Source organism: Aliiroseovarius sp. D2-2 (genome assembly GCF_055809455.1).
This window is the reverse complement of the sequence record NZ_CM147913.1, coordinates 1,085,662-1,199,005: the sequence shown is the minus strand read 5'-3', so window position 1 is coordinate 1,199,005 and position 113,344 is coordinate 1,085,662. Positions and strand designations below refer to the sequence as shown.

At 56.9% G+C, this 113,344-nt stretch carries 108 protein-coding genes, 3 tRNA genes and 8 pseudogenes (2 of these 119 running past the window's edge); 69 read left to right on the top strand and 50 right to left on the bottom strand.

Annotated features, from left to right (window positions below; genetic code table 11):
* Positions 1-977, top strand: the 3' portion of a protein-coding gene (gene serS, locus AC0L6A_RS05930; RefSeq protein WP_473292825.1) for a serine--tRNA ligase. Its footprint begins 316 nt before the window's first position; only the last 977 of its 1,293 coding nucleotides appear in the window; its start codon lies beyond the left edge, outside the window; the stop codon is at positions 975-977.
* Between the two features lie 9 nt (positions 978-986).
* Here the strand turns inward: serS and AC0L6A_RS05925 are convergent, their stop codons facing one another.
* From AC0L6A_RS05925 to AC0L6A_RS05900, 6 genes are all read right to left on the bottom strand, one after another.
* Positions 987-2,132: a DUF2235 domain-containing protein gene (locus AC0L6A_RS05925; RefSeq protein WP_473292824.1), complete on the bottom strand. Its 1,146-nt coding sequence runs from the start codon at positions 2,130-2,132 to the stop codon at positions 987-989.
* 71 nt (positions 2,133-2,203) lie between these two features.
* On the bottom strand, positions 2,204-3,049 hold the full coding sequence (locus AC0L6A_RS05920) for an ATP-binding protein (protein ID WP_473292822.1): 846 nt from the start codon (positions 3,047-3,049) through the stop codon (positions 2,204-2,206).
* A 173-nt stretch (positions 3,050-3,222) separates the two neighbouring features.
* The gene (tatC, locus tag AC0L6A_RS05915; RefSeq protein ID WP_473292821.1) at positions 3,223-4,167 is read right to left on the bottom strand and encodes a twin-arginine translocase subunit TatC; all 945 of its coding nucleotides are present in this window, start codon (positions 4,165-4,167) and stop codon (positions 3,223-3,225) included.
* The gene (tatB, locus tag AC0L6A_RS05910; protein WP_473292819.1) at positions 4,164-4,772 is read right to left on the bottom strand and encodes a Sec-independent protein translocase protein TatB; all 609 of its coding nucleotides are present in this window, start codon (positions 4,770-4,772) and stop codon (positions 4,164-4,166) included. Before tatB ends, tatC begins: the two co-directional genes overlap by 4 nt.
* Positions 4,773-4,796: 24 nt before the next feature.
* The gene (locus AC0L6A_RS05905) at positions 4,797-5,012 is read right to left on the bottom strand and encodes a twin-arginine translocase TatA/TatE family subunit (RefSeq protein WP_473292818.1); all 216 of its coding nucleotides are present in this window, start codon (positions 5,010-5,012) and stop codon (positions 4,797-4,799) included.
* A gap of 225 nt (positions 5,013-5,237) precedes the next feature.
* A complete protein-coding gene (locus tag AC0L6A_RS05900; protein WP_473293393.1) occupies positions 5,238-6,329 on the bottom strand; it encodes an ABC transporter ATP-binding protein in 1,092 nt (363 codons plus the stop codon).
* Between the two features lie 184 nt (positions 6,330-6,513).
* Here AC0L6A_RS05900 and AC0L6A_RS05895 point away from each other — a divergent pair, with 184 nt between their 5' ends.
* The 6 genes from AC0L6A_RS05895 to AC0L6A_RS05870 all read left to right on the top strand — a co-directional run bounded on the left by AC0L6A_RS05895 (position 6,514) and on the right by AC0L6A_RS05870 (position 12,686).
* A complete protein-coding gene (locus tag AC0L6A_RS05895; protein WP_473292817.1) occupies positions 6,514-7,737 on the top strand; it encodes an MFS transporter in 1,224 nt (407 codons plus the stop codon).
* A 69-nt stretch (positions 7,738-7,806) separates the two neighbouring features.
* On the top strand, positions 7,807-9,522 hold the full coding sequence (metG, locus tag AC0L6A_RS05890; RefSeq protein WP_473292816.1) for a methionine--tRNA ligase: 1,716 nt from the start codon (positions 7,807-7,809) through the stop codon (positions 9,520-9,522).
* Between the two features lie 204 nt (positions 9,523-9,726).
* Positions 9,727-10,221: an NUDIX hydrolase gene (locus AC0L6A_RS05885; RefSeq protein WP_473292814.1), complete on the top strand. Its 495-nt coding sequence runs from the start codon at positions 9,727-9,729 to the stop codon at positions 10,219-10,221.
* 100 nt (positions 10,222-10,321) lie between these two features.
* On the top strand, positions 10,322-10,813 hold the full coding sequence (locus tag AC0L6A_RS05880; RefSeq protein WP_473292812.1) for a DUF1178 family protein: 492 nt from the start codon (positions 10,322-10,324) through the stop codon (positions 10,811-10,813).
* Between the two features lie 66 nt (positions 10,814-10,879).
* Entirely contained in the window at positions 10,880-11,332 is a 453-nt protein-coding gene (locus AC0L6A_RS05875) for a GNAT family N-acetyltransferase (RefSeq protein ID WP_473292811.1), read from the top strand.
* A gap of 118 nt (positions 11,333-11,450) precedes the next feature.
* Positions 11,451-12,686 carry an aspartate kinase gene (locus AC0L6A_RS05870; RefSeq protein ID WP_473292810.1) on the top strand — a complete coding sequence of 412 codons (1,236 nt, stop codon included), beginning with the start codon at positions 11,451-11,453 and terminating at the stop codon, positions 12,684-12,686.
* 100 nt (positions 12,687-12,786) lie between these two features.
* Here AC0L6A_RS05870 and AC0L6A_RS05865 read toward each other — a convergent pair whose 3' ends face one another.
* Complete coding sequence (locus AC0L6A_RS05865) at positions 12,787-13,143, bottom strand: VOC family protein (protein ID WP_473292809.1); 357 nt, start codon at positions 13,141-13,143, stop codon at positions 12,787-12,789.
* An 84-nt stretch (positions 13,144-13,227) separates the two neighbouring features.
* Between AC0L6A_RS05865 and AC0L6A_RS05860 the strand changes: the two genes are divergently transcribed.
* A complete protein-coding gene (locus tag AC0L6A_RS05860; protein ID WP_473292807.1) occupies positions 13,228-13,962 on the top strand; it encodes a helix-turn-helix transcriptional regulator in 735 nt (244 codons plus the stop codon).
* Positions 13,963-13,978: 16 nt separating this feature from the next.
* Here the strand turns inward: AC0L6A_RS05860 and AC0L6A_RS05855 are convergent, their stop codons facing one another.
* The gene (locus AC0L6A_RS05855; protein ID WP_473292806.1) at positions 13,979-14,629 is read right to left on the bottom strand and encodes a TetR/AcrR family transcriptional regulator; all 651 of its coding nucleotides are present in this window, start codon (positions 14,627-14,629) and stop codon (positions 13,979-13,981) included.
* 94 nt (positions 14,630-14,723) lie between these two features.
* On the opposite strand from AC0L6A_RS05855, the gene AC0L6A_RS05850 reads away from it, so the two are divergent.
* Both AC0L6A_RS05850 and AC0L6A_RS05845 read left to right on the top strand, forming a co-directional pair.
* Positions 14,724-15,431 (top strand): NAD(P)H-binding protein, encoded by a 708-nt coding sequence (locus AC0L6A_RS05850; protein WP_473292804.1) that lies wholly within the window; start codon positions 14,724-14,726, stop codon positions 15,429-15,431.
* 109 nt (positions 15,432-15,540) lie between these two features.
* Complete coding sequence (locus AC0L6A_RS05845) at positions 15,541-16,200, top strand: hypothetical protein (RefSeq protein WP_473292803.1); 660 nt, start codon at positions 15,541-15,543, stop codon at positions 16,198-16,200.
* A gap of 14 nt (positions 16,201-16,214) precedes the next feature.
* Here AC0L6A_RS05845 and AC0L6A_RS05840 read toward each other — a convergent pair whose 3' ends face one another.
* On the bottom strand, positions 16,215-17,120 hold the full coding sequence (locus AC0L6A_RS05840; protein ID WP_473292801.1) for a DMT family transporter: 906 nt from the start codon (positions 17,118-17,120) through the stop codon (positions 16,215-16,217).
* A gap of 134 nt (positions 17,121-17,254) precedes the next feature.
* Here AC0L6A_RS05840 and AC0L6A_RS05835 point away from each other — a divergent pair, with 134 nt between their 5' ends.
* Together AC0L6A_RS05835 and AC0L6A_RS05830 are read left to right on the top strand one after the other, a co-directional pair.
* The gene (locus tag AC0L6A_RS05835) at positions 17,255-17,710 is read left to right on the top strand and encodes a hypothetical protein (RefSeq protein WP_473292800.1); all 456 of its coding nucleotides are present in this window, start codon (positions 17,255-17,257) and stop codon (positions 17,708-17,710) included.
* Positions 17,711-17,777: 67 nt separating this feature from the next.
* Positions 17,778-18,365: a hypothetical protein gene (locus AC0L6A_RS05830; protein ID WP_473292799.1), complete on the top strand. Its 588-nt coding sequence runs from the start codon at positions 17,778-17,780 to the stop codon at positions 18,363-18,365.
* Positions 18,366-18,450: 85 nt separating this feature from the next.
* On the opposite strand, the gene cysK is transcribed toward AC0L6A_RS05830, so the two are convergent.
* Positions 18,451-19,518, bottom strand: a complete 1,068-nt coding sequence (gene cysK / locus AC0L6A_RS05825; RefSeq protein WP_473292797.1) for a cysteine synthase A — start codon at positions 19,516-19,518, stop codon at positions 18,451-18,453.
* A 371-nt stretch (positions 19,519-19,889) separates the two neighbouring features.
* On the opposite strand from cysK, the gene ptsP reads away from it, so the two are divergent.
* Both ptsP and AC0L6A_RS05815 read left to right on the top strand, forming a co-directional pair.
* Positions 19,890-22,136: a phosphoenolpyruvate--protein phosphotransferase gene (ptsP, locus tag AC0L6A_RS05820; protein ID WP_473292796.1), complete on the top strand. Its 2,247-nt coding sequence runs from the start codon at positions 19,890-19,892 to the stop codon at positions 22,134-22,136.
* Positions 22,137-22,225: 89 nt separating this feature from the next.
* Positions 22,226-22,597 (top strand): hypothetical protein, encoded by a 372-nt coding sequence (locus tag AC0L6A_RS05815; protein ID WP_473292794.1) that lies wholly within the window; start codon positions 22,226-22,228, stop codon positions 22,595-22,597.
* 5 nt (positions 22,598-22,602) lie between these two features.
* On the opposite strand, the gene AC0L6A_RS05810 is transcribed toward AC0L6A_RS05815, so the two are convergent.
* On the bottom strand, positions 22,603-23,130 hold the full coding sequence (locus tag AC0L6A_RS05810) for a GNAT family N-acetyltransferase (RefSeq protein WP_473293391.1): 528 nt from the start codon (positions 23,128-23,130) through the stop codon (positions 22,603-22,605).
* Positions 23,131-23,285: 155 nt separating this feature from the next.
* Here AC0L6A_RS05810 and AC0L6A_RS05805 point away from each other — a divergent pair, with 155 nt between their 5' ends.
* Together AC0L6A_RS05805 and AC0L6A_RS05800 are read left to right on the top strand one after the other, a co-directional pair.
* Complete coding sequence (locus AC0L6A_RS05805) at positions 23,286-23,891, top strand: flavin reductase family protein (RefSeq protein ID WP_473292792.1); 606 nt, start codon at positions 23,286-23,288, stop codon at positions 23,889-23,891.
* 98 nt (positions 23,892-23,989) lie between these two features.
* A complete protein-coding gene (locus AC0L6A_RS05800; RefSeq protein ID WP_473292790.1) occupies positions 23,990-24,640 on the top strand; it encodes a CatB-related O-acetyltransferase in 651 nt (216 codons plus the stop codon).
* Between the two features lie 2 nt (positions 24,641-24,642).
* On the opposite strand, the gene AC0L6A_RS05795 is transcribed toward AC0L6A_RS05800, so the two are convergent.
* A complete protein-coding gene (locus AC0L6A_RS05795; RefSeq protein ID WP_473292788.1) occupies positions 24,643-26,301 on the bottom strand; it encodes a SulP family inorganic anion transporter in 1,659 nt (552 codons plus the stop codon).
* A gap of 157 nt (positions 26,302-26,458) precedes the next feature.
* Between AC0L6A_RS05795 and AC0L6A_RS05790 the strand changes: the two genes are divergently transcribed.
* From AC0L6A_RS05790 to AC0L6A_RS05780, 3 genes are read left to right on the top strand one after another with little or no spacing between them, the layout of a single operon-like run.
* A complete protein-coding gene (locus AC0L6A_RS05790) occupies positions 26,459-27,328 on the top strand; it encodes an S-methyl-5'-thioadenosine phosphorylase (RefSeq protein WP_473293389.1) in 870 nt (289 codons plus the stop codon).
* Positions 27,325-28,353, top strand: coding sequence for a DUF418 domain-containing protein (locus AC0L6A_RS05785; RefSeq protein ID WP_473292787.1), 1,029 nt, complete (start codon positions 27,325-27,327; stop codon positions 28,351-28,353). The genes AC0L6A_RS05790 and AC0L6A_RS05785 overlap by 4 nt, the downstream gene beginning before the upstream one ends.
* Entirely contained in the window at positions 28,350-28,880 is a 531-nt protein-coding gene (locus AC0L6A_RS05780) for an adenine phosphoribosyltransferase (protein WP_473292786.1), read from the top strand. The genes AC0L6A_RS05785 and AC0L6A_RS05780 overlap by 4 nt, the downstream gene beginning before the upstream one ends.
* A gap of 94 nt (positions 28,881-28,974) precedes the next feature.
* Here AC0L6A_RS05780 and AC0L6A_RS05775 read toward each other — a convergent pair whose 3' ends face one another.
* The 10 genes and pseudogenes from AC0L6A_RS05775 to coxB form a co-directional block, all read right to left on the bottom strand.
* Entirely contained in the window at positions 28,975-30,420 is a 1,446-nt protein-coding gene (locus AC0L6A_RS05775; protein ID WP_473292784.1) for an FAD-binding oxidoreductase, read from the bottom strand.
* Positions 30,421-30,475: 55 nt separating this feature from the next.
* Positions 30,476-31,060, bottom strand: a complete 585-nt coding sequence (locus AC0L6A_RS05770; protein ID WP_473292783.1) for a GNAT family N-acetyltransferase — start codon at positions 31,058-31,060, stop codon at positions 30,476-30,478.
* A complete protein-coding gene (locus AC0L6A_RS05765) occupies positions 31,060-32,322 on the bottom strand; it encodes a M16 family metallopeptidase (protein WP_473292782.1) in 1,263 nt (420 codons plus the stop codon). Before AC0L6A_RS05765 ends, AC0L6A_RS05770 begins: the two co-directional genes overlap by 1 nt.
* Positions 32,319-33,716: a threonine synthase gene (thrC, locus tag AC0L6A_RS05760; protein ID WP_473292781.1), complete on the bottom strand. Its 1,398-nt coding sequence runs from the start codon at positions 33,714-33,716 to the stop codon at positions 32,319-32,321. The genes AC0L6A_RS05765 and thrC overlap by 4 nt, the downstream gene beginning before the upstream one ends.
* A gap of 14 nt (positions 33,717-33,730) precedes the next feature.
* The gene (locus AC0L6A_RS05755) at positions 33,731-34,396 is read right to left on the bottom strand and encodes an SURF1 family protein (protein ID WP_473292779.1); all 666 of its coding nucleotides are present in this window, start codon (positions 34,394-34,396) and stop codon (positions 33,731-33,733) included.
* 77 nt (positions 34,397-34,473) lie between these two features.
* On the bottom strand, positions 34,474-35,274 hold the full coding sequence (locus AC0L6A_RS05750) for a cytochrome c oxidase subunit 3 (protein WP_473292778.1): 801 nt from the start codon (positions 35,272-35,274) through the stop codon (positions 34,474-34,476).
* 27 nt (positions 35,275-35,301) lie between these two features.
* A pseudogene (locus AC0L6A_RS05745) lies at positions 35,302-35,878 on the bottom strand (cytochrome c oxidase assembly protein).
* Entirely contained in the window at positions 35,875-36,036 is a 162-nt protein-coding gene (locus tag AC0L6A_RS05740; RefSeq protein ID WP_473292777.1) for a hypothetical protein, read from the bottom strand. The pseudogene AC0L6A_RS05745 and the gene AC0L6A_RS05740 overlap by 4 nt, the downstream one beginning before the upstream one ends.
* Positions 36,036-36,980: a heme o synthase gene (gene cyoE / locus AC0L6A_RS05735; protein ID WP_473292775.1), complete on the bottom strand. Its 945-nt coding sequence runs from the start codon at positions 36,978-36,980 to the stop codon at positions 36,036-36,038. Before cyoE ends, AC0L6A_RS05740 begins: the two co-directional genes overlap by 1 nt.
* Before the next feature lie 90 nt (positions 36,981-37,070).
* Positions 37,071-37,934: a cytochrome c oxidase subunit II gene (gene coxB, locus AC0L6A_RS05730; protein WP_473292774.1), complete on the bottom strand. Its 864-nt coding sequence runs from the start codon at positions 37,932-37,934 to the stop codon at positions 37,071-37,073.
* A 205-nt stretch (positions 37,935-38,139) separates the two neighbouring features.
* On the opposite strand from coxB, the gene tldD reads away from it, so the two are divergent.
* The 4 genes and pseudogenes from tldD (at position 38,140) to AC0L6A_RS05710 (ending at position 45,309) form a co-directional block, all read left to right on the top strand.
* Positions 38,140-39,564 carry a metalloprotease TldD gene (gene tldD, locus AC0L6A_RS05725; protein ID WP_473292773.1) on the top strand — a complete coding sequence of 475 codons (1,425 nt, stop codon included), beginning with the start codon at positions 38,140-38,142 and terminating at the stop codon, positions 39,562-39,564.
* Complete coding sequence (locus tag AC0L6A_RS05720) at positions 39,561-40,505, top strand: hypothetical protein (RefSeq protein WP_473292772.1); 945 nt, start codon at positions 39,561-39,563, stop codon at positions 40,503-40,505. The genes tldD and AC0L6A_RS05720 overlap by 4 nt, the downstream gene beginning before the upstream one ends.
* Positions 40,506-40,548: 43 nt before the next feature.
* On the top strand, positions 40,549-41,730 hold the full coding sequence (gene dprA, locus AC0L6A_RS05715; RefSeq protein WP_473292770.1) for a DNA-processing protein DprA: 1,182 nt from the start codon (positions 40,549-40,551) through the stop codon (positions 41,728-41,730).
* Between the two features lie 137 nt (positions 41,731-41,867).
* Positions 41,868-45,309 (top strand): annotated as a pseudogene (locus AC0L6A_RS05710) (pyruvate carboxylase).
* 80 nt (positions 45,310-45,389) lie between these two features.
* Here AC0L6A_RS05710 and AC0L6A_RS05705 read toward each other — a convergent pair.
* Positions 45,390-45,593, bottom strand: coding sequence for a hypothetical protein (locus tag AC0L6A_RS05705; protein WP_473292768.1), 204 nt, complete (start codon positions 45,591-45,593; stop codon positions 45,390-45,392).
* Between the two features lie 296 nt (positions 45,594-45,889).
* Between AC0L6A_RS05705 and AC0L6A_RS05700 the strand changes: the two genes are divergently transcribed.
* Positions 45,890-45,964: transfer RNA gene (locus tag AC0L6A_RS05700), tRNA-Gly, on the top strand.
* 44 nt (positions 45,965-46,008) lie between these two features.
* Positions 46,009-46,083: transfer RNA gene (locus tag AC0L6A_RS05695), tRNA-Gly, on the top strand.
* Between the two features lie 167 nt (positions 46,084-46,250).
* Here the strand turns inward: AC0L6A_RS05695 and AC0L6A_RS05690 are convergent.
* The gene (locus AC0L6A_RS05690; RefSeq protein ID WP_246935111.1) at positions 46,251-46,613 is read right to left on the bottom strand and encodes a helix-turn-helix domain-containing protein; all 363 of its coding nucleotides are present in this window, start codon (positions 46,611-46,613) and stop codon (positions 46,251-46,253) included.
* 230 nt (positions 46,614-46,843) lie between these two features.
* Between AC0L6A_RS05690 and AC0L6A_RS05685 the strand changes: the two genes are divergently transcribed.
* From AC0L6A_RS05685 to hisH, 5 genes are all read left to right on the top strand, one after another.
* Entirely contained in the window at positions 46,844-47,191 is a 348-nt protein-coding gene (locus AC0L6A_RS05685; protein WP_473292767.1) for a LysR family transcriptional regulator, read from the top strand.
* A 110-nt stretch (positions 47,192-47,301) separates the two neighbouring features.
* Complete coding sequence (locus tag AC0L6A_RS05680; RefSeq protein ID WP_473292766.1) at positions 47,302-47,721, top strand: hypothetical protein; 420 nt, start codon at positions 47,302-47,304, stop codon at positions 47,719-47,721.
* Between the two features lie 129 nt (positions 47,722-47,850).
* Positions 47,851-48,600: a hypothetical protein gene (locus AC0L6A_RS05675; protein WP_473292764.1), complete on the top strand. Its 750-nt coding sequence runs from the start codon at positions 47,851-47,853 to the stop codon at positions 48,598-48,600.
* A gap of 114 nt (positions 48,601-48,714) precedes the next feature.
* Complete coding sequence (gene hisB / locus AC0L6A_RS05670; RefSeq protein WP_473292763.1) at positions 48,715-49,302, top strand: imidazoleglycerol-phosphate dehydratase HisB; 588 nt, start codon at positions 48,715-48,717, stop codon at positions 49,300-49,302.
* A 24-nt stretch (positions 49,303-49,326) separates the two neighbouring features.
* The gene (gene hisH, locus AC0L6A_RS05665; RefSeq protein WP_473292762.1) at positions 49,327-49,965 is read left to right on the top strand and encodes an imidazole glycerol phosphate synthase subunit HisH; all 639 of its coding nucleotides are present in this window, start codon (positions 49,327-49,329) and stop codon (positions 49,963-49,965) included.
* A 49-nt stretch (positions 49,966-50,014) separates the two neighbouring features.
* On the opposite strand, the gene AC0L6A_RS05660 is transcribed toward hisH, so the two are convergent.
* Positions 50,015-50,398, bottom strand: a complete 384-nt coding sequence (locus AC0L6A_RS05660) for a DUF2147 domain-containing protein (RefSeq protein WP_473292760.1) — start codon at positions 50,396-50,398, stop codon at positions 50,015-50,017.
* 139 nt (positions 50,399-50,537) lie between these two features.
* Between AC0L6A_RS05660 and hisA the strand changes: the two genes are divergently transcribed.
* From hisA to AC0L6A_RS05640, 4 genes are read left to right on the top strand one after another with little or no spacing between them, the layout of a single operon-like run.
* Positions 50,538-51,263: a 1-(5-phosphoribosyl)-5-[(5-phosphoribosylamino)methylideneamino]imidazole-4-carboxamide isomerase gene (gene hisA / locus AC0L6A_RS05655; RefSeq protein WP_473292759.1), complete on the top strand. Its 726-nt coding sequence runs from the start codon at positions 50,538-50,540 to the stop codon at positions 51,261-51,263.
* A gap of 1 nt (position 51,264) precedes the next feature.
* Positions 51,265-51,741 carry a DUF2867 domain-containing protein gene (locus tag AC0L6A_RS05650; RefSeq protein ID WP_473292758.1) on the top strand — a complete coding sequence of 159 codons (477 nt, stop codon included), beginning with the start codon at positions 51,265-51,267 and terminating at the stop codon, positions 51,739-51,741.
* Positions 51,742-51,771: 30 nt separating this feature from the next.
* The gene (gene hisF / locus AC0L6A_RS05645; RefSeq protein WP_473292757.1) at positions 51,772-52,569 is read left to right on the top strand and encodes an imidazole glycerol phosphate synthase subunit HisF; all 798 of its coding nucleotides are present in this window, start codon (positions 51,772-51,774) and stop codon (positions 52,567-52,569) included.
* Complete coding sequence (locus AC0L6A_RS05640) at positions 52,566-52,874, top strand: phosphoribosyl-ATP diphosphatase (RefSeq protein ID WP_473292756.1); 309 nt, start codon at positions 52,566-52,568, stop codon at positions 52,872-52,874. The genes hisF and AC0L6A_RS05640 overlap by 4 nt, the downstream gene beginning before the upstream one ends.
* Positions 52,875-52,912: 38 nt before the next feature.
* Here AC0L6A_RS05640 and AC0L6A_RS05635 read toward each other — a convergent pair whose 3' ends face one another.
* The 3 genes and pseudogenes from AC0L6A_RS05635 to rlmB all read right to left on the bottom strand — a co-directional run bounded on the left by AC0L6A_RS05635 (position 52,913) and on the right by rlmB (position 54,887).
* On the bottom strand, positions 52,913-53,356 hold the full coding sequence (locus AC0L6A_RS05635; RefSeq protein ID WP_473292755.1) for a CoA-binding protein: 444 nt from the start codon (positions 53,354-53,356) through the stop codon (positions 52,913-52,915).
* Positions 53,357-53,562: 206 nt separating this feature from the next.
* Positions 53,563-54,030, bottom strand: a complete 468-nt coding sequence (locus AC0L6A_RS05630) for a YHS domain-containing (seleno)protein (RefSeq protein ID WP_473292754.1) — start codon at positions 54,028-54,030, stop codon at positions 53,563-53,565.
* A 73-nt stretch (positions 54,031-54,103) separates the two neighbouring features.
* Positions 54,104-54,887 (bottom strand): annotated as a pseudogene (gene rlmB / locus AC0L6A_RS05625) (23S rRNA (guanosine(2251)-2'-O)-methyltransferase RlmB).
* Between the two features lie 160 nt (positions 54,888-55,047).
* Here rlmB and AC0L6A_RS05620 point away from each other — a divergent pair.
* A tRNA-Tyr gene (locus tag AC0L6A_RS05620) sits at positions 55,048-55,131 on the top strand.
* Between the two features lie 65 nt (positions 55,132-55,196).
* On the opposite strand, the pseudogene AC0L6A_RS05615 reads toward AC0L6A_RS05620, so the two are convergent.
* Both AC0L6A_RS05615 and hpaR read right to left on the bottom strand, forming a co-directional pair.
* Positions 55,197-56,319: pseudogene (locus AC0L6A_RS05615) on the bottom strand (aminodeoxychorismate synthase component I).
* A gap of 113 nt (positions 56,320-56,432) precedes the next feature.
* Positions 56,433-56,885, bottom strand: coding sequence for a homoprotocatechuate degradation operon regulator HpaR (hpaR, locus tag AC0L6A_RS05610; RefSeq protein WP_473292752.1), 453 nt, complete (start codon positions 56,883-56,885; stop codon positions 56,433-56,435).
* Between the two features lie 106 nt (positions 56,886-56,991).
* Between hpaR and hpaE the strand changes: the two genes are divergently transcribed.
* From hpaE to modC, 7 genes are all read left to right on the top strand, one after another.
* On the top strand, positions 56,992-58,500 hold the full coding sequence (gene hpaE, locus AC0L6A_RS05605; protein ID WP_473292751.1) for a 5-carboxymethyl-2-hydroxymuconate semialdehyde dehydrogenase: 1,509 nt from the start codon (positions 56,992-56,994) through the stop codon (positions 58,498-58,500).
* Between the two features lie 54 nt (positions 58,501-58,554).
* Positions 58,555-59,397 carry a 3,4-dihydroxyphenylacetate 2,3-dioxygenase gene (gene hpaD / locus AC0L6A_RS05600; protein WP_473292750.1) on the top strand — a complete coding sequence of 281 codons (843 nt, stop codon included), beginning with the start codon at positions 58,555-58,557 and terminating at the stop codon, positions 59,395-59,397.
* Between the two features lie 15 nt (positions 59,398-59,412).
* Positions 59,413-60,267, top strand: a complete 855-nt coding sequence (locus tag AC0L6A_RS05595; protein ID WP_473292748.1) for a fumarylacetoacetate hydrolase family protein — start codon at positions 59,413-59,415, stop codon at positions 60,265-60,267.
* Complete coding sequence (hpaH, locus tag AC0L6A_RS05590) at positions 60,264-61,064, top strand: 2-oxo-hept-4-ene-1,7-dioate hydratase (protein ID WP_473292747.1); 801 nt, start codon at positions 60,264-60,266, stop codon at positions 61,062-61,064. Before AC0L6A_RS05595 ends, hpaH begins: the two co-directional genes overlap by 4 nt.
* Before the next feature lie 81 nt (positions 61,065-61,145).
* On the top strand, positions 61,146-61,940 hold the full coding sequence (gene modA / locus AC0L6A_RS05585; RefSeq protein WP_473292745.1) for a molybdate ABC transporter substrate-binding protein: 795 nt from the start codon (positions 61,146-61,148) through the stop codon (positions 61,938-61,940).
* Positions 61,937-62,629: a molybdate ABC transporter permease subunit gene (modB, locus tag AC0L6A_RS05580; protein WP_473292743.1), complete on the top strand. Its 693-nt coding sequence runs from the start codon at positions 61,937-61,939 to the stop codon at positions 62,627-62,629. Before modA ends, modB begins: the two co-directional genes overlap by 4 nt.
* Positions 62,626-63,726 carry a molybdenum ABC transporter ATP-binding protein gene (modC, locus tag AC0L6A_RS05575; RefSeq protein WP_473292742.1) on the top strand — a complete coding sequence of 367 codons (1,101 nt, stop codon included), beginning with the start codon at positions 62,626-62,628 and terminating at the stop codon, positions 63,724-63,726. Before modB ends, modC begins: the two co-directional genes overlap by 4 nt.
* A gap of 6 nt (positions 63,727-63,732) precedes the next feature.
* Here modC and AC0L6A_RS05570 read toward each other — a convergent pair whose 3' ends face one another.
* The 3 genes from AC0L6A_RS05570 to AC0L6A_RS05560 form a co-directional block, all read right to left on the bottom strand.
* Entirely contained in the window at positions 63,733-65,034 is a 1,302-nt protein-coding gene (locus tag AC0L6A_RS05570) for an NAD(P)/FAD-dependent oxidoreductase (RefSeq protein WP_473292740.1), read from the bottom strand.
* Positions 65,035-65,088: 54 nt separating this feature from the next.
* Complete coding sequence (locus AC0L6A_RS05565; protein WP_473292739.1) at positions 65,089-66,483, bottom strand: aspartate aminotransferase family protein; 1,395 nt, start codon at positions 66,481-66,483, stop codon at positions 65,089-65,091.
* A gap of 139 nt (positions 66,484-66,622) precedes the next feature.
* Positions 66,623-67,288, bottom strand: a complete 666-nt coding sequence (locus AC0L6A_RS05560; RefSeq protein WP_473293387.1) for a GntR family transcriptional regulator — start codon at positions 67,286-67,288, stop codon at positions 66,623-66,625.
* A gap of 151 nt (positions 67,289-67,439) precedes the next feature.
* On the opposite strand from AC0L6A_RS05560, the gene AC0L6A_RS05555 reads away from it, so the two are divergent.
* From AC0L6A_RS05555 to AC0L6A_RS05530, 6 genes are all read left to right on the top strand, one after another.
* Entirely contained in the window at positions 67,440-68,525 is a 1,086-nt protein-coding gene (locus AC0L6A_RS05555) for a polyamine ABC transporter substrate-binding protein (RefSeq protein ID WP_473292738.1), read from the top strand.
* 69 nt (positions 68,526-68,594) lie between these two features.
* On the top strand, positions 68,595-69,743 hold the full coding sequence (locus AC0L6A_RS05550; RefSeq protein ID WP_473292737.1) for an ABC transporter ATP-binding protein: 1,149 nt from the start codon (positions 68,595-68,597) through the stop codon (positions 69,741-69,743).
* Positions 69,740-70,630, top strand: coding sequence for an ABC transporter permease subunit (locus tag AC0L6A_RS05545; protein ID WP_473292736.1), 891 nt, complete (start codon positions 69,740-69,742; stop codon positions 70,628-70,630). Before AC0L6A_RS05550 ends, AC0L6A_RS05545 begins: the two co-directional genes overlap by 4 nt.
* Positions 70,627-71,439: an ABC transporter permease subunit gene (locus AC0L6A_RS05540; RefSeq protein WP_246928645.1), complete on the top strand. Its 813-nt coding sequence runs from the start codon at positions 70,627-70,629 to the stop codon at positions 71,437-71,439. The genes AC0L6A_RS05545 and AC0L6A_RS05540 overlap by 4 nt, the downstream gene beginning before the upstream one ends.
* A complete protein-coding gene (locus AC0L6A_RS05535; protein ID WP_473292733.1) occupies positions 71,436-72,782 on the top strand; it encodes a glutamine synthetase family protein in 1,347 nt (448 codons plus the stop codon). Before AC0L6A_RS05540 ends, AC0L6A_RS05535 begins: the two co-directional genes overlap by 4 nt.
* Positions 72,782-74,113 carry an NAD(P)/FAD-dependent oxidoreductase gene (locus tag AC0L6A_RS05530; protein ID WP_473292732.1) on the top strand — a complete coding sequence of 444 codons (1,332 nt, stop codon included), beginning with the start codon at positions 72,782-72,784 and terminating at the stop codon, positions 74,111-74,113. The genes AC0L6A_RS05535 and AC0L6A_RS05530 overlap by 1 nt, the downstream gene beginning before the upstream one ends.
* Positions 74,114-74,123: 10 nt before the next feature.
* Here AC0L6A_RS05530 and AC0L6A_RS05525 read toward each other — a convergent pair whose 3' ends face one another.
* The 3 genes and pseudogenes from AC0L6A_RS05525 to AC0L6A_RS05515 all read right to left on the bottom strand — a co-directional run.
* The gene (locus AC0L6A_RS05525; protein ID WP_473292730.1) at positions 74,124-75,650 is read right to left on the bottom strand and encodes a malonate--CoA ligase; all 1,527 of its coding nucleotides are present in this window, start codon (positions 75,648-75,650) and stop codon (positions 74,124-74,126) included.
* A gap of 27 nt (positions 75,651-75,677) precedes the next feature.
* Positions 75,678-76,649, bottom strand: a complete 972-nt coding sequence (locus AC0L6A_RS05520) for an amidase (protein ID WP_473292728.1) — start codon at positions 76,647-76,649, stop codon at positions 75,678-75,680.
* Between the two features lie 7 nt (positions 76,650-76,656).
* Positions 76,657-76,992 (bottom strand): annotated as a pseudogene (locus tag AC0L6A_RS05515) (amidase family protein); the annotation flags it as partial.
* A 215-nt stretch (positions 76,993-77,207) separates the two neighbouring features.
* Between AC0L6A_RS05515 and AC0L6A_RS05510 the strand changes: the two are divergent.
* A complete protein-coding gene (locus AC0L6A_RS05510; protein WP_473292727.1) occupies positions 77,208-77,762 on the top strand; it encodes a flavodoxin family protein in 555 nt (184 codons plus the stop codon).
* Here AC0L6A_RS05510 and AC0L6A_RS05505 read toward each other — a convergent pair.
* The gene (locus AC0L6A_RS05505; RefSeq protein WP_473292726.1) at positions 77,756-78,061 is read right to left on the bottom strand and encodes a DnaJ family domain-containing protein; all 306 of its coding nucleotides are present in this window, start codon (positions 78,059-78,061) and stop codon (positions 77,756-77,758) included. The genes AC0L6A_RS05510 and AC0L6A_RS05505 overlap by 7 nt on opposite strands.
* A gap of 81 nt (positions 78,062-78,142) precedes the next feature.
* On the bottom strand, positions 78,143-79,702 hold the full coding sequence (locus AC0L6A_RS05500; RefSeq protein ID WP_473292724.1) for a bifunctional metallophosphatase/5'-nucleotidase: 1,560 nt from the start codon (positions 79,700-79,702) through the stop codon (positions 78,143-78,145).
* A 182-nt stretch (positions 79,703-79,884) separates the two neighbouring features.
* Between AC0L6A_RS05500 and AC0L6A_RS05495 the strand changes: the two genes are divergently transcribed.
* Genes AC0L6A_RS05495 through arsC form a run of 3 tightly spaced genes read left to right on the top strand, consistent with a single transcriptional unit; the run spans position 79,885 to position 81,622 of the window.
* Entirely contained in the window at positions 79,885-80,223 is a 339-nt protein-coding gene (locus AC0L6A_RS05495) for a DUF952 domain-containing protein (protein WP_473292722.1), read from the top strand.
* Positions 80,220-81,284, top strand: a complete 1,065-nt coding sequence (locus AC0L6A_RS05490) for a quinone-dependent dihydroorotate dehydrogenase (protein ID WP_473292721.1) — start codon at positions 80,220-80,222, stop codon at positions 81,282-81,284. Before AC0L6A_RS05495 ends, AC0L6A_RS05490 begins: the two co-directional genes overlap by 4 nt.
* A complete protein-coding gene (gene arsC / locus AC0L6A_RS05485) occupies positions 81,281-81,622 on the top strand; it encodes an arsenate reductase (glutaredoxin) (protein ID WP_473292719.1) in 342 nt (113 codons plus the stop codon). The genes AC0L6A_RS05490 and arsC overlap by 4 nt, the downstream gene beginning before the upstream one ends.
* Before the next feature lie 5 nt (positions 81,623-81,627).
* Here arsC and AC0L6A_RS05480 read toward each other — a convergent pair whose 3' ends face one another.
* The 3 genes from AC0L6A_RS05480 to AC0L6A_RS05470 are packed head-to-tail and all read right to left on the bottom strand — an operon-like array spanning position 81,628 to position 83,929.
* Entirely contained in the window at positions 81,628-82,935 is a 1,308-nt protein-coding gene (locus AC0L6A_RS05480; protein WP_473292717.1) for an MATE family efflux transporter, read from the bottom strand.
* Positions 82,932-83,441, bottom strand: coding sequence for a PaaI family thioesterase (locus tag AC0L6A_RS05475; RefSeq protein WP_473292715.1), 510 nt, complete (start codon positions 83,439-83,441; stop codon positions 82,932-82,934). Before AC0L6A_RS05475 ends, AC0L6A_RS05480 begins: the two co-directional genes overlap by 4 nt.
* Positions 83,438-83,929 (bottom strand): PaaI family thioesterase, encoded by a 492-nt coding sequence (locus AC0L6A_RS05470; protein WP_473292714.1) that lies wholly within the window; start codon positions 83,927-83,929, stop codon positions 83,438-83,440. The genes AC0L6A_RS05475 and AC0L6A_RS05470 overlap by 4 nt, the downstream gene beginning before the upstream one ends.
* A gap of 106 nt (positions 83,930-84,035) precedes the next feature.
* Here AC0L6A_RS05470 and AC0L6A_RS05465 point away from each other — a divergent pair, with 106 nt between their 5' ends.
* The 9 genes from AC0L6A_RS05465 (at position 84,036) to AC0L6A_RS05425 (ending at position 92,864) form a co-directional block, all read left to right on the top strand.
* Complete coding sequence (locus AC0L6A_RS05465; RefSeq protein WP_473292712.1) at positions 84,036-85,160, top strand: putative manganese transporter; 1,125 nt, start codon at positions 84,036-84,038, stop codon at positions 85,158-85,160.
* A gap of 88 nt (positions 85,161-85,248) precedes the next feature.
* Entirely contained in the window at positions 85,249-85,617 is a 369-nt protein-coding gene (locus AC0L6A_RS05460) for a MerR family transcriptional regulator (RefSeq protein ID WP_473292710.1), read from the top strand.
* Between the two features lie 269 nt (positions 85,618-85,886).
* Positions 85,887-86,270, top strand: a complete 384-nt coding sequence (locus tag AC0L6A_RS05455; RefSeq protein ID WP_473292709.1) for a MerR family transcriptional regulator — start codon at positions 85,887-85,889, stop codon at positions 86,268-86,270.
* Between the two features lie 27 nt (positions 86,271-86,297).
* Positions 86,298-88,070 (top strand): acyl-CoA dehydrogenase C-terminal domain-containing protein, encoded by a 1,773-nt coding sequence (locus AC0L6A_RS05450; RefSeq protein WP_473292707.1) that lies wholly within the window; start codon positions 86,298-86,300, stop codon positions 88,068-88,070.
* 26 nt (positions 88,071-88,096) lie between these two features.
* Complete coding sequence (locus tag AC0L6A_RS05445) at positions 88,097-88,309, top strand: hypothetical protein (RefSeq protein ID WP_473292706.1); 213 nt, start codon at positions 88,097-88,099, stop codon at positions 88,307-88,309.
* 25 nt (positions 88,310-88,334) lie between these two features.
* Complete coding sequence (locus AC0L6A_RS05440) at positions 88,335-88,970, top strand: glutathione S-transferase family protein (RefSeq protein WP_473292705.1); 636 nt, start codon at positions 88,335-88,337, stop codon at positions 88,968-88,970.
* A gap of 17 nt (positions 88,971-88,987) precedes the next feature.
* A complete protein-coding gene (locus tag AC0L6A_RS05435; protein WP_473292703.1) occupies positions 88,988-90,193 on the top strand; it encodes an acetyl-CoA C-acetyltransferase in 1,206 nt (401 codons plus the stop codon).
* 2 nt (positions 90,194-90,195) lie between these two features.
* Complete coding sequence (locus AC0L6A_RS05430; RefSeq protein ID WP_473292702.1) at positions 90,196-90,663, top strand: cupin domain-containing protein; 468 nt, start codon at positions 90,196-90,198, stop codon at positions 90,661-90,663.
* Complete coding sequence (locus AC0L6A_RS05425; protein WP_473292701.1) at positions 90,660-92,864, top strand: 3-hydroxyacyl-CoA dehydrogenase NAD-binding domain-containing protein; 2,205 nt, start codon at positions 90,660-90,662, stop codon at positions 92,862-92,864. Before AC0L6A_RS05430 ends, AC0L6A_RS05425 begins: the two co-directional genes overlap by 4 nt.
* An 88-nt stretch (positions 92,865-92,952) precedes the next feature.
* On the opposite strand, the gene AC0L6A_RS05420 is transcribed toward AC0L6A_RS05425, so the two are convergent.
* Positions 92,953-93,882: a DMT family transporter gene (locus AC0L6A_RS05420; RefSeq protein ID WP_473292699.1), complete on the bottom strand. Its 930-nt coding sequence runs from the start codon at positions 93,880-93,882 to the stop codon at positions 92,953-92,955.
* A gap of 114 nt (positions 93,883-93,996) precedes the next feature.
* Between AC0L6A_RS05420 and AC0L6A_RS05415 the strand changes: the two genes are divergently transcribed.
* Together AC0L6A_RS05415 and AC0L6A_RS05410 are read left to right on the top strand one after the other, a co-directional pair.
* The gene (locus AC0L6A_RS05415; RefSeq protein WP_473292698.1) at positions 93,997-95,640 is read left to right on the top strand and encodes an AMP-binding protein; all 1,644 of its coding nucleotides are present in this window, start codon (positions 93,997-93,999) and stop codon (positions 95,638-95,640) included.
* A gap of 77 nt (positions 95,641-95,717) precedes the next feature.
* Positions 95,718-96,734: a hypothetical protein gene (locus AC0L6A_RS05410; protein WP_473292697.1), complete on the top strand. Its 1,017-nt coding sequence runs from the start codon at positions 95,718-95,720 to the stop codon at positions 96,732-96,734.
* Positions 96,735-96,783: 49 nt separating this feature from the next.
* On the opposite strand, the gene upp is transcribed toward AC0L6A_RS05410, so the two are convergent.
* Genes upp through AC0L6A_RS05390 form a run of 4 tightly spaced genes read right to left on the bottom strand, consistent with a single transcriptional unit; the run spans position 96,784 to position 100,001 of the window.
* A complete protein-coding gene (gene upp / locus AC0L6A_RS05405; protein WP_246928751.1) occupies positions 96,784-97,416 on the bottom strand; it encodes a uracil phosphoribosyltransferase in 633 nt (210 codons plus the stop codon).
* A complete protein-coding gene (locus AC0L6A_RS05400; RefSeq protein ID WP_473292696.1) occupies positions 97,409-98,401 on the bottom strand; it encodes an adenosine deaminase in 993 nt (330 codons plus the stop codon). Before AC0L6A_RS05400 ends, upp begins: the two co-directional genes overlap by 8 nt.
* On the bottom strand, positions 98,398-99,612 hold the full coding sequence (locus AC0L6A_RS05395) for a phosphopentomutase (protein ID WP_473292694.1): 1,215 nt from the start codon (positions 99,610-99,612) through the stop codon (positions 98,398-98,400). Before AC0L6A_RS05395 ends, AC0L6A_RS05400 begins: the two co-directional genes overlap by 4 nt.
* On the bottom strand, positions 99,609-100,001 hold the full coding sequence (locus AC0L6A_RS05390; protein WP_473292692.1) for a cytidine deaminase: 393 nt from the start codon (positions 99,999-100,001) through the stop codon (positions 99,609-99,611). The genes AC0L6A_RS05395 and AC0L6A_RS05390 overlap by 4 nt, the downstream gene beginning before the upstream one ends.
* A 212-nt stretch (positions 100,002-100,213) precedes the next feature.
* Here AC0L6A_RS05390 and AC0L6A_RS05385 point away from each other — a divergent pair.
* Both AC0L6A_RS05385 and AC0L6A_RS05380 read left to right on the top strand, forming a co-directional pair.
* Positions 100,214-102,488 (top strand): annotated as a pseudogene (locus AC0L6A_RS05385) (NADP-dependent malic enzyme).
* Positions 102,489-102,715: 227 nt separating this feature from the next.
* Positions 102,716-104,598 (top strand): annotated as a pseudogene (locus AC0L6A_RS05380) (propionyl-CoA synthetase).
* A gap of 48 nt (positions 104,599-104,646) precedes the next feature.
* Here the strand turns inward: AC0L6A_RS05380 and AC0L6A_RS05375 are convergent.
* Positions 104,647-105,408, bottom strand: coding sequence for an NAD kinase (locus AC0L6A_RS05375; RefSeq protein WP_473292690.1), 762 nt, complete (start codon positions 105,406-105,408; stop codon positions 104,647-104,649).
* A gap of 168 nt (positions 105,409-105,576) precedes the next feature.
* Here AC0L6A_RS05375 and glyA point away from each other — a divergent pair, with 168 nt between their 5' ends.
* Positions 105,577-106,869, top strand: coding sequence for a serine hydroxymethyltransferase (gene glyA, locus AC0L6A_RS05370; protein WP_473292689.1), 1,293 nt, complete (start codon positions 105,577-105,579; stop codon positions 106,867-106,869).
* A 65-nt stretch (positions 106,870-106,934) separates the two neighbouring features.
* On the opposite strand, the gene AC0L6A_RS05365 is transcribed toward glyA, so the two are convergent.
* Complete coding sequence (locus AC0L6A_RS05365) at positions 106,935-107,297, bottom strand: hypothetical protein (RefSeq protein ID WP_473292687.1); 363 nt, start codon at positions 107,295-107,297, stop codon at positions 106,935-106,937.
* A 123-nt stretch (positions 107,298-107,420) separates the two neighbouring features.
* On the opposite strand from AC0L6A_RS05365, the gene AC0L6A_RS05360 reads away from it, so the two are divergent.
* Positions 107,421-108,179, top strand: a complete 759-nt coding sequence (locus AC0L6A_RS05360) for an alpha/beta fold hydrolase (RefSeq protein WP_473292685.1) — start codon at positions 107,421-107,423, stop codon at positions 108,177-108,179.
* Between the two features lie 59 nt (positions 108,180-108,238).
* Here the strand turns inward: AC0L6A_RS05360 and AC0L6A_RS05355 are convergent, their stop codons facing one another.
* Positions 108,239-108,550, bottom strand: coding sequence for an ETC complex I subunit (locus tag AC0L6A_RS05355; RefSeq protein ID WP_473292683.1), 312 nt, complete (start codon positions 108,548-108,550; stop codon positions 108,239-108,241).
* A gap of 562 nt (positions 108,551-109,112) precedes the next feature.
* On the opposite strand from AC0L6A_RS05355, the pseudogene uvrB reads away from it, so the two are divergent.
* Positions 109,113-111,300, top strand: a pseudogene (uvrB, locus tag AC0L6A_RS05350) (excinuclease ABC subunit UvrB).
* Positions 111,300-111,923, top strand: a complete 624-nt coding sequence (locus tag AC0L6A_RS05345) for a hypothetical protein (protein ID WP_473292682.1) — start codon at positions 111,300-111,302, stop codon at positions 111,921-111,923. The pseudogene uvrB and the gene AC0L6A_RS05345 overlap by 1 nt, the downstream one beginning before the upstream one ends.
* Positions 111,924-111,938: 15 nt before the next feature.
* Here AC0L6A_RS05345 and AC0L6A_RS05340 read toward each other — a convergent pair whose 3' ends face one another.
* Positions 111,939-113,344, bottom strand: partial view of a xanthine dehydrogenase family protein molybdopterin-binding subunit gene (locus AC0L6A_RS05340; protein ID WP_473292681.1) — the 3' portion only. Its footprint extends 829 nt past the window's final position; only the last 1,406 of its 2,235 coding nucleotides appear in the window; its start codon lies beyond the right edge, outside the window — the gene reads right to left on this strand; its stop codon occupies positions 111,939-111,941.

The window sequence follows — 113,344 nt, the reverse complement described above, 5'->3', positions numbered from 1 at the left end:
CCAACATCATGGCGGACGATGTGCCGGATGGTGAAGACGAAGACGACAATGTCGAGATCAACCGCTGGGGCACCCCGCGCGAGTTCGCCTTTAAACCGATCGAGCATTACGAGCTTCCCGCAGTTCAGGATGGTCTGGATTTCGAGACTGCCGCGAAGCTTTCCGGCTCGCGCTTCATGGTGCTGTCTGGCGCTGTGGCCCGTCTGCACCGCGCGCTGGCCCAGTTCATGCTGGACGTGCACGTGAATGAAAACGAGCTGACCGAAACCTGGACCCCGGTTCTGGTTAAAGAAGAAATGATGCTGGGCACGGGCCAATTGCCCAAGTTTGGCGAAGATAGCTATCAGACCACAAATGGTTGGTGGCTGGTGCCGACTGCTGAGGTTCCGCTGACAAATATCGTCAATGGCGCGACGGTTGAAGAGGGCTATTTGCCCCGTCGCTATGTGGCCCACACCCAGTGTTTCCGGTCCGAAGCCGGATCCGCGGGGCGTGACACCGCCGGCATGTTGCGTCAGCACCAGTTCGAAAAAGTCGAGATGGTATCGATCACCAAACCCGACGAAAGCGATGCCGAACATAAGCGCATGACCCGCTGTGCCGAGGATATTCTGGAACGTCTGGGCCTGCCCTATCGTACCGTCGTTCTGTGCACCGGCGATATCGGGTTCGGCGCGATCCGCACCCATGACATCGAGGTTTGGTTGCCCGGCCAAAAAACCTATCGCGAGATCAGCTCGATCTCGACCTGCGGGGAATTTCAGGCACGTCGCATGAACGCCCGCATGAAGCCCGCCGAGGGTGGCAAGCCCGTGTTCCTGCACACACTTAACGGGTCGGGGCTGGCAGTGGGTCGCACCTTGATTGCCGTGCTTGAAAACGGTCAGGAAGAGGACGGATCGGTCACCGTGCCAGAGGTCCTGCACCCTTACTTGGGCGGCAAAACTCGGATCACGGCGGAAGGTCAGCTGGCTTAACCGTCTGGTCTATTTCAAAAGTTCTTCGATGACGGGATCAAGAGTGCGCGGGCGATAAGACGTCTGCCGCACCCTTTCTTTTGCAGCGCCTGAAATCTGCCGGGCCGGGATATCTTGGCTGTCAGGATCGCGCAAAAGCGTGCGATCGCACAGCAATAACCCCCAAAGATTGCGCCATTCGGGTTGCAAGGCTGCCCCCCGGTCATCCGCCGTCAGGTCAGCGGCGGTCAGAAGTTCCTGAAGTCGTGAAGGGTTGAAGTCTAACTTGCGCTCTTGCGCCCCTGCCACGATCCAAGCCGTTGGAAAGGCGGATAACTCTGGAGCTGCACCCGAGCCCCCGACGATCCCATGATTGCCCGCAAACCAAAGCTGCTGATAGCGTGAATTGCTGCTCGTGATCTCTCCGTTCAGTTTGTCTAGATTGATCCAGAGCGCCGGGGGAAAGAGTTTTCGGCGCTCATCAATTGCCACAGCATGACGCGCTGCCCCAACAGATCGGGACAGATCCGCATCGTGAAACGCATAGCGCGCATTCAGGAAACGCGCGAGCGGACCAAGGAACGGGGGAACACCCAGTGCGCCCACCGTGTCCCATACGCCGACATAAGTGATGTCCAAAAGATGACAGTCGATCCCTTGCGCCTTGCGCCACTCCTCGTCCTTGGGACTGGTGGCGACCTCGGGCGACATGGCCAAGCGCGCGGCCATAGAGGGTGCGCTGTCGGGGTGCGAGTTGCGGCCGTCGCGTGCGCGATACAAGCGCATCGCTTCGGGGATCAGGTCGGTTCGATTAGATGGCAGAATGCCAGCTGTACGGATCATGCCCGCAAGGGATCGCGCTGTGTAGGCGCCGCGGGAGAACCCAAAAATGTAAATCTGGTCGCCCGGCTCATAAGTGAACAACAGGGCGCGGTAGGCCTCCAAAATGCGGTCATCCAAGCCCCAGCCAAGCGCACCTCCCAGCACCCGATCTGTGAACCGCGACAGCTTCGTCACGCCCTGCCCGCTGCCCACACCAGGCAGATAGTGAACAACTTGCGTGACGAAGTCGCGCGCGGTCGGTCGCACTGCTTGCGCAATGCGCAACACATGGGTTGGATTTTGCGCGTCGGACCGGTTCCAGGTTCCGTCACAGAAAATGGCGATGCGTTTCATGTCAGCTCCGGTATTGGGTACCGAACACTAGCATGCCACAAAGGGTTGAGAAGTCTTTTGATTGAGCGGGCTTAGCCCAGCGTCACACCCTTACGGCCCGCCAGATCGGTGAAGTACTGCCACGCCACACGGCCCGAACGTGCGCCGCGTGTCGCTTGCCATTCAATCGCCTCGGCGCGCATGGTTTCGTCATCTATTTCAACGCCATGTGCATCGCAGTAGCCCCGGATCATCGACAGGTATTCATCTTGATCACAAGGATGGAAGCCCAGCCAAAGCCCAAATCGATCTGACAGCGATACTTTCTCTTCGACCGCCTCAGACGGGTTGATGGCTGATGAGCGCTCGTTCTCGATCATATCGCGCGGCATCAGGTGGCGGCGGTTGGATGTTGCATAGAAAACAACATTATCTGGGCGCCCTTCGATGCCTCCGTCCAGTACGGCTTTCAGCGACTTGTAGTGTTGGTCATCATGGCTGAACGAAAGATCATCACAGAACAGCAAGAAGCGATGGCTTGATCCGCGCAGGAGGTTCAGAAGGCGGCTGACCGACGGCAGGTCTTCGCGCTGTAGCTCAACGATTTTCAACGCCTGACCCTGCGACAGAACCTCGGCATGAACGGCCTTTACCAAAGACGACTTCCCCATCCCGCGCGCGCCCCAAAGCAGCGCGTTGTTGGCGGGCAACCCACGCGCAAATTGAAGCGTGTTCTCCAACAGCGTATCGCGCGATCGATTGACGCCCACAAGAAGATCAATCGAGACGCGGTTCACGTGGGTGACAGGCTCCAACCGATCCGGAGACATGTGCCAGACAAACGCATCTGCATGGTTGAAATCAGGCGCAGATAACGGGGCCGGAGACATGCGTTCCAACGCTTCGGCTATACGTTTCATCATGTCCTGATCTGCCATTTTCGATGGTCCTTCATGCCCTCAGAAGAGTTTCAAACCTTTAAAGCGCGGATGAGCCGGGTTTTAAAGAGTTAACGCGACAACAGGCCGAATTTGAGGAGACTTAAAGCGCATCGACACAACGAAAAACGCGCCCGAATGGGGCGCGTTTTCATTTTTCTAAATGATCGGGATCAGCGACCGGTTTCGACCATGCCTGGGTCGTCTTCCGGATCGTCGTCAGGGTCATTGTCCCCGTCATTGTCATCTTCATCATCTTCGTCGAACTCTGCCATCAGTTCGTCTTCAGCTTCTTCGTCGTCATCGTCGAACCACAAGCCTTGCGCACGCAGATCGGCTTCGCGTTTGCGTTCGACACGTTTCACAAGCTGGATTGAGATCTCATAAAGCCCATAGACAACAACGAACAGAATGACCTGCGTGATAACATCGGGGGGTGTAACCAGTGCGGCCAGAACCAGAATGCCAACCACCGCATATTTGCGCACATCAGCCAGACCTTGCGACGACACCAGCCCGGCTTTGCCCATCAGGGTCAGAAGAACTGGAAGCTGGAAGCAAAGACCAAAGGCCACAATGAACTTGATCGACAGGCGCAGGTATTCCTGAACAGAGCCTTGGAAATCGATAGAGGCCTCGACCCCAGTTTCGCCAACATTGCCCGATTGCTGGAACCCTAGGAAGAAGTCGAAGGCCAGAGGCATCACCACGTAGAAGGCAAAGCTGGCGCCAATCAGGAACATGATGGGTGACGCCAGCATGAAGGGCAGGAACGCATTTTTCTCGGTCTTATAAAGACCCGGCGCAACAAACCGCCAAAGCTGATAGCTGAGATAGGGGAACGACAGAACCAATCCCCCGAAAAGCGAGATCGAGACCGCGACGAAGAAACCTTCTTGCAGCTTAATCAAGATCAGCCCGCAATCCGCTTGTCCACGCTCGGCCATGGTCGAACACAGCGGCTCGGTCAGGATGTTGAAGATCGGGTTCCAGACGGTGAAACAGATCACCATGCCGATGATGAAGGCAACGGCGGAATGGATAAGCCGCGTGCGCAGCTCTGCCAGATGCTCGATCAGCGGGGCCGAGCTGTCTTCGATCTCGTCAGTGTCGCTCATGCGTCAGATGTATCCGTGGATTTGGGTTTCGCCTTCGACGCTGGCTTTTTCGCAGCGGGCTTCTTGGCAGCAGGTTTCTTGGCTGTGGATTTCTTAGCCGCAGGCTTTTTGGCTGCGGGCCTCTTAGCCTTCGATTTCGCCGCAGGTTTGGCCGGCTTGTCGTCCGAAACCTTGGCAGCAGCCGTTTTCGACGCTGACTTGGGCTTGACGCTTGCGGCACTGATCTTCTCAGCAGCCTTGGCAGTGGACTCGGCCAGCTTGGCGCTTTCCTCGTCGTCTTTTGCCTTAAGCGACGCGTCTGCATCTTTCTGATCACGCCGGGCCTGCGCGGGATCCCATCGTTCGAACCCCTCGGCGGCCTTGTTCAGCGCATCCAATCCCATCGACTTTGATGATGTGGCGGATTTCAACGTGCTGGCAATATCTTTAGCGCCAGATTCGTCCGCAGCGTCGTTCATGGCTTGCGTGAATTCGCGCCCCATTTGGCGCGCACGGGCGGTGAACCGACCAAGCGTGCGGAACATGCCGGGCAGGTCCTTGGGACCCACCACGATCAGGGCTACAACCCCGATAAGCAGAAGCTCGGTAAACCCGATGTCGAACATAGGCTGCGCCTTTCCTTAGGCGGCTTACGCCTTGTCTTCTTCGGCTTCAGGAGTCACGTCTTTGGCGACTTCGGCGGCTTCGTCTTCGATTTCCTTCTTGCCGTCATCCACGCCCTTCTTGAAAGCGGTGATGCCTTTACCGACCTCACCCATCAAGGACGAGATTTTGCCGCGGCCGAACAGAACCAGCACCACGACGGCAATCAGCAGAAGGCCCGGAAGGCCGATATTGTTGAGCATGTTATTCTCCCTAGTCCAAAAGCCTTTGGGCGGCTTTCGTAGATATATCGCCCAGAACATTTATTGCCTTGCGCAGGAAGTTCAAAGCCCCAAAGGGAAAAAACTGTCTGATCTGCCGTTATTTCAGGGAATTGAGGCGGCATGTCGCATGATCGCATCGGGCATCACGGGGCAAACCCCTGAATTGGTGGCACTGACTGGGGACCGATTCTAAACTTCTGGCTATCACTTATGCGGGAAAACGAAGCAACGGTCGCGACGAATGGCAATCCAAAGCGCCGTTTCCGGCTTTGGAAGGAACACCGATGGAACCGATGCCGTCAGTGTGGATTCATCGCGCTCCATCTGAAACTCGACAAGGCTCTCTTTGCCAATAAAGCGCGCACGCTTGACCAGCGCGCGGGCCCAGACGCCATGTTCAGGAGTCGGGCTTGGCCCAACACCGCCGCGGTCGAAGTCGATCTTCAGGTGTTGGGGACGGATCACGATGTCCACTTGCGAACCATCCGGCACGCCCGGAGCAAGGAATTGACCGAAAGCCGTTTGGGTCAAAGCGCCTTCGACTTTGCCCGAGATGACATTTACATCAGAAAAGAATGCTGCCGCCTGCAAGTCAACTGGCGTGTTGTACACGTTGTAGGGCGCGCCGCGTTGCACGATCTGACCGGCCCGCATAAGGGCAATCTCATCGGCCATGCGCATCGCCTCTTCCGGTTCATGCGTGACCAAAAGCACGGCGGCGCCTTCTTCTTTCAGGATGCTTAGGGCCTCATCCCGGATACCGTCACGCAGTCGGTTGTCCAGCCCAGAGAACGGTTCGTCCATGAGCATGATGGACGGCCGAGGCGCTAAGGCCCGAGCAAGCGCAACGCGCTGCTGTTCGCCGCCCGACAATTCATGAGGGAACTTGTCAATGAATGTGCCAAGACCAACTTTATCCAGCAATTCATGTACACGCTGGCGTTTTTCCGTTCGGGTGCCGGTCAAGCCAAAGGCGACATTGTCCCCAACCGATAGGTGCGGAAACAACGCGAAATCTTGGAACATCAATCCGATATGGCGCTTTTCGGGTGGGACGAACACGCCGGGGCCAGCTACCATTTGGCCATCAATCCAGACTTCGCCTTCGGTTTGGGTATCGACGCCAGCAATAATTCGTAGCGTGGTGGATTTACCGCAACCTGACGGCCCCAGAAGGCCGGTCACCTGCCCCGCTTGGAGCGACAAAGACACATCGCGCACGACGTCCAGCCCGCCAAAACTGCGTCTAAGACCGCGCACCTCAAGCCGTGCCGTGGTCTGACCTGTTCCGTCCATCCGCGTTGCCTTCCCTTTGCCCGATGCAATTCCTATCGTTTCCATCAGGTTTCCTTCGCTTACCAGCCCCCCGGTTGCCTCGCAAGTGAAACAGCGAAAAACGACATGATCAGAAGCACGACGTCGCGAAGAGGACGGACTGGTCCACCAAAGTTGCCAAGCTTTGAGGGAACAGAGGTGACCAATGCGATTATTTCTAAGCTTCACCCCTTTGCTGCTGTCCATCGTGTTGGTGCAGTTAAGCTCAGGCGGGGCCGCTCCTTTGGATGCGGTGTCGGGCCTGACACTGGGCTTCACTCGGACCCAGGTTGGCCTGTTGGGTTCGGCGCATTTCGTGGGGTTTTTCGTGGGATGCTGGTGGGCGCCTCGCCTGATGGGAACGGTGGGCCACGCGCGCGCTTATGCGGGGTTTGCTGCGCTGGGAGCCATCGGCCTGTTGGCGCACATGATGTGGGTCAATCCCTACGCATGGGCGGTTATGAGGATGGCGACGGGATTGTGCGTGGCAGGCAGCTATACGGTGCTTGAAAGCTGGATCAACGCGCGCGTGACCAACAACACGAGAGGCCGCGTGATGGGCGGCTATCGCATTATTGAACTGGGTGGGTCGTTGGGCGCCCAGTTGATGATCGCTGTTTTGGAGCCCGCACATTATATTAGCTACAACATACTGGCGATGTTCTGCTGCGCGGCCATACTGCCTTTGGCATTAACCCGCGCACGCCAACCTCAAATACCCGAAGCGCCGCGCCTCCGCCCCGCACTGGCCTGGATCCGGTCCCCTCTGGCAGTTGCCGCAGTGATCACATCGGGCATCACCACATCCGCTTTTCGTATGGTCGGCCCGATCTATGGCGACGAGGTCGGCCTTGAGACCAGCCAGTTGGCGTGGTTTTTGGCCGCCTTCGTGTTGGGCGGCGCGCTGGCGCAACTTCCAGCAGGTTGGCTTGCAGACCGGTACGACCGGCGCTGGGTGCTGATTTGGCTGTCAGCTGCGGCCATCGTCAGCTGCATGATCACAATACTGGCAGCAGGGTCTGGCATCGCCGGAGTGTTTCTGGCCGCCGGGCTCTTTGGCTTCACCACTTTCCCGATCTTTTCGGTCGCCGCAGCACACGCAAATGACTTTGCCTCAAGCGAAGAACGGGTCGAACTATCGGCGGCCCTGATGTTCTACTACGCGGTTGGGGCCATTGCATCGCCACTGCTGGCGTCAAACCTGATCGAGAGCTATGGCCCACCTGCCCTGTTCACAATGATTGCTGCGGGCCATGTGGTTTTGATCGGATTTGGTCTAGCTCGGATGCTCAGACGCCCAACATTGAAAGAGCGTACACCCTATACCTATACCCCGCGCACGACGTTCTCGATGGGTCGGCTGTTTGGTAAATTGCGGGATCGGGGTTAACAGACTTCCGCCTCTGGTCACGACGCAGGGCATGTCGTATACGGCGACAAACACGTTACGGGAGCTCACATGAACCGCGTCCTCATCACTTCGGCGATCCCTTACATCAATGGGATCAAGCACCTTGGCAATCTGGTCGGCTCGCAGCTGCCAGCGGACCTTTATGCCCGCTATAATCGCTGCCGGGGCCACGAAGTCATGTTTATCTGTGCAACCGACGAACACGGCACTCCGGCTGAACTGGCCGCTGCGAAAGCTGGTAAGCCCGTGGCAGAGTTTTGCGCCGAAATGCACGCGGTTCAGGCCGAAATCGCAAAAGGCTTTCGCCTGTCGTTCGACAATTTTGGCCGCTCGTCCAGCGACCGCAATCGCACGCTGACCCAGCATTTTGCGGGCAAACTGGCCGACAACGGCCTGATCGAGGAAGTGTCGGAAAAGCAAGTCTATTCCAACGCCGATGGCCGCTTCCTGCCCGACCGTTATATCGAGGGCGAATGCCCCAACTGTGGCTATGACGGCGCGCGTGGTGACCAGTGTGAAAACTGCACCAAGCAGCTGGACCCGACCGACCTGATCAACCCGCGCTCGGCCATTTCAGGATCAACCGATTTGGAAGTGCGCGAGACCAAGCACCTGTATCTGCGTCAGTCCAAGCTGAAGGACAAGCTGGATGCGTGGATTGATACCAAAACCGATTGGCCGGTGCTGACCACATCCATTGCCAAGAAGTGGCTACACGATGGTGACGGGCTGCAAGACCGCGGTATCACGCGCGATTTGGATTGGGGTGTCCCCGTGAAAAAGGGCGGCGAGGATTGGCCGGGTATGGAAGGCAAAGTCTTCTATGTTTGGTTTGATGCGCCGATTGAATACATCGCAGCGACCGCCGAATTGGCCGACGATCTGGGCGAAGGCGACGACTTCTGGCAGCGCTGGTGGCGCACCGACAAAGGTGCCGATGACGTGCGTTACGTGCAGTTCATGGGCAAAGACAACGTCCCCTTCCATACGCTGTCGTTCCCGGCGACGATTATGGGGTCGGAAGAACCGTGGAAGCTGGTCGATTACATCAAATCGTTTAACTACCTGAACTATGATGGTGGGCAGTTCTCGACCTCAAAAGGTCGTGGCGTCTTCATGGATCAAGCGCTGTCGATCCTGCCCGCTGATTACTGGCGCTGGTGGCTTCTTAGCCACGCACCTGAAAACTCGGACAGCGAGTTTACGTGGGAAAACTTCCAAACCTCAGTGAACAAAGACCTCGCCGACGTGCTGGGCAACTTCGTCAGCCGCGTAACCAAGTTCTGCCGCTCCAAGTTCTCGGAAGCTGTGCCCGAAGGTGGCAGCTATGGCGAAGCCGAAACGGCTCTGATCGCCGATCTGAACACCAAGGTCCGCGCCTATGAAGGTCACATGGAAGCCATGGATGTGCGTAAAGCCGCACAGGAATTGCGTGGCATATGGGTCGCTGGCAACGAATACCTGCAAACCACAGCACCTTGGTCGACCTTCAAGGAAGACCCTGATCAGGCAGCGGCTCAGATCCGTCTGGCCCTGAACCTGATCCGCCTTTACGCGGTGCTATCCGCCCCATTCATCCCCGATGCGTCAGAAACGCTTCGCGAGGCGATGAACACAGACATGGATTGGCCGGGCGACGTGGGCGAAGCCCTTGCGAAACTGAAAGAAGGGCACGCCTTTACGGTGCCCGAGAACCTTTTTGCCAAAATTGCCGACGAGCAGCGCGAAGAGTGGCAAGAACGGTTTGCCGGCACACGGGACTAGGGTCCCAACGGCCTACCCAATACGTATTTGAAGCGCCCCGCCAATCGGTCGGGGCGTTTTTCATTGCCTGACACCCAACACTGCACCTGATCTGGGGGCAAGCCCCCTCTTCCCCACCATATCTGCCGCTTTTTCCTTTATTTCGCCCTAAAACAGGCTATCTTTAAAGAAGAATAACAATAACCGGATAAGCTGACCGGACAGATGGGTAGCAAGAGCGGTAAGAAATTGACGATTGCTAAAGGCAAACAAAAGCCAATTCGGCTATCGCTGAGTGATAAGCGATCCGTGCGCACGCAGTTTGGCGCGCTGCCGTTCCGTATACACGACGGCAAAGCCGAATTTCTTCTAATCACCTCACGCGGCACCGGACGTTGGATCATCCCGAAAGGCTGGCCAATGGATGGGGAAACCCCCGCAGGTGCCGCCGCAACCGAAGCGTTTGAAGAGGCCGGGGTTGAGGGCAAGCTTTATCACCAAGTGCTGGGCTTTTATGCCTATGACAAAGGTCATGCGGGTGAGAAACTTCCCTGTGTGGTGGCTGTGTTTCCGCTGAAGGTCAAAAGACAGCTGAAGTCTTTCCCCGAGAAAGGTGAGCGCCGCCGCAAGTGGGTGAGCCGCAAAAAAGCGGCGCAGATGGTGTCCGAGCCTGAGCTGCGCCAGATCATCAAGGATTTCAATCCTAAGCTTCTGCGTTAGGTGATCTGCCAGAAAGGCAGACGTATGGGCCTTGCGAAACATGGTTGCGAGTTTCATATATCCTTCAAACTAAGTGACTTCACGTGGACAATCGAACGCTATGATCCGTTACGCCTTGAAATGTGACCAGAACCACAGCTTTGAAAGCTGGTTCCAGAACGCCGACGCCTTTGATGGGTTGCGTGCGGCCGGTCACGTTGTGTGCCCGGATTGTGGCTCGTCGAAGGTCGAGAAATCGTTGATGGCCCCCAAGGTGCGCCCAGCGCGCAATGCAGCCCAGAAACCCGAAGCTGCGCAATCCAAACCCGTGCCAGCCCCGGCAGCCACTGCTGCCACGACACCCCATGTCGCCCCGCCCCCTGAGGTACAGGCTGAAATCGAGGCCGAGATCGCCAAACTGCGCACCAAGGTCGAGGCTGAAAGCGATTATGTCGGAGAGGACTTCGCCAAAGAAGCCCGTGCCATGCATCTGGGCGAAGCACCCGAGCGTGCAATCTATGGCGAAACCAAACTGGAAGACGCCAAAGAACTGATCGAAGACGGCGTGCCTGTGCTGCCCTTGCCGTTCACACCGACACGCAAGGTGAACTAAGGCACCTTGAGATCGAAGGGTTATCAGCTAGGCTGTCGCCAAAGACACCTCATTCAGGACGACGCCATGCCCGCTGATATCACCATCCGGCCCATCTGTGCCGACGACAAACCCGCATGGCGCGTACTGTGGACAGCCTATCTGGATTATTACGAGACCAAGCTGGACGACGCAGTGTTCGACAGTTCGTTCGCGCGAATGCTTTCGGGCGAACCCGGCGAGTATCAGGGGTTGGTGGCAGAGCAAGACGGTATGCTGGTTGGCCTGACCCATTTCCTGTTTCACCGCAGCATGTGGAGCGTTGAGAACACATGCTATCTAATGGACCTCTATGTGGACCCCAACTTGCGTGGGGGAGGTGTTGGCCGACAGCTGATCGAGGCTGTGCACAAGATCGCCAAGGATAATGGCTGCTCAGGCACCTACTGGATGACGCAAGAGTTCAACTATAAGGGCCGGATGCTGTATGATCAGGTCGCCATGAAGACGCCATTCATCAAATATGCGAAGAAGAACTGAGAACGCTGTACCCCGGTTCTGAACTCGGATTCAACTGTTACCCCTTCCACACTTGCCCTTTGCCCCCCCACGCCCTAAACACGCGCGAACGCAGACTGAGAGACAGGACAAGGGCCACATGCCTATTCTTGTGATGAAATTTGGCGGCACATCGGTTGCCAATCTGGATCGGATCCACCGGGCCTCGAAACGGGTCGCGCGCGAGGTGGCCAATGGCTATGACGTGATCGTCATTGTCTCGGCCATGTCGGGTCGCACCAACGAGCTTGTGGGCTGGGTGAACGAGACCTCGCATTTGTATGACGCGCGCGAATATGACGCCGTTGTCAGTTCGGGCGAGAACGTGACCGCAGGGCTTATGTCGTTGCGTCTTCAAGAGATGGATATCCCCGCGCGCAGCTGGCAAGGCTGGCAGGTTCCGGTGAAAACCACCGGTGTACACTCGGCCGCGCGGATTGAAGAGATTCCCAACGACAACATCATGGCCAAATTTGGCGAGGGCATGCGCGTTGCCGTTATCGCGGGTTTCCAAGGTATCGCTGATGATGGCCGGATCACCACGCTGGGTCGTGGCGGATCGGACACCACAGCCGTGGCCTTTGCCGCCGCCTTCGGTGCTGAACGTTGTGACATTTATACGGATGTGGACGGGGTTTATACCACCGACCCGCGTATCTCGGACAAGGCGCGCAAGCTGGACAAGATCGCGTTCGAGGAAATGCTGGAACTGGCGTCTTTGGGCGCGAAGGTTCTACAAACCCGCTCGGTCGAGCTGGCCATGCGTTACAAAGTGAAACTGCGGGTTCTCAGCAGTTTCGAAGAATATGACCCGGAAGCAGGCACGTTGGTCTGCGACGAGGAGGATATCGTGGAAAGCAATGTAGTCTCGGGCGTCGCCTATAGCCGCGACGAAGCGAAAATGACCCTGATCTCGGTGGCTGACCGCCCCGGCATCGCGTCCGCCATCTTCAGCCCCTTGGCAGAGGCCGGCGTGAACGTGGATATGATCGTTCAGAACATCTCGGAAGAGGGTCGCACGGACATGACGTTCTCGTGTCCCGTCGATCAGGTGGCCCGTGCCGAAAAGGCTATGGCAGATGCTAAAGCAGCCGGTGACATCAACTTCCACGACATCGTGGCGGATCAGGATGTGGCCAAGGTGTCGATCGTAGGCATCGGCATGCGTAGTCAAGCTGGTATCGCCGCCAAAATGTTCGAGGTGCTTTCGAATGAAGGCGTGAACATAAAGGTTATCACCACCTCCGAGATCAAGATCTCGGTCCTGATCGACCGCAAATACATGGAACTGGCCGTGCAGGCACTGCATGACGCGTTTGAGCTGGAGAAGGCGTAAGCGGTTACGGCCTTACGGTTGGAAATGACAACGGCCTCGCAGCGATGCGAGGCCGTTTCTATTTAGGGCGCGGCACGTGGGATGCCGACCCCCAACCCGCTTAGTCAGAGAAGCACAGCTTGTTCCCGTCCAGATCCCGAACATATGCAGAGAACCGCGGCCCACGTTGCCCCGGCTTGCCCTGGCACGTGCCCCCAAGGTCGATCGCCAAGGCGTGCATCCGTGTAACCTCGTCCGCATCCCCAACGCTAAACCCAACCATCATTCCGTTCCCTACGGTGGCGGGGTTTTCATCAAAGGGAGTTGCTGCGGCGAAGGCGAAATCCTCGCCGACCCAATAAGTCATCCTATCCGAAGGGGACAGGCATTGAAGCCCAGATTGGTCAAACAACGCGTTATAGAAGGTTTTGGCCGCATCCATATTGTTGGTTCCGACGACGAAGTAGTTCATTTTCATAGGGTGATCTCCTTTTTCTGATTTCAGGCCTTGGTTCCTCACCCTCATATTGATTAATACGCCATTTTGTGTCCTATTTGTTTGATGGCACGATCAAATGCACATGAAAGACTGAAACGGATTGAACTTCTGGCCGCTCAGCTAAAACAGGATACGCATTGCACCGTGGCTGACTTGGCACGGCAGCATGGCGTCAGCGTGCGGACGATCACGCGCGATCTGGCCCTTATGCGGGACCAAGGCATGCAGATTGACGCGGATCGCGGGCGTGGCGGCGGTGTACGTCTGGATCAGCGCTGGGGCGTTGGCAGAATGAACCTGTCCTACGGCGAAGCGGTGGATCTTCTGATCAGCATTGCGGTGGCTGAAAAGATGGACTCCCCGTTGTTTCTGGCCAATCTCGGGGCGGTCCGAAGACAGTTGGAGGCTTCCTTCTCGCCAGAGAAGCGCGCCAAGGTCGACCGCCTAAAATCCCGAATTCTGATTGGTGTTACGGCATCGACATATGTTCAGGCAGGTGCGCATGCGCCTCCGAAGCGGGTCGTACAAGCGTTGCACCAAGCTTTTATTGATCAAGAGGTGCTTGAGGTTCGATATCAACGCGAAGATGGAACGCAATCGAAACGGAAGATCGAGCCCCACTACCTGCTTTTGAAATACCCAATTTGGTACGTTGTCGCCTATGACCACCTTCGGGAAGGTCCACGGGTTTTCCGATGTGACAGAATGCGAGAGGCCACTAAAACCGGATCGTCATTCGCGCTTAGGCCCAAAAGCGCATTCGAGCCTTCGCTAGAGGATGACGATCTTTCTGTTTGACGAGTGATCGTCGTCGTTAGAAGTTGCCCCCCTCCAACCCTGAAATTATCAACTCCACCCCCTGCGCAAAATTGTGCAGTCCATCATATTCGCGGGCGGCGACTTTCTCGGCCATGGCGCGCAGGTTGGGATAGGTCTCGGCGGGGATCAGGTGCAGGTGGGCTTTGGTGACTTCGGCGTATTCCTCGGGGGCGAAGGGGAAGTTTAGTTCTTGTAGCGTGAAGCCATAGATGTGGCTGTCCATCAGGTTCCAAGCGTGGTCGGCGTCAATCAGCGCGAACCCAGCATTCGTCATCACCGAGAGCGTCGCTTCGACATAGGCCAGCACGTTGGGACCTGTGTTCGGCAAGGAGACCATCAGCTGGATCGACCATGGATGGCCCAGGAATGTGGCGCGGGCATTGTGGGCGCGGGCGCGGAGTTCCTCCTGCCATTTGCCGTCTGGATTGGGCAGTGGAATCTGCCCGACGGCCCAGTCCGCCATGCCCATCAGCAATTCATCTTTATTGGCGAAATGGTTGTAGAGCGACATCGCTTCGACCCCCAAAGCGGCTGCAAGTTTGCGCATAGACAGCGAATCGGATCCGGCCTCGTCGGCCAGTTTCACGGCGGCAGCAAGGATCGCCTCCCGCGTCAGTCTAAATGTTTTTCCTGATTTCTTAGCCACTTGCGCCTCTTTCAGTTCCCACACTTGATTTACTTACAGTGTAAGTCTATATCAAGTCCCAAGTTAACTTACAGTGTAAGTAAAGGGATTGAAAATGAAACGTATCTGCATCGTCGGCATCTCCGGCAAACTTGGACAATATATGCTGAAACACGCGCTTGATCGCGGCTATCACGTGAATGGCGTGTGCCGGGAAAAGAGCGTCGGCAAGCTTGACGCCATCATGGCCAAGCATGGGGATCGCATCACGCTTTTCCCCGGCAAGACCAATGACCGCGCGGTGATCAAGCGCGCCGTGAACGGGTGCGAGGGCGTTCTGACCGTGTTGGCCCCGTGGGGTGTGCAGCAGTATTCATCAAGCACCGCGCAGGCGGTGATGGACTTCGCCGAGCCTGACGCGCGGCTGATCTATTCCTGCGGCTGGCACATCACGCTGGACGGCAAGGACCGCTTTTCATGGAAGATCAACGCAATCATAAAATTCCTAAGCCCGCTTCTGAAGTGGCTGCGCCTGGTCGAGATCGACGACCAGTACCTGGCCTGTGACCTGATCTTTAAATCAGATACCAAGTGGACCGTGGTGCGCGGATCGGACCTTGAGGAAGGCGACAGTCAAGGGCTGCCCGTCTGGTCCGAGCATGTGCAGGACCCGGTGCTGGCGTCCAACATGACCCGCCGGATCGACTTTGCATTGTTAATGGTCGAGGCAATGAAAAACGACGCGTTGATCGGGAAAGCGCCGGCTATTTGCGGGGCTGGGACTGAAAGTGCGCAGGTGGTTGGTGCCGCAGTCAGGGGCTAGACTTAGCTGACACCAACTCTAGAAAATCATGGCAGGGCTCGGCGCACAAAAGGCAAACCCTTGAGTGCGCCACCTTGCCTGACGCTCCACCCTGAGTTACTCCAGCCACATGAAACTCTACCTATTTGCCTTCGCAGCTGTTGTGACGAGCCTTGCGATACTTGGCTCAACGAGCACCAACCCCTTTGACACCCAAACATCGTATGAGCGCGATCTGGAATTTGTGGTCGATATCCACCTAAGAAATCGGGACAATCCAACACAGCAATCGGCTTTAGAAAAGCAGGTCGCACGCAATGTTGGAAGCGCGCTGGAAAAATTTGATGCACGGGTCATTGATCATGATGCGTTCCAATCCCATCTTTTTGACGGGTTCGGAGAGTGGCTTAAAAAGAACGCAATTGCACAGGTCAAAGCTTCATACACAGAGCATCTCGACCAACAGGAAATCGAAGTGCTCGCAGACTACTATCGGAGCGATGAGGGGCGGGAATTTCTTCGCCTAGTTCATTCGACCGACGAAACGCCACCGGAACATGTCGAATCGTTCTATGAGGGTCCTGGGCGGGCGCTCGCTAAACATGCGGAAGATTTCACCAACGACATCATGAGACACAGCGCTGAGATACAGAGCGACATAGGGGAGTTCCTTTCCATGCGCCGTGTCGCGGATATCGCGGCAAGGCCCGACGTGGTAGCGTTTGACGGTGACCGCAAACGAAGTGACGTCGTTGCTGCTATGCGCGCCGCGCACGATGCGCAGCAATAGCCGCTCTGTCCTGATCAGCGTAGCTTTCCAAACACCCGCCCGTCATTCACCGCGAACCCCACCGCGATGATTGCGAAGCCGGTCCATGCCTCTGGGCCAATGCGTTCGCCAAGGAACAGCGCTCCGAGACCGATGGCGAAGGGCGGGATCAAAAGGGTCACGAGCATCAGGTTCGCGGCCCCTGCCCTGACAAGGATTGCGAAGTAAAGCACATAGGCCAGCGCGGTCGAAAGCGCGGCAAGGCCAAGAAGTGCGCCCCATGTGGTGGTGGTCAGGCTCAGCGTCGGCGCACCGTCCACCATCCAGACGATCGGCGCCATGATCAGTGTGCTCGCCATCACCATGCCCAACGCATTCATAAGCGGCGGCTGCCCAGCCAGCATAACCCGCCCCCAGACACTGGCGAAGGCATAGGACAGCGCGGCCCCAAGGATGGCCAGTTGCGCGAGATTGGCGGGATTGAAGCCCGACACGGCCTCTGGCCCCATGATGACGCCGACACCGATCAGACCCAGAACTGCGCCTCCGATCTTGCGGCCGGTCAGGGGTTCGTCGACCAAAAGCACGCCTGCGACCACCGCGCCGAACATGGCCGTGGTGCCGTTCAGGATCGAGGCAAGGCCACTTTCAATCTGCGTCTGCCCCCAGAAGATCAGTGAGAACGGGATCGCATTGTTCAGCGCGCCCATACCCAGATAACCCAGCCAGATGCGCGGATTGCGCGGGATCGGGATGCGTTTCATCGCCACGATCACGGCCAGAATAGGAATGGTCCAGAACACGCGATGCAGCGTTATAGTCAGGGGTGGCACCTCCCCCAGCGCGACCTCGGCAAAGAAAAAAGACCCGCCCCAGACGGCAGCCAGTGCGATCAGCATGATCCATGCTGTGCGGTCCATCTGGAGGGAGGGTTGGGGCATTGGGCGGCGTCCTTGGTTGTTGCCCACAGTCATGTCGGGATTTGCTGCGAAGACCAATCCGTTTCTTGTGGTTTCGGTGGGATAGGTTGAACACTATAAGAGGCGCATGTTTAAATGATTACGCGGATTTTGAAATGAATTTGAAATTGTTGGTCGGACCTTCAATTGCCGTGCTCATGGCATGTTCCGCTGTAGACAATCGTGCTGAAATTTTGCCGGAAAGCATTTGGGAAGTAACGGTAAATGGCATAAGCCACGCTTCGCTCAGTATCTTGTTGGAAATGGCAGATAATCCTGAGCCGAGCATTGAAAAAAATGAGATCTGTCAATTTGAAATCACAGGGGCAGATGTTCAATGGCTGGAAGAGCAGTACCGCTCCGGCAGTAAAAAAAGGCGGACCACAGACTATGAAGAAAGGCTGGCTTGGTTTGTGGCCCATGATCGGCAATCCGAAAACTATATTGCCAGTACAGGCTTCTCGTTCCTAACACCCAAGGGTAGAGTGTTTGAGTTATCAGAAGGCCAGTTGAGCGAAGTCGAACAATTCATCATGCAAAAAGAGAGAGAGGCCGGGTGTCGAAGTATTTGAATTGCTACGAGTTTGGGAAAGACTTCATGGCGCAAATTAGAAATGCATCTAAGGTGAGGTTGTTGGTTTGAGCTGGCAGAATTCGACGATCTCTGAAATCACGCAATCCTTCTCGGAACTTGGTTTCACCAAGCGTAGAAAGAACGTGGCTGCCAAAGAGCTGGGCAAGGGCAAGTTTCTATGCCTGAGCGTTGGCTCCTCCAAGATCAAACTCGGCCCGCTGATGGTTGACATCTATGCGAACTGTTATTGGCGAGAGGTCGAAAAGCTTGTTGCCGTCGGGTGCGGATTGAAACAAGGGTTCGCGTCATCGTTTACATCGGCGCGCATGCTGAGCCAAGGTCACCGGTACACAATCGGAAGTAACGAAAGCAAAGCATCGGTCATTCCGCAGATTCTGGAAGACGTGAAAGCCATTCCGGAAAGGCAGCTTCTGGAGCTCTGCGACACACAGGCGATTATCGCTGGTATCAAAGAGGGTATTTCCAATGGGGGAGGCTATGCCGAACGGCTTGTAGCTATCGAGTGGATCACTCATGGCCGGGACGCAGCGGCGTCGCGTTTCGAAGAATGCCTCACGCTCGTTCAAGACGACTTCCACAAGTCGAGACTGTCTAAGTTCTGGGAACGAGTATCGGATTCGAATGTCGGCTGATAACAAGCTCAGGTACATCCCTCGCACACAAACAAAAAACAGCCCACCAATCCGGCAGGCTGTTCTTCGTCTATAGTGTCGCGCTTTACATCTGCCCGTAAGGCGTCGAGCGCGATATTTCTAACTCCTCGTCGCTCATCACCTCTTCGACGCCCTCGAAAAGCGGGGTCGAGAGATAGCGTTCGCCGGTATCGGGCAGCATGACAAGGATATTGGCGCCCTCGGGTGCGGATTTCGCAGTCTCGATGGCCGTGGCGAAGGTCGCGCCGGCTGAGATGCCGACGAAGATGCCTTCCTCGGCCGCCAGACGTTGCGACCACTTGATGCCGTCTGGGCCGGGCACGGTTGTCAGTTCATCATACAACCCATTGTCCAGCGCCTCTTGCAGCACATGGGGGATGAAATCCGGGGTCCAGCCTTGGATGGGGTGCGGGTTGAAATCGGGGTGGCCCTCGGTGGGTTGGTTCTGGTCATTGCGGGTGTTCACATAGCCCGAGGCAACGAGAGCCGCATTGGCCGGTTCGGTCAGGATAATCTTGGTGTCGGGGCGTTCTTTCTTCAACACACGCCCGATGCCGGTCACGGTGCCGCCGGTACCATAGCCCGTGACCAGATAGTCCAGCCGCTCGCCATCGAAATCGGCAAGGATTTCACGTGCGGTGGTGTTTTCGTGGATGTCAGCGTTGGCGTCGGTTTCAAACTGGCTGGCAAGGAACCAACCATTGGCCTCGGCCAGTTCTTTGGCTTTGGAATACATGCCATAGCCCTTCAGCTCTTTCGGGGTCAGCACAACTTTTGCCCCAAAGAACCGCATCAATTTGCGCCGCTCGACCGAGAAGCTTTCGGCCATGGTCACCACCAACGGATAGCCCTTGGCTGCGCAGACCATTGCAAGGCCGATGCCTGTGTTGCCGGACGTGGCTTCGACCACTGTCTGACCGGGCTTCAACGATCCGTCACGTTCGGCGGCTTCGATGATGTTCAGCGCCAGACGATCCTTAACTGATCCTGCCGGGTTTGCGGCTTCGAACTTCACAAACATGTTCACGCCTTCAGGCGCGATGCGATTGATGCGGATGACAGGTGTGTCGCCTACCGTGTCCAGAATGCTGTCATAACGCGTGCCGCGCCCGTTTGTTTGTCGGGTTGTCATGAGACTGTCCTTTTTCTGTGATCTCGACGCTGCCAGTATCCCCCTATTTAGGCGCAGTCCCCTCGTTGCGGAAACCAAATGCTGCGAAAAAGACGGAAATTCACGCATCCCGATAGGTCGATATGATAACGTCCCACCATTACGTACCTGACGGGATGGGTGTTCTTGAGAATTCGCCAGATACTTCAGCGATTGCGCCAAAACATATAGCATTTAGGGCGTGCGTCACCAACGCGCAGGAAATCGCTGAAATTCACGCAACGTGTTTCTGGCATAGGTGGCATACAGAGGGTACGATAGGGCTTGAGCAAACGGTTCACCTGTCCTGATGGGGCATGTTAAGAAACTGTGGCAAACAGGGAACGGTGAGAATGGCAGAAAGCCAACAAAGCGACAGTCGCAAGCTCTTGGTCAGCCTGCGTGAAACCCTTGCGGCAGCGTCCGAAGGGCAAGAGCGGCTTGACCGCATCACATCGCTGATCGCCGAAAGCCTTGGGGTCGAGGTGTGCTCGATCTATCTTTTCCGCGACAGCGAAACGCTTGAGCTTTGCGCGACCGAGGGGTTGAACCCCGAAGCGGTGCACCAAACGCGCCTTCGGATTGGCGAAGGGCTTGTTGGGCGCGTGGCGCGTCGGGGTCGTGTGATTAACACAGAAGACGCCCCGTCAGAACGCGGGTTCCGGTATATGCCGGAAACCGGAGAAGAAATTTACTCCAGCTTCCTTGGCGTGCCGATCCAACGTCTGGGCGAAAAGCTGGGCGTGCTGGTCATTCAGTCGAAAGACGCGCGCGCGTTCTCGGCGGATGAACTCTATGGCATCGAAGTTGTCGCCATGGTGTTGGCCGAAATGACCGAGCTGGGTGCCTTTGTCGGCGAAGGCGAGGCCATGGGCGCTTTGCACCAGCGACCCGCAAATTTCAAAGGTGGGATCGGGCAGGAAGGGGCCGCAGAAGGGCATGTTTGGCTGCATGAACCGCGCGTGGTCGTTACCAATCCGATTGCTGATGATCCCGATGTCGAACTGACGCGCTTGAATGACGCGGTTGATACGCTGCGTGTCTCGGTAGACGAGATGCTGGCAAATTCGCAAACCACTGACAAAGAGCAGATGCAGGTTCTGGAAGCCTACCGGATGTTTGCCAATTCCAAGGGTTGGATGCGGCGGATGACGGAAGACATCGCGCGCGGCCTATCTGCTGAAGCCGCCGTCGAGAAAGAGCAATCTGCAGCGCGTGCCCGGATGAGCCAAGTCCCGGACGCTTATTTGCGCGAGCGTTTGCACGATCTAGATGACCTATCCAATCGCCTACTTCGCATCCTGACCGGACAGGGCAAGGACACAGGGGCAGAAATGCCCAACGATCCAATTTTGATCGCCACAAATATTGGGCCGGGTGAACTTCTGGAATACGGCCGCGGGCTTCGCGGTATCGTGCTTGAAGAAGGCTCGGTCGCCAGCCATGCGGCCATCGTCGCACGCGCCTTTGCCATTCCGCTGATTATTCAGGCTGGTCACATCTCGACTGAAGCCTTGAATGGGGATCATATTTTGGTGGATGGCGAAGCTGGCCTTGTGCATCTGCGCCCCGAGGACACGATTGTCACCGCCTTCCGCGATAAGATGGCGATGGAGGCCAAGCAGCAGGAGCGTTATCGCGGCCTTCGCGACAAGCCCGCAATGGGGCTGTGCGGTACCGAAGTGAAACTGCATATGAATGCAGGCCTGATGGCGGATCTGCCATCGCTGGAAAGCTCTGGCGCGCATGGGGTTGGCCTGTTTCGGACTGAGCTACAGTTCCTAACCGTGGACCGGATCCCCCGCCGTGGTGATCTTGCTGCCACCTATGCCCGCGTGATGGACGCCGCGCAGGGAAAACGTGTGACCTTCCGAACTCTGGATATCGGATCTGACAAGGTCCTGCCCTATATGAACCCCTTGGATGAACCAAACCCGGCTTTGGGCTGGCGGGCCATCCGTGTCGGGCTGGACAAACCCGGTGTGATGCGAATGCAGCTGCAGGCGCTTATTCGTGCCGCGGCTGGGCGTTGTCTGACGGTCATGTTCCCTTTCATCGCGCAGTTGGACGAATTCCGCGACGCCCGCGAAATGCTTCTGGCCGAGATCGAGCGTGAACGTGCGTTGGGTCATATCCTTCCTGAAAAGGTCGAGATCGGTGCGATGCTTGAAACGCCCTCAATGGTCTTTGCGCCGCAGCAGTTTTTCGAGATGGCAGATTTCATCTCGATCGGCGGCAATGATCTGAAGCAGTTTTTCTATGCTGCGGATCGCGAGAATGAACGGGTAAGACGGCGCTACGACACACTGAATGTGTCTTTCCTAAATCTGATCGAAGAAATCGTGACCCGTTGTGACGCAGCCCGCACACCTCTCAGCTTTTGTGGCGAAGACGCCGGCAGACCGATTGAAGCAGTGTGTTTTGCGGCACTTGGAATGCGTCATTTATCGATGCGCCCAGCCTCGATCGGACCGGTCAAGCATCTGATAAGGCGTACCAATTTGGAAGATTTAAAACAGGTTATTGATGCTGCCCGGCTGTCGGGTGAACAATCTGTGCGGTCGGCTGTGAAAACGTGGCTGGCTGAAAACGCCGCATGAAAACATGCGATTTTTTGACTTGAGTACGCGCTGTTAGGCGAATCTTCAGACAATTGGAACAATAAGGGAACAGCAAAGAGGAGAAGCCCATGCTGTTTCGTGTTCTTTTTACCGGTGTGTTCACCGGAACCATCGCCGCCATCGCGGCCTTTTCACAAGGATATGGTATGATCCTGTCCCTATTCGCCTATGTACTTTTTAGCGCCTTTGCCGTTGTCGGAATGGGCATTCTGACCGTCGCCGCACCAAAACGACCTGTTCCTTCACGTCAGTGGAAGCTTGAACAATCGCGCAATCAGCGGTCTCAGCGAATTTGGCACCCTCTTTCACAAAGCCGCCGTGCACCCTACTGGCAAGAACGGTTGGAGCGGATGGCGCGTCAAACCATTGGGGAACAGGCCAAGCCTGCCGCGATCGGCGTGTTTTCATCCGTGCGACGCAATCAGCCGACCTATCGGTAAGGTCCCTACACTTCTGTGGCGATGACCCTCTGGTCGGTTTTCTCAAAGCGACGAACGGATCCGGTGACACCGGACCACGCGCCGCCTACCTGATCAAAGGCCAGAACACGTTCCGGGTTGGTTGGTGGCGGCATCGTCACCTCGTCCAACTTGGAAAAGCCAAAGCGTTTGTAGTACGGGGCATCCCCCACCAACATAACGCGATCCCATCCAAGTCCTGCTGCTCTATCGAGGCTGTGATGGATCAGCAATCCCCCAAGCCCCTCACCTTGTCGGGTCGGGTGGACAGCAACCGGGCCTAACAGCAGTGCGGAATAGTCATTTTCGCCAACGATCATAACCGGCCAATACCGAATAGCCCCCGCCAACACGCCTTCTGCATCCCTTGCGACAAAAGACAGCTCTGGGATCGTCGGGACGTCATCACGCAGCCGGTAAGACGAAAGCGCTTCTCGCCCCGGCGCAAAGCACAAATCGTAAAGGGCTTCGACCTCCCACCAGTCTGCCTGAGTTTCCTGCGCCAGAGTATACAGCTGTCAGCCCCTTTGACCTTCTTCGATTCAACTTAATTGCCGCACCACGCGACCAACCCGTGATAGGTGCCACGCGGACGACCCGTTAGGCCTTGTAGCAGACCCTTTCTATCGGCATGTATCACGCGACGCGCGCCAAAAGGAAGAGGATGCAAATGTTCTATCGACCAGAAAATGGACATGGGTTGCCACATAACCCCTTCAATGCATTGATCGTTCCGCGCCCTATCGCCTGGATCACAACACGTGATGCAGAAGGCCGCGAAAATCTTGCCCCCTATTCCTTCTTCAACGGCGTAGCGTATGACCCGCCTCAAGTGATGTTTGCCACGACCTCGGGCAAAGCAGACAGACAGTTGGGTAAGGATACTCTGGACAATATCCGGCAAACTGGCGTGTTCTGCGTTCACATGGTGTCAGAAGATCTGACCAACGCGATGAATCTCAGCGCTGCCGGCTTCGACCATGACATCGATGAAATCGAACAGGCCGGGCTGAAACGGGTAGCCTGCGAAACCATTGCGGCCTCACGCCTACCGGCAGCACCTGCTGCACTGGAGTGCAAGCTGACCCAAATCACCCAACTGCCGGGCGAAGCCAATCATGTCTGCTTTGGGGAAGTGACTGGGGTCCATCTGCATGACGACTGCATCGTTGATGGTTTATTCGACATCTCACAGGCACGTCCGCTCGCTCGATTGGGATATCGTGACTATACAGTTGTGCGCGATGGCTTTGAGTTGAAACGCCCCGAAGAGTAGACGCGCGGGTGCCAGCTCGCTAAGTTGGCAATGCATCTATGGAGGGTGAGATGAACAAAACGGCCTGATGATCCCAACTTTGTTTTAAAGGAGCACACATGCCGTTTGTCTTGCCCGACGCCACGCGCGTCCACCCCGTCACCCTGCCCGGTGGTTCCGTCCATGATGGCACCGTTTTCTTATCTACCGTGATCGATCAACTTAATATCGAGGTGGGCGATTACACCTATGCCTCGGATTTCGATCCTCCCCCAAATGATGGCTGGGCCGCACGACTCGCGCCCTATCATTTCCCGTTTTCGGAAGGGCGGCTGATCATCGGTAAGTTTTGCCAGTTCGCGCATGGCGTGCGGTTCATTACCGCCGCTGCAAACCATGCCTATGCCGGGTTAACCAGCTTTCCATTTGGCATTTTCGCCTTGGACCAAGAGGTCATGGCGCAACCCGACAGCCGTGACACCCAGATTGGCCATGATGTCTGGATAGGCTATGGCGCGATCATCTGTCCCGGCGTGCGCGTTGGAAATGGCGTCATCATCGGTGCGGGCTCTGTCGTGCGCAAAGACGTGCCCGATTATGCGATTGTCGCCGGAAATCCGGCCGAAGTGATCAAGATGCGCATGTCGCCCGCCGATATCGTCAGGATGAACAATCTGGCGTGGTGGGACTGGCCAACTGATCTGATCGCCCGCGCGCGCGATGCGCTCGAAGCGGGCGACCTGCAAAGTTTAGAGGCGCTTGCCCCTTAAGATCAGTGCCCGCCCAGAATGCCGGTTTTCACCGAGTAATCCACGGCGACCTCGTAATCGGGGTCGTCGTCACTGTCGACCATCAAGTGACCTGCCTTCGTCAGCAGATCATGACAATCGCGGCTAAGGTGGCGCAGCTGTGCCTTCTTACCCAGCGCTTCATATCTCAGCGCCACTGCTTCAATTGCTTGAAGAGCGGACTGGTCCACAACACGCGAACGGGCGAACTCGATCACAACCAAATCGGGGTCGTTCTTCACGTCAAACAATTCGATGAACCCTTCAGCCGAACCGAAGAACAGCGGGCCTTCCACGTCATAAACTTTCGCCCCGTCTTCCTCGCGCGTTACTGCATGAATGCGGGCAGCCGCGTTCCAGGCATAGGCTAGCGCGGATACAATCACGCCCACCACAACGGCGACGGCAAGGTCTTCATAGACGGTCACCGCGGTCACCAGCAGGATGACGAAGGCATCGGTCCGGGGCACGCGGCGCAGGATCTTGAGCGAGTTCCAGGCAAACGTGCCGATCACGACCATGAACATCACGCCGACAAGGGCCGCCAATGGGATCATCTCGATCCAGCTGGAGGCGACCACGATGAAGAGAAGCAAGAAGACCGCTGCTGCGATCCCTGCAATGCGTGTACGGCCACCAGAACGAACGTTGATCATCGACTGACCGATCATCGCACAACCGCCCATGCCACCGAAGAAACCGGTGATCACGTTGGACGTGCCTTGCGCGATACATTCCTGCGAAGCGCCACCGCGCTGCCCGGTCATCTCGCCCACAAGGTTCAGGGTTAGAAGGCTTTCGATCAGGCCGATTGCGGCCAGGATCACCGCATAGGGCAGGACGATCCACAGCGTTTCGAGTGTAAAGGGCGCCAGCGCGGTGCCATACAGCCCCTCACCCGTGCCAAACGGGTTGTGAAAGCTGGGCAAACCACCCTTGATCGAAGCCATGTCACCGACAGTCGGCACGTCGATGCCAAATGCAATCACAAGCCCGGCCACAACGCCGATACCCGCCAGCGGCGCAGGGATGATCGAGGTCAGCTTTGGCAGCCCCCAGATGATCAACATGGTCAGACCAACAAGGCCCAGCATCATGACAAGCGGCAAACCAGTGAGCCATTCGCCCCCTGCAGCGCCATGCCCCGCAGCCTCGACCGTTCCCGGCACCTTAAATTGGGTCATTTGCGCCAAGAAAATAACGATGGCCAGCCCGTTCACGAAGCCCAGCATGACCGGGTGCGGCACAAGTCGGATGAACTTGCCCCAATGCATGACACCGGCAAAAACCTGCAAAAGCCCCATCAGGACAACGGTGGCGAACAGATATTCAACGCCGTGTTGCGCCACCAGTGCGACCATCACAACGGCCAGCGCCCCGGTCGCGCCCGAGATCATGCCCGGACGTCCGCCGATTATGGCAGTGATCAACCCGACCATGAAGGCCGCATAAAGGCCCACCAACGGGTGCACACCTGCGACAAAAGCAAAGGCTACAGCCTCGGGCACCAAGGCCAGGGCGACGGTCAGGCCCGACAGCAGCTCGATCTTGATGCGCGAGGGCGTCAGCTCGTCATTCGGCGACAAGCGCAGATCAGGGCGTTCGATACGATTGGCAAAGCTTGCCAGCAGGGCTCGGGCCACGGGGTCACCTCATTTGGGGAATTGTTCGCGATGGCGCTGTCTAACGGCTTCGCGGCCATCCGGCAATGCCCCAGATGCGAAGCCAACCTGCAATTGTCGGATGGCAACAGCGACATGCGCGCGCTACTGTGCGGGCAACGGCAATCTGGAGGCAAACATGAACACGCATATTGGCATCATCGGTGGCTCTGGCATTTACGATATGGATGGGCTGAAGGATGCGGCCTGGGTGGATGTCGGCAGCCCGTGGGGGGCTCCTTCAGATCAAATCCTGAGCGGGCGTCTGGGCGGGGTGCAGATGTCGTTCCTTCCGCGTCACCGGCGCGGGCATGTGCACAGTCCGTCGGACGTGCCATATCGTGCCAATATCGATGCGCTAAAGCGGTTGGGCGTGACGGATGTGATCAGCGTCTCAGCCTGCGGATCATTTCGGGAAGAGATGGCACCGGGTGATTTTGTCGTTGTGGATCAATTCATTGACCGTACCTTTGCCCGCCCGAAAAGCTTTTTCGGATCGGGCTGCGTGGCTCATGTGGGCTTTGCGCATCCCACGTGCCCACGCCTGTCTGCAGCCTGTGCTGACGCAGCGCGCGCAGCAGATGTTACGGTTCATGAAGGCGGCACTTATCTGGCAATGGAGGGCCCGCAATTTTCAACACTTGCCGAAAGTCGGATGTATCGCGATCAGTGGGGCGCGCATGTGATTGGGATGACCAACATGCCCGAAGCGAAGCTCGCCCGAGAAGCCGAGCTTTGTTACGCCTCGGTCGCGATGGTCACAGATTTCGATTGCTGGCATCCGGGCCACGACGAAGTGGATGTGGCGCAGGTGATTGCGACACTGACCGGGAATGGCGACAAGGCCAAGCGCATGGTGGCTGGGTTACCTGCACTTTTGGGCCCTGACCGCGCACCCTGCCCGTATGGGTGCGACCGGGCACTGGATATGGCGATCATGACAGCGCCGGACAAACGCGACTCGAAGCTTCTTGCCAAACTGGATGCTGTTGCAGGGCGTGTGCTGTGAATCGACTACATGGGATAGACATTGCCCGCTATCTTGCCTTTGTCGGCATGGTGCTGGTCAATTTCCGCATCGTTGCGGAAGTTTCGGCGGACGGATCTTTTGTTTCGCTGATCACCAATAATCTGGAAGGGCGCGCGGCCGCACTATTTGTTGTGCTGGCCGGCGTGGGCGCAAGTCTTGGGCGCGCTGCGTGGCATGTGACCCTGCGCCGGGCCATTTTCCTGTTTGCGATCGGCATGCTGAACATGTTGGTGTTCGAAGCCGACATTCTGCATTTCTATGCGCTGTATTTCATCGTTGCCATCGGCTTCATGTCTCGCCCAAACCGCTGGCTGTTGTTTGGGGTTGCTGGTTTCATGCTGATCGCGGTCGCCGCGCAGCTGTTTTTGGACTTTGACAAAGGTTGGAACTGGAACACGCTGAATTATTCCGGTTTCTGGACCCTTGAAGGTTTCCTGCGACACTCACTTTACAATGGATGGCACCCGGTTTTCCCATGGGCGGCGTTTTTGCTGTGGGGCATGTGGCTTGGGCGGCTTTCGCTGGGGCGCACACGCGTTCAGATAGGGCTAATTCTGGGTGGAGCGTTGGTGGCTGTGGTAGCCCATACCGCCAGCGCGCCCCTGATCCATGACCCAGACATCGGCGCTCTGATGACCACAGAACCAGTCCCGGCCGGGCCGCTTTACATGCTTGCGGGTGGTGCAACGGCCACTGCGGTTCTTGGTGCGGTGTTGATGCTGACACCCGTTTTGCTGGCACTGCCAATCATACGCCGGCTGTGCGATGCCATGATCGTCGCTGGGCGTCAGACTCTGACCCATTATGTGGCACATATCTTGATTGGCATGGGCACGCTCGAGGCTATGGGGCTGCTCGGGGGCACCCTTCAGCCCGCGCAGATTTTCTGGATTTCGATCGCATATTGCGCATTTGCCGCGTTGTTCAGTTGGCTGTGGTCGCATAAGTTCAAACGCGGGCCGCTTGAGGCCACAATGCGTCTGATCACCGAGGGGAAAACATGAAATCCGTGAAAGACTATATCCGCACTATCGTGGACTTCCCGCATGAGGGCATCCTGTTTCGCGATGTGACAACTCTTTTTGCCAATCCGCGCGGGTTTCGTATGGCAGTGGACCAGATGCTGCACCCCTATGCGGGCGAACAGATCGACAAGGTTGTTGGGCTTGAGGCACGCGGTTTCATTCTGGGGGGTGCCATTGCGCATCAGCTGACCTTGGGCTTTGTGCCGATCCGCAAGAAAGGCAAACTGCCGGGCGCAACACTCTCCGAAGCCTATACGCTGGAGTATGGCGAGGCGGTGATGGAAGTGCATAACGACGCGATCCAACCCGGTGAGAAAGTTTTGTTGGTGGATGACCTTCTGGCCACCGGCGGTACAGCTGAGGCAGGCATCAAGCTGATCGAACGCATGGGCGGCGAGATCGTGGGCTGTTCCTTCATCGTCGACCTGCCAGAACTGGGCGGACGCAAGAAGCTGCAAGAACTTGGCATGGACGTGAATGTTTTATGCGAATTCGAGGGGCTGTGAACCTTCGCTTAACCCTCTTCTTCTATCACGGTCTTGCCTGATTGGAGTTCAGGCGCTGCTTGTACACACGTAATCAACGTGCAACGCCCCGCTATCACCCCAGCGGGGCGTTATTCTTTTGATTACCTTCTCTTGGGAAGATCACACCGGGGTTCATAATCCCCTTTGGGTCCAGTGCTTGTTTGATAGCACGCATGGCGGACAGGCCAGCGGGATCGCCGTAGCGTTCGAGTTCCTTGGTTTTCAGGCGGCCGATCCCATGTTCCGCGCTGAATGACCCTCCAAGCTGGTGGACAAGATCATAAATCACCCTGCGAACACCGTCTTTCACAGCCTGATAGTCTTGCTTGCTTTGTCCTTTGGGTGGGAAGACATTGTAGTGCAAATTGCCGTCCCCAAGATGGCCAAAAGCATTGACGCGGTAGGGTCCAAGTGCTGCCAACGCCTGATCCGCTTGATCCAAAAACTCCGGAATTACCGACAATGGCAGAGAGATATCGTGGGAACTAATTGCCCCCACAGCCTTGTTGGCCAAAGGTATTTCCTCGCGCAGCTTCCACAGCGCCGCCCGCTGAGTTTCGGATTGTGCGATAACCCCGTCGGCCACCAGCCCCGCTGCCTGAGCCGCTTCAAATAGCGAAAGCAATGCGTCTTCAGGATCATCCGACGGGCCAAGCCCCAGATCAATCAACACTGACCAATCCGGCCGGGTTTGGAAGGGCTGCGGGCCGCCCAGTCCAGCCTCGGATAGGAATTCAAACCCGGTGCCTTTGATCAACTCAAATGCGCTAATCCCCTGCCCCATTTGCGCCTGTGCCAAGGTTAGAAGGTCCAACGCCGCCGACGGATCACGCACAGCTAACACCGCGGTCCCGGTCCGCGCTGGACGTGGGAAAAGGCGCAGGCTGGCTGCTGTAATCACGCCCAGTGTGCCCTCGGCCCCGCACAATAAACTGCGCAGATCATACCCCGTGTTGTCCTTGCGAAGCCGTTTCAAACCATGATGCACAGAACCATCAGGCAAAACTGCTTCGATCCCCAGACACAGATCGCGCGCAGATCCATAGCGCAGCACGTTCACTCCGCCCGCATTGGTCGACAGACAGCCACCAATCCGGCAGGACCCTTCGGACGCCAGCGACAGCGGGAAAAGCCGGTCTGCATCCTGAGCGGCGGATTGAATGTCGGCCAGAATGGCTCCGGCCTCGGCCACCAGCACATTCTCAGACACGTGCGTGTCCCGAATACGGTTCATCCGTTCTAGGCTCAGGATCACAGGCGCTGCGTCTGGCATGACCTGCCCACCAACCAGCCCGGTTCCACCCCCAAAGGGGACCACCGGGACACTGGCGTCAGAACACGTGCTCACAATCAGCGCGACCTCTTCGGTCGATCCGGGCGTCAGCAGCAGACCGCCAGTGCCCTGATACAGGCCACGCGGCTCTTCCAAATAAGCTGGGCTAAGCGGGCGAAAGGCGGCTTCGGGCAGAATCCCGCGCAATGTCGCCTCGAATGTCGCATCTGCCTTGTTCACGGGCATCCTCGCTGAAACGTGTCACGTGCGTCCGACGCAGCAGGCAAAACTGGATGATCGTCTATCCGGCTTGCGTGCGGCCACGTCGGTCAGAACGCAGGTTGGCATAGAGCACGTGGTTGCGCCAGCGTCCGTTGATCTGAAGATAGCTTTGCGCCACGCCTTCGTATTTGTAACCAACTTTTTCTAACACCCCGCGCGACGCGGTGTTTTCTGGCAGGCATCCGGCCTCAAGCCGCGACAAATCAAGTTCGTTGAACGCGTAGTGAACCAGCGCCTCAAGCCCCTCGCGCATGTATCCCTGACGGGCAAAGCGTTCCCCGACCCAATAACCGGTGGTGCCGGCTTGCGACGGGCCGCGTCGGATATTGTCGAGCGTCACCGCCCCCAACAGCACGTTGTCCTGCCTGCGGAACATGAAAAGTGGAAGTGCAGTGCCGCCCGCGACGGACCTACTGGCCCAATATACGCGATTGGTGAAACTTTTCCGTGTCAGATGATCCGGAGCCCATGTGGGCTCCCACGGGGATAGAAAATCACGACTGGTGGCCCGAAGCGCAGCCCAAGCGCGATAGTCGCCATGCAGCGGCGGACGAAGCGTCATACGCTCGGTTTCGATCCGAACCTTCTTGGACCTTGCAAACATCAAGCAGCGCGCCTTTCCTGAAGCGCCTCCAGGCTTTCGGCTTTCGCAGCTGGCCCGTAGACGGCCATTGCCATTGCGCCCTGTGACAGCGATTCACCAAAGGCCTTCAGGTCAGACAGCGTAACCTTTTCAATTTTCTCAACCGTTTCGGCCAGGGACGGAACGTTGCCCCATATCCCAACCAGTCGGGCCATCCGTTCCGCGCGTGCTGATGGGCTTTCCAGCCCCATCAGAAGACCCGCTTTCATCTGCGTCCGGGCGCGCTCAAGCTCCCGGTCGGTCATATCCGTGGTGGCACGCTTCAATTCGTCGATACAAAGGCCTGATAAAGCGGCGATATCATCCCCGGATGTGCCCGCATAAACCGTCATCATGCCGGTGTCGTCGTATGATCCGACCTGCGAGAAGATCGAATAGCAAAGCCCGCGCTTTTCGCGCACTTCCTGAAACAGTCGTGACGACATACCGCCGCCAAGCGCCGAGCTGAAAAGCTGCGCGGCGTAAAAGCCTTCGTCACGATAGGAAGGCGCTTCAAAGCCAAGCGTGAAATGTACCTGCTCCAACGCGTCATTCACTTCGATATGTGCGCCCGATGTCCATCGAGCCGCATCGGGAATAAGTGTCGGACGCGATGCCAACCCGCCAAATGCCTCCTCAGCAAGGCGCAGGATTTCATCGTGGTTCACAGCCCCTGCCGCGGACAGGATCAATTGATCCGGCCCATAGTGCTGGCCAACAAAACCCGAAAGGTCGTCGCGCCCAAAGGACTTCACCCGCTCGGCCGGGCCAAGGATCGTGCGCCCAATCGGCTGATCGGGAAATGCAGCTTCTTGCAGCCAGTCAAACACCACGTCATCAGGGGTGTCCAACGCCTGTCCGATCTCTTGCAAAATCACACCGCGTTCGATCTCGATCTCGCCCGCATCAAAAACCGGGTTCAGCACAATGTCGGAAATCACGTCGAGCCCAAGCGCTACGTCGTCCTTCAGGACACGTACGTAATAGGCTGTGACCTCGCGCGATGTGTAGGCGTTGATATAGCCACCCACATCTTCGATCGCTTCCGCGATCTCCAACGAGGTTCGTTTTTGGGTGCCTTTGAAGGCCATGTGCTCAAGGAAATGCGCAATGCCATTCTGGGCTTGCGTTTCATGGCGACCACCCGCGGTCACCCACACACCCAAAGAGGCGCTTTCCAGCCCCGGCATATGTTCTGTCACGACGCGTACGCCGTTCGAAAGACGATCTAAACGCACGGTCATGCAGGGGTGACCTTTCCGGTACGTTCAAGGATCAGCGTTTTCAACGCGTCCAGATCATTGGCCACGCGGGTTACGCGTTCGTCGCGGTTGAAAAGGTCCGCCATGCGCGGCGGCAAGGGCACGTCTTCTCCGCAGGCATCTTTGACGGCAGCGGGAAACTTGGCAGGATGCGCCGTTGCGAGCGTGATCATCGGGCTGTCGCCCAGATGCTCGTTCGCGACTTTCACGCCGACGGCAGAATGCGGGCATAGTACCTCGCCGGTTGTGGCAAAGCTGGTCTTGATCTGCGCCATGGTTTCGTCTTCCGATGCACGGCCTGATGTGAATTGTTCTTTCAGATACTCCATCGCACCTTGGCTGATCGCGAAGCCACCTTCGTTCAGATCATCCATCTGGCCAGCGACCGCTTTGCCATCACGTCCATAGGCGTCAAACAGGGCACGTTCGAAATTCGAGGACACTTGAATATCCATCGACGGGCTGATCGAAGGCGTGACGCCCGCCTTGGTATAAGCGCCAGTTTCCATCGTGCGGTGCAGGATGTCATTCTGGTTCGTAGCGATCACCAGCTGGTCAATCGGCAGACCCATCTTCTTGGCAATATAGCCCGCGAAGATGTCGCCGAAATTTCCGGTCGGTACAGTGAAGCTGATTTCTCGATGTGGCGCACCCAGCGACACGGCGGAAGAGAAGTAATATACCACCTGCGCCAGAACCCGCGCCCAGTTGATCGAGTTCACACCAGCGAGCTTTACACCATCGCGGAAGTCAAAGTCGTTGAACATATCCTTCAAGCGCGCCTGACAATCGTCGAAGTCGCCATCCATGGCCAGCGCGTGCACGTTGCTTTCGGCAGGCGTGGTCATCTGTCGACGCTGAACGTCAGACACACGGCCATGGGGGAACAGGATGAACACGTCAACGGCGTCCAAACCTTTGAAGGCTTCGATGGCAGCAGATCCGGTGTCACCCGAAGTCGCACCCACGATGGTCACCTTTTCACCACGACGGCTAAGCGCCACTTGAAAAAACTGACCAATCAGTTGCATTGCGAAATCTTTGAAGGCCAGCGTCGGGCCGTGGAACAGCTCCAACAGGAAATGGTTCGGGCCAAGCTGCACCAAAGGTGCGCGGGCGTCGTGGCCGAACCCTGCATAGGCCTTGGCGATGATTTCTTTAAACTCAGCATCGGTGAAGCTGTCCCCAACGAATGGCTGCATCACACGAAAGGCGATCTCTTCATAAGACAGGCCAGCGAGCGCCGCGATTTCATCTGTCGACATGGTCGGGATGGTTTCGGGCACATACAGGCCACCATCGCGCGCAAGGCCGGTCAGCATAGCCTCTTCGAAGCTAAGAACAGGAGCATCACCACGGGTCGAGATATAGCGCATCGAATTTGAGTCCTTCAGGGGTTTCGGCGCTTCTTACGCCAAAGCAAGGCGAGTGTCATCACCGACCATGTGAGCGCCAGCAAAAACCATGTCCCGACATACTCTAGATGACGGTTGGGGATGCCTTCAGACGTGATCGGCATTGTGAAAATCATGTTAGAGGTCGGGGTGCGCGCGACGATCAGAACCGGTTCTGTGTTCAGATGTTGGGCAAGTTTGTCCACGTCACGGGCAAACCATGTATTACCTGCGATATCGTCTTCAGGGGTGTATCCGTCCCTTTCGTCCGGCCAATACAAGTTGCCGGTGATCGCACTATCCCCACCTGCAAGCTCTGGCTGTGCCGACTGAACTGGGACAAAACCGCGATCAATCAGAATACGCCGCCCATCCTGTGTTTCAAACACCGAGATCAATCGGTGCCCCGCGCCATAGTTGCGATCAGAGGACAACACCAGCACTGCGCCGGCCTCAAACTGGCCTGAGACGTGCACCGGTAGGTATTTGTGCGCGGCTTCATTCGGGGCATCCGGCAAGCCCACCGGGTCCGCTGCGATCTTGGTCTCAACCTCGGCGATCAAAGCTTCTTTCCATTGAAGTCGTTGAAGCTGCCATGTGCCCAGCCCGATGAACAGGGCCAGCACGGCAAGGCTTAGAATGATGGCGATGGCTTGACGCATAAGGGAAACCCGAAAAGAGAAAGGCGCGAAAGGTTGCCCCCTCGCGCCCCTTGATTAGGACTATTTGCGGGTCAGGTTCAACCGCCCCAGATGTAAACAGCTGCGAACAGGAACAGCCATACAACGTCAACAAAGTGCCAGTACCAAGCGGCGGCTTCAAAGCCGACGTGGCTTTCCGGGGTGAAGTGACCCTTGATCGCGCGCATCAGGCAGACGAACAGGAAGATCGTGCCGACGATGACGTGGAAGCCGTGGAAGCCGGTCGCCATGAAGAAGTTCACGCCATAGATGTTGCCCGAGAAGTCAAAGGCAGCATGGCTGTATTCATACGCCTGGAACATGGTGAAGATCACACCCAGGATTACGGCCAGGGTCAGCCCCCAAACAAGATCTTTGCGGTTGTTTTCATGTGCAATCGCGTGGTGCGCCCAAGTCACGGCGCAACCCGACAGAAGCAAAATCAGCGTGTTGATCAGCGGCAGGTGCCACGGGTCAAACGTCTCGATCCCAGCGGGCGGCCAGATGCCGTCAATCTTGGGCGAGCCTTCTGTCATGGGGTACATGGCGTGTTTGAAGAAGCTCCAGAACCACGCAACGAAGAACATAACTTCGGACATGATGAACAGGATCACGCCGTAGCGCAGGCCGATTTTCACAACCGATGTGTGATCGCCTGTTTCGCCTTCGTGCACGATGTCCGACCACCATGCGAACATGACGTAAAGAACACCGGCCAAGCCGATGAAGAACATCCAAGGCATGCCATTGGCCATCCATTGAACGGCGCCAAACAGCATAACGAAGCCTGCGATAGCACCCAGGAGTGGGTTCACCGAGGGCGGTAGAATGTGATAATCGTGGTTCTTTGCATGTGCCATAAGCGTATAGTCCCTGTTCTTCTGGCGTCAGTTTTGCACGGTCATTGAAGTCGGCGCAAGCTGCGCGACCTCTTCCGGCAATTCAGTTTCGTGGAACGTGTAGGACAACGTGATTGCATTCACGTATTTTGCCTCGCGATCCTCAATGATTTCGGGGTCCACGTAGAAGGTGACCGGCATGGTCACGCGCTCTCCGGGTTGCAACACCTGCTCTTCAAAGCAGAAGCAGTCAATCTTGGTGAAAAACCCACCCGCCGAGAATGGGGCCACGTTATAGCTGGCGGTGCCAGCAACCGGGCGGTCGGTTGGGTTGTAGGCTTCGTAGAACGCCAAACCGGTTTCACCCAGACGGATTCTCCATCTCGTGCTGGACGGGTTTGAACTCCCACGGCATGCCGCGTTCTTTCGATGCGTCAAAGCGCACCAGAACCTTGCGGTCCAGCACCACGTCGGATGCTTCTGAAGCCACACCAGTGACACCACCAAAGCCCGTGACACGGCAGAACCAGTCATAAAACGGCACCGACGCCCAGCTAAGCGATCCCATCAGGACCACCACGCCAACCATCTTGGCAGCTGTTGTCTGGTGCGGCGTCAGGCTCATTCGCTGGCCTCGGAGGTTGCTTCGGGCTGATAAATTTCACTCACCTTGGCCACGGTCAGGCCGTAAACAAGGGCGACGAAGCCAACCAGCACCAAGCCCAGCCCGACATTGCGGGAAAAGCGGCGCTTGTGCAGCTCGTGTTCTGCTTTGATCGCCATTAGCCCCAGCCCCCAAGACCGAACGGTTTCAGCGATGCTTCGATCAGCAGCGCACCGTAATGCAGGAAAAGATATGCCAGCGACAGCTTGAACAGCCCGCGTTCAGCCTTGTGCGTGTCGGCTTCGCTGTCTTCATCGGTGCGACGGAAAACATCCCACGCGCCCTTGATGAACATCGCGTTCAAAACCAGCGCAATCACCATATATGTGGGACCACCGACCGAGGTCAGGCCCAGCGCGATCGCAACAGCGGCCAGCGCAAACGTGTAGCCAAGGATATGGGCACGCGTTGCCTTGCGCCCGTGGGTCACGGTCAGCATCGGCACACCTGCGTTGGCGTAGTCGCCTTTGGTGAACAGTGCCAGCGCCCAGAAATGGGGCGGCGTCCATGCAAAGGTCAACGCGAACATCAGAACGCTTTCGATCGAGATGCCGCCCGTGGCCACAGCCCAACCGATCATCGGAGGGAAGGCACCCGCCGCGCCACCGATCACGATGTTCTGCGGCGTCCAGCGCTTAAGCCACATCGTGTAGATCACGACGTAAAAGAAAATGGTGAAAGCCAGCAAAGCTGCAGCCGTGAAGTTGGCGGCCAGCCCGAGCATGACCACCGCCATGACCGACAGAGCGATGCCGATGGCAAATGCTTCGCCTTCTTCAACCTTGCCGGAAGGGATCGGACGGGCCTGTGTGCGCTTCATCTTGCGGTCGATATCCGCATCCCACCACATGTTCAGAGCGCCCGAGGCACCTCCGCCAACAGCGATGAACAGGATCGAGGCAAGACCGACAATTGGGTTAACACCCACAGGGGCAACCAACAGCCCAACAAGCGCGGTGAAGACAACCAAAGACATGACCCGCGGCTTAAGAAGCGCGAAATAGTCGCCAAAACCGGCTTCGCCGGTCTCGGTCTTGGTGGTTTGAATGCTGGCGTCGCTCATGTTGATTTGGCGCTTTGGCTAGGGGCTTTTTTGCACAAACCGCCCCGAATGGGGCGGTCAGGTCGGAAGGGGTCGCCCCCTTCCCTATGATCAGTTGGTCGATGCGACCTGAATGGCAGCTGGCGCGGCAGTCGCGTTGTCTGCGTATTCATCGATCGCGCCTTTCAGCCAAGCTTCATACTCGGCCTCAGTCACGGCTTTCACGGTGATCGGCATATAGGCGTGGTCTTTGCCGCAAAGCTCGGAACACTGGCCGAAATAGATGCCTTCTTTGCCGGGCTCAACTTCGAACCACAGCTCTGCCAGACGGCCGGGAACGGCGTCTTGCTTCACACCGAAAGCAGGGATGGTCCACGAATGGATCACGTCCGCAGCGGTGACTTGCATCACAACCTTTTTGCCGGTCGGCACAACAACGGCGGTGTCGGTGGCCAGCAGGTAGTCGCTTTTGTCATAGCCGTGCTCTTCCAGTGCCGATTTGTCCAACAGGAAGCTGTCGAAACCAAATTCATGCTCGGGATATTCATAGCCCCAATACCACTGGTAGCCGGTCACTTTGATAACAACGTCACCTTTCGGGATCACTTGCTGCTGGAACAGAACCGGCAGCGAGAATGCACCGATGAACACCAAGATCACAACGGGGATCAGCGTCCAAGCGATCTCAATCACTGTGTGGTGCGAGAACGTTGCGGGCTCGGGATTAGCGCGGCGGTTGTGGCGCACGATCACCCACAGAAGAAGACCGGTTACGAAAATCGTAATCGCGAAGATGATCACATTGATCAGCCCGTCCAGCCCCTGCGCGGCCTCGGCAATATTTGTTGCGGCTGGCTGAAAACCCATACCGCCGTCAACCGGCTTACCGATCACCTCGAGGTTTTCCTGCGCGGTGGCGACACCCGCTGTCATCATTGCTGTTGCAGTGGCGAAAAGGCTGCTGAAACGCATCATATTCGTCTTTCTCTTCCCTGTGCGGCGCAGCCCGACACCGGTGATTTCCGGTTCAAGCTGATGCGCACTCTTGCCTCTCCCGCACATGGGCGCGGGAATCCCTTGTTTCTCATTGGTGTGAAACCATATTAGAAAGCTGGGAACAAGGAAAAACCTTCGCAAGTTAATGAACAACGCCGCGTTTAGCGCAAACTCGAGGCCCCCCATGACCGAGACCACCACCTTTCGTCCTTTTGACACCCTGATTGACCAAGATCGGGCCCAAAAGATTCTGGCTGAAACCACCCATGGTGCAGATGATGGAGAGCTGTTTTTCGAACGCATGAGATCCGAAGCGCTTGTTTTTGATGACGGACGGCTTCGTAATGCAAGCTATGACGCCTCGGAAGGGTTTGGATTGCGGGCCGTGAAGGGGGAAACCACAGGCTACGCCCATTCGACCGAAATCAGCGAATCCGCCTTAAAACGTGCGGCTGCGACCGCGCGCCTTGCTGTAGGTGATGGTGGTGGCACGTGGGCTGATGGACCTGCCCGAACCAATCGCAAGCTCTATTCCGACGACGACCCAATGGCAGATGCTGGTTTTGGCCTGAAGGTCGAAACCCTACGCGAGATTGATGCCTTCACCCGCGATCTGGATCCGCGTGTGGTTCAGGTATCAGCAACCATCGCGGCCTCACTGCAAGAGGTGCATATCCTGCGCCCAGATGGCGCACTGGTGTCTGATACACGGCCCATGACGCGACTAAATGTCTCGGTCATCGTGGAAAAGGACGGACGGCGTGAAAGCGGATCTTCTGGCGGCGGCGGACGGGCCGGTCTGACCGGGTTGATGCACGCACAGCAATGGCAAAGCACCGCGCGTGAAGCGCTTCGCATCGCCTTAGTGAACCTCGACGCGGTGCCTGCGCCGGCGGGTGTAATGGATGTCGTGCTGGGCAATGGCTGGCCAGGCATCCTGTTGCACGAAGCCGTAGGCCACGGGCTTGAGGGGGATTTTAACCGCAAGGGCACCTCGGCCTTCTCGGGCCTCGTCGGCCAGCAAGTCGCGTCCAAGGGCGTGACTGTCGTGGATGATGGTACCCTGCCCGATCGGCGCGGGTCGATCACAGTGGATGACGAAGGCACGCCCTCGGGCCGCGCAGTTCTGATTGAGGACGGCGTGTTGGTCGGCTACATGCAGGACCGCCAGAATGCGCGGCTGATGGGTGTCGCCCCCACTGGAAATGGACGCCGTCAAAGCTATGCCCACGCACCAATGCCACGCATGACCAACACCATCATGGAAAGCGGCAACGCCACACCGGAAGAGGTGTTGGGCGAGCTGAAGGACGGTATCTACGCCGTCGGCTTCGGCGGCGGTCAGGTGGACATCACCAATGGCAAATTCGTGTTTTCCTGCACCGAGGCCTACCGCGTTGAAGGCGGCAAGGTTGGCTCGCCCGTGAAAGGCGCGACCCTGATAGGTGACGGCCCACAAGCGATGAAGCAAATCCGCGCCATCGGCAATGACATGGCGCTGGATCCCGGCGTCGGCACATGCGGCAAGGCGGGGCAATCGGTACCGGTGGGTGTCGGGCAGCCATCCCTGTTGATCGGTGGTCTAACGGTAGGTGGTTCGGCGGCGTGAGCTTTATAGAGGGCATCAAGAACCGCGCACTTTCGATAATCGGCAGCGCGCTGATCCTGATGTTCTTTTCCGAGTTCTTCTTCATGAACGAAGGCCCGGTAAATTCGGTGATGTCACTTCGGACCAACCCGGGCCCTGCGATCATCGGAGTGGTTGAAACGACAGCCTATTACGCCTTAGCAGCTTGTGCATTTCTTCTTTTGCTTCCCTCCGCGCGACGGCGGGGAATGGCAGGTTTGTTTCTTGCGGCGTGTCTCTATGGATGGATCACAGAGGGCGCGATCGTCCCGGTGGTTCACGAAGCCCCACCGATTTCTTGGATTTGGACATCGGTCAGTTGGCACGCTCCGATTGACGTGCTGTTGGGGCTCTATCTGTTGCGCCATGTCATGAGTGCTCAGAAACCGTGGACTTCGATAGCATTGCACGCGGTCGCCGGCATCGCTTGGGGGCTTTGGAGCACATGGACATGGGCCGAACCCAGCGGCACGCATTTGATCGGGTCAGATTTCTTGTTCTTTGCTGTGGTGACGTCGGTGATCTGGGCGCTGGGTCTGGTCTTATTGTCCCGTGCGCAAGTCTGGCACCCCATCGCGCTGGAACGTTGGAGCGTTTTCCTGATGGTCTGGGCTTTGGGACTTCTTTGGGCTTCTGTCGCGCTACCATTTTCCATCGGACCATTGGCTCTAAGCGGGCTGGCGCTGTGGCTGATCTTACGCCCTGGGGAATCGGACAGGCCAAGCGCCGACCTTCCCGCGGGTGCCTTCCCGCTAAACCGCTTGTGGCATGTAGGATTAGCCGCCATGACAGCAATGGGCACCGTCTGGCTGTGCGACAGCTTGGGCTGGTTGATCCCGACTGAAGAAATCACGGCCGCCTTTCTCATCGCCGGAGCTGCCGCACTTCTATGGGCCTATTGGCGGGCCTTCACCCTCCGTTAACCAATTCCCGTGCATGGTTAATCCGCAAAAGACGGAATCAACCATGCCGACGGATATACTCCCTTCTCTTCACCCCACCTGCTCACCCCAGTCAGCGGAAGATCAGCTGGATTGGATCCGTCTTTTGCGGTCACGCCGCGTGGGTGTGGCGACATTCTTTCGTCTAATCAACGAACACGGCACAGCACGCGCAGCACTTGAGGCGTTGCCAGAAGTCGCGCGCGCCGCTGGCGTCAAAGACTACGAGCTTTGCCCGATCGAGGTCGCCCAAAACGAACATCAACGCGCGAAATTTGTCGGAGCCCGCATGATTGCGTGGGGCACGCCGGACTATCCTGAACTGTTGTCCGAGATTTCCGACCCACCTCCTTTCTTTTGGGCGATGGGGGATCACTCGCTGTTGCACAGTCCGATGGTGGCACTGATCGGCGCGCGCAACGCCTCATCCATTGGCACGCGCATGGCCCGCAAGCTGGCAGGTGAACTGTCCGAGGCAGGCTTTACCGTGGTGTCCGGACTGGCACGCGGGATTGATACGGTTGCCCATACCGAAGCGCTGGCATCGGGCAAAACCGTCGCTGTGCAAGCGGGCGGAGTGGATGTGATCTACCCAAAAGAAAACACCGTTCTGGCGGAAGACATCGCCCGTGACGGGCTGCGAATCTCAGAAATGCCGCCGGGCATGACACCCCAAGCCCGCCACTTTCCGCGCCGCAATCGCCTGATTTCAGGCTTGGCGCGTGCTGTTGTTGTTGTCGAGGCTGCCGCAAAATCCGGTTCACTTCTGACTGCGCGCAACGCCTTGGATCAGGGGCGAGATGTTTTGGCTGTGCCCGGACATCCGTTTGATGCCCGCGCCTTTGGATGCAACATGCTGATCCGGGACGGCGCAGTGCTTGTCCGCAACGCCGCCGACGTGATTGAGGCCATCGGACCAGCCGTCACCGCACCTTCAGCTGACGCGAATGTGCAGACAAATGACGCTTCTGCCACCACAGAATCTGTCGGAACACGTGACAAAAGGACATTGGCGGAAACAGCCGAATTGCATGGACAGATCCTGTCTCGGCTAGGGTCTTGCCCGCTGGCGGAGGATCAATTGATCCGCGATATCGGCCAATCACATGGCCTGAGATCACAACAGATTCTACCCGAATTGGTGAATCTGGAACTGGACGGGCGAATCATGCGCCAACCGGGGGGGCTTTTATCAAAGCTCTCTTAGTCACGATTCTAAATTGGTAACTTAGTTTTACCAATTTAGCGCTAAACCTTGCGCAAACCCTTCAAAAACTATTGCGCTGCAGCGCGGCAAGCCCTACGAATCCGGCAATTCCAAAATTGGAACCTAGGGGAAACTTGATGCGCGACTTCCAGAAAATCCTGATTGCCAACCGGGGTGAAATTGCCATCCGCGTCATGCGGGCCGCAAACGAGATGGGTAAAAAGACCGTTGCGGTCTATGCCGAAGAAGACAAACTTGGCCTGCACCGGTTCAAGGCGGACGAGGCATATCGCATCGGCGAAGGCATGGGACCAGTTGCCGCTTACCTGTCGATTGATGAAATCATCCGCGTGGCCAAGGAATGTGGCGCAGACGCGATCCACCCCGGTTATGGCCTTCTGTCTGAGAACCCCGATTTCGTGGACGCCTGTGCCGCCAATGGCATCACCTTCATCGGCCCTAAGGCCGAAACCATGCGCGCGCTTGGCGACAAGGCCTCGGCCCGCAAGGTCGCCATTGAAGCAGGCGTGCCCGTCATCCCCGCCACCGAGGTGTTGGGCGATGACATGGCCGCGATCAAGAAAGAAGCGGCCGAAGTCGGTTATCCCTTGATGCTGAAAGCGTCGTGGGGCGGTGGTGGACGCGGCATGCGCCCCATCTTCAGCGAAGACGAAGTTGAAGAGAAAGTTTTGGAAGGCCGTCGCGAAGCCGAAGCCGCCTTCGGCAATGGCGAGGGCTATCTGGAAAAGATGATCACCCGCGCCCGTCACGTTGAGGTGCAGATCCTTGGCGACAGCCACGGCAATATCTATCACCTCTATGAACGTGACTGCTCCGTTCAGCGCCGCAACCAGAAAGTGGTTGAACGCGCGCCTGCCCCTTATCTGAGCGAAGCTCAGCGCGAGGAAATTTGCGAACTTGGGCGCAAAATCTGCAACCACGTAAATTATGAATGCGCGGGCACCGTTGAATTCCTGATGGATATGGAAAACGGCAAGTTCTACTTCATCGAAGTGAACCCGCGCGTGCAGGTCGAACACACCGTGACAGAAGAGGTCACCGGCATCGACATTGTGCAGGCCCAAATCCTGATAGCCGAGGGCAAGTCGCTGTCCGAGGCCACAGGCAAAGCCAGCCAATATGACATCCGCCTGAACGGTCACGCGCTGCAAACCCGTGTCACCACAGAGGATCCGCAAAACAACTTCATTCCGGATTATGGTCGCATCACCGCCTACCGCTCGGCCACAGGTATGGGCATTCGTTTGGATGGCGGCACGGCGTATGCGGGCGGCGTGATCACGCGCTACTACGACAGCCTGCTGACCAAGGTCACCGCCTGGGCGCAGACACCCGAAAAGGCAATTGCCCGGATGGACCGCGCCCTGCGCGAATTCCGCGTGCGTGGTGTGTCGACCAACATTGCTTTCGTCGAAAACCTGCTTAAGCACCCGGTGTTCCTGAACAACCAATACACCACGACGTTCATCGATGAGACACCCGAGCTGTTCAAGTTCTCGAAACGTCGTGATCGCGGCACTAAAGTACTGACCTATATCGCGGATATCACCGTTAACGGTCATCCCGAGACAACGGATCGCCCGGCCCCGGCCGCCGATCTAAAAGAACCCAAACCGCCCGCGCTGCGTGCGGAACCGGCTGCCGGATCGCGCACCTTGCTTGAAGCCGAGGGCCCGCAAGCCGTGGCCGATTGGATGAAGGCGCAAAAGCAGCTTCTGATCACTGACACGACAATGCGTGACGGGCACCAGTCGCTTCTGGCGACCCGCATGCGCTCGATCGACATGATCAAAGTCGCACCGGCTTATGCAGCCAACCTGCCAGAGCTGTTCAGTGTGGAATGCTGGGGCGGCGCGACCTTTGATGTTGCCTATCGCTTCTTGCAGGAATGCCCATGGCAGCGTCTGCGTGACTTGCGCGTGGCCCTGCCGAATGTGATGTCGCAAATGCTGCTACGCGCCTCGAACGGGGTTGGATACACAAACTACCCGGACAATGTGGTGCAGGCTTTTGTGGCTCAAGCAGCGGCGTCTGGCGTGGATGTGTTCCGTGTGTTTGACAGCCTCAACTGGGTTGAAAACATGCGCGTCGCGATGGACGCTGTGGTCGAAGCAAACAAGGTTTGCGAGGGCACAGTGTGCTACACGGGCGACATCCTGAACCCAGACCGCGCTAAGTACGACCTGAAGTACTATGTTGGCATGGCCAAGGAACTTGAGGCCGCAGGCGCACATGTGCTGGGCCTGAAAGACATGGCGGGTCTTCTGAAACCCGCAGCTGCGCGTGTGTTGATCAAGGCGTTGAAGGAAGAGGTTGGTCTGCCGATCCATTTCCACACCCATGACACATCCGGCATTGCAGGTGCGACTATTCTGGCAGCAAGCGACGCGGGCGTTGATGCGGTGGACGCGGCGATGGACGCGTTCTCGGGCGGAACGTCTCAAGCTTGTCTGGGCTCGATTGTCGAAGCGCTACGCAACACCGACCGCGACACCGGACTGGACATTGGCGCAATCCGCGAGGTTTCCAACTATTGGGAAGGCGTTCGCCACCAGTATGCGGCCTTTGAAAGCGGATTGGAGGCACCTGCATCAGAGGTTTACCTGCACGAAATGCCGGGCGGCCAGTTCACCAACCTTAAGGCGCAAGCGCGTTCGTTGGGGCTGGAAGAGAAATGGCCCGACGTGGCGCAAAGCTATGCGGATGTGAACCAGATGTTCGGGGACATCGTGAAGGTGACACCTTCGTCCAAGGTCGTTGGAGACATGGCACTGATGATGGTCAGCCAAGGTTTGACCCGTTCAGAGGTCGAGGACCCCAAGGCCGACGTGGCCTTCCCCGATTTAGTGGTCGACATGATGCGCGGCAATCTTGGTCAACCTCCCGGTGGGTTCCCGAAATCGATCATCAAGAAGGTGTTGAAGGATGAGAAACCCAATGTGGAACGTCCGGGCAAACATCTGGAGCCAGTCGATCTGGAAGCCGCCCGTGCGGAACTGTCCAATGAGCTTCAAGGCTTCAAGGTGGATGATGAGGATTTGAACGGATATCTCATGTATCCCAAGGTCTTCCTGGACTACATGGGCCGTCACCGCCAATACGGTCCGGTACGTACCTTGCCCACCAAGACGTTCTTTTATGGCATGGAGCCGGGGGAAGAAATCTCGGCCGAGATTGATCCGGGCAAAACGCTGGAGAATCCGCCTGCAAGCGTTGGGTGAGACCGATGAAAAGGGCGAAGTGAAGGTGTTCTTTGAATTGAACGGCCAGCCGCGCACGATCCGCGTCCCGAACCGTTTGGTGAAATCTTCGACACAAGCGCGCCCCAAAGCCGAAGATGGCAATGCAAACCATGTGGGTGCCCCGATGCCCGGCGTGGTGGCTTCTGTCGCCGTGGCGGTAGGTCAGCAAGTGAAAGAAGGGGACCTTCTTCTGACCATCGAGGCGATGAAGATGGAAACAGGCATCCACGCCGAACGCGATGCGGTGGTAACCGGGCTGCATATCCAGGCCGGTGGGCAAATCGACGCAAAAGACCTGCTCATCGAGTTTGAATAGATCCCGACAAGCCTAAATGAAAACGGCCGCCCTTGGGCGGCCGTTTCTCTTTTACACAAGACCCATATTTCAAAGCTTACTTAAAAGCTGCTTTCGCGGCTTTGGCGCGCTTTGACCTGACAGGCACTGTGATGATTGTGCGCATCGCGATGGTTGGCTTCGTGGCATTTAGGGCAAAGCGCAACAGGCGTTAGCACACGCCCAGCCCCCCCTAAGGATGCCATGTATTCTTCACCACAGACTTCAAGGTTTTCACCCCGAGCCTTCAATTCCGAAGCCGTCACACCACAAACGACGCAACTTTCAAGCGCAAGTGCAGAGGCGCGCTCACGCTCGGAAACGACCCTTTGGTAGTTGCAAGCAGATAACTCCAAATTCACCCTCCCCCGGATGATTCTGATACTCGTTGACGTTAGTGGAACTAGATTACATTAGAATTTGGCCTAAATAAGTTCACTTCTTTGTGCACCAAGCCAACCCATCCACATTCCAAGGCCCGCCAGCAAAAAAAAGAGGGGAATTCGTGCTTTTCCCCTTGCAGCCAGCGCATGTATTTCATATCTCCGCCTCACCGAAGGAAGCGGGCGTAGCTCAGGGGTAGAGCATAACCTTGCCAAGGTTAGGGTCGGGCGTTCGAATCGCCTCGCCCGCTCCAATCGGTTACCCAGTCTGGTCACCCGCCGGACACTGCCATAGGAAGCGGGCGTAGCTCAGGGGTAGAGCATAACCTTGCCAAGGTTAGGGTCGGGCGTTCGAATCGCCTCGCCCGCTCCAAATGGAACCAAGTTCCCCACCACATATGAAAACCGTGTTTTGCAGCCTCAACGCGATACGTTGAATGGCTTCGCAATTGCCGTGCGGCATGTGCCCAAAAAAGTAAGGGGACGCGCAGCGCGCATCCCCTTTCCCCAAATCATCCTTCCCCTCAGAGGATGTCTGGTTCAGGCGCTCAGAGACTGGCGCCCGGCAAGCTCGTGTATCATGGACTGGATCTGAGCCCGGATCTTGTCATCCGAGATCGACGACAGCGCTTGTGCGGCTTTGGCCGTACGTTCGTCCAGCGCTTCGCGCTCAGGCATGCCAGCACGTGGCAGACCCTCGAAAAAATATGCCGGTTCGACATCAAGCAATTGAGCGATTTCGAACATTTTGCTGGCTGAAACCCGGTTATACCCGGTTTCATATTTCTGAAGTTGCTGGAACGACAGTCCCAGTTTTTCGGCGACGTTTACCTGTGTCATGCCGCGTAGCAGACGCACTTCGCGAATTTTCTTTCCGACATGAATGTCTACCGGATGTACCATTTTTTCACCACATAATTGTTTCCCGCTAAGGGAGAATGGCACCAAACCATATGAAACCCAATTGGTGAGTAATGAACAACTATGTAACATTTTTGGTTACATGATGGGTGATTTATGTTACCAACTCTGCGTGAGGCCTTTTTTACAAGGGTATTTTTATCGTCCGCCCGGGGAAGTAGGTGATGTGTTTCACCTCTGTGCACAATGCGTTTACAGTTAAGGGAACATAAATGACCCATCGTGATGCACCTGCACTGTTGTATGAGATGCTCCGGTCGTTCGCCTCATTGGCGCAAACGCTGAACCTTTCCAGGACTGTTAAAGACCTTGGAAGCACGCGCCAAACAGTCCGCCGACACATTGCCCATCTTGAAGAATATATGGGGAATCCGCTGTTCTCGTTTGACAACCGTCAATACAAACTGACCGAGACAGGAGGGAATGCCCTAAAGGAAGCCGAGGAACTGCTGGCGCGGGGCGAAGCCTGGTTGAACAGCGAAAGCCGGCATGTCTTCGGTTTGCACTACCTGGCATTGCAAGAGGGGAAGATCCCTACTTCCTGCAACAACACCCTCTGACCTCACTTTGGGACAACTCTTCCGAGATTCTTAAGTTCGGGTTTCACTGCTGGGCGCAGTCCGAAGGACAGCTTGAAAGCCCAGATTTTGCCAAGTTGCGACCATATTTGATGGTCTTTCGATACAACCAGATGAACGGAGACTGGATTTGTACCGAAGTGGGCGAAAAATCGTCATTCGCGACATGGTTTGGGTGGGAAAAATATAGATCAGCCGTTGGTCGTAGTGCCGTTAATCTGCCGACCGACAAGGGATACAGCTATCTGCTGACCCAATCGTTTCATGATGTGGCCAGTACCCGAGGCATTCGGCTGGATCACATTCATACCCATATGCCGTATGGGCCAGACGCCACCCCAACGCCAATCTCGTATCACCGCCTGGTGATGGCCTGCAGATATGCGGACGGCGATTTGGCACTGGCGACACTTATTGATCGCACATTGAATGTTCAGATTTTGGAACTGCCCGATGAAATGCGGCTTGCGATGCCTCCTGAACTGGCGATGGACCTCAAACCGCCGTTCTAAAAAGCCCCATCCGGCGGCTGTGTCTAGTTCGCGCCATATTGTTACCAAAATTCAACTACAGGCACCTTCGTTCGACAAATCGCAACGTCTGCGCGAAACTTGGTCACGACCACCAACCACGAGGTTCCGATGACCATTCACGACACATTCACCGGCGCGCAGTACATTACACGCATGCTGGACATCATAAATGACAAAGGGGTGATGATCGAAATTGGTTCAGATTTCGATCGTTATGCGCGTTATATTGCTGAACACCGAACCAAGCTACCGCTTGGTCTGGCGTTTGATCCCGAAAACCAAACTCTGACCGAAGACAACGGGATCTGGATTGTTGGCTGGGACAATGAAGGCAAGATGATGCATTCGCAGGCAATGCGCATGATTGATATGTCTGAAACATTCCTTTCAGACTATCTTAGCGAGAATTTTCAAAGGTTTGCACCACCTGGGTACACTTTGGACATGAACCGCAGCATGTATCGCGCAGGCCCTGGGGCAAAGCGGATCACTGGAAAAATCTGCTATCACGGTGACCTTTGGGTCGAAAGCAGCGAGCGGTACCGCGGAACGGGCCTTCCTGGGATTTTGGCCCGCTTCGCTTTGGCAACAAGCCTGCTGCGCTGGTCCCCCGATCATGTGTTTGGCTTCATGGCACAACATCACGCTTTTCGCGGGCTTGCTGAACGCGAGGGTTACATGCATTGCGAACCCGGTGCGTTGGAACTTCACACGCGTGAACTGAACACAGTGATTCGCGGCTTTTTGACCTATATGTCCCGAGAAGACCTGAGTTTTCTGATGGAAGATCTGCCCGCGCGAGTTCGTAATGTCTCAGGCTGCATGACCCTTCGAATATGGGGACAGACTGGCGTTTGACACTTCAACCACTCAAAGCGGGATAGCCACACATTGCTTATGCAGTTTCAAAGCCGCCTTTTCGCCACTGCGTTCCCCCCCTATAAGGAGCGCAGTTAGAAGAAGGATGACCTGATGCGGCGTGCCACGATCACTCGTAAAACCGCGGAGACCGCGATCTCGGTTGAGCTAAATCTCGACGGGACCGGACAATACGACAACCAGACTGGCGTGGGGTTCTTTGACCACATGCTGGACCAGTTATCGCGCCACTCGCTGATCGATATGACGATTCGCGCCGAAGGGGATCTGCACATCGACGACCACCACACAGTCGAGGACACTGGCATTGCCATCGGGCAAGCCCTTGTCGAGGCACTTGGTGATAAAAAGGGCATCCGTCGCTACGGCGAATGCCACCTGCCGATGGATGACGCGCAGGTGCGTGCGGCGCTGGATCTGTCAGCCCGCCCGTTCCTGATCTGGAATGTGGAATTTGCCGCCCCCAAGATTGGCGCCTTCGACACAGAGCTGGTGCGCGAGTTCTTCCAAGCCCTTGCGACCCATGGCGGCATCACGCTGCATATCGACCAAATTCACGGCTTCAACGCCCACCACGTGGCCGAGGCCGCGTTCAAGGCTGTGGCGCGCGCGTTGCGTGTTGCTGTTGAAACCGATCCGCGCAAGGCGGACGCAATTCCATCGACCAAGGGTGCGCTTTAAAGCGCATCCGACCCGGAGACCAACATGCTGACCGTGATCATCGACTATGACAGCGGCAACCTGCACTCGGCCGAAAAAGCGTTTCAACGCATGGCGGCGGAAACGAATGCAGGTGACGTGATTGTATCCACCAAGCCCGAAGACGTGGCCCGCGCCGACCGGATCGTCTTGCCCGGCGACGGGGCTTTCCCGGCCTGCCGTCAACAACTGTCCGACCATCGCGGCATCTATGAAGCGCTGGAAGAAGCTGTGATCCAACAGGGCCGCCCCTTCATGGGAATCTGCGTGGGCATGCAAATGTTGGCGACCGTCAGTCACGAGTATCAAGACACGGACGGGTTTGACTGGATCAAGGGCCATGTGCGCAAGGTCACTCCGGCTGATCCCACGTTTAAAGTGCCCCATATGGGCTGGAACGATCTGGTGATCGACAGCGATCACCCTGTGCTGGACGGCGTGAAAACCGGCGACCACGCCTATTTCGTGCACTCCTACCACTTCGTAGTCGACAATGCGGACGAACGGCTGGCGTATTGTGACTATGCAGGCGACATCACAGCAATCGTTGGCCGTGACAACCTAATCGGTATGCAGTTTCACCCGGAAAAAAGCCAAGCCGCCGGGCTGCGCATGATTGCGAATTTCCTAAACTGGACACCGTAAACAAAAAAGGGCGCCATACTCGGCGCCCTTCGTCGTTATGGAGCACTCGTTACTTGATCCGTGACCATGTTTGTTTCTTACAAATCGGCCCGACACAACCTGCAACCTTCAAAGTCGTTCCTTTGAGGGTCATTTTTGATTTGTAGACCTTACCCGTCGAGGGTTGCCAAATCTTGCCACCTGAATACTTGCCACCGCCATTTGGGCTCATGTCCCAAACCAGTTGTTTGCCAATATTCGGCGTACTGATCTCTCCGCTAGAATCAAACGCTTTAGAAATCACGCCACAAAGCGCCGTACCACATTGTGAAAATGTGACATGTGCATAGGCACCGTCATCTACCTGTGTTTTCCACACGCCCAGTACCGGATCGGCCATCGCAGGCCCGGCCAGACCAACTGCCAGCGCTGCCGCTGCAATCACTCGTTTCATAGTTACCTCCCTGTTTTGCGGTTATCCTGACGTCCTCGACGTCGCTGTGGCAAGTGTGACGTCACGGGAGGTCTTGCTTGGCTTTCCCCCTTGTCCATGTAAAAAGCAGCGCAATCGACAGCTTAACGGAGCGCTTGCCATGATCCTCTATCCTGCCATCGACCTGAAAGACGGCCAATGCGTGCGCCTTTTGCGCGGAGAAATGGAAGAAGCGACCGTATTCAACGACAACCCAGCAGCGCAAGCGCGGGCATTTCAGGACGCGGGCTGTGAATGGATTCACCTTGTTGACCTGAACGGTGCTTTTGCGGGTGAACCGGTGAACGGAAGCGCGGTCGAGGCCATTCTTGGCGCGATCGACGTGCCTGCCCAATTGGGCGGCGGCATCCGCGACATGGCAACGATTGAAGGTTGGATCGAAAAGGGCCTAAGCCGCGTGATCCTTGGAACCGTGGCCGTGGAAAACCCCGATCTTGTCCGCGAAGCTGCCCGCGCTTTCCCCGGCAAAGTTGCCGTGGGCATTGATGCGCGCGACGGGCGCGTCGCCACCAAAGGCTGGGCTGAAGAAACCGACGTGATGGTCACCGATCTTGCGAAATCATTTGAGGACGCAGGCGTCGCGGCCATTATCTATACCGACATCAACCGCGATGGCGCGATGCAGGGCCCGAATGTCGAGGCGACGGCCGATCTGGCGCGTGCCGTTTCTATTCCCGTGATCGCGAGCGGAGGCGTTAGCTCTCTGGCTGATCTGCGCGCGTTGAAAAGCTGCGGTGCGCCGCTGGACGGAGCCATCTCGGGCCGCGCGCTTTATGATGGCGCGATTGATTTGAAAGAGGCCCTAGGGGTCTTAAAAAGCGCATAAGATGGGCCGGGTTCGCACGACACCCCTGCCCCGGACATCAAAGCTTTGGGACAGTTTCGCCAAAGGTGACTTCATCGATGGCTATGCGGTGACCAGCCCCCTAGCGGTAAAAGAGGCGTTGCAAGTTGGGTTGACCCTACCGACTTGGGCTATGGCGCTTTTGAAAATTCGCAATCGCATTCTGTCGCCTTTTGGGTTCAAAACGCAGATCGACAGCGGCTATGTGGACAGTATCTTCCCGCTTGTCTTCGAAGATGAGAACGAGGTCATCGTGGGCACCGATGACTGGCACCAAGACTTCCGTATCTCGGTCTACAAATCCCACGATACAATTCATATGTCGACTTGGGTGCATCGCCACAATCTGGCCGGCTACATCTATCTTGCTATGGTTATGCCGTTTCACATCCTGATCGTGCGCGACGCCATGCGGCGCATCGCGCGCACGGCAATTGCACCTGAGGCGCAGGCGCAGTAAACACGAACCCGTCAAACAACCGAGGGCACAATGCTCAAGACCCGTATCATTCCCTGTCTCGACGTGGCCGAAGGCCGCACAGTGAAAGGCGTCAACTTCGTCGACTTGATCGACGCAGGCGACCCGGTGGAACAAGCGCGCGCCTATGACGCCGCTGGGGCGGATGAACTGTGCTTCCTCGACATCAAAGCGACCCACGAAAACCGTGGCACCATGTTTGATCTGGCCACGCGCACGGCTGAACAATGCTTTATGCCGCTGACCATTGGTGGCGGTGTGCGCGCGCCTGAAGACGTGCGCGACCTGCTTCTGGCGGGCGCGGACAAGGTCAGCTTTAACTCGGCCGCAGTGGCAGACCCGGATGTAATCGCGCGCTCTGCGGATCGTTTTGGTAGTCAGTGCATCGTCGTGGCCATTGATGCCAAGACCATCGGGCATGACGCGGATGGCACCCCCAACAAATGGGGTATTTTCACCCACGGCGGACGCAAAGCCGCTTTGGACGCCGACGGCAACCCGATTGACGCGGTCGAGTTTGCCAAACTGATGGAAACCAAGGGCGCAGGCGAGATCCTGTTGACCTCGATGGACCGCGACGGCACCCGCGCAGGCTTCAACCTGCCCCTGACCCGCGCCATTTCAGACGCGGTGCATGTGCCGGTGATTGCATCCGGGGGCGTTGGAAATCTGGACCACCTTGTGGAGGGTGTGACTGAAGGCGGCGCAAGCGCTGTGTTGGCCGCGTCAATCTTCCACTTCGGCGATTATACAATTCGCGAGGCCAAGGAACACATGGCCGCCGCAGGCATTCCGATGAGGCTGACATGAGCATTCTAGAGCAACTCGCAGCGACCATTGAGGGACGCAAATCCGCTGACCCTGACAGCAGCTGGACGGCCAAACTGCTGGCTAAAGGCCCAGAAAAATGCGCCGAGAAATTCGGAGAAGAGGCGGTCGAAGCCATAATCGCTGCTGTGAAGAACGACCGCGAGAACCTGACAGCCGAAGCCGCAGATGTGCTCTATCACCTTCTGGTCATGCTTGCCGCACGCGACGTGAAACTGACGGATGTTATGGCCGAGCTTGAGCGTCGCGAAGGCACATCAGGCATCGCCGAGAAGGCCGCGCGCTAGGGCTGCTTTCCCCGGCCACTCTGTCCAGAGTCATTGATTTACCCAACCAGCGCACCGTCCCCGATCAGACGTGGGTATTCAATTGCTGGGCAGCGATCTTCCACGACCTCGATCCCACGTGCTTCGGCCTTTGTGCGGGCGGCTGCGTTGAATATCTCCAACTGCATCCAGACGGTGCGGAGGTTCGGCAGCGTTTCAAGCGCCTCATCCACAATCGGCTCGATGGTTTCAGAGCGGCGGAAAAGGTCGATCATGTCAGTCTCGGCAGGAAGGTCCGCGACCGAAGCCACAACCGTTTCGCCAAACATTTCTTGCCCTGCCAACCCCGGGTTCACCCCAATCACGCGATAGCCTTTGCGGGTCAGGAACCCGGCCACGCGATGGCTTGCCCGTTCAGGTTTGTGGGACAACCCGACAAGACCAATCACACGGGTCGTTGTCAGGATTTGCTTAAGGCGGGTATCGATATCTGATTGAGTCAATATTCTGCACTTATGCCCCCAACGCATCATTTCCAAGCCCGCAAAAGAAAAAGCGCCCAGAGAAAAATCTCCGGGCGCAGTTGGTGGAACGAGGGACAGTGAATAGAGGTTTCAGGCGTTCCACAGCCTGGCCTCTGTCAAACAGGTATGTCGCCTCGGCGGGATTGGAAGGTCTGGTAAAACACTTGTGATCCCCCCGTGACGCGTCAGGCCGAAAGAATGCCAGGCCAGTTGGCGATCCCCTTTTCGATGTTGCCCGGCACATCCTGCAACCAAAGTTCGCGCGCACGCAGGCTGAAATTCAGGTAAAGCTTGTCCTCAAAGATGGTCCAAGCTTCAGGCACCGTTGGGGCGATGTAGCCCTTGCTGGCCGCATAGGCGCAGTACCCACCAAACTGCGGGGCGTATTTCGCAGGGTCTGCGGTGAACATGTCGCGGGTTTCAGCACTTGAGAACAGGACCGTTGCGCCGTCGTATTCCAGCGAGAACTCAGCCACGCCGGGCGTCGGTGCGCCTTTGGTGAAATAGGCCACCGGATCATGGCCATCCCACGCAATGCCATCTTCCGAATAGACGGGCGGGCTGGCCGCAAATGCAGGGCAGGTCAAAAGCGTTGTGCCCAAGGGGAGGGCAACAAGTCCGGTTAATACGCGGCGGCGGGTAATATGCGTCATTAGGGTCTCCTTTCGGTTTCCCCTAATCTGCGTTCAATCCCGATGTATTACAGCCCCCTGCACGGGGAGTTGATCACCGCGTGAGCCGGGTGGCGTACAATGCAACGGCCGCGGCGTTGGACACATTCAACGACCCAAAGTCGCGCGCGAATGGGATCTTGACCAGCGCGTCACAGGTCGCTTTGGTCTTTTCACGCAAGCCCGGCCCTTCGGCCCCCATGACCAACGCCACCGGAGCATCTGGACGGGCAGCAAGTGCTTGTTCGATGGTCTCATCCGCCTCGCCATCCATGCCAAGCAGAACAAAACCCATATTGCGCAGTTCAGTCATCGTGTCGGCAAGATTGCGCACGCGGAGGTAGGGCTGACGCTCAAGCGCGCCCGACGCGGTCTTAGCCAAGGCTCCGGTTTCAGGAGCGGAATCCGTGTTTTGTGCCAATCACCGCACTTGCGCCGAACACCTCGGACGAACGCAGGATCGCGCCAACATTGTGAGGGTCGGTCACGCGATCAAGCAGCACCACAACAGGCATTTTCCCTTCGCCACCCAATACACGCGTGGCAAAGTCACCCCAGTTCAATGGCTTCACCTCAAGGGCTGCGCCTTGGTGCACGGAATTGGGATCAAGGGGGGCTGGAAACTTGCGCGGATCGGCCATTTCGGGGGTCATGCCGGATGCCTCGATCGCGTCCGCCAACTTGTCGGCGGCGTTTTTCGTGACAATCAGCTTAAGCTTTTCACGCTCTGGGTTCACCAGCGCATCACGCACCGCATGAAGCCCAAAAAGCCACACAGTTTCAGACGCAGCTTTTCGCTTCGCCTGCTCTTTTCCTACAACCCATTTTGGCTTTTTCATAACGCGATCCGTCCATCCACTGATCTGCCTTTTCACAAGGCCCGGACAATGCGCCAAGCGCCCGGCCGAGACAAGTGCATTTGGGTGATTTTTCATATTGACGCGCCCCGCCCGTCGCGATACTCAGCCCCACGTTCGGCGCAGTTTGCGCAGGAAAAGTGGGCGACAGGCCGCAAGGTGTGGCAGGGGACTGTAACTCCCTCGAGGCGACTCACGCCTGGTTCGATTCCAGGGTCGCCCACCATTTCCTACCGATGCGAGTTCTTCTGGAAAATCAAAGCACTAGACGCAGGTTGATTTGGATTCTTCTTAGAATTCCGTGTCCAACTGGCTGGCAAATCTAGCCTTCCACAGTGCTTCTTCGTATTCCGAGGCAGCGGTGCTGTCATATACCAAACCGCCCCCAACATTTAGCGTTACATCTTCGTCGTCCAGCATCAACGTACGGATTGCCACGTTGAATTCCGATCGCCCGTCTGGGGCCATCCAACCGATTGAGCCGCAGTAAATATCGCGGGGGTTGGGTTCCAGCTCTGCGATGACCTCCATCGCGCGCAATTTGGGCGCACCTGTGATGGACCCACACGGAAACAACGCGCGCAGGATGTCGGAAAGGCGGGTGCCCTTGTGCATTTGTCCCCGGATCAGCGACACCATCTGATGTACGGTTTCATAACTTTCCACGGTGAACAGCTCGGGCACATGAACGCTGCCGGGTTCGCAGAATCCGCGAGATATCGTTGCGCAAAAGATCCACGATCATCAGGTTTTCGGCTTGGTTTTTTTCGTCGCTTTTCAAGAATACCGCACGGGCGGCGTCTTCGACTGGATCGGCACTGCGTGGTTGCGTGCCTTTCATAGGGCGGGTCTCGATCGCGCCTCCAGCATCCGTGCGAAAGAACAGCTCGGGCGAGCGGGAAAGGATTGCAGGTAAACCCTCTGCCTGAACCAGCGCACCATATTGCACCGGCTGCAAACGGGTCAGCGCCTTATAGAGCGCATGTGCTTCCCCCTGCGCCTTCCCCCGGATTGGGAAGGTCAGATTTACCTGATAGGTATCACCCGCACAGATGTAGTCATGCACGCGCTGGAAGCCACGCGCATAGGTGTCAGCATCCCAATCAGGCGCCAGATCGGACAGCGCAGCGTGCCCAGGTTCAAGCCCGGCTGCGTCCTTGGGGCCATCATATAGACCAAACATCAAAAGCGGCAGGCGACGATCAGGTTTCAACAGCGGCTCAAGCCGAGGCTCCAAAGCGTATCCCAGCTCGTAACTTGCAAAACCCGCAAGCCACACACCGTTTTTCTGTGCTTGATCCAGCTGATCCAAAGCAGCGGGCACATCATCAAGCGTCCAAGCCACAATCTGATCGTGCGGAGCTGAAAACAGCCCAGCCGTACCATCGGGTCCGTGATCAAATCTGATGTCCACCTGCAAAGCCTCCGCTGCGGGTCACAGTTACAGTGTTGATGAATACAACTGCGGATGAAAGGCGGCGTTTGCAAGCCAGAATACGCCAGTTCACCTAGCGATAATCACGCACGCTACAGTTTCGCAGTTTGCAGTTTTTCCAGAAGGTCCAGCAAAAGCTTTGCTTCGTCCTGCCCCATATGGGCTTCGATCCGGGCGGCGATATCGTTGGCCACATGCAGGTTGTCGCGCACGATGTTACGGCCTTTGTCAGTGATCTGAACAAGCGTGCGGCGCTTGTCTGTGACGTCCGATTGGCGCGAGATTAGCCCGTCCGCCTCCATACCCCGTAAGATACGGGTCAGGCTTGGCAAAAGCAGGCAAGCCTCTTTCGCGATGGTGCTTTGCTCGACCTCTCCCAGCTCGTCCAGCGTGCGTAGGATGCGCCATTTCTGTTCAGTCAAACCTAGTTCGCCCAACATGTCACGGATTGGCTGCATGACAACTTCGCGCGCCCGCAAAAGCGAGATCGGAAGGGAACGGGATGTACTTGGAAAGGCCGGCTTGGCGGAAAAATCTTTGTTCATAATAGCAGTATAACAAGCCTGCGGAATTGAACAAAGCAACTATTGTTGACAGGTTCACCATTATTAATTAACATCGCAATTATTATCTGTGGTGAATGAGGGTCAAATGTCGAATCTGGACAGCAATATCAAGAAGCTTTCGGGGTATCTGGCGCGCTTTCGCGAGGATGGAATTCCAAACCGGATTGCAGGTGAAGATCGCGTTGGGTCTGCAGGTGTTTTTCAATCGACTTCGCCCGTCGACAAGTCAGTGATTTGTGAGGTCGCACGCGGAAATGAAGCGGACATAGATAGCGCCGCGAAAGCCGCTCACGCAGCCTTTGCCGGTTGGCGTGACATGCCCGCCACGGAACGACGCCGTATCCTGTTGAACGTGGCGGATGCGATCGAAGCCCGCGCCGAGGAAATCGCGCTGTGCGAATGCTGGGACACAGGCCAAACCATTCGCTTCATGTCGAAAGCCGCGCTGCGTGGGGCCGAGAACTTTCGTTATTTCGCCGATCAGGTGGTGCAGGCTCGTGACGGCCAACACCTGAAGTCCCCCACCCTGATGAATGTGACCAGCCGCACCCCCATCGGCCCGGTGGGTGTAATTACCCCGTGGAACACGCCCTTCATGCTATCCACTTGGAAGATCGCGCCCGCGCTGGCAGCGGGTTGCACAGTGGTACACAAACCGGCCGAGGACAGCCCCCTGACCGCCCGGCTTTTGGTGGAGATCGCCGAAGAAGCCGGCCTACCGCCGGGTGTTTTGAACACGGTTAACGGCTTTGGCCATGATGCGGGCAAAGCGCTGTGTGAACATAAGCTTATCCGCGCCATTGCCTTTGTTGGCGAAAGCCGCACCGGGTCTTTGATCACGAAACAAGGTGCCGACACGCACAAACGCAACCATTTGGAATTGGGCGGGAAAAACCCCGTGATCGTCTTTGATGATGCTGATCTGGATCGCGCTTTGGATGCGGTGATCTTTATGATCTATTCGATCAACGGCGAACGCTGCACATCATCGTCGCGCCTGTTTGTGCAAGACACGATCAAGGACAAATTCGAAGCAAAACTGGTCGAGCGGGTGAACAACATCAAGGTCGGCCACCCACTGGACCCAGCGACCGAGATCGGCCCCCTGGTGACCGAGGAACACTACAACAAAGTGACCTCGTATTTCGATATCGCAAAAGAAGACGGCGCGACGGTAGCTGCGGGTGGTGAAAAGGTCGGCGACGAAGGTTATTTCGTCCGCCCCACGCTATTCACCAATGCCACCAACAACATGCGCATCGCACGCGAAGAGATTTTCGGGCCAGTCCTGACCTCGATCCCATTTACGACCGAGGATGAAGCGCTCGCCATGGCCAATGACACCGAATACGGGCTGACCGGCTATGTCTGGACCAACGACCTGACCCGCGCGATGCGTTTCACAGACAAACTTGAGGCCGGCATGATCTGGGTGAACTCGGAAAACGTGCGCCACCTGCCGACTCCGTTCGGGGGGGTGAAAGCCTCGGGCATCGGCCGTGATGGCGGCGACTGGTCGTTCGATTTCTACATGGAGCAAAAACATGTCGGCTTCGCTACGGGCCAACACAAAATCATGCGGTTGGGTGCCTAAGCGCTCAACCCGTGTTAAGACTGAGACGCGCGACAACCAAGGGGAGGAGACCCAATGGGACAGATCGTTCAAGCTGCGAAAATCACCCATGTGCCAAGCATCTGGATGTCGCACACGATGGAGAAATATAAAGGCATCCGTCAGCCTGCTATTGATGGCTATGCCAAGCTCCGGCAGGACGCGATTGATCGCGAGGTCGACACGTTCTTGATCTTCGACACGCACTGGATCACCAATCAGGGGTTCCACCTGAACGCCAAGCCTCATCACAAGGGCCGCTTCATCAGCCACGAGCTGCCGCATATGCTGGCGGATATGGAATTTGACTATCAAGGCGATAGCGAGCTGGCACAAAGCATTCTAAGCGTTTTGGAAGAACGTGGCGAACGGGCCATGGGCCACGCGCAACCCGATCTGGGCATGGAATACGGCACGCTTCTGCCCATGCATTTCATCAACGAGGGTGTAAATGCCCGCGTGCTTCCTGTCGCAGTAAACCAGTTTTCGTCAATTGAAGAAAACCGTCGCTGGGGATCGGCCATTGCCGAAGGCATCAAACGGTCGAACCGCAAGGTCTCGGTCCTTGCATCTGGATCGATGAGCCATGATTTCACGCCCAACGAACGCTCGGTCGACGGGCTGAATTCTGTAAACGGAGAGTTCAACCGCCAGATGGACCTGCGCGTACTTGAGCTTTGGGAAAACGGCAAATGGGGCGAATTCCTCGATCTGCTTCCCGACTATGCGGTCAAATGCACCGGCGAATGCGCAATGAATGATACCGCACTGCTTTTCGGCGCCTTGGGCTGGAAGGACTACGAGGGCGAGATCGACATTTACACACCCTATTTCGGCAGCTCCGGAACCGGGCAGGCCAATATCAGCTTCTCGGTCTAATCCAAAGGAAACAACATGCGCTTTGCCACCTTCTCTGCTTCGGGCGAGACCTTTTTTGGTGCGATCACCGACGCGGGCGCGATAGCCCTGAATGGTGATTTCCCTTCGTTTTCAAGTCTTTACGAGGTCATTGAGGCGGGGGAATTTGACCAACTGGCCCAAGCGGCCACGGGCAAATCCGTCACCCATACTGATTTCACCTATGAGATGGTGATGCCGGATGCGCGGCGTATCCTTTGCGTCGGCGTGAATTTCCCCGACCGCAACGCAGAATACAAAGATGGCAGTGCGCAGCCGAAACACATGTCGCTTTTCCCACGCTTCGCCAGCGGCTTCACGGGCCATGGTCGCCCCCTGATCCGTCCGCCGGAAAACCACACGCTAGATTATGAAGGCGAAGTGGTAATTGTGATCGGCAAGACAGGGCGCCGCATCAAGGCGGAAGACGCCTATGACCACATCGCGGCGCTGACCTTGTGCAACGAAGGCACCATCCGCGATTGGGTGCGTCATGCGAAATTCAACGTGACCCAAGGCAAGAACTGGGATCGTTCGGGGGCCATTGGACCATGGCTGGTGCCCTTCACCGACGCCAAGCAACTGGATGACGCGCGCATTCAGACCCATGTGAACGGAGAGCTTCGTCAGGATGACACGCTGGATCGCATGATGTTCCCGATCCGCGAAGAGATCGCCTATATCTCGACGTTCATGACGCTGCAGCCAGGTGATATGATTGTAACCGGTACACCCACCGGCGCAGGGGCGCGGTTTGATCCGCCGAAATACCTTGCACCCGGTGATGTGGTTGAGGTTTCAGTTGATGGAATTGGCACATTGACCAACACCGTCGAGGACGAAACCCTATGACACCCGAAGATCACGCCAAAGCTGCTGCTGATCTTCTGACGGCCGAAAAGACCGGCACCCAGATCGGCCTTTTGAGCAAACGCCACCCAGATATGGGCATGGATGATGCCTATCAGGTGCAGAACGCGATCTACCGCGCGAAGCTGGCCGAAGGTCGGCGCGTGATTGGTTGGAAGATCGGGTTGACCTCAAAAGCCATGCAATATGCGCTGAACATCGACATTCCAGACAGCGGCATTCTGTTTGATGACATGTTGTTTGAAACTGGGGCAACCGTACCTAAAGGGCGTTTCATACAACCCCGGATCGAGGCCGAGATTGCCTTTGTGATGAAGTCCCCCTTAGGCGGTGCCGATGTAACGCGCGATGATGTGATTGCGGCCACGGATTACGTCACTCCGTCCATTGAAATCCTCGACACGCGCATTGAACGTATTGATCCAGATACAGGCAAAACGCGCACTGTCTTCGATACGATTTCAGACAATGCGGCCAATGCAGGGATCGTCCTTGGTACCGAACGCCACGCCATTGACGCGCATGATCTGCGCTGGGTCGGCGCGCTGACCTTCCGAGATGGAGAGATCGAGGAAACCGGGCTGGGCGCAGGCGTTTTGAACGATCCGGTGGAAAGCGTGGTTTGGCTCGCGCGGCGCATGGCGCAATATGGACAGCGGATTGAAGCCGGACAGGTCATCTTGTCGGGAAGTTTCATCCGGCCCGTGGAATGCCCATCGGGCACCGACATTCACGCCGATTTCGGCCCGTTTGGGTCGGTTGATATCATCTTCGCCTAGTTCACCCAAATCGGGCGATATGTCGCCCGCAGTGCAAAACCCCTTGCTGCGGGGCCGCGCATCCCGTTATCTCGATCCGAGATGTTTTTAAGCGCCCCACGATATACCCCTCGTGCCCTTTTGGTCGCCCTGTTTTTGGGCGCATCAAGCCTGCCTTCCCTTGCCGATCGGATCACCATATTCGCAGCGGCCAGTTTGGGCGGCGCGCTGGATGATGTCGCGGCAGCTTTCAGCGACGAAACCGGACACGAGGTTGTCCTGTCTTATGCAGGGTCTTCTGTACTTGCGCGGCAAATTACACTGGGTGCGCCAGCAGACGTGTTTCTGTCCGCCAGCAATGACTGGATGGATGTGGTCGAGGACGCAGGCCTGTTGGCTGAAGGATCGCGCCGCAACTTTGTTGGAAACCGGCTGGTGTTGATTGCGCCGGCAAGCGCCACCTCTCCATCGGACCTACCAGCTAACCCTGATGCGTTCCTATCCGCGCTAGACGGCGGGAAGCTTGCTACGGCCTTGGTCGACGCCATTCCAGCTGGGCAATATGGAAAGTCCGCGTTTACGGCGTTGGGCTTGTGGAATGACGTTGAACCGCATCTGGTACAAACCGACAATGTTCGGGCGGCGCTGGCCCTGGTCGCATTGGGGGAGGCCCGTTTGGGAATCGTCTACGCGACGGATGCTGTGGCTGAACCGAAGGTACGTCGTGTGGCGGTACTGCCCAAATCCACCCATGCGCCTATCACCTATCCCGGAGCAGCCACGGCCAATGGCGACGTTAACACTTCCACAGCGTTTCTTGAGTTCCTCACTGCCTCCATTGCGCAGAACATCCTGATTAGCCATGGCTTCCTTCCAGCCGTAGAGGTGGCGCAATGAGCTGGCTAGGCCCAGAAGAATGGCAGGCCGTCGCTCTGTCGCTGAAGGTCGCCGGTTGGGCGACGATCCTGTCGCTGCCCTTCGCCATCTGGGTGGCGCATCTTCTGGCGCGGCACGATTTCCCCGGCAAGCAGATTGTGAACGGTCTGGTGCATTTGCCCCTGATCCTTCCGCCCGTTGTCACTGGCTATCTGTTGCTTCTGACCTTTGGAGGCTCCGCGCCCATAGGGGCGTTCCTGACGAAACTCGGCCTGCCGCTGGCGTTCCGCTGGACCGGTGCTGCCTTGGCCGCTGCGATCATGGGATTTCCTTTGATGGTTCGCGCAATCCGCCTGTCGATCGAGGCTGTGGACACCCGCCTTGAAGCCGCCGCCGCAACGCTCGGTGCGTCGCGGATGCAAGTGTTTACAACAGTCACCTTGCCGCTGGCCTTACCCGGTGTCATCGCAGGCGCAATCCTTGGCTTTGCCAAAGCGATGGGAGAGTTCGGCGCGACCATCACTTTTGTCGCCAACATACCCGGTGAAACCCGTACTCTACCGTCAGCCATCTACAGCTTCTTGCAGGTGCCTGGTGGGGAAAGCGCAGCTGTGCGGCTTGTGATGATCTCGGTCGTCATCGCCATGGGCGCATTGGTTGCGTCAGAGCTTCTTGCCCGCCGGGTCGCCAAACGGATGGAGGGCGCATGACACACCCAGCCCTTTCCGTTCAGCTTTCTGGCCAGCGCGATGGGTTCACGCTGGATGTCCGCTTTGATGCTCCGCCCGGATTGACCGTTCTTTTCGGCGCTTCCGGGTCGGGCAAAACAAGTGTGGTCAACGCGGTGGCCGGGCTGGATCGGCATGCATCTGGACGCGTTGCGCTTGGCAGCCATGTTTTGATGGACAGCGCGACCAATCTACACCTGCCCACACAGGATCGCCGCATCGGTTACATCTTTCAGGATGCACGTCTGTTTCCGCATATGAATGTGCGTCGCAATCTTGACTACGCACGCCGCATCGCGCGTTCGCCCCTCGACACTGCGGAATGGAACCGCGTGATTGATATGCTAGGTATCGGCCATCTGCTGGACCGGCGCACAGCCAATCTTTCGGGTGGGGAAAAACAGCGCGTTGCCATTGGCAGGGCATTGCTTGCAAAACCCAAATTGATCCTTGCAGACGAACCACTGGCCGCGCTGGACGAGGCACGCAAAGAAGAGATCCTGCCTTACTTCGAACGGCTGCGCGACGAAGGGGATGTGCCCGTGCTGTACGTCACCCATTCCGCAAGCGAAGTGGCCCGACTGGCCACAACAGTCGTCGCCTTGGATCAGGGTCACGTGGCCAGACAAGGCACCGCGGCAGATGTCCTAAGCGACCCGTCGTTCATCCCCGGTGATGTCCGGTCTGTCGGCGCTGTGATTGAGGCGCATGTGGTTACCCATCACGACGATGGGCTAACCGAGCTTGATGCGGGCGGCATCCCGCTGCACCTGCCCCGCATCGCACGCGATCCCGGCACGCGGCTTAGGGTACGCATCGCGGCCCAAGACGTGATCCTATCACGTGACAAACCGCAAGGGCTGTCCGCACTCAATTGCTTGCCGGGCACTGTGGACCAAGTACATTTGGGCGACGGGCCGGGCGCTGTTCTGTCGATCAAGACCCCCGCAGGCAGGATATTGGCGCGGATCACAAAGCGGTCGGTCAAGGCTATGGGCCTGACCGAAGATGTGCAGCTACATGCGATCATCAAAACGGTTGCGGTTGCGCCGGGGGATGTGGGCGGTCCAAAGGACTGACACGTCTTACAGCTTGTCGCGCATGCTGAACCACAGCATCGCCATCACTAAAAGCGGCCAACGCAGAGCGACACCGCCCGGGAAACGGGGTGTTGGAACCTGCGCCATCAAATCAAACCGTTCTGCCTGACCTGAAATCGCTTCGGCGACCATCTTGCCCCCAAGCGTTGCCATCGCAACCCCATGGCCAGAATAACCTGACGCCGAAAGCACATTGCCCTGAAGTCGCGCAAAATGCGGCATGCGATTCATCGTGATGCCCAGCGTGCCGCCCCATGCATAATCAATGCGCGTTTCTTTCAGTTGCGGATAAATCTCAAGCATCGGTTTGGACACAAGCTTTTTGATGTCTTTCGGAAACTTGTAGCCGTAGCTTTCCGCGCCGCCGAAAAGCATGCGATTGTCGTCAGACAATCGGAAATAGTTGATCACAAACTTGCTGTCCGCCACAGCATGCCCATCTCGGATCAGGGACTTGGCAAACGCCTCGTCCAGCGGTTCGGTTGCCAGAATGTAGTTGTTGATGGGCATGACACGCGCGGCGACGTGTTTTTGCGTGTTTCCAAGGTACCCATTGCAGCCCCAGACCAGATGACTTGCTCGGATCCGTGCGGCATTGGTGCGCACGGTGACGGTTGACCCTTCGCTGACATCCGTCACACGACTTGTTTCAAAGATACGCGCGCCAGCAGCAACCGCAGACTTTGCCATCCCAAAGGCCAGACGAAGTGGATGGGTGTGCCCCGCCCCCATATCCAAAGACCCGCCGTGATAGGCCGGAGACCCGCAAAGTTCGCGCATTTCATCGCGATCCACTGTGCGGATCAGGTCATAGTCATAGTCTTCATTTAGCTTTCGCACATAGTCGTGGTCTTCAGGCACATACCGCGCACGGTGCATCGCGTGGATGATACCGTCAGTGAACCCCGCATCCGGTGCGTGTTTGGCAACGATGTCGCGCACCAGCTGAACGCTTTCGCGAGCCATATTCCACAACTTGCGGGCATCGTCTTTGCCCACCATTTTTTCCAAATCGTCTTGATCAAGCCGTTGGCCCATTCCGACCTGGCCACCATTCCGCCCCGATGCGCCGAACCCAACGCGCTGGGCCTCTAGTAGAACAACGTCATAACCACGTTCAGCCAGATGGAGCGCGGCAGACAAGCCCGTAAAACCGCCGCCAACGATGCACACATCACAAGTTATGTCACCCTGAGCCGTAGGATACGGTCCCGGTGCATCCGCCGTCGCGGCATACCAAGATTGCGGATATTCTCCGTGCTGATCGTTGGCCGTTAACAGATCCATGTACCCTCCGAACGAAAACGGGGTCAGACCATGTGTCCAACCCCGCTTCTTTGTTTAGCCAGCGACCATCAGGCCCTTTTCTTTGACAACCTCATAGGCTTCGTCCAACGACTTACGGGCGCGATCGATCAGAATGTCGATTTCATCCGTCGTGATGACCAAAGGCGGCGAGATAATCATACGATCGCCCACGTGGCGCATGATCAGGTTGTTTGCAAAACAGCGCTCGCGAGTCAGGAAGCCCACAGTGCCAGGGTCCGACGCAAACGGGGCGCGTTTGGATTTGTCAGGCGTCAAAGCCAGTGACGCCATCATGCCGACGATCTTGGTTTCACCCACAAATGGATGGTCAGCCAACTCATTCCATTTCTTGGCCAGATAAGGCGCCGCTACGTCGCGCACATGCTCGACAATGCCGTCCTCTTCCATGATGCGAAGGTTTTCCAACGCAACCGCACAGGCCACTGGATGGCCCGAATAGGTGTAACCGTGGTTGAACTCGGTCCCGGCCAGAACTTCGGCCACTTTGTCGGACACGATCGAAGCGCCAATCGGCACATAGCCAGAGCTAAGACCCTTGGCGACAGTCATGATGTCGGGCGTCAGGTTCAGCGTTTCACTTCCGAACCAATTGCCAGTGCGACCAAAGCCGGTGATCACTTCGTCAACGATCAGAAGGATATCGTATTTCTTACAGATCCGTTGAATTTCAGCCCAATAACCGTCTGGTGCCACGATCACGCCACCTGCGCCCTGCACCGGTTCACCGATGAAGGCCGCAACTTTTTCAGGGCCGACTTCCTTGATCTTGGCTTCCAATTGTTGGGCACGTTCCATGCCGAACTCTTCGGGCGACATGTCGCCACCCTCGGCATACCAATGTGGTTGGTCGATGAATTCGATCCCCGGAATAGGCAGGCTGCCTTGCCCGTGCATGCCCTTCATGCCGCCCAGTGATGTGCCGCCAATGGTCGACCCGTGATAGGCATTCCAACGCGAGATGATCACATCGCGCTCTGGCTGGCCCTTTTCAGCCCAATAGGTGCGGACCATGCGGATGTTGGTGTCATTCGCGTCCGAGCCGCCATTGGCATAAAACACATGGTTCAGGTCACCCGGAGCCAATTGCGCCAATTTCTGAGCCAGCGCGATGGCGGGCACATGAGTCGTTTGGAAGAAGGTGTTGTAATACGGCAGCTCGCGCATCTGGCGGGCCGCCACTTCGGCCATGCTTTCATTGCCATAGCCGATGTTCACACACCACAGACCGGCCATCGCGTCGAGGACCTCTTCCCCTTCGCTATCTTTCAGCCAAATTCCATTGGCCGAAGTGATGATGCGCGCGCCCGATTGCGCCAGCTCTCCATCATTTGTGAACGGGTGCATATGGTGCGCGGCGTCGATGGCCTGCAGCTCGGCGGTCGGCAGGTGATTGGTGATCTTGTTCATCGCGGATCTCCTCGAAATCTTGGGTCGGACAGAACCACGCGGCGCGAGAATCACCCGCTTGACGTGGCCCGTCAAAAGCTGGGTTTACAATATGATCAAAAAATAGACTGTCAACGCATGACCTGCGATCTGATCAAATTCAGGTCGCCAACAAGGTCTCACGCACTTGGGCGATTCCCTGATCGATATCCTCGCGGATTGCTGCCGCGACACCATCGCCGTCACCCGCACGCATTGCTGCCATGGCTTCAGCATGTTTGTCGGGCAGATTGGCCGTGCCATACCGCCCCAAAACAACGCGCAGCGACGGTCCAGCGCGCAGCCACAACATGTTGGCAATCGACGACAGGACCTCGGATCCAGCCAGATCATAAAGATACGCATGGAAGCGATAGTTGTGCTCAAGATATCCGCGCACATCACCTTGGTCGATAGCTGCATTTAGCAGATCGTCGTAAGAAACTAGTCTCCCAAGCGCTTCAGAGCCTATGTTTTCTGTGGCTTTACGTGCCAGTTCCGGCTCTACGGATAGTCGCACGAACGCTATATCGTTCCACTGTTCCAGATCCGGTTGCGGCACAGATACGCGGCGATTGCCCTTAAATTCCAACGCCCCTTCCGACGTCAAACGTCGGATCGCTTCACGTACGGGGGTCATGCCCACGTCCAATGTGGCAACCAATCCCTGAATGGTGACTGGTTGTCCCGGAGCCAATTCCCCGAATAGAATCATTTCCCGCAGCTGGCGGTAAACCCGCTGGTGATCTGGCAATTTCGCTTGGCGATCTGACAAGTTTTCCCCCATCGTTACTAATGCTTTGCCATTTCCGGCCCCAAAGATAGTCTTTGAAAGCAATCTACTATGGCTTACGCAATTTTACCATATTGCGCGACTCGCCATTTTTTGATCAAATGTCGCAAATGGGCTTGCTGCCCCAAACAGGGAGAGAATGCGAATGAAGAAGACTTGGCTCTTGATGAGTGCCGCTTTGGTTATGGGTGCCACCACCGCCCAAGCCGAAGAAGTGCGCGTGTATAACTGGTCGGATTATATCGACGAGGAACTGCTGACGAAATTCGAAGAAGAAACCGGGATCGAACTGATCTACGACGTTTTCGATTCTAACGAAGTTCTGGAAACTAAGATGCTTGCCGGTGGGTCAGGTTACGATGTCGTTGTTCCGTCCGGAACCTTCTTGCAACGTCAGATCACCGCTGGTGCCTTCCAGCCGCTTGACCTGTCGAAACTGTCCAACCACAGCAACATGTGGGACGTGATCGCCAGCCGGACAGCCAAGTATGATCCTGAGAACGCTTATTCGATCAACTACATGTGGGGCACCACTGGGATCGGCGTAAACATGGGCAAAGTGACGGAAGCGTTGGGGGAAGACGCGCCGATCGACAGCCTTGCTTTGATTTTTGACCCAGCCAACATGGAAAAGCTGGCATCATGCGGCGTGCACATTCTGGATGCCCCGGCAGAAATCATTCCGGCCGCACTGGCCTATCTGGGTGAAGACCCCGACAGCCACGACCCGGACGTGATTGCGAAAACCGAGCCGATCCTGTCGGCCATCGCACCCTATGTGCAAAAGTTCCACAGCTCGGAATACATCAATGCATTGGCAAATGGCGACATCTGTGTGGCCGTTGGTTGGTCTGGCGATGTTCTGCAAGCCCGCGACCGCGCTGCTGAAGCTGAAAATGGCGTCGAGATCGCCTACAACGCCGCCAAAGAAGGCTCGTTGATGTGGTTCGACCAGATGGCCATTCCGGCTGACGCACAAAACCCAGATGCCGCTCATAAGTTCCTGGACTTCATTATGGACGAGCACAACATGGCAGCGGCGTCGAACTATGTTTACTACGCCAATGGCAATGAAGCTTCGCAAGCGCATCTGGAAGAGGACGTGATCGGCGATCCGGCGATCTATCCAACCGAAGAAGCCCTTGGTACGCTTTACACAACCACGCCTTATCCAGCGAAAGTCCAGCGCGTCGTCACGCGTCTGTGGACCAAAGTAAAGTCGGGCACCTAAGCCCGATCTCCCGCTCCCTCCGCGTAATCATACGCGGGGGGAGACCTTCTTTTTTTCCCCGAGGTTATCATGTCTGACGCCGCCACCGTTTCGGCTCCTGCCGAGTTTGCACCCTGGAACGATCCTCAAGCGACGCCGCTGATCCGCTTTCAGAATGTCACGAAACGCTTTGGCGATTTTACCGCCATCGATGATCTGACAATCGATATCTTCGAACAGGAGTTCTTTGCACTTCTTGGCCCGTCAGGCTGTGGCAAGACCACCATGATGCGTATGCTGGGAGGATTTGAAACCCAGACCGAAGGGCAGATTTTGATCGATGGGCAAGACGTGGGCCCGATCCCTCCGAACAAGCGCGCGGTGAACATGATGTTCCAAAGCTATGCTTTGTTCCCGCACCTTTCCGTGGCTGACAACATTGCCTTTGGCTTGAAGCGCGACAGGTTGCCGAAGGATCAGATCGAAGCACGCGTCGAAGAAATGCTAAACCTTGTTCAGCTGAACAAGTTTGCGAACCGCAAACCGCACCAGATTTCCGGTGGACAGAGACAACGCGTGGCGCTTGCGCGCTCGCTTGCTAAAGCGCCGAAGCTTTTGTTGCTGGACGAACCGCTGGGCGCGCTGGACAAGAAGCTGCGCCAAGACACCCAGTTTGAACTGATGGATATTCAGGAACAGACCGGCACCACCTTTGTGATCGTGACCCACGATCAGGAAGAGGCAATGACAGTCGCCTCCCGCATCGCGGTGATGGATCACGGCAAAATCATTCAAGTGGACACTCCGGCCAAGATTTATGAAGAACCGGGCTCGATCTACGTGGCCGACTTCATTGGCGACGTGAACCTGATCGAAGGCAACGTGACCAAATCCGGCGATGATCATGCGACGATCAGCTGGGCCGAGGGTCAGCAGGACCTGACCGGCATCGCCCATGACGAAATTCCTGTCGGCACCCGCGCCACCTTGGCTGTGCGCCCCGAAAAGGTAACTATTTCAGTCGATAAACCCGACGACGTAGCAAATGTGATCCGCGGCAAGGTTCTGGACATCGCCTATCTTGGCAACATGTCGACCTATGTGATCGAGACCCCGACGGGCGAGCATATCAAAGCACAAGCCGCCAACACCCGGCGCATTCGCCGCCGGGCGATCACGTGGGAACAGGACGTTTGGCTTAGCTTCACTGACACCGCCGGCGTGGTGCTGACGTCATGAAGCGCTTTGGCCTGATATCTGTTCCTTATTTATGGCTGCTTGCGCTGTTCCTTGTGCCGTTCCTGATCGTTCTGAAGATCAGCCTTTCGGACACAGCACTGGCCATTCCTCCCTACACACCGACGCTTGATCTGTCCCAAGGTTGGGCTGGGTTCAGGGAATGGTGGTCCGCACTGGACATGGAAAACTTCACTTGGCTCACCCAGGACGATCTTTATTGGAAAGCCTATCTTTCAAGCCTCAAGATCGCGACGGTATCGACGATCCTTGCACTGTTGGTGGGGTTCCCGATTGCCTATGGTATGAGCCGCGCGCCAGACGACTGGCGCCCAACGCTGATGATGCTGATCATCCTGCCCTTTTGGACTTCATTCCTGATCCGCGTCTATGCGTGGAAAGCCATTCTGAGCCAAGAAGGCCTGCTTAATCAGTTGCTTCTGAATATCGGCCTGATCAGCGAGCCGCTGACCATCTTGAACACCAACACTGCTGTTTATATCGGTATTGTTTATACCTACCTGCCCTTCATGGTGCTGCCGATCTATTCGGCGCTAGAGCGGTTGGATGAAAGCCTGTTGGAAGCGGCCGAGGACCTTGGATGCTCACGCATGAAAGCCTTTTGGCTGATCACAATGCCATTATCGAAACAAGGCATCATTGCCGGGTCGTTCCTTGTGTTCATTCCGGCCATGGGTGAATTTGTGATCCCATCGCTGTTGGGTGGCTCGAAAACTCTGATGATCGGCAAAGTGTTGTGGGAGGAGTTCTTCTCGAACCGCGATTGGCCGGTGGCGTCAGCGGTGGCCGTGGTCCTGCTTTTGCTCCTGATCATTCCGATTGTGCTGTTTCAACGTAACGAGGAAAAGCAAAGGGAGGCTGGAAAATGAGACGTCTGAGCTGGTTCAACACCGTATCGCTGACCCTAGGGTTTGCCTTCCTTTACATCCCGATGCTTATCCTGATCGTTTATTCGTTTAACGGCGGTAAGCTTGTCACCGTCTGGTCGGGGTTCTCGACCAAATGGTATGGGGAACTGTTCCGCAACGAGGCATTCCTTGATGCTGCGTGGGTCACCGTAAAAGTGGCCGTAATGTCATCGACCATCGCAACCGTATTGGGCACGATGGCTGCTTATGTGATGGTCCGTGCCGGACGCTTTCACGGGCGCACATTGTTCAGCGGCATGATCTATGCCCCGCTTGTGATGCCCGAAGTGATCACCGGCCTGTCGCTGTTGCTTCTATTCATCGCCATCGGTCTGGACCGCGGCGTGCTGACCATTGTGTTGGCGCATACGACCTTCTCGATGTGCTATGTCTCGGTCGTGGTGTCGTCGCGCCTTGTGACATTTGATCAATCACTGGAAGAGGCCGCCCTTGATCTGGGTTGCACCGGGTTCGAAGCATTTCGCCTTGTCACCCTGCCCATCATTGCGCCTGCAGTGATTTCAGGCTGGCTTCTGGCCTTCACCCTGTCGCTGGATGATCTGGTCATCGCAAGCTTCACCTCTGGTCCTTCATCGACCACTTTGCCGATCAAGATTTTCTCGGCCGTGCGTCTTGGCGTTAGCCCGGAAATCAACGCACTGTCCACGATCATGATTGGCCTTGTAGCCATCGGCGTTATTGGGGCATCTCTAAGCTCGAAACGGGCCATCGCGAAACGCGCGAAGGACGAACAGGAGGCTATCCAGTGAGCGACTTTCTGGAAGAATACGCAACCTATTGCAAAACCCACGGTCGCCCTGATCGGGTCGAGCTGATGCTGTGCGACCTGAACGCGGTTTTGCGCGGTAAATGGTTGCCCGGCGATGACGAAAAGAAACTGACCGACGGCGCTGTGCGCCTGCCTATTTCGACCTATGCGCCCAACATCATGGGGGCAGAGGTTGAAGCCACAGGTCTGGGGATCATCGTGGGTGATCCCGACGGGCGCATTGTGCCGGTGCCCGGTTCTTTGAAACCTGTGCCATGGGCCAAGGGCAATGTCGCGCAGTTGCAAGTTGAATTGATCGACCCGGACACTGGCGAAATCTCTGACCTATCCTCGCGCCAGCAACTTGTGCGCATGGTCGACAAGCTGCACGCCGCAGGTCTGCATCCCGTGCTGGCGACGGAGCTGGAATTTTACCTGTTCAAACCGCGAGCGGAACAGGACGAAGCTCCAACCCCACCCGATCGCAGCCCAGATGCGCAGAACTATGATCTTGAGGTGCTGGAACGTACGCAGGATATCCTTGACGATATCCTGAAGGCGTCCGAACTTCAGGGTCTGGCCACCGACACGCTGATTGCAGAATACGGCCCGGGTCAGTTTGAGATCAACTTCCACCACACCGATGACGTGATGTGGGCAGCTGACACGGCGCTTTTGTTCAAACGCCTTGTGCGTGGCGTGGCCCGGTCACATGGGATGGAAGCCACCTTCATGGCCAAACCCTATGCCGACTTCCCCGGCAACGGGATGCACGTACATGCCTCGGTCGTGGATAAAGATGGCAAGAACGTCTTTGACGATGGCACGGACGGGCCGTCTGATGTGCTGAAACATGCGGTGGGTGGCACGCTTGATACAATGCGTGACCTTCAAGCGATCTTTGCGCCGCATATGAATTCCTACCGTCGTTTCAAACCGATGAGCTTTGCGCCCTCGGCCCCTGATTGGGGGTTCGACAACCGCGCGGCGGGCGTACGCCTGCCAGAAACCAAAGGTCCGGCCGCACGTCTGGAGCACCGTATCGCAGGTGCAGATGTGAACCCATATTTGGCGATTACCGCCATTCTGGGTGGCATGTTGCACGGGGTGCAGACAAAACCCGCGCTGCCTTTGCCGCTGGATGATGCGGGGGCGGAGCCTGCAAAAACCCTGTCAGCTGATTGGCTGCAAACGGTCGAACGCTTTGCAGCCTCTGATGTGGCGGGTGAAGTTTTCGGTCAGCGCTTTGTTGGCGTCTATGCTGCTGTACGCCGCGATGAAATTGCCCAGCTTACCCATGAGATTACTCATGTGGAGTATCGCACATATCTTGGCCGACTGTGATGCCAACCGCCAAGCGCATCTACGAGGATTACGCCTATTCCGACGCCGCGCGGGCAGAATGCATCTGGCCGCGTCCAAGGGGGAATTGGCCTGCGCTTAAAGGGGACCACACCTGCGAAGTAGCGGTGGTTGGTGGGGGTTTCACCGGCCTATCGGCAGCACTTCATCTTGCCGAATCCGGCGTGGATGTGACGCTTTTGGAGGCAGAAGGCATCGGCTGGGGCGCGTCTGGCCGCAATGGTGGGTTTTGCACCATCGGTGGCGACAAACTGGGGCTGGGGGCGATCCGCAAACGCTTCGGTGACGACGCCACTCGCGCCTATTTCTCGGCCCAGCGCGGCGCGGTTGATCTGGTGGCCAACCTGCTGGACCGCCATGGGATCGATGCTGATACCCATTCGAATGGCGAACTTCTGCTGGCCCATACGCCCAGCGCCATGAACGGTTTGCGTTCGGAGCAAGCTGAATGGGCAGAACTGGGCCACCCTGCCGAGATGATCCCGGAAAGTGATCTGAAAGCCCGCGGCATGAATGGTGCGTTTCACGGCGGATTGATCCTGCCCTTGGGGTTTGCACTTAATCCGGGTCGCTATGTCAGCGGGTTGGCGCAGGCCGCATCCGATGCGGGTGCCTCACTGTCACCGCACAGCCCAGTATCGCAAATCGACGAAAGTGAAGGGCACCATGTTCTGACCACTCCCACCGCTCGGATCACCGCGAAAAAGCTGATCGTCGCCACCAATGGCTATTCCTCGGACGGGCTGCCGGACTGGTTGAGTGGCCGTTACCTACCCGTGCAATCCAACATCCTTGTCACACGCAAATTGACCGCGGGCGAGATCGCGGAACAAGGTTGGTCCACGGACCTCATGGCTTATGACAGCCGAAACCTTTTGCATTACTTCCGCCTGCTTCCCGATGGGCGTTTTCTTTTCGGAGCACGCGGGAATGTAGGTGCCAGTGCCGAAGGTCAGGCCGCCATGCGTGCACGGCTTAAACAGCACCTCTCTGCCATGTTCCCAGCGTGGGGCCATGTCGAAACACCACATTTCTGGTCTGGCCTGATCAGCCTATCGCGGGACTTGCTTCCCTATGCGGGACCCATTGGAAACAGCACCACAGCATGGGCTGGCCTGAACTTTCACGGCAATGGCGTGGCCATGGGCACGTGGGTAGGTGCGCGGCTGGCCGATATGGCGTTGGGGCGCATCTCGTCCCTACCTGTCCACACGCGCAAGCTGCCGCGTTTCCCTTTCCCGGCGCTTCGGCGAAACTACCTTTATCCCGCATTCGTCGGGTACCAGCTGAAAGATGGTCCGCCGCCAAAATAAGTCGTAAGAACTAGCCCGCCAGAACCTTCGCATAGATATCGCGCATCACGTTTTTCTGCACTTTACCCATCGTGTTGCGTGGCAGCTCGTCCACCACAATCACGCGCTTGGGCTGCTTAAATTTGGCAAGACTGTCAGCCACGCCCGCCTTGATCGACGCTTCGTCCACCGCAGCCCCGTCTTGGGCGACAGCCACCGCAACGACTGCTTCTCCGAAGTCTTCATGCGGCACGCCGATAACAGCGCTTTCCAACACGCCGGGCAGTTCGTCGATCACGCCTTCGACCTCTTTCGGGTAGACGTTGAACCCGCCGGTGATGATCAGGTCTTTACCGCGCCCGACGATGCTTACATAGCCATCTGGGTCAATCAGGGCGAGGTCACCGGTGATGAACCAACCATCCTCGCGCAGCTCTTCTGCGGTTTTCTCGGGCATCTGCCAGTAGCCCGCGAACACGTTGTCGCCGCGCACTTCAAGCACGCCAATTTCGCCGTCTGGCAGTGACTGCCCCGATACCGGATCGCAGACCTTCACTTCGACACCTGGCAGTGGGAAACCCACAGTGCCTGCGCGGCGTTCGCCCTCATAGGGGTTCGAAGTGTTCATGTTGGTTTCGGTCATGCCATAGCGCTCTAGGATCGCGTGGCTGGTGAGGTCACGCCAGCGGTCATGAGTCTCGGCCAGAAGCGGCGCAGACCCAGACACGAACAGCCGCATCCCCTTTGACGCCTCTGCAAGGCGATTTTCTTTTAAGAGCCGCGTGTAGAAAGTTGGCACGCCCATCAACGCCGTGGCCCCCGGCATGGCTGCAATGATCGCATCCGCGTCGAACCCCGGCAGAAAGACGGCGGCCCCGCCTGCCATCAAGGTCACATTGGTTGCGACGAACAGCCCATGTGTGTGAAAGATCGGCAGCGCGTGGATCAGCACGTCTTTGTCCGTAAAGCGCCAATAGTCGCGCAAAGTCTCGCTGTTCGAGGCCAGCGCACGATGGGTCAACATCGCGCCCTTGGATCGCCCAGTGGTGCCCGAGGTGTAAAGGATCGCTGCGAGGTCTAAGGCCTCTCGCGGCACGGCCTGAAATCCGGGGTCTTGGGCATCACGGGCGGGTACCAACGTCCCGTCTTCACCAGCCCCCAAGGTCAAAATATGTGCGACACCGGCATTCTCTGCCACCGATGTCAGTGCGTCCAGCTTGCTTGGCTCACAAACAAATATGCGCGGGGCTGCATCGCCAAGGAAATAGGCGACTTCGTCCGGCGTATAGGCTGTGTTAAGCGGCAGGAAAACGCCGCCAGCCAGTACCGTTCCCACGTAAAGCTCCAACATCGCGGGTTCTTTGGGGGCCTGTACCGCAACCCGATCTCCGGGGGCGACGCCCAGCGCCACCAGCGCGGCTGCCATGCGTTCGGCACTGGACCAAAAATCGCCATAAGTGGTCACCTTGCCCGTGCGTCCGTCCGTCAGAAACGTTGCATCGTGCCGTCCATCCGAGGCACGCGAGATGGCGTAGGCGAGATGATTTTGCTCATACATGTCGGCTCTCCTGAATTCGGGTTTGGCTTAACTTTTGCCAACCACAGCGTCAATCGGACCAAACGGCCCACCCATCAAAATTTCGACTGCACGAGCAGCCGCCAGAAGTTTCGCCTCACCCCGAGGTGGCCCGATCAGTTGCAGTCCGACCGGCAAGCCTTCGTCCGAAAGACCCACAGGCACTGAGATTGCGGGCAATCCGGCGACCGTCGCAAGGAACGCAAAGCGCAACCAATCCATGTACCCGGTCAGTGTCTCACCGCCCACTTCGCGCACCCATTCCTCGGCTTGCGGGTGGGGCATATTGCCAACCACAGGGCAGGCCAGAACGTCGAAACGCTCAAGAAAAGCGCGCATGTTGTCGTAAATCTGCGAACGGGAAAACTGTGCTTTGGCAATATCTTCGGCGGTCAAGGACAGACCGAAGGTAAGGTTTTCGGCCAGCGTAGGTTTGAAATGCTTTGTCAGGCTTTTCGGTGCTTTGACGAAATTCGCTGCCCACATACCACCGCGGATCACGTGATAGGTGCGTTCTAAGTCAGGCAGATCGGGGCAGGTTTCTTCGACCGTCGCACCTGCACCCTCGATCGAGGCCATCGCCCGCGCAAGATAGCGCGACATGTCAGCGTCCACCGGCGCAAAACCACCCAGATCGGGGGCAAATGCAATGCGTAAATTGGGATCAGCACGGTGCACAGCGTCTTGAAAGGGTGCGTCAGGTTCTGGGAACGACAGTGGTGCACGCGGTTCAAACCCCGACATAGCGTCCAAAAACAAAGCGCAATCCATGACCGAGCGTGCCATTGGCCCTTGCACGCCCTCGCCGATGAACCCTGCGACCGAACCAGATGCGCATCGCCCCGGGCTGGGACGAAGCCCGACAATCCCACAATAGGCAGCAGGCGTGCGCAGGCTGCCGCCGTGGTCCGACCCATGACTGAGCCAGAGAGATCCAGGTTGCCAAGGATACAGCTGCCCCACCGGACGACCCGCCCGCATTCAACCGCGTGTCCCAAGGGTTCAACGTGGCACCGTGCACATCGTTATATGTGTTCCCACCAGCGCCGTATTCAGGTGTGTTTGTTTTGCCCATGACAAGACCGCCGCGTGATTCCAGCCGGGTCACGATCGGATCACTTACCTTTGGGACAAACTCTGCCAGAGACTTTGTTCCGTTGGTGGATGGCACCCCTTCGACAGCCGTCAAATCCTTGATTCCAATAGGCAATCCTGCCAGCCAGCCAGGATGATCCGTGTCACCCGTCAAAGCTGGCGCCGCCGCCCGTGCGCGATCAGCACACTGCACCGGCACCGCGTTTACTTGCGGTTCCACCTGCGCCATGCGTGTCTTTGCTGCCTCGATCAACTCATCGGGCGACACCTCTTTTCGTTTTAGAAGCGCTACAACTTCATGCGCCTCACGGGCACATATTTCGGGTCCGGTGAATGTCATCTTGTCTCTCCCGTTCACCGACAGATGATCACAGAGCACGTCGTGGGGAAAGAAAAACCACACGAGGCCTTGGCGTTTTTGCAAATCTCTTTCATGGTCGCAGCATGACCAAAATCTCGATCTGTATCCCCTACTTCTCTGGCTTCGGCCATACCCACCGCATCGCGGCGGCTATGGCTGATGAAATTGGTGCGCCCGCACATCTGATTGATGTGGAAGCTATTACGGATGCGGATTGGCAAGCACTAGACGCAGCGCACGCCATCGTGTTTGGCGCGCCCACCTATATGGGGTCAGCCGCCGCGCGCTTCAGTCAGTTTCTGGAAGAGGTCGATACGCGTTGGGAACACGGGGTGTGGCACAACAAGATCGCAGCGGGGTTCACCTCAGCCATTCATCCGTCCGGGGACAAGCTGGCCACGCTTCAACGCCTGTCTACCTTTGCGGCCCAGATGGGCATGATCTGGGTCGGGCCAAGCGACATTGGCGCGCCCGTGAAGCCCGAGAAGGCTGGCCTAAACCGCGACGGAAGTTGGTTGGGCTTGATGGTGACAGAACAACTTGGGGCCAAAGATGATCTTTTGCCCGAGGACCTGAACACCGCACGACGTTTCGCGGCCCGTATTCTGGCGACCACACAACGCTGGAACGGTCAGTAGCGGCCTTTGCGCGCCAGCTCGATCTGCGCGTCCATCATCGACATCTCCTTCATGAGGTCCGTGCGCCGCGTGCGGTCCCCTGTTTCAGCCAGTTCCTGTCGTAGGCGCTTAAGTTCGCGTGAGAGCCTAACGAATTCGGGTACTGCGCCGCTTTCTTGAACCAACCGAGTAAACACGGCGTTTTCTGGGTCGTCGACCTTGGGCAATGGCTTACCCGCGCCTTCAAGGTTATCGAAATCGCCGGCCTGTTCCGCTTCAAGAATCTTCTGTTCGATAAGGGTGCTTAGGGGATGGTCCATACCCTTATCCTAACCCAAGCTTTGGACACGAAAAAGCCCCCGACGCGTAAACGCCGGAGGCTTAGGGCAAGTCTAACTTGCTTATTTCTTAGAGATACGGCCGTCCAGCATCGGCTTCACCGGACCCATCTTAGCCATGTACTCCGCAGTTACATCAGCCAGATCTGGACCAAAGTCATATGCATTCTGTGCGTCGCGGAACATTTTGTAACCGTCTCCGCCATTGCGCACATAGTTGTTGGACACAACGCCATAGACCTTTGCGGGGTCAATCGGCGCACCGCCCACCATCACGTCGGAAACACGGCTTCCCGGTTCTTTCGAGACATCAAAGGCATAAGTCATGCCCGCGACCTGTGGGAAACGGCCTGCGCCTTCTTCATGTTGGCTGACACCGTTTTCAAGCGCCGCAATGATGGTTTCGCCGGTCACTTCGAAAGTCGACAGCGTGTTCTGGAACGGAAGCACCGTCAGCACTTCGCCCATGGTCACCTCTCCGGCGTCAATCGAAGCACGGATACCGCCACCGTTTTGAATGGCAATTTCGACGCCCTGATCTTTCACGCGTTCCAGCATCGCGTCAGCAATGATGTTGCCCATGGCGCATTCCATCGCCCGGCACGACCCGCGTTCGCCATCAATCGCCTCGGCAGTCTCAGCAACCACACGCTGACGAATTTCTTCCAGCGGCGCTGCGGCTTCGGCAATACGCGCCTTGGTGGCTTCGTGCTCATGCACACCGCCATCCATGATCAGCGGCTCGCCCTTGGCTTCGGTGATGTTGCCATCATCGTCAAACGTCACGTTCAGCTCGCCCAGAAATTTGCCGTAGGCATAGGCCGAAACGATCGCGGTTGAGCCGACCATGGTCGGGTAAGGACCTTCCGCGCGTTCGTTGGTGTTGGACAGAAGCGTGTTGGTGTGACCGCCCACGATCACGTCAACGCCGGTGGTTCCAGCGGCAACCTTCTGGTCCACACCATAACCAGAGTGGCTGAGAACGATGATCTTGTTCACGCCCATCTCGGTCAGTTTGTCGACTTCACCTTGCACGGCCTCAACCGGATCAGTGAAGATAACATTCGGCCCCGGCGACGCGAGCTCGTCCGTGTCTTGCGGGGTCAGGCCGATCAGGCCAAGCTTCTCGCCTCCACGTTCGATCACGGTGGATTTCGCCAGTTTTTCATGCAGCAAAGGCTCGCCCGAGACATCCGCATTGGACATCAACACGGGGAAGTTCACCGCATCCATGAAGCCACGCAGCACTTCTGGGCCATCGTCAAATTCGTGGTTGCCGACGGTCATCGCGTCGTAACCCATTTGGTTCATCATCTCTGCGGCAAGTTTACCCTTGTAGTAGGTGTAGAAAAGCGTGCCTTGGAATTGGTCGCCGCCATCAACAAGAATGTAGTTATTGGTGCGCGTACGGGCTTCGTCGACCGCTGTTTGCAGACGGGCCGAACCACCAAAGCACTTGCCTTCTGTGTTGTCCTCGGCCGAGCAACCACTGTCGTATTTGCTAATCGGTTCGAAGCGGGCGTGGAAATCATTGGTGTGCAGAACTGTCAGCGTGTAATCCGCCGTCGCAGCCCCCGTGGTCACAGCCAGCGCAGCGGCTGAAGTCAAAAGACGTTTAATCATGGGATCCCCCTGTCATTTATACAACTTGATGACGAGCGTGGCGTGAGTCGGCCTGTCTTGTCAAAACTCTCGTGATCAAGTGGCGGATTAACGTAACGCGAAGATGATCGGAAAGCTGGCGCAAAAGCCTACATTCGTCATCATTGCTTGACGCCTGCAAAGCAACGCGGCACATGGGGACCATGCAAATATACAAGATCCTTCGGGCTGCCGAATGGCAAGCGTTCAAGATGGCCGGGAAGACCACCGGCGCTCCTATCGATGTTCAGGATGGGTTCATTCATTTCTCGACCGCCGAACAGGTGCGTGAAACCGCCGCAAAACATTTCGCCGAGGAAGACGGGCTGGTCCTTGTCGCCTTTGAAACAGACGCAATGGGTGGAGCGCTGAAATGGGAGCCATCACGCGGTGGCGCTTTGTTCCCCCATCTTTTCCGCGAATTGATGTTTTCCGAGGTGCTGTGGGATCACCCCCTGCCCTTCGAAGATGATGGCCATGTGTTCCCGGAGGATATGGCATGAACCTGATTGAGAAAATTGCCCTTAAGGCCCTGCATCAGGTGGATCCAGAACGCTCGCACAGCCTTGCGCTGATGGCGATGAAGGCGGGTGTGGTGCCGATGCCCGGTATTGTGACCTCGGATCGCCTGAAGACCACGTTTTGCGGGATGGAGATGACCAATCCAGTGGGACTTGCCGCTGGGTATGACAAGAACGCCACCGTTGTAGACGCGCTGACGCAGGCCGGTTTTGGCTTTGTTGAAGTCGGTGCCGTCACCCCACGCCCGCAGCCCGGCAACCCGAAACCACGCCTGTTTCGTCTGACCGAAGACCAGGCCGTCATCAACCGGTTTGGCTTTAACAACGAAGGGATGGAGGCCGCCGCCGCCCGGCTGACTCGCCGGTCGCGCCAGCGTCCCGTTCCCGTAGGACTTAACCTTGGGGCCAACAAAGACAGCGATGATCGCGCAGCGGACTATGTGAAGGTCTTCAACTGCTGCGGTCCATTTGTCGATTTCGTAACCGTGAATGTCTCGTCCCCCAACACCGAAAAGCTGCGCGATCTGCAAGGTGCGGATGCGTTGCGCGGATTGCTTCAGGGTGTGCTGGATGCACGCGGCGGGCATGACAAATATACGCCCATCTTTTTGAAAATCGCCCCCGATTTGACCGATGACGAACTGGCGGAAGTGGCCGGTGTTGCGCAAGAGGTTAATGTGGATGCAGTGATCGCCACCAACACCACGTTGTCGCGCGAAGGTTTGAAAAGTGAGCATAAAGACGAGGCTGGCGGATTATCTGGCCCACCTTTGTTCGAAAAGTCCACACGCGTGCTGGCGCGCCTATCCCAGCTGACAGACGGGCAAATGCCTTTGGTGGGGGTAGGCGGCATCGCATCAGCCGAAGACGCATACCAGAAAATCCGGGCAGGTGCTTCGGTTGTGCAGCTCTATTCCTCGCTTGCTTATCACGGGCTAAGCTTGGTTGAGGATATCGCGCTTGGCTTAGACGCGCTGTTGGAACGTGATGGATTTGACAGCGTAGCGGATGCTGTCGGCTCTGGACGAGGTGACTGGCTATGACCGAGATTTGGCACAACCCGCGCTGTTCAAAATCACGCCAGACACTGGCGCTTTTGGAAGAACGCGGCGAAGCATTGACTGTGCGACGTTACTTGGACGACGCCCCGACCGAGGCCGAAATTCGCGCCGCTTTGGCTGCACTTGGCGTGGCCGCAATTGCCATCACGCGCAAGGGCGAGAAGCTGTTCAAAGAGCTGGGCCTGTCGGCGGACACACCCGATGACGATCTGATCGCTGCGATGGTCGCCCACCCAATCCTTGTCGAGCGTCCCATTGTTTTGAAAGATGGCAAAGCCGCCATGGGGCGACCACCTGAAAGCGTGCTGGATATTCTGTAAGGGGTCTAGGACGCCGCGCGTTCCAACGCTGGGTATCGCCAACCAAGCGTTGCCCCCCTTGCGATGAACGAGATCAGCAGTGCCACCCACAGCCCGTGATTTCCAAGGCTCGGCATCAATGCATAGACCGCCGCAAAGTAAATCACCGCAGAAATCACCATCATGTTGCGCATGTCGCCCGTGCGTGTGGCCCCGATAAAAATGCCATCCAGCATCCACGCCGGCCAACCCAGTAACGGCGCCAACACCATGTAAGGCAGAAACGTCCGGGCTACCTGACGTACGTCTTCTGCAGTTGTCATGATGTCGATGGCCCAGCGGCCTAGTATCACAAAGCCCAGCGCCAATGCGCAAGAAATCCCAGCCCCCCATAAGCTCGACATGACCGATGCGCGCCGAAGGGCTGCCCGCTTCCGTGCACCCAGCGCTTGTCCCACAAAGGTCTCGGCCCCGAAGGCGAACCCATCCATCGCGTAGGCTGTCACATGAAGGAATTGCATTAATACCTGATTGGCTGCCAGTTCTGCATCTGACAGACCAGCCCCGTAGAACATGAAACTGGTGAACACCGCCATCAGCAGAAGTGAACGGATTAGGATATCTATGTTCACCACAGCCATGTTTTTCAGGGTCGGACCGTCCAACACCCGCACCCAGTCGCGCCAAGCCGGTGACCCAAACATGTCCCGGCAGAGCCAAAGCCCCAGCGCGCCGCCGGTGAACTCGGCGATCAGAGTGGCGATGGCCACACCTTCGACGCCCCAGCCCAGCCCCAACACGAACCACAAATCCAGCGCGATGTTCACGCCATTCATCGCCACCTGAAGCACCAAAACAGCGCGCGCGCGTTCCAGCGCGATAAGCCACCCAGTGAAGGCATAGACCGAGATCGCAAAGGGGGCGCCCCAGATGCGGATGGACATGTAGTCGCGCGCCATCGCCTCGACCTCGGCCGAGGCGGGTGCCAATTGGAACGCCGCCCAGAACAAAGGAAGTTGTAGTGCAATCAGGCCGACACCACCAACTGCGGCGATCATCAGTGCGCGGGTCAACATGGCGGCAACTTCGCCTGTGCGCCCTGCCCCATGGGCCTGCGCGGTCAATCCGGTTGTGCCCATGCGCAGAAAGCCGAACACCCAATAGAGGCTCGACAGGATCACCGCGCCAATGCCGACTGCTCCAATCGGGGCCGCCGCCCCCATCTGTCCGATCACGCCCGTGTCGACCAGCCCCAGAATGGGCACGGTCACGTTGGACAGAACAATAGGGCCTGCGACTGCTAGAATGCGGCGATGGGTAAGTGTATTGGTCACGAATTAGGCATTAGGAAATGCCCGGTAGCCTGTGCATAAAGCTTGCCACGCTGGTCCTGCCAGGCCTCTACAAGAACGGACGCATAGCGCCGCCCCTGCCGTACCACACGCGCACGCGCATAGGCATCACGTGGCAAGCCCGAGCGCAGGTAATCGATGGAAAAGTCAATTGTCTTGGGCAGGTAAGGCATGTTCTCCGGTCCAAGCGTTGTTGGGTCCAGCGCACCGCTTTCCATGTCTTCCCACAGTGTCGCCCAGCTAAGCTGGATAACCGCAGCGGTTTCCAGGAACGCGGCCGTAACACCGCCATGAATGGCGGGCAAAAGCGGATTGCCGATCAGCTTTTCGTCAAAGGGCAAAACAGCGGTCAGTTCGTCGCCATGTCGTTCGATCTTGATACCAAGGAACTGCACATACGGAATGCCGTCGACCAGCCCTGCAAGGGCGACGTCGCGGCGTTGCTTCACCACTTCGACGGGTTCGGGACGTTTGCGTGATTTGCTCATGCGCCTGCCTCGCCTGTGATCTCGCTTGAGATTTCCGTTGACCGGCGTTTGGGGTCACCATCTGCTGTAAACGCGCCAGTGGCAGTTGCCACGGGGCGACCCTCGTCTTCGTCCAACGCCACAGCCCGCACAAACGCGACCGAGCGCGTGACATGATAGCAGGTCGCCTTTGCTGTGATCTTTTGGCCGGGCGTCGCAGGACGCATATAATCAATGCGCAGATCAATTGTGGCCGTAATTGCAGGCGCATTTGGATGGCTCATTACAGCCGACCCACAGCAGGTATCCAGCAAAGCCGACACCGCGCCGCCATGAATCACGCCTGTACGTGGGTCACCAACAAGCTTTTCGTCATACGGCAAGGACATCACAGCCTCGCCATCACCCAAATCGTCCAGCGTCATACCAAGCGCGCCGCAATGAGGGATCGCCTCGGTAAACTTCCGGGCAATCTCGGCTTTTTTCTCGGGGGTTAGTCCCTTGATCATGGATGCGCCTCTTGCTTGCTGTGTGGCCCATTTATTGGCGCTTGCAATCCCTACGTCCAGACCCTACTTTCGCAATTAAGAATTATTCTCAATTAAAAGTGACAAGATGAGCGACGCAACCACCCTTACTGCCCCAATGGGCATGATGCGCCCAAAACGCCTGATAGTTTTGGCGGTTATGACGGCTCTCGCTGTGGCTCCTGGTCACTTGGGAGAGTTGACGCGCGAGTTAATGACCGATGCCTATGTGCAGGTGTCTGTGTTTGTCGCTGCAACGCTGCTTTTGTTCTACGGGGCAGAGCGGCTTTTCAACTTTGACATCGGCGAGGTTCTGTCGAAATCAAAACGCGCGCAGGTACCTCTGGCGGCGCTTCTTGGATCCACGCCTGGGTGTGGTGGAGCGGTTGTTGTCGTTGCAGCCTATAGTTCCGGCCATGTTGGCTTTGGAGCCGTGGTTGCAACGCTGACCGCGACCATGGGGGATGCAGCATTCCTGCTTATCGCAACGCGTCCTGATGCAGCGATGGTGGTCCTTCCCCTGTCTTTGGCTGTCGGCATCTTGTCGGGCTGGCTGGTGGATTATTTCCATTCCGTTGAATACCGCGCCTCGACCTTAGCAAGCTGCGATCTGGCGCCACTTATCGGAAGAACGCGCCCGCAAGACATCGCATATCTGTTGCTGGCGATCCCCGGTTTCTATGTCGGGGCCATGCAGCTTGGACAGATCGATGTCAGCCACATCTTTGGCTTGCCTATCCAGTATCTGGCACTCGTAGGCACGTTCCTTGGGTTGTCCATGTGGGCGACGTCAAAGGTTTCTGCCATGACGAACGCAAAAGACAGCCCGCTCACCCGAATGGCAGAAGAAACCAGCTTTATTTCGGTCTGGGTGATAGGTGCTTATCTGGCCTATGACTATGTGGCGGAATTCGCAGGTCTTGATCTTGAACTTATGTTCCAATCTGTCGCTCCGCTTTTGCCTTTGATGGGCGTCTTGATTGGCCTTATTCCCGGCTGTGGTCCGCAGGTCTTGGTGGCCACGCTTTACCTGAATGGGGTGATCCCCTTCGCGGCCCTTATGGGGAATGCGGTGTCTAATGACGGGGACGCGCTGTTCCCGGCCATCGCGCTGAACCCGAAAGCTGCGATCTATGCGACGCTGTATTCCACCATTCCAGCGATGATCTTGGCCTACGCGTTCTATTTCCTCGCACCGGGCTTCATGAACTAGATATTCGCCCAAATTGAGTGGTTCTACTGAATTGCACCCAAGGGCGCGGTCCTCTACGGTTGGGTGAAGACCAACCAAGGGGGGCGCGATGTCCGAGGATCGGCTGACATTCAAGGAAATGTGCGCAAAGTTCGACGTAACCCCGCGTACGCTTAGATATTACGAGTATATCGAGCTACTGACACCCGAGAAGGAAGGTCGCTCTCGGTTCTACACCCCGCGCGAAGTTGCCCGTATGACATTGATTCTGCGCGGGCGGCGTTTCGGCTTCTCGTTGGAAGAGCTGCGTCAGTGGCTTTTGATCTATGATGAAATGGGCACCGACGCCCAAAACCGCGCATGGATCGAGCTGGCCGACCGTCAGCTTAAAGCGCTTCGTGAACAGCAAGAAGAGCTGATAGAGAGCATTACCGATCTTCAGAAGCTGCGTGATGACGTGGCTTCGGCCCTTAGCTGAACCAAGATAAACAACGTCGATTCGTCGCAAAACGGCGTCTAAAGCGTCCTTATCGGTGAAATCCATGATTTCTCCGGCAATTTGCCGCTTCCCTTAGGTCAGCGATTTTTCGTTTGAAAATCAAAATGTTGTCATTCCCCAGTTAAAAAAGGCTTTACGCCACGACAGGAAAGAACGCGACGTCACGTTACATTTACGTAAACGTCAACCTATATAGTACACACAACTGGTCAGATGTTCGGCCAGTGTCGGAATGAATGGAGTATCGAATGACCGACGACCTTATGACCATTCGTCAAATGTGTGATGCGTACGATGTGACCGCGCGCACGCTTCGCTTTTATGAAGCAAAAGAACTGCTTTCCCCTGTTCGGGAAGGCCAAAAGCGACTGTTCACCAAACGCGATCGCGCGCGCCTGAAGCTGATTCTGCGCGGCAAACGCTTTGGCTTTGCACTGGAAGAAATCCGTCAACTCTTGGACCTCTACGATATGGGGGACCAACAACAGACCCAGCTTGTGCGCACCGTTGAAGTTGCGCGTGAGCATCTGGAAGGCCTGAAGCGCCAACGTGAAGAGCTGACAGACGCAATCGCCGATCTGACAGAACAACTGGAATGGGCCGACAAGAAAGTCGCCTCGTTCGATGAATAATGTGATCTCCAGAAAGGACGCTTAACCATGCCCAGCTATACTGCGCCCACCAAAGACATGGCTTTTCTCTTGCACGAAGTGCTGAAGGCCGATCAATCGGATATCCCCGGTTACGCCGATCTTGAACCTGACTTCACCAGTGCGGTGCTGGAAGAAGCTGGCAAGGTGGCCAGCGAGGTTCTGACCCCGCTGAATGTTGTTGGTGACCAGGAAGGCTGTCGGCTGGAAAACGGCGTCGTTTACACGCCAACTGGCTTCAAAGACGCTTTCGAGCAAATGAAAGAAGGCGGCTGGACCGGTCTGGACATGCCCGAGGAATTTGGCGGTCAGAACATGCCCGTCCTTCTGGGCACCGCGGTAGGCGAGATGTTTTCGGCGGCCAACCAAGCGTTCACCATGTACCAAGGCCTGACCCACGGTGCGGCTTCGGCCATTCTGGCGCACGGTACGGATGACCAGAAAGCGACCTATCTGCCCAAGATGGTCAGCTGTGAATGGACCGGCACCATGAACCTGACGGAACCGCATTGCGGTACCGATCTGGGTCTGATGCGCACCAAGGCCGAACCGCAGGACGACGGGTCTTACAAGGTTTCGGGCCAGAAGATCTTCATCTCGGCTGGCGACCACGACATGTCAGACAACGTCATCCACCTTGTGCTGGCGAAAATCCCGGGTGGCCCCGAGGGCATCAAAGGCGTTTCCCTGTTTATCGTGCCGAAGTTCAACGTGAACGCAGATGGATCGGTTGGTGCAAGCAACGGTGTGTCGGTTGGAAATATCGAAAAGAAAATGGGCATCCACGGCAACTCGACCTGCGTCATGAACTATGACGAGGCAACTGGGTTCCTGTTGGGCGACATGCACAAAGGCATGCGCGCCATGTTCACCATGATGAACGAAGCACGTCTGGGCGTGGCCATGCAGGGTCTGGCACAGGCAGAGGCCGCCTATCAGAACGCAGTGATCTATGCCAAGGACCGCCTGCAAGGGCGCGACGTGACCGGCGTGAAAAACCCCGATGGCCCGGCAGATCCACTGATTGTGCACCCGGATATACGCCGGTCACTGATGGATCAGAAAAGCTTTGTCGAAGGTGCACGTGCATTCCTTCTATGGGGTGCGCAGCTGATTGATCAGGCGCATCGTTCGGAAGACAAAGACGCCGATGGGCTGATCAGCCTGATGACCCCGGTTCTGAAGGGTTTCCTGACCGATCAGGGTTACGACATGACCGTGTTGGCACAGCAGGTCTATGGCGGCCACGGTTACATCGAAGAACATGGCATGAGCCAGTTCACCCGTGACGCCCGCATTGCTCAGATCTACGAAGGCGCAAACGGCGTTCAGGCGCTGGATCTTGTCGGTCGTAAGTTGGCGGCTGATGGCGGCAAGCCGATCATGGCATTCTTCGACATGATCAAATCCTATTGCAAAGAGCAGGATAGCGACGAGATGAAGGACTTCATCAAACCGCTGAAAACGGCTTCGAAACATCTGCAAGCCTCGGCCATGTATTTCATGCAATCGGCGGCGAAAAACCCCAACAACGCACTGGCTGGTTCGTATGACTTCATGCACCTGTTTGGCCATGTCTGCCTTGGCTTCATGTGGGCGCGTCAGGCCCGCGCCGCACTGGATGCCTTGGCGACCGGTGAAGGCGACGCAGCGTTTTACGAGACCAAGCTGACCACAGCGCGCTACTATATGGCACGCCGCCTGCCCGCCACGTCCATGCATTTGTCACGGATCGAAAGCGGTGCGGACACGGTGATGGCCTTGGACGCAGACGCATTCTGATCCGGGCGAACATGTAAGGAGAGATCATGCCGAAACGTTTCAAACTGACCCGCCGTTTCCCCTGCGCTATGACAGAGGAAGGGCACCGTCGGCTGAAACGTTTCGCACGTGAGGCAGGGCTAGATGAAAACGAAGCCCTGTCCTTTCTCTTCGAGAATTTCGACAGTGTGACTAAGCAAGATAACCTGAACGAACGGCTGCGCCTGTTCACAGCTGAGCTGGTCGCACGCAAACGCTGAAACAACATCTCTGGGAGGGGACGCCATGACCATCAAACTCCACTGCTTCGGCGAAAGCGGAAACGCCTATAAGGCAGCACTTGCGCTTGAACTGTCCGGCCTTGAATGGGAGCCGGTCTTCGTAGACTTCTTCGGTGGCGAAACGCGCACCCCAGAGTTCCGCGAGCTGAACCCGATGGGGGAAGTGCCCGTTTTGATCGACGGTGATGTCACCCTGACCCAATCCGGCGTGATGCAGGATTATGTCGCTTCGAAATCTGGCAAGTTGGGCGGACGCAGCGCAGCTGAGCGACGCGAGATTCTGCGCTGGCAGTTTTGGGACAATCACAAAATGTCCTCGACCGCTGGGCTGACCCGGTTCCTGATGAACTTCCTGCCCGAAGAAAAACGCCCCCAAGAAGTGATCGCCTTTAATCAGGCACGCCTCAAATCCGCATATAAGATACTGGAAACCGAGCTTTCCAGCCGCGATTGGCTGGTGGGCGATCAGCTTACCATCGCTGACATCTCGTGCTGCGGATACCTGTATTATCCTGAACCCTTCGGCTTTGACCGCACCGAATGGCCCGCAATTGACGCTTGGCTGACCCGGATTTCGGAAACGCCCGGCTGGAAACACCCCTATGACCTGATGCCCGGTTCCCCTGCGGACCGCGCGTGATTTCGAAAGGATCAACGATGACTGACGCCTATATCTATGACGCCGTGCGCACGCCGCGTGGCAAAGGCAAAAAAGACGGCACTTTGCACGAAGTGACTGCCGTTCGCCTGTCTTCCGTGGCTCTGAATGCCTTGAAAGAGCGTAACAACCTTGAGGGCCACGCCGTCGAGGACGTGATCTGGGGCAACGTAACCCAAGTGGGCGAACAAGGTGCCTGTCTGGCGCGTTCCTCGGTGCTCTATTCCGATCTGGATGAGCGTATTCCAGGCGTGTCGATCAACCGTTTCTGCGCCTCGGGTTTGGAAGCTGTGAACATGGCCGCCAACCAAGTCAAAGGCGGCGCAGGTGACGCGTATATCGCCGGTGGCGTGGAAAGCATGAGCCGCGTGCCCATGGGCATGGACGGCGGCGCAATTGCTGCTGATCCGCATCTGGCGATGAAAGCCTATTTCGTCCCTCAGGGCATCTCGGCCAACATCATCGCCACCGAATACGGGTTCTCGCGCGACGACTGTGACGCCTATGCTGTGGAAAGCCAAAAACGCGCGGCCGCCGCACGTGCAGACGGACGCTTCAAGTCGATCATTCCGGTACTGGATCAAAACGGGCTTGAGATCATGTCCGAAGATCAAATGATCCGCGAGACCACCATGCAAACGCTGGGTGGATTGAACCCATCGTTCCAAATGATGGGAGAACAGATGCCGGGCTTTGATGCCGTTGCACTTCTGAAATACCCGCACTTGGAAAAGATCAACCACGTGCACCACGCGGGTAACTCGTCGGGTATCGCGGACGGCTCTGCAGCCATCCTGATCGGCAACAAGGAATTTGGCGAGCGTCACGGTTTGAAGCCGCGCGCGCGCGTCAAAGCAACATCGAAAGTCGGCACAGATCCGACGATCATGTTGACCGGCCCGGTCCCCGCGACCGAGCGTGTGTTGCAAGCCGCTGGCATGAATTTCGGCGATGTCGATCTGTTCGAAGTCAACGAAGCTTTCGCATCCGTTGTCCTACGCTTCATCCAAGCGTTTGATGCCGACACCAACAAGGTGAACGTGAACGGCGGCGCCATTGCGATGGGTCACCCGCTGGGTGGCACGGGCGCGATGATCCTAAGTGCTCTGCTCGATGAAATGGAGAGGTCCGACCTCGAAACCGGTCTGGCCACGCTGTGCATCGGTTCTGGCATGGGTGCTGCAACCATCATCGAACGGGTCTAAACATGATCATCCGCAAGGACAGTGTTGAACCGACAGTATCCAAGGACACCTACCCGGCGCCTTATACCCTTCCGGCTGGCCGCATGATGTGGCAGGCCTTGGGGGATGCTGGCGGTCTGACGCAATATGGCGTTTCGCTTGAAACGCTGCATCCCGGTGCGGTCAGCTCACAACAGCATTGGGAGGATCGTGAAGACGAGTTCCTTTACATGCTGGCGGGCGAGTTGACTGTGATCGAGGATGGCGAAGAGGCCATCATCACTCAAGGTGATGCCTGCGCTTGGAAAGCGAACACCAAGGTTGCGCATCAATTGCGCAATGACAGTGATGCGGATGCGACATACCTGATCATAGGCACGCGAGATCCTGAAAACACGTGCCATTATCCCGGATTGGACATGCTGGCGACGCCAGCGGGCTACACCCATCTGGATGGAACAAAATACCCTCAAAAGGGAGACGACCAATGACCGACTTTACATTGAAGACAGACGCAGATGGCGTTGCAACCATCACCTGGGACGTGCCTGGGAAGTCCATGAACGTGCTGTCGTACACAGCATTGGAAGAACTGAACGACCATATCGACACCGTGTTATCAGATGACGCGATCAAAGGCGCAATCATCACCTCGGCAAAGAAAGACTTTGCAGGCGGGATGGACCTGAACGTGATCGCGCAGATGAAAAGTGATGCGGGTGACAACCCTGCCAAGGGGCTGTTCGACGGTGTGATGGGCATGCATGCCGTGCTGCGCAAGATTGAGCGCGCAGGCATGGACGCCAAGACCAACAAAGGCGGCAAACCGATTGTCGCCGCCCTGCCCGGCATCGCGCTTGGCATCGGTCTGGAAATCCCGCTGTCTTGCCACCGTATCATTGCCGCCGACAATCCCAAGGCCAAGATCGGCCTGCCCGAGATTATGGTCGGCATCTTCCCCGGCGCTGGCGGCACAACGCGCCTTGTGCGCAAGATGGGCGCGATGGTGGCGGCGCCGTTCCTTTTGGAAGGCAAGACCGTTTCGCCCGACAAAGCCAAATCTGCGGGCCTGATCGACGAGGTTGTTCCGGCGGATGAGCTGCAAGCCCGCGCGAAAGAATGGGTTCTGAACGCTACCGACGCCGACATCGTGAAACCATGGGACGCAAAGGGCTACAAAATGCCCGGCGGCGCGCCTTATCACCCTGCAGGTTTCCAGACCTTCGTCGGTGCGGCTGCGATGATCCACGGCAAGACCAATGGCGTCTACCCTGCCGCCAAGGCTCTGCTGGCTGCTGTTTACGAAGGCGCGATGGTGCCCTTCGATGACGCGCTTCGCGTGGAATGCCGTTGGTTTGTGAACGTTCTGATGAACCCGTCCTCCAGCGCCATGATCCGCTCGCTGTTCATCAACAAGCAAGCGCTGGAAAAAGGCGCGGTACGTCCGAAAGACGTGGATGACCAGTCGGTTAAGAAAGTTGGCGTTCTGGGCGCAGGCATGATGGGGGCTGGCATCGCGCTGGTATCCGCGATGGCAGGCATGGAAGTGGTCTTGATCGACCAGACCCAAGAAGCTGCAGATCGCGGCAAGGCCTATTCCGAGGGTTATCTAGACAAAGGCATCAAGCGCGGCAAAGCCACACCTGAGAAGAAAGAGGCTGTACTGTTGGCCATCACCGCAACGACCGATCTTGAGGCGCTCAAGGGTGCCGACCTGATCATCGAAGCGGTCTTCGAAGATGTGGGCGTGAAGGCCGAGATGACCAAAAAGGTCGAGGCCGTCGTGGGCGAAGATTGCATCTATGCCACCAACACCTCGACCCTGCCGATCACCGAGCTGGCGAAAGCGTCCGCACGGCCTGATCAGTTCATCGGCATCCACTTCTTCTCACCCGTTGAGCGCATGATGCTGGTTGAAATCATCAAAGGTAAAGAAACCGGCGGACGTGCGGTCGCCAAAGCGCTGGATTATGTGCGTCAGATCCGCAAGACTCCGATTGTTGTGAACGACGCGCGCTTCTTCTACTGCAACCGCTGCATCATTCCTTACATCAACGAAGGCATGCGCATGGTTGGTGAAGGTGTTTCGCCCGCGCTGGTTGAAGGCGCTGCGAAATTGCTGGGTTTCCCGGTTGGACCGCTGCAGCTGGTCGATGAGACCTCGATCGATTTGGGTGTGAAGATCGCCAAAGCCACGAAGGCAGCGATGGGCGACGATTATCCTGACGCGGCTGTCGACGATATCATCTTCTGGATGGCCGACGAAGGCCGTTTGGGCCGCAAATCCAACGCTGGCTTCTACGATTATGACGCCAAAGGCAAACGCGCTGGTCTGTGGGAAGGTCTTGGCGACAAGTTCCAACTGGCCGACGATCAGCCTGACCTGACCGAAGTGAAGCATCGCCTGATGATGAGCCAAGTTCTGGAAGCTGTCCGCGCTCTGGAAGAAGGCGTGTTGGAAGACATCCGCGAAGGCGACGTGGGCGCGATCCTGGCTTGGGGCTTTGCGCCTTGGTCTGGCGGTCCGTTCAGCTGGCTGGACATGATCGGCGCAGGTAAAGCGGTGGAAATCTGCGATGGTTTGACCGACGCTCACGGCGCGCGCTTCACCACTCCGGCGCTGTTGCGTGATCTGGCTGGCAAAGGCGATACGTTCTACGGTCGCTTCGACAGCGCGCAAGACGCAGCTTGATAAAACACCTATGGCCTGAGCTCCGCTCGGGCCATAGTGCTTTCTGATCCTGAGATATTCGCGTTCGGTCGCAACCGAAACGAAAGGACTATGTGGGATGATTAGCGTCCGTTGCGCCACTGCGCGAGCGTAAAGAGATCACCACGCCAGACACCACGATCAGCACCATGCCCAACACGGCACTTGACCCAACACGGTCGCCGTAAAGAACAAAGCTCCAAATTGCCGCGAAAGCCAGTAACGAGTATTCGTAGATGGCAACTTGTGCCGCGTCTCCCAATTGGTAACCTCGGAAGACCAGCCCGACAGCAATCAACGATCCAATCGCCTGCAGGAAGGTGATGAACAATGCCCAAGGGCTGGGCCAGACCAAACCACGCAAAATGAATCCATCTGCGCCGCTTGGCACTTCATGTGGCCAAACGGTCGTGATGACTGTGCCGATCGTTCCGAAAACCCCCAACCAAAAGAAGAAAGCCAGTAGCATCGACATGGCGCTTTCTCCGGTACACCACTGCCGGGTGGCGATTGCCCCAAGGGCATAAAAGAACCCGGCTGCCATCGGCACGACAACAGCGGGTCGTATGCCCTCAGTGAATGGGTCAAGCACGATCAAAACGCCGATGAACCCGACGATGGCTGCCCCAAGGCGCATGAAGCCAATCGGCTTGCCAAAAAACATGGCCGACAACAACATCACCCAGATCGGTGCGGTGAACAATCCTGAGGCTACCTGCCCCACAGGCAGAAATCCCAGCCCGCCGAAGTAAAGCAACATCGCCAACGCGGCCAAACCACCGCGCGCCATCACAGCCCACATACGAATTGGACGCAAACGCGCGCGGCCAGACAGCGCGATCAGGGCAAATAATCCAAACGCCATGATCGACCGCATCATGTGGAATTGCCAAAGGCCCAGCTCGGGTGCGATCTGACGCACAAGGTTGTCAAAAAACCCCAGAAGGAACATTGCAGCAAAGATGAACCCTGCCGCAGCAAGTGGCCTGTCCGCCCCCATGTCGTTTTCCTTCTTAAAAAAGCCTCTTCAGGCCATTGACCACAGAGGTCCGGCTGGGGTCCACTCATAAAACGACACGGATCAGGAAAACACATCGCTTTGGGAGGAGCTTGCATGGGTTGGATGGCAGATGAATCAGGTTTGGAGAAATGCGCGGCAAACTATGTCCCGTTAACCCCCCTGTCCCATCTTAAACGGGCATCAAAGGTTTTTGCCGGTCGCGAGGCAATCGTGGACGGAGCGCGACGGCTGACCTATGCGCAATACCACGACCGCGTCAGTCAACTGGCGTCTGCCTTGGCGACCCGCGGCATACGCCCCGGCGACGTGGTGGCGACATTGTTACCCAACATCCTTCCCCATATCGAAGCCAGCTTTGGTATCCCGGCCTGTGGTGCGGTTCTGAACACCATTAACACGCGGCTGGATGTGGACACGGTGGTCTATATCTTCGCGCACGGGGAAGCCAAAGCCGTGCTGGTCGACACCGAGCTTTTGCCCCTGGCCGAAGCAGCACTTGATCAAATGGAAAAAGACGGGGCAAGCCAACGGCCCGAAATCATCGAAGTTGCTGCCCCTGATGCAGGTTTCCCCGCCACTGGTCGCTATCCCGAATACGAGGCTTTGCTTGCCGAAGGGGATCCGGGCTTCGACTGGATCATGCCCGAAGACGAATGGGAAAGCCTCGCGCTGAACTATACATCTGGCACGACAGGACGTCCCAAAGGCGTGGTCTATCACCATCGCGGCGCGTACCTGATGACAATGGGCACGCCGATCAGCTGGAACATGCAGTTGTATCCACGCTATCTGACCATCGTGCCCCTGTTTCACTGCAACAACTGGAACCACAGCTGGATGATGCCGCTGTTAGGCGGAACCATCGTGTGCTGTCGGACGATCACGGCCAGCGCAGTTTACGATGCCATTGCGGATGAAGGTGTGACCCATTTTGGCGGTGCGCCGATCGTGTTGAACATGATCGTAAACGCGCCTGAAACTGATCGACGCACCTTTGATCATGTGGTCGAGGTGTTCACTGCCGGTGCGCCACCTGCTGCCGCCACTCTCGCCGCGATCGAGCCGATGGGCTTCAATGTCACGCAGGTTTACGGCCTGACCGAAACATATGGCCATGTCACCGAATGTCTGTGGAACGGTCCTGAATGGGATGAACTTCCGCAAGAGGATCGCGCCACGATCAAAGCCCGCACAGGCGTTGCGTTCCCACAGATGGAAGACATCACTGTTTTGGACGAAGGCATGTCTCAGGTTCCGATGGACGGTGAAACCACCGGCGAGATCATGATCCGGGGCAATTCGGTCATGAAAGGGTATTTGAAAAAACCTGAAGCGACTGCAGACTCCTTTGCCGGTGGATATTTCCATTCGGGCGATGTGGCTTACCAATCGCCGGATGGCTACATCAAAATCACCGACCGGTCGAAAGACATCATCATTTCGGGCGGAGAAAATGTCAGCTCGGTCGAAGTGGAGGGTGTTTTGATGCATCACCCGGCGGTCAGCCTTTGCGCCGTGGTCGCAAAGCCCGACGATAAATGGGGGGAAATCCCATGTGCCTATGTCGAACTGAAGGACGGCGCCGACGTGAGCGAGGGTGAGTTGATCGCCTTTGCGCGCGAACGTTTGGCTGGGTTCAAGACCCCAAAACAGATCGAGTTTTGCGAACTTCCAAAAACGTCCACCGGAAAAATCCAGAAATTTCAACTTCGAGATTGGGCAAGATCATCAGACTGATCGGTTCTAATTGCCGGGCGGTTCGGTTGTCGCTATTCTAAGCGCAATCAACAACGAGCAGAAGGCCGCGTCCAAATATGACGGCCCTTACCAAATATGATCGGCTTGAGGCCACAGCACTTTGGCGCCCCGAAGAGGGTGCGCAAAGGATGGATGTTCTATTGTCTTTGGGCGACGCGACGCTGACGATCTCGGATATGCGCGAGAACGTGTTGAACCACTGGTCCCTGCCCGCAATTCAACGGGTGAATCCTGGTGAGCGTCCTGCGGTGTTCCGGCCAGGCACAGACGCCACGGAAGAGCTGGAAACGGACGACGAAGATATGATACGCGCGCTTGAGAAAGTGCGCAAACTGATCGAACGACGTCGCCCCCACCCCGGTCGCTTGCGTCATTGGGTAACGGCGGGAATTTTGCTGTCCCTTCTGGCGCTTTCTGTCTTTTGGTTGCCCGGCGCGTTGCGCGGCTACACGGTTTCGGTTGTGCCCGACCCAACGCGGGCGGCGTTGGGCCAAAGGATTATGACACGGATCGGGCGGATCGCCGGGCAAGAATGCCGGGGGCGCGAAGGGCGCGCAGTTTTAACCCGGATGGCCAGAAGCGTGACGGAAAACGCAGCGCTTCGTGTTGTTGTTCTGTCCAGCGGTGTGCAAACCAGCAAGCATCTTCCCGGCAACATTACCCTTGTTAATCGGGCCCTAATTGAAGATTTCGAACATCCGGACGTCGTCGCGGGCTTCCTTTTGGCGGAAGAATTGCGCCGGGAGGCGACAGACCCGCTTTTGCCGCTTTTGGATCATGTGGGGCTTCGCGGCACCGTGCGTCTTCTAACAACTGGCGACCTGCCCGACACATCAATCGATCAGTACGCCGAGGATGTTCTGGTTGCACCACAAACCGAATTGCCGTCGACAGCTTTGCTGAACCGTTTTGAGAAACAAGGTGTCCCATCTAGCCCCTACGCCTATGCGCTGGACCTGACCGGCGAAACGACTTTGGAATTGATTGAAGCTGATCCAACACCGGCCGCCAACGCACGCGATCTGCTGTCGGATGGTGACTGGATCAGATTGCAAGGTATCTGTGGCGAGTAGCGTGCGTCTGATAACATCTACAGCCGCAACACCACCCTGCCTACATTGGTTATTTGGTTCCGAACATCCGGTCGCCCGCATCCCCAAGACCCGGAACAATATAGCCTTTTTCATTTAGCTTTTCGTCCAAAGACGCGGTGATGATCGGCACATCGGGATGTGCTTCTTTCATTCGTGCGACTCCTTCCGGAGCGGCCAGCAAACACATGAACAAGATATCCTTGGCCCCTGCCTTTTTCAGCATATCAATCGCCGCGACCGAGCTGTTGCCAGTGGCCAACATGGGGTCCACCGCAATCACCAAACGCTGATCAATTGCTTCAGGAACCTTGAAGTAATACTCGACCGGTTCCAGCGTCTCTTCGTCGCGGTAAAGCCCAACAAAACCGACACGAGCTGACGGGATCAGCTCCAACACGCCATCCAGCAACCCGTTACCAGCGCGCAAAATCGACACGAGCGCCAACTTGCGCCCCGCCAAAACAGGCGCATCCATTTCCTGCATCGGTGTCTTGATGCGCTTGTTTGTCATTGGAAGCTCGCGCGTCACCTCATAGGCCAGAAGTTGGCTGATCTCGCGCAGCAACTGGCGAAACAGGCTGGTTGGCGTGGCCTCGTCGCGCATCAGTGTCAGTTTGTGCTGGATCAGGGGGTGATCGACGATGGTCAGATGTTCATACATCTTGCTTCTCCAATTGCTTGCGGATGCGGTTTCGCGTGGCGTCGTCACAGAAAGCTGCGTCGACGGCGACTAAATTCAGGTCATGTAAATCTTTGGGTGTCCAGCCAAACTGACGTGAAAGGTCTTCGTATTCCTTGTTCATATCCGTACGGAAGAACGGCGGGTCATCGGTAGATACCGTAACTTTCACACCGCGCTCGCGCAGCTTGGCAATTGGATGAGACGCAAGATCTGGGTAGACGCCAAGGAACACGTTTGATCCCGGGCAAACCTCAAGCGTGACCTCGTCTTCGATCAATCGATCCACCAGCGCCAAATCCTCGATCGAGCGCACACCGTGACCGATCCGTTCAACCTTCAAGTCATCAAGGGCAGCGCGCACTTCTTCGGGCCCATTCCATTCGCCCGCGTGGGTGGTCAGTTGCAACCCGGCTTCGCGCGCCATGTCGAATGCATATGCAAAGTCACCCTGACTGCCGGATTTTTCATCCCCACCCATCCCGAAACCGGTGATGAACTCGCCTGCGGTTTCCTGTGCGCACAGTGCCGTTTCGCGCGCAAACTCTGGGCCAAAATGTCGGATGCAGGTTACGATGCCACGCAATGTAATTCCGGCATCTCTTTCTGCGGCGGCAGCAGCTTCTTGAATTGCGGCCAGATATTCCTTCCACGCCGCCACATCCCGTCCACCGCAAAAATCCGGCGATAGGAATGTTTCAGCGTAGATTATTCCTTGCTCCGCGCAGGCTTCCAACACAGCCCTGGTCAGACGCCCAAATTCCTCAGGACCCGTCAGGACTGAGGTCGCGGCTTCGTAAACTTCAAGGAAGTGCCAGAAATCGCGATACGCATAGCCTCCGTCTTCGGTAAAGATACCCGACAGATCGATCGACTTTTCTTTGGCCAAGGACCGAATAAACTCGGGCGGCGCTGCACCTTCGATGTGCAAGTGAAGCTCTGCTTTCTGCAACTGTGAAAAACTCATAGGAATGACTGCCCCACCCCGCGCGTTTGCAGCCCAAGATGAGCGGCAACCGACGCACCAATATCCGAAAAGCCAACCTGACCCACTTCTTTCAAGCCAACGCCTGCCCCAATGACTGGCACACGTTCGCGCGTGTGATCGGTGCCAACCCAGCTGGGATCATTGCCGTGATCTGCAGTGAACAGCACCAAATCGCCCTCGCGCATTCCACCCAGAATCCGTGGCACCTGCGTGTCGAACCACTCCAACGCGCGCGCATAGCCCGCGACATCCCGGCGATGGCCATACTTGGTATCAAATTCGACAAAATTGGCGAAAACCAGATCACCATCTTTCGCTGTCTCGAAGGATGAGATCAGATGCTCCATCAGATCCGCATCCGCACCTTTCTTCACAGAAGAGATGCCACGATGCGCAAAGATGTCGCCAATTTTCCCAATTGCGTGAGTATTTCCACCCGCGGCAACCACCCAATCGCACAAGGTAGGTTTAGGCGGTGTCATGGCAAAGTCACGACGGTTCGTTGTGCGCGTGAACCCTTCAGCTTCAGATCCGACAAAGGGGCGCGCTATGACACGACCAATCCGCATATCGTGCACCATTGGGGCAATCGCCTCGCACAGCGCATAAAGACGATCCAGACCAAAGGCCTCTTCATGGGCCGCGATCTGGATCACGCTATCGACCGAGGTGTAAACAATCGGAAGCCCCGTGCGCAGGTGTTCCCCGCCCAACTCGTCCAGAATGACGGTGCCCGACGCATGCTTGTCACCCAGAATGCCGTCAACCCCGGCGGCGTCGCAGATCGCGTCAGTCAAATCCTTAGGAAACGACGGAACGGTATCGGGGAAGTAGCCCCAATCCCAAGGCAATGGCACACCTGCAATTTCCCAATGCCCGGTCGGCGTATCTTTACCCGGTGACACTTCTTCGGCCGCACCCCACAAACCAGTCGGCGTCGCACTTAAGCCCGGCGTCGCATCGCCCGATGACAAGCGGATCGACGCACCCAAACCAAGCGCATCAAGGTTCGGCATCGACAATGGCCCGGATCGCCCCTCGTCCGCCCGGCCTTCCGCACAGGCCTGAATGATGTGCCCTATTGTGTTTGAGCCGGTGTCAGGGACCGTCTTGTCATTAAAGAACTTGTCAGCGTCAGGGGCACCACCACATCCGACGCTGTCCAATACGATTAGAAACGCGCGGGTCATGTATTCTCCATATGCTCGGCACCAAATGCACCGGGTAGAAGTTCAGCCATTGTCATGGTCAGGCTTTCGCCCCCCATCGTCATCATGGTGATTTTCACATCAGGACCGGAAAACTCGGCCAGCTTCTGGCGGCAACCACCGCAAGGCGTGACCGGCAAAGGCGCGTCTGCGATCACCAGCGCCTCGGCAATCTCGCGCTCGCCTGCGGCACACATGGCGGCAATTGCACCAGCTTCAGCGCAGGTACCTTCTGGATAGGCGATGTTTTCTACGTTGCACCCAACATGAACGACGCCTGAGCCTGTACGCAGCGCAGCGCCAACTTTGAAGTTCGAGTATGGGGCATGTGCATTTTCACGCACGGCTTTAGCAGCCTCCAACAGCGACATGATCCGCTCCTGTAAAATATCTATCCAGCAACCCTGAACCTCTGCTTCATCGGATGCAAGTGCAAACCAGATGACTGGGGGCTGGTCGCAAGTGAATGCCGTGCTAAGGTGATGATAGCAGACTTGATTGCCCTTGGGTCATTGGTGTATCGCAATGCAAAGGGAAGATAGTTTAATGCTAAACTATCCTGTTGTCGCCTTGGGAGGCCCTGATGTCCGAAGACCGTTATCTGCGCAAACGCGCACTGGACTACCACGAATTTCCGCAGCCAGGTAAGCTTGAGATACGTCCCACCAAGCCGATGGCGAACGGTCGCGACCTGAGCCTTGCTTACTCACCCGGCGTAGCTGAAGCCTGCACGGAAATCGCTAAAGATCCTTCTGTAGCAAGCCGTTACACGGCACGCGGCAATCTGGTGGCAGTTGTGACCAACGGCTCTGCGGTGCTGGGCTTGGGCAACATTGGCGCACTGGCTTCGAAGCCAGTCATGGAGGGCAAGGCGGTCCTTTTCAAGAAGTTCGCCAATATCGATTGTTTCGATATCGAGCTGAACGAATCCGACCCAGAGAAACTGGCAGAGATTGTTTGCGCGATGGAGCCGAGTTTCGGCGCAATCAATTTGGAAGACATTAAAGCCCCCGATTGTTTTATCGTTGAACAAATATGCCGTGAACGTATGAACATCCCGGTCTTCCATGATGATCAGCACGGCACGGCCATCGTGGTTGGCGCAGCGGCGACCAACGCGCTTCAAGTAACGGGTAGGGATTTCAGCAAGATCAAAGTGGTCTCGACCGGTGGTGGGGCTGCAGGCATTGCATGCCTCAACATGCTTTTGAAGCTTGGCGTAAAGCGCGAGAATGTCTGGCTCTGCGATATCGAAGGGCTGGTCTATGAAGGCCGCGAAAAGGATATGACGCCTCAGAAAGCGGCGTATGCCCAAGGTCAAACCGCTGCGACGCTGGACGAAGTGATCGAAGGTGCGGATCTGTTTCTTGGGTTATCAGGACCCGGCGTTCTGAAGCCCGAAATGGTGAAGAAGATGGCCAAACAACCGATTGTTTTTGCCCTTGCCAATCCGACGCCTGAAATCATGCCCGAGGAAGTTCGCAAGATCGCCCCGGACGCGATCATCGCCACGGGCCGTTCCGATTTTCCAAATCAGGTCAACAACGTCCTTTGCTTCCCCTTCATCTTTCGTGGTGCACTGGACGTGGGCGCGACCGAGATCAACGATGCAATGCAACTTGGCTGTATTGAAGGCATCGCGGCCCTTGCGCGGGCGACCACCTCGGCCGAAGCGGCTGCGGCGTATAAGGGTGAGCAACTGACCTTTGGGGAAGACTACTTGATCCCCAAACCCTTCGATCCGCGCCTGATGGGTGTGGTTGCCAGCGCCGTCGCGAAAGCTGCCATGGAAAGCGGCGTGGCCACACGGCCCGTTACAGATCTTGATGCTTATAAGGAGCGCTTGGACGGTATCTGTTTTCAAGTCCGCCCTGATCATGCGCCCGGTGTTCGAGGCCGCAGCAACTGCCCAGCGCCGTATCGTTTTTGCAGAAGGCGAAGACGAGCGCGTATTGCGTGCTGCCAACGCGATGCTGGAAGAAACGACAGATGCGCCAATCCTGATTGGTCGACCTGATGTGATCGAGCGCCGCTGTGAAATTGCAGGCTTGTCGATGGTTCCCGGTAGAGATTGCGAAATCGTGAACCCCGAACGTGATGATCGGTATCGCGATTACTGGGGTGCTTATCATGAGCTAATGGCACGTAAAGGTGTGACGCCAGATTTGGCAAAGGCAATCCTACGCACCAACACCACAGCCATCGGAAGCATCATGGTGCATCTTGGCCAAGCGGACAGCCTGATCGCTGGTACATTTGGCCAATACCTGTGGCACCTGAACTATATTCAGCAAATCCTTGGCCACGACGCGCTGCATCCGGTCGGTGCGCTTAGCTTGATGATCTTGCAAGACGGACCCCTGTTCATTGCGGATACGCATGTTCACAACACACCAAACGCCGAGCAAATCGCAGAAACCGTCTGCGCCGCAGCGCGCCATGTGCGCCGCTTTGGGGTCGACCCAAAGATCGCTGTCTGTTCCTACTCGCAGTTTGGCAACCACGGCGGTGACAGTGGCGAACGTGCCCGAGGGGCACTTGAGCTGCTGGACGCCGCCCCTCGCGACTTTGCTTATGAGGGTGAGATGCATGTCGACGCCGCGCTGGACCCCGAAGTGCGGCAACGCTTGTTCCCTTCGGCACGCTTTGAAGGTCCCGCCAACGTCCTTGTCTTTGCCAATACAGATGCGGCAAGTGCCGTGCGAAACACCCTGAAGGTTAAAGGCGGCGGGCTTGAGGTTGGGCCAATTCTGATGGGAATGGGCAACCGCGCCCACATCGTTACGCCATCGATTACCGCCCGGGGTCTTTTGAATATGTCGGCCATCGCAGGCACGCCCGTGGCGCATTACGGATAAGCGAATCCCCCCTTAAACTTTGCAAGGCGAGGTTTGCAGTTTTGCAAATCTCGCCTTTTTCAAACTCCAAGCCCTAAAATCATAGGGGTTTGCAAAAATTTGCAGGCGATTTCCCTCCGACCTGCAAATTTTCCGCGATAATATGACGCTACGTCGAAAGCGGTTCTTGCCCGAACTGGTCTTCGGGGCGTAACACTGGTTTCGAGGGAAATAGGAGGATGTGCACCATGGCATACAAAGACGTTTACGCCGCTTGGCAAGCGAACCCTGAGAAATTCTGGATGGACGCAGCCGAAGCGATCAGCTGGGACAAGCCCCCAACCAAAGCGCTCTTTGACGACAACGCGCCGCTGTACGAATGGTATTCGGACGGCATGGTGAACACCTGCTACAATGCGGTCGATCGCCACGTCGAAAACGGCCGTGCTGATCAGGTTGCCATTATCTATGACAGCCCCATCACTGGCCGCCAGTCCAAGACCACCTATGCCGAACTTAAGGACCGCGTGTCCAAGGTGGCCGGCGCGCTGAAAGAAAAAGGCGTGACCAAGGGTGATCGCGTGATCATCTATATGCCGATGGTGACCGAGGCTCTGATCGCCATGCTGGCTGTCACCCGAATTGGTGCGGTTCATTCGGTCGTGTTTGGCGGCTTTGCCTCAAACGAACTGGCCGTACGCATTGACGATGCCAAACCGAAAGCCATCATCGCCGCGTCCTGCGGATTAGAGCCGGGCCGCGTTGTGGCCTACAAACCGCTTTTGGATGGCGCGATTGATCTAAGCACGCACAAGCCGGACTTCACCCTGATCCTGCAACGCGAAGAACACCCGGCCGATCTGATCGACGGGCGCGACTATGATTGGGCGACGCTGGAAGCTGCCGCAACCCCTGCCGATTGCCTGCCTGTCGAAGGCAACCACCCCGCCTATATCCTTTATACGTCGGGCACCACCGGACAGCCGAAAGGCGTTATCCGCCATACTGGCGGTCATCTGGTTGCGCTGAACTGGACCATGAAGAACCTCTATAACGTCGACCCCGGTGATGTGTTCTGGGCGGCCTCGGATGTGGGTTGGGTCGTTGGACACTCTTACATCACCTATGGCCCGCTGGTGCATGGCAACACGACCATCGTGTTTGAAGGGAAGCCCGTGGGCACACCTGATGCGGGCACGTTCTGGCGCGTGATTTCCGAACATAACGTGAAATCCTTCTTCACTGCCCCCACCGCCTTCCGTGCTGTGAAGCGCGAAGATCCCAAGGGCGAGTTCGTCAAGAAATACGACCTGTCCTGCCTGAAACAGGTTTATCTGGCCGGTGAGCGTGCCGACCCTGACACCATCGTCTGGGCGCAAGACCAACTTGGCGTCCCCGTGGTCGATCACTGGTGGCAGACTGAGACCGGCTTTGCCATCGCAGCGAACCCGATTGGCATCGAAGAGCTGCCGATCAAGCTCGGCTCGCCCTCTGTGCCAATGCCCGGCTTTGACGTGCAGATCCTTGATGAAGGTGGACATCCAATGCCAGCGGGTGAACTAGGTGCGATTGCGATCAAGCTGCCCCTGCCCCCCGGCACTTTGCCGACCCTTTGGAACGCAGAAGATCGTTACAAATCGAGCTACCTCAACGCCTTCCCCGGGTATTATGAAACCGGAGACGCTGGCTATATTGATGAAGACGGCTATGTCTACATCATGGCGCGCACCGATGACGTGATCAACGTGGCGGGTCACCGTCTATCGACCGGCGGTATGGAAGAGGTTCTGGCCTCGCATCCCGACGTGGCAGAATGCGCGGTGATCGGCGTGACCGACCAGCTAAAAGGCCAACTGCCGCTTGGCATGGTCTGCCTGAACGCTGGCACGGATCGTCCACATGATGAGATCACCGCCGAATGTGTGAAGCTGGTCCGCGAAAAAATCGGCCCGGTTGCAGCGTTCAAGCTTTGCGTTGTGGTGGATCGCCTGCCCAAGACTCGTTCGGGAAGAATCTGCGCGCCACCATGGTGTCGATCGCAGATGGCAAGGACTACAAGATGCCCGCAACCATCGACGATCCCGCCATTCTGGACGAGATCAAGGACGCGCTGGCCTCATTGGGCTACTAAGCTTGATACGATAGAAAAGAACGCCCCCGATTTCGGGGGCGTTCTCCGTTAGACGAACTGTTCGCGAATCAGTCGCTCTTCCAATCCGTGTCCCGGGTCGAAAAGGATGCGGTGTTCAATATCCCCGCTAGACTTAATCTCGACCGAAACCACATTTGGGACGGACCTGCTGTCAGCTTCCGCCATTACGGGGCGTTTGTCCGATTGCAAAACATCGAACCGAACGACAGCGTTTTTCGGCAGAAGTGCACCACGCCAACGACGCGGCCTGAACGCGGCCACCGCCGTCATTGCCAGAACATCCGATCCAATGGGCAGAATGGGACCGTGGGCCGAGTAGTTGTAGGCAGTTGATCCAGCAGGCGTACACAACAGCGCCCCATCACAAACAAGCTCATCCAAGCGGACCCGACCATCGACACTGATTTGAAGCTTTGCGGCTTGCGGACCGGCACGCAACAAACTGACTTCGTTGATGGCCAGCGCCTCGTGCACTTTACCGTCCGCGCTTTCCGCTCGCATCGAAAGCGGATTGATCACCTCTTCCTCGGCAACGATCAGACGGTCAATCAAACCATCAGGTGCGTATTCATTCATCAAGAAGCCGACAGTTCCGCAATTCATCCCGTAAACAGGTGCCGGAAGATGCTGGGTGCCATGCAGGGTTTGCAGCATGAACCCGTCCCCGCCCAAGGCCACGATGATGTCGGATTGGTCCACCGCCACGTTCCCGTAACGCGTCACCAATTCTTCAAGTGCTGCCTGTGCGATGGTCGTATCACTGGCAACGAACGCGATTCTCTGACTCATGACAAATGTCCCGATTGGCGGTCTTCGTTTCCGAAACAACCACATGTTTCCACAAATCACCAGATAATGCCGCGTCTTTCCGTCTCCGCGTCGCTTTCTAGTCTTTGCGACATGGCATGTTTCCGATAGGAAATCTGAAAATCGTAGCCAAATTGAAGGAAAACGCGCATGTCTGCCACCCGTGACCAAGGTTTCTTTACCGAATCCCTCGCGACCCGCGACCCCGAGCTTCATAAATCGATCACTGATGAGCTTGGCCGTCAGCGCGACGAGATTGAGCTTATCGCGTCTGAGAACATTGTTTCAGCGGCTGTGATGGAGGCTCAGGGCTCGGTTCTGACCAACAAATACGCCGAAGGCTATCCCGGACGTCGCTACTATGGCGGCTGCCAATACGTCGACGTTGCCGAGAATCTGGCAATTGATCGCGCGAAAGAGCTGTTTGGCTGTGAGTTCGCCAACGTGCAGCCGAATTCTGGTAGCCAAGCCAACCAAGGTGTGTTCCAGGCGCTGATCAAGCCCGGCGATACCATCCTGGGCATGGACCTTTCGGCCGGTGGTCACCTGACACATGGCGCCAAGCCAAACCAGTCGGGCAAGTGGTTCAATGCCATTCACTATGGTGTTCGCGAAGACGACAACCTGATCGACTATGATCAGATCCAAGAGCTGGCCACCGAACACAAGCCTGCCCTGATCATTGCAGGTGGCTCGGCCATTCCGCGCGTCATCGACTTCGCCAAGTTCCGTGAGATCGCAGACAGCGTAGGTGCATACCTGATGGTCGACATGGCGCATATCGCCGGTCTGATCGCCGCGGGAGAGCATCCTTCGCCTTTCCCGCACGCACATGTTGCCACGACAACCACCCACAAGACCCTGCGCGGTCCACGCGGTGGTATGATCGTGACCAATGATGCTGATATCGCCAAGAAAGTGAACTCGGCCATTTTCCCGGGTATTCAGGGCGGACCTTTGATGCATGTGATCGCTGGCAAGGCTGTGGCCTTCGGCGAAGCCCTGCGTCCCGAGTTCAAAGAGTATCAAAAACAGGTGCGTGCAAACGCCGTTGCTTTGGCTGACCAACTGATCAAGGGTGGTCTGGACATCGTGACCGGCGGCACCGATACGCACTTGATGCTTGTAGACCTGCGCCCCAAAGGCGTGACCGGCAACATCGTCGACAAGGCCTTGGGCCGTGCCCACATCACCTGCAACAAAAACGGCATTCCGTTTGACCCGGAAAAGCCGATGGTCACCTCGGGCATCCGTCTGGGCACACCCGCCGGCACCACCCGTGGCTTCGGCGAGGAAGAGTTCCGTCTGATCGCAGACCTGATTGTGGAAGTGGTCGATGGACTGGCTGCCAATGGTGAAGAAGGCAATGGCAATGTGGAAGAGGCCGTGAAAGCCAAGGTTGCAGATCTTTGCGCCAAATTCCCGATGTACCCGAACCTCTGATCCAGAGTACACGGAAATAGAACCTGAAACGCCCCCAACTTTGGGGGCGTTTTGCGTTCAACGGGTCAAAGCAAACCGCGCCAAAGCAACACTGCAACTACGACAACGACCAATATCAGAAGGTTGAACATCAACCCAGCACTGACATTCACAGCGATGCCTCTGCGACGATCCCATGGATCAATATTTAGCAGGTAGTTTTCCAGATCGGTCGCAGCCAAGTCCAGCGCCGCTTCGTCCAATTGCCGCAAAAGCCTTGGATGGTTCGCGCGGGCGTTCGCATCCGCAAGCAACCTTCCTTTCATACGAAGATGTCTGGGCAGAAGCCGCCCTGCCCGTCGCAGCTTCGCATCGAAACTTTTGCCACGAATATCCAGTCGTTCTTCCAGAAGCTGTGCAAGGCGTTCCGTACGCGCTGAAATATCCAACTCAATCTCCGATGAAAACGGCGGTCAGTGCAACAACCATAACTTCAATGTCTGAAGATTCGAAGACCCATCCAGCTGTTATTTCTGGGTTCAAAGCCCCGTGAAGTCGGGGTATCAGTCTATATGCTTATGATGCAGACATTCGGAACCGACACCGCCCGCCCGCCAATCCTTATTGCGCATGGGCTTTTCGGCTCTGGCCGCAACTGGAATGTCATTTCCAAACGCCTGTCCGACGAACGGCGCGTGGTATCCGTGGATATGCGAAACCACGGCGAAAGCCCGCGATTTGATACGCAAAGCTATCGTGACATGGCTGGAGATCTGGCAGAGGTGATCCAACATCTAGGGGGACAGGCAGACGTCATTGGCCATTCGATGGGTGGGAAGGCTGCCATGATACTTGCACTGGAAAACGGTGCGTTGGTGAACAGGCTTCTGGTCGCTGATATTGCACCGGTGGCTTACGGCCACAGCCAGCAATCCATGATCGAAGCAATGCGATCGATTGACCTGAACCACGTAAGCACGCGCGGGGACGCAGATCGTCAGTTGGCAGAGGTGTTAGATGACGCATCAGTTCGGGCGTTTTTACTGCAATCCCTGAACGTGAAAGAGCGTCAGTGGCGGCTGAACTTGGATGTACTTGAGGCCGAAATGGCCAAAATCGTCGGCTTTCCCGATATCTCGGCGACCTTCGATGGTCCGGCTCTGTTTTTGGCAGGTGCGCTATCCGACTATGTCTTGCCAGAGCATCGGGCGCGGATCAAAGCCCTGTTTCCTGCCGCCAAGCAGGCGAAGATTCCAGGTGTTGGGCATTGGCTACACGCCGAAAAACCGCGCGAATTCGAAGCGGCAGCACGCAGCTTCTTGAATTTCTAAGTATCTGAAAATGCAAAACCCCGCATAAAAGCGGGGTTTTCGATGGCAAGTTAGGCGCTTCAGTGCGTCCAGGGACCACGCCGATTGGTGGCAAAGTTTTCGCCATATCCGCCAGCCCGAATGTTCTGCTTGCGCTTATGTGGATCAGAAACCGTCGCGTCGATGCCGTGTTCTTTGGCATAATCCAAGGCGGCCTCTTTGCTTTGGAACTTCAATCGCACTTGGCTTTGTGTATCCGAAGAGCCCGTCCAGCCCATCAGCGGATCAATCTCTCGGGTTTCGTCGGCGGCATATTCCAGAACCCAAACTTTGGTCTTTCCCATCCCCGACGACATCGCATTGCGAGCGGGTTGATAGATACGAGCACGCATCCGGCATCTCCTTCAAAAGCTGGATTGGTTATCCGTCATGCGGCACCGCAATTCAAGCCGGAATTGGAGGTGCAGATACCGCACGCGCATCAAGCGCGAGCAAATCGGCCCAGTTTGTTCCGTGAGTGAGACTTAAGGGAGAGTGCAGAGTGACTGCCGGTAATCGACGAGGGAGCGAGGGGTGGGGTGGGTGTATCGTCGCTACCGGCAGTCCGTTCTGCTGCTTGCCTGATAACGCTATCGCAAGGTCAGGCCCTCGGCAAGCACAAATACACCTCTAATTGCATTTTTTTGTGCTTTTTTTCCTTATTTACTACTTATTAAATAAGGACTTACGTAATTTTGGATATCAATAACCATATGCAAAATACAACACAGTGAATCACCCACTGATTGCTGGATTTTGATATGGTTTTCGCACCATTTCTGGTATGTTTGTGAAGTTGCAATAAATTGCTTAACACCACAACTCGCCAATTATGGGGAGATTCTCGTTAAACCTCGGTTAAGCGCTCTTGAAGAAGAACAAAAAGTGACCATTCTTGGGGTTGGAGAGATTCGCATGACACATGACCCGACCCCACATAGCCCGCTGACAAACCCCACAATGGCCCCTGTGGCCCGCCCAAAGCTTGAAGGCGGCAAGCGTTTTGTAATGCACACGCCCTTTCAGCCCGCCGGGGATCAGCCCACCGCGATTGCCGAGCTGGTAAGCGGCCTTGAAGGTGGCGAGCAGAATCAGGTGCTTCTTGGAGCTACCGGCACTGGTAAGACCTTCACGATGGCCAAGATCATCGAGGAAACCCAGCGCCCTGCCATCATCCTCGCCCCGAACAAAACCCTCGCCGCACAGCTGTATGGCGAGATGAAGGGGTTCTTCCCGGACAATGCCGTTGAATACTTCGTCAGCTACTATGACTACTACCAGCCCGAAGCCTACGTCGCGCGATCAGATACGTTCATTGAGAAAGAAAGCCAGATCAACGAACAGATCGACCGGATGCGCCACTCGGCCACGCGGGCGCTTCTGGAACGCGATGACGTGATCATTGTGGCGTCCGTGTCCTGCATCTACGGCATCGGGTCGCCCGAAACCTATACCGCGATGACGCAAGACATCATGGTGGGCGAGGAGTACGACCAACGCGCGATGATGCGCGATCTGGTCGCCCAGCAATACAAACGCAACGACAACGCGTTCCAGCGTGGGTCCTTCCGGGTGCGCGGAGACAGTCTTGAGGTCTGGCCCAGCCACCTTGAAGATCGTGGCTGGCGTTTCTCATTCTTCGGGGAAGAGCTGGAGAAAATCACCGAATTTGACACGCTGACCGGCGCCAAGACTGACACACTGGAAAAGGTGCGTATCTACGCGAATTCGCACTATGTGACGCCCACACCGACGCTGAAACAAGCCATCCAAAGCATCAAGCAAGAGCTTACCTTGCGCCTGAAGCAGTTCGAAGACGAAGGCAAACTGCTGGAAGCCCAGCGCATCGAACAGCGCACCAAGTTCGATGTTGAGATGCTCGAGGCCTCAGGCTTCTGCAACGGGATCGAGAACTACTCGCGCTATCTGACAGGCCGTGCACCGGGCGAACCGCCCCCCACCCTGTTTGAATACATCCCCGACAACGCGATTGTGTTTGCGGATGAAAGCCACGTCTCTGTGCCCCAGATCGGCGGCATGTATCGCGGCGACTACCGTCGCAAATTCACTTTGGCCGAACACGGGTTTCGCCTGCCCAGCTGCATGGACAACCGCCCCCTGAAGTTCGAGGAATGGGACGCCATGCGTCCGCAATCCGTCTTCGTGTCCGCCACGCCCTCAAATTGGGAGCTGGAACAGACCGGCGGCGTCTTCGCCGAACAGGTCATTCGCCCGACGGGGCTGCTCGACCCCGAGGTCGAAATCCGCCCCGTTGAGATGCAGGTGGACGACCTGTTGGACGAGGTGCGCAAAGTCGCCGCCGACAACATGCGCACCTTGGTCACGACGCTGACCAAACGCATGGCCGAAGATCTGACTGAATACCTGCACGAACAGGGCATCCGCGTGCGCTACATGCACTCGGACATCGACACGATTGAACGCATCGAAATCCTGCGTGACCTGCGCCTTGGGGCGTTTGACGTATTGGTCGGCATCAACCTTCTTCGCGAAGGCCTGGACATCCCGGAATGCGGGCTGGTCGCCATTCTGGACGCGGATAAAGAGGGCTTCTTGCGATCCGAAACCTCGCTTGTGCAAACCATCGGCCGCGCCGCACGAAACGCCGAGGGCCGCGTGATCATGTATGCCGACCGCATCACCGGGTCGATGGAGCGCGCCCTGAAAGAAACCGAACGGCGGCGCGAAAAGCAGCATGCCTATAACGTCGAACATGGCATCACGCCCGAGACGGTGAAGAAGAATGTCGAGGATGTTCTGGCTGGGCTTTATTCGGGCGACACCGATATGTCGCGCGTCACAGCCACCATCGACAAGCCCATGGTCGGCGACAACCTTCTGGCCCATCTGGAAGGCCTTAAGGCCGAGATGCGCAAAGCGGCCGAGAACCTTGAGTTCGAAGAAGCCGCCCGCCTGCGCGACGAAGTGCACCGGCTGGAGGCCGTGGAACTGGCCGTGGCAGATGATCCGCTCGCGCGGCAGTCTGCGATTGAGGCGGCTGGAGAGGCTGCGCAGAAGGCCAAAGGGGCGGTCAACGGCTGGCAAGCCGGGACAGCGGGCTGGGCGTGGGAAGAAGAGGTAATGGATTCTGAAACTCAGGATTACTATAGAACAGACGAGTTCATTGAATGCGAAAGCGCGATTAAAGAGCTAACGCGTGCATTAAGGGCAATCCCGGATGACGTTTTCGCTTGGAAATGGGCGATCTTGGCAGCCCATAACATGCTCCAAAATGCGTGCGTCTGCATACTGACTAGAACGGATGAGCTTGGCGCTTTCTCTAAAGATGGCGAAAATGAGATGTACAAGTATCTGTACGGCGAAACGAATGGCGTTCGAAATCTAGATGACCCAAATTTTGAGCGCCCTAACCCGAAACTTGCAGACACAAGATTACTCGTTAAGCGACTTCCAAAGTCTATTGGCGCAGAAATGACAAAACGGAGCGCAAGCAAGATTCCGTTTAATGAGGCGGGCGACCTTTCACGACTTCATGAATTTCGGAACGAATTCGCACATTTCTCACCTAAATCGTGGTCGCTGGAGATTTCGGGCTTGCCACGTATTATTGGAGCAGCAGTCAGGGTTACAGGCGCAATCGTCCTAAGCTCTGACTATCAGCGGCACAATCGGTTCAATCAAGAAGACATGACCCGACTATTGACACAAGTTAGCAATTTGCTGGAAGGCCTTGAGCAAGTCTAGGCGCCTTTTAATCCCTCACACAAACCCAAACCTCTCGCCAAACGGCATCTCGGTCGGCCGTTCGCCCGTCGCCTGAAAAATCGCCTCGGCCAGCGCAGGTGCTGCGGGCGGCACGGGCGGTTCACCGACGCCGGTCACGTAGTCCCGGTTCTCCATCCCACGCACAAACACCTCGGGTGCTTGATTGTTGCGCAGGCCTTCGAAGTCAAAGAAGTTCTCTTGCTCGGCCATGCCGTTGGCATAGGTGATTTGGCTGTTGATCGCGTGGCCAAGGCCCCAGATCACGCCGCCTGCGACGAGGTTTTCGAAATTCACCGGGTCGACAACTTTGCCCACTTCGGCGGCGACCCAAACCTTGTCCAGTTTGATGCCGTCCTCGCCATTCGTGATCTCAATCACCTGCGCGCAGGGGGTGCCGAAGGACAGGCAGAAGGCCACGCCACGGGCTTTGTTTGCAGCAAGTTCGCCGCCCCAGCCGGACATCTCGGCCACAGCTTCCAAAGTCTTGCGCGACGGATCGTCGGTCATCAGGCGCAAGCGTTCCTCGACCGGGTTGGCCCCGGCCTCATGAATAAGCGCGTTCAGGAAATTCTCATGGAAGAACCCGTTTTGCGACGCCCCGACCGAGCGCCATGAACTAACCGGCCCCAGCTTCGGTGCACGATAGCCAATCACGCGGTAGTTCGGGATCGCATAGGGCTGATCCCACAGGCCTTGCGTGATCGTGGTGTCTGGACCCGGAACCGGGAAGCCCTGACGTTCAACCATCTGGCTGTCCATGATCGAGGGCGAGGCGACCTTGATCTCTATCGCGGTCACTTTGCCATCGGCCACAGCCCCACGCCCACGCATCATCGCGATGGGCCGGGTGAAGTCCTGAAGCGTGTCTTCCTCGCGCTTATAGGTCAGTTTGACTGGCGTGCCCTTCATGGCCATCGCCAGTTCGGTCGCGCGTTTCACCACCTCGTCTTCCAGACGGTGCCCAAAGCTGCCGCCCATCATCAAGATGTGCACGTGCACGTCATCCGCATCTATACCGGTCATCTTGGCGACGCTGGCTTGCGTCATGCGCGGGATCTGGTTGCCGGTCCAGACGTCCACACGGGTGTCGGTAACCAACACGGTTGCGTTCATCGGTTCAAGCGGAGCGTGCGCCAAATAAGGCGCGCGGTATTCGGCTTCGACCGTCGCCCCTGCCCCGTCCACGTCACCGTCATCACGCGGGGTTGCGTCCGCATCGTCTGTATCAATCGTGTCTTCCAGCGCCTGCCAGTGTTCAGATTGCTGGGCCGGGTACGGCGCCGCGCCCCATTCGACTTCGATCGCATCGACGGCCTGAAATGCACGCCACGTGTTGTCGGCAATCACGCCCACGCCGCCCGTCACCGGGATCACCTTCTGCACGCCGCGCATGGCTTGTG

Bases quoted from the DNA above. Each gene is read 5' to 3' on its own strand.
- AC0L6A_RS05925 (WP_473292824.1), bottom strand. From the start codon at position 2,132: ATGAAACGCATCGCCATTTTCTGTGACGGAACCTGGAACCGGTCCGAC.
- AC0L6A_RS05920 (WP_473292822.1), bottom strand. From the start codon at position 3,049: ATGGCAGATCAGGACATGATGAAACGTATAGCCGAAGCGTTGGAACGC.
- tatC (WP_473292821.1), bottom strand. From the start codon at position 4,167: ATGAGCGACACTGACGAGATCGAAGACAGCTCGGCCCCGCTGATCGAG.
- tatB (WP_473292819.1), bottom strand. From the start codon at position 4,772: ATGTTCGACATCGGGTTTACCGAGCTTCTGCTTATCGGGGTTGTAGCC.
- AC0L6A_RS05905 (WP_473292818.1), bottom strand. From the start codon at position 5,012: ATGCTCAACAATATCGGCCTTCCGGGCCTTCTGCTGATTGCCGTCGTG.
- AC0L6A_RS05900 (WP_473293393.1), bottom strand. From the start codon at position 6,329: ATGGACGGAACAGGTCAGACCACGGCACGGCTTGAGGTGCGCGGTCTT.
- AC0L6A_RS05895 (WP_473292817.1), top strand. From the start codon at position 6,514: ATGCGATTATTTCTAAGCTTCACCCCTTTGCTGCTGTCCATCGTGTTG.
- metG (WP_473292816.1), top strand. From the start codon at position 7,807: ATGAACCGCGTCCTCATCACTTCGGCGATCCCTTACATCAATGGGATC.
- AC0L6A_RS05885 (WP_473292814.1), top strand. From the start codon at position 9,727: ATGGGTAGCAAGAGCGGTAAGAAATTGACGATTGCTAAAGGCAAACAA.
- AC0L6A_RS05880 (WP_473292812.1), top strand. From the start codon at position 10,322: ATGATCCGTTACGCCTTGAAATGTGACCAGAACCACAGCTTTGAAAGC.
- AC0L6A_RS05875 (WP_473292811.1), top strand. From the start codon at position 10,880: ATGCCCGCTGATATCACCATCCGGCCCATCTGTGCCGACGACAAACCC.
- AC0L6A_RS05870 (WP_473292810.1), top strand. From the start codon at position 11,451: ATGCCTATTCTTGTGATGAAATTTGGCGGCACATCGGTTGCCAATCTG.
- AC0L6A_RS05865 (WP_473292809.1), bottom strand. From the start codon at position 13,143: ATGAAAATGAACTACTTCGTCGTCGGAACCAACAATATGGATGCGGCC.
- AC0L6A_RS05860 (WP_473292807.1), top strand. From the start codon at position 13,228: ATGGCACGATCAAATGCACATGAAAGACTGAAACGGATTGAACTTCTG.
- AC0L6A_RS05850 (WP_473292804.1), top strand. From the start codon at position 14,724: ATGAAACGTATCTGCATCGTCGGCATCTCCGGCAAACTTGGACAATAT.
- AC0L6A_RS05845 (WP_473292803.1), top strand. From the start codon at position 15,541: ATGAAACTCTACCTATTTGCCTTCGCAGCTGTTGTGACGAGCCTTGCG.
- AC0L6A_RS05840 (WP_473292801.1), bottom strand. From the start codon at position 17,120: ATGCCCCAACCCTCCCTCCAGATGGACCGCACAGCATGGATCATGCTG.
- AC0L6A_RS05835 (WP_473292800.1), top strand. From the start codon at position 17,255: ATGAATTTGAAATTGTTGGTCGGACCTTCAATTGCCGTGCTCATGGCA.
- cysK (WP_473292797.1), bottom strand. From the start codon at position 19,518: ATGACAACCCGACAAACAAACGGGCGCGGCACGCGTTATGACAGCATT.
- ptsP (WP_473292796.1), top strand. From the start codon at position 19,890: ATGGCAGAAAGCCAACAAAGCGACAGTCGCAAGCTCTTGGTCAGCCTG.
- AC0L6A_RS05815 (WP_473292794.1), top strand. From the start codon at position 22,226: ATGCTGTTTCGTGTTCTTTTTACCGGTGTGTTCACCGGAACCATCGCC.
- AC0L6A_RS05805 (WP_473292792.1), top strand. From the start codon at position 23,286: ATGTTCTATCGACCAGAAAATGGACATGGGTTGCCACATAACCCCTTC.
- AC0L6A_RS05800 (WP_473292790.1), top strand. From the start codon at position 23,990: ATGCCGTTTGTCTTGCCCGACGCCACGCGCGTCCACCCCGTCACCCTG.
- AC0L6A_RS05790 (WP_473293389.1), top strand. From the start codon at position 26,459: ATGAACACGCATATTGGCATCATCGGTGGCTCTGGCATTTACGATATG.
- AC0L6A_RS05780 (WP_473292786.1), top strand. From the start codon at position 28,350: ATGAAATCCGTGAAAGACTATATCCGCACTATCGTGGACTTCCCGCAT.
- AC0L6A_RS05775 (WP_473292784.1), bottom strand. From the start codon at position 30,420: ATGCCCGTGAACAAGGCAGATGCGACATTCGAGGCGACATTGCGCGGG.
- AC0L6A_RS05770 (WP_473292783.1), bottom strand. From the start codon at position 31,060: ATGTTTGCAAGGTCCAAGAAGGTTCGGATCGAAACCGAGCGTATGACG.
- AC0L6A_RS05765 (WP_473292782.1), bottom strand. From the start codon at position 32,322: ATGACCGTGCGTTTAGATCGTCTTTCGAACGGCGTACGCGTCGTGACA.
- thrC (WP_473292781.1), bottom strand. From the start codon at position 33,716: ATGCGCTATATCTCGACCCGTGGTGATGCTCCTGTTCTTAGCTTCGAA.
- AC0L6A_RS05755 (WP_473292779.1), bottom strand. From the start codon at position 34,396: ATGCGTCAAGCCATCGCCATCATTCTAAGCCTTGCCGTGCTGGCCCTG.
- AC0L6A_RS05750 (WP_473292778.1), bottom strand. From the start codon at position 35,274: ATGGCACATGCAAAGAACCACGATTATCACATTCTACCGCCCTCGGTG.
- AC0L6A_RS05740 (WP_473292777.1), bottom strand. From the start codon at position 36,036: ATGGCGATCAAAGCAGAACACGAGCTGCACAAGCGCCGCTTTTCCCGC.
- cyoE (WP_473292775.1), bottom strand. From the start codon at position 36,980: ATGAGCGACGCCAGCATTCAAACCACCAAGACCGAGACCGGCGAAGCC.
- coxB (WP_473292774.1), bottom strand. From the start codon at position 37,934: ATGATGCGTTTCAGCAGCCTTTTCGCCACTGCAACAGCAATGATGACA.
- tldD (WP_473292773.1), top strand. From the start codon at position 38,140: ATGACCGAGACCACCACCTTTCGTCCTTTTGACACCCTGATTGACCAA.
- dprA (WP_473292770.1), top strand. From the start codon at position 40,549: ATGCCGACGGATATACTCCCTTCTCTTCACCCCACCTGCTCACCCCAG.
- AC0L6A_RS05690 (WP_246935111.1), bottom strand. From the start codon at position 46,613: ATGGTACATCCGGTAGACATTCATGTCGGAAAGAAAATTCGCGAAGTG.
- AC0L6A_RS05685 (WP_473292767.1), top strand. From the start codon at position 46,844: ATGACCCATCGTGATGCACCTGCACTGTTGTATGAGATGCTCCGGTCG.
- AC0L6A_RS05680 (WP_473292766.1), top strand. From the start codon at position 47,302: ATGGTCTTTCGATACAACCAGATGAACGGAGACTGGATTTGTACCGAA.
- AC0L6A_RS05675 (WP_473292764.1), top strand. From the start codon at position 47,851: ATGACCATTCACGACACATTCACCGGCGCGCAGTACATTACACGCATG.
- hisB (WP_473292763.1), top strand. From the start codon at position 48,715: ATGCGGCGTGCCACGATCACTCGTAAAACCGCGGAGACCGCGATCTCG.
- hisH (WP_473292762.1), top strand. From the start codon at position 49,327: ATGCTGACCGTGATCATCGACTATGACAGCGGCAACCTGCACTCGGCC.
- AC0L6A_RS05660 (WP_473292760.1), bottom strand. From the start codon at position 50,398: ATGAAACGAGTGATTGCAGCGGCAGCGCTGGCAGTTGGTCTGGCCGGG.
- hisA (WP_473292759.1), top strand. From the start codon at position 50,538: ATGATCCTCTATCCTGCCATCGACCTGAAAGACGGCCAATGCGTGCGC.
- AC0L6A_RS05650 (WP_473292758.1), top strand. From the start codon at position 51,265: ATGGGCCGGGTTCGCACGACACCCCTGCCCCGGACATCAAAGCTTTGG.
- hisF (WP_473292757.1), top strand. From the start codon at position 51,772: ATGCTCAAGACCCGTATCATTCCCTGTCTCGACGTGGCCGAAGGCCGC.
- AC0L6A_RS05640 (WP_473292756.1), top strand. From the start codon at position 52,566: ATGAGCATTCTAGAGCAACTCGCAGCGACCATTGAGGGACGCAAATCC.
- AC0L6A_RS05630 (WP_473292754.1), bottom strand. From the start codon at position 54,030: ATGACGCATATTACCCGCCGCCGCGTATTAACCGGACTTGTTGCCCTC.
- hpaR (WP_473292752.1), bottom strand. From the start codon at position 56,885: ATGAACAAAGATTTTTCCGCCAAGCCGGCCTTTCCAAGTACATCCCGT.
- hpaE (WP_473292751.1), top strand. From the start codon at position 56,992: ATGTCGAATCTGGACAGCAATATCAAGAAGCTTTCGGGGTATCTGGCG.
- hpaD (WP_473292750.1), top strand. From the start codon at position 58,555: ATGGGACAGATCGTTCAAGCTGCGAAAATCACCCATGTGCCAAGCATC.
- AC0L6A_RS05595 (WP_473292748.1), top strand. From the start codon at position 59,413: ATGCGCTTTGCCACCTTCTCTGCTTCGGGCGAGACCTTTTTTGGTGCG.
- hpaH (WP_473292747.1), top strand. From the start codon at position 60,264: ATGACACCCGAAGATCACGCCAAAGCTGCTGCTGATCTTCTGACGGCC.
- modA (WP_473292745.1), top strand. From the start codon at position 61,146: ATGTTTTTAAGCGCCCCACGATATACCCCTCGTGCCCTTTTGGTCGCC.
- modB (WP_473292743.1), top strand. From the start codon at position 61,937: ATGAGCTGGCTAGGCCCAGAAGAATGGCAGGCCGTCGCTCTGTCGCTG.
- modC (WP_473292742.1), top strand. From the start codon at position 62,626: ATGACACACCCAGCCCTTTCCGTTCAGCTTTCTGGCCAGCGCGATGGG.
- AC0L6A_RS05570 (WP_473292740.1), bottom strand. From the start codon at position 65,034: ATGGATCTGTTAACGGCCAACGATCAGCACGGAGAATATCCGCAATCT.
- AC0L6A_RS05565 (WP_473292739.1), bottom strand. From the start codon at position 66,483: ATGAACAAGATCACCAATCACCTGCCGACCGCCGAGCTGCAGGCCATC.
- AC0L6A_RS05560 (WP_473293387.1), bottom strand. From the start codon at position 67,288: ATGGGGGAAAACTTGTCAGATCGCCAAGCGAAATTGCCAGATCACCAG.
- AC0L6A_RS05555 (WP_473292738.1), top strand. From the start codon at position 67,440: ATGAAGAAGACTTGGCTCTTGATGAGTGCCGCTTTGGTTATGGGTGCC.
- AC0L6A_RS05550 (WP_473292737.1), top strand. From the start codon at position 68,595: ATGTCTGACGCCGCCACCGTTTCGGCTCCTGCCGAGTTTGCACCCTGG.
- AC0L6A_RS05545 (WP_473292736.1), top strand. From the start codon at position 69,740: ATGAAGCGCTTTGGCCTGATATCTGTTCCTTATTTATGGCTGCTTGCG.
- AC0L6A_RS05540 (WP_246928645.1), top strand. From the start codon at position 70,627: ATGAGACGTCTGAGCTGGTTCAACACCGTATCGCTGACCCTAGGGTTT.
- AC0L6A_RS05530 (WP_473292732.1), top strand. From the start codon at position 72,782: ATGCCAACCGCCAAGCGCATCTACGAGGATTACGCCTATTCCGACGCC.
- AC0L6A_RS05525 (WP_473292730.1), bottom strand. From the start codon at position 75,650: ATGTATGAGCAAAATCATCTCGCCTACGCCATCTCGCGTGCCTCGGAT.
- AC0L6A_RS05520 (WP_473292728.1), bottom strand. From the start codon at position 76,649: ATGCGGGCGGGTCGTCCGGTGGGGCAGCTGTATCCTTGGCAACCTGGA.
- AC0L6A_RS05510 (WP_473292727.1), top strand. From the start codon at position 77,208: ATGACCAAAATCTCGATCTGTATCCCCTACTTCTCTGGCTTCGGCCAT.
- AC0L6A_RS05505 (WP_473292726.1), bottom strand. From the start codon at position 78,061: ATGGACCATCCCCTAAGCACCCTTATCGAACAGAAGATTCTTGAAGCG.
- AC0L6A_RS05500 (WP_473292724.1), bottom strand. From the start codon at position 79,702: ATGATTAAACGTCTTTTGACTTCAGCCGCTGCGCTGGCTGTGACCACG.
- AC0L6A_RS05495 (WP_473292722.1), top strand. From the start codon at position 79,885: ATGCAAATATACAAGATCCTTCGGGCTGCCGAATGGCAAGCGTTCAAG.
- AC0L6A_RS05490 (WP_473292721.1), top strand. From the start codon at position 80,220: ATGAACCTGATTGAGAAAATTGCCCTTAAGGCCCTGCATCAGGTGGAT.
- arsC (WP_473292719.1), top strand. From the start codon at position 81,281: ATGACCGAGATTTGGCACAACCCGCGCTGTTCAAAATCACGCCAGACA.
- AC0L6A_RS05475 (WP_473292715.1), bottom strand. From the start codon at position 83,441: ATGAGCAAATCACGCAAACGTCCCGAACCCGTCGAAGTGGTGAAGCAA.
- AC0L6A_RS05470 (WP_473292714.1), bottom strand. From the start codon at position 83,929: ATGATCAAGGGACTAACCCCCGAGAAAAAAGCCGAGATTGCCCGGAAG.
- AC0L6A_RS05465 (WP_473292712.1), top strand. From the start codon at position 84,036: ATGAGCGACGCAACCACCCTTACTGCCCCAATGGGCATGATGCGCCCA.
- AC0L6A_RS05460 (WP_473292710.1), top strand. From the start codon at position 85,249: ATGTCCGAGGATCGGCTGACATTCAAGGAAATGTGCGCAAAGTTCGAC.
- AC0L6A_RS05455 (WP_473292709.1), top strand. From the start codon at position 85,887: ATGACCGACGACCTTATGACCATTCGTCAAATGTGTGATGCGTACGAT.
- AC0L6A_RS05450 (WP_473292707.1), top strand. From the start codon at position 86,298: ATGCCCAGCTATACTGCGCCCACCAAAGACATGGCTTTTCTCTTGCAC.
- AC0L6A_RS05445 (WP_473292706.1), top strand. From the start codon at position 88,097: ATGCCGAAACGTTTCAAACTGACCCGCCGTTTCCCCTGCGCTATGACA.
- AC0L6A_RS05440 (WP_473292705.1), top strand. From the start codon at position 88,335: ATGACCATCAAACTCCACTGCTTCGGCGAAAGCGGAAACGCCTATAAG.
- AC0L6A_RS05435 (WP_473292703.1), top strand. From the start codon at position 88,988: ATGACTGACGCCTATATCTATGACGCCGTGCGCACGCCGCGTGGCAAA.
- AC0L6A_RS05430 (WP_473292702.1), top strand. From the start codon at position 90,196: ATGATCATCCGCAAGGACAGTGTTGAACCGACAGTATCCAAGGACACC.
- AC0L6A_RS05425 (WP_473292701.1), top strand. From the start codon at position 90,660: ATGACCGACTTTACATTGAAGACAGACGCAGATGGCGTTGCAACCATC.
- AC0L6A_RS05420 (WP_473292699.1), bottom strand. From the start codon at position 93,882: ATGGGGGCGGACAGGCCACTTGCTGCGGCAGGGTTCATCTTTGCTGCA.
- AC0L6A_RS05415 (WP_473292698.1), top strand. From the start codon at position 93,997: ATGGGTTGGATGGCAGATGAATCAGGTTTGGAGAAATGCGCGGCAAAC.
- AC0L6A_RS05410 (WP_473292697.1), top strand. From the start codon at position 95,718: ATGACGGCCCTTACCAAATATGATCGGCTTGAGGCCACAGCACTTTGG.
- upp (WP_246928751.1), bottom strand. From the start codon at position 97,416: ATGTATGAACATCTGACCATCGTCGATCACCCCCTGATCCAGCACAAA.
- AC0L6A_RS05400 (WP_473292696.1), bottom strand. From the start codon at position 98,401: ATGAGTTTTTCACAGTTGCAGAAAGCAGAGCTTCACTTGCACATCGAA.
- AC0L6A_RS05395 (WP_473292694.1), bottom strand. From the start codon at position 99,612: ATGACCCGCGCGTTTCTAATCGTATTGGACAGCGTCGGATGTGGTGGT.
- AC0L6A_RS05390 (WP_473292692.1), bottom strand. From the start codon at position 100,001: ATGTCGCTGTTGGAGGCTGCTAAAGCCGTGCGTGAAAATGCACATGCC.
- AC0L6A_RS05375 (WP_473292690.1), bottom strand. From the start codon at position 105,408: ATGAGTCAGAGAATCGCGTTCGTTGCCAGTGATACGACCATCGCACAG.
- glyA (WP_473292689.1), top strand. From the start codon at position 105,577: ATGTCTGCCACCCGTGACCAAGGTTTCTTTACCGAATCCCTCGCGACC.
- AC0L6A_RS05360 (WP_473292685.1), top strand. From the start codon at position 107,421: ATGCTTATGATGCAGACATTCGGAACCGACACCGCCCGCCCGCCAATC.
- AC0L6A_RS05355 (WP_473292683.1), bottom strand. From the start codon at position 108,550: ATGCGTGCTCGTATCTATCAACCCGCTCGCAATGCGATGTCGTCGGGG.
- AC0L6A_RS05345 (WP_473292682.1), top strand. From the start codon at position 111,300: ATGGATTCTGAAACTCAGGATTACTATAGAACAGACGAGTTCATTGAA.